The 113043-nt window shown below is 71.5% G+C and carries 104 protein-coding genes and 1 tRNA gene (1 of these 105 cut by a window edge); 63 read left to right on the forward strand and 42 right to left on the reverse strand.

Going from position 1 to position 113043, the window contains the following annotated elements; translation table 11 throughout:
• Positions 1–140: 140 nt before the first annotated feature.
• Positions 141–1550, reverse strand: coding sequence for a DUF1015 family protein (locus ACIGXM_RS24670; RefSeq protein WP_396564340.1), 1410 nt, complete (start codon positions 1548–1550; stop codon positions 141–143).
• A gap of 83 nt (positions 1551–1633) precedes the next feature.
• Here ACIGXM_RS24670 and ACIGXM_RS24675 point away from each other — a divergent pair, with 83 nt between their 5' ends.
• Both ACIGXM_RS24675 and ACIGXM_RS24680 read left to right on the forward strand, forming a co-directional pair.
• On the forward strand, positions 1634–2200 hold the full coding sequence (locus tag ACIGXM_RS24675; RefSeq protein ID WP_396564341.1) for a tetratricopeptide repeat protein: 567 nt from the start codon (positions 1634–1636) through the stop codon (positions 2198–2200).
• Positions 2197–3219, forward strand: coding sequence for an HAD-IIA family hydrolase (locus ACIGXM_RS24680; protein ID WP_396564343.1), 1023 nt, complete (start codon positions 2197–2199; stop codon positions 3217–3219). The genes ACIGXM_RS24675 and ACIGXM_RS24680 overlap by 4 nt, the downstream gene beginning before the upstream one ends.
• Before the next feature lie 12 nt (positions 3220–3231).
• On the opposite strand, the gene ACIGXM_RS24685 is transcribed toward ACIGXM_RS24680, so the two are convergent.
• Positions 3232–3579 carry a sterol-binding protein gene (locus ACIGXM_RS24685; protein ID WP_396564345.1) on the reverse strand — a complete coding sequence of 116 codons (348 nt, stop codon included), beginning with the start codon at positions 3577–3579 and terminating at the stop codon, positions 3232–3234.
• 163 nt (positions 3580–3742) lie between these two features.
• Here ACIGXM_RS24685 and ACIGXM_RS24690 point away from each other — a divergent pair, with 163 nt between their 5' ends.
• From ACIGXM_RS24690 to ACIGXM_RS24705, 4 genes are all read left to right on the forward strand, one after another.
• On the forward strand, positions 3743–4663 hold the full coding sequence (locus ACIGXM_RS24690) for a hypothetical protein (RefSeq protein WP_396564347.1): 921 nt from the start codon (positions 3743–3745) through the stop codon (positions 4661–4663).
• Positions 4656–4931 carry a hypothetical protein gene (locus ACIGXM_RS24695; protein WP_396564349.1) on the forward strand — a complete coding sequence of 92 codons (276 nt, stop codon included), beginning with the start codon at positions 4656–4658 and terminating at the stop codon, positions 4929–4931. Before ACIGXM_RS24690 ends, ACIGXM_RS24695 begins: the two co-directional genes overlap by 8 nt.
• A 20-nt stretch (positions 4932–4951) precedes the next feature.
• Entirely contained in the window at positions 4952–5758 is an 807-nt protein-coding gene (locus ACIGXM_RS24700; protein WP_396564641.1) for a TlyA family RNA methyltransferase, read from the forward strand.
• A gap of 87 nt (positions 5759–5845) precedes the next feature.
• Complete coding sequence (locus ACIGXM_RS24705; protein WP_396564351.1) at positions 5846–6748, forward strand: NAD kinase; 903 nt, start codon at positions 5846–5848, stop codon at positions 6746–6748.
• Positions 6749–6769: 21 nt separating this feature from the next.
• On the opposite strand, the gene ACIGXM_RS24710 is transcribed toward ACIGXM_RS24705, so the two are convergent.
• A complete protein-coding gene (locus tag ACIGXM_RS24710) occupies positions 6770–8275 on the reverse strand; it encodes a PLP-dependent aminotransferase family protein (RefSeq protein ID WP_396564643.1) in 1506 nt (501 codons plus the stop codon).
• Positions 8276–8371: 96 nt separating this feature from the next.
• Here ACIGXM_RS24710 and ACIGXM_RS24715 point away from each other — a divergent pair, with 96 nt between their 5' ends.
• From ACIGXM_RS24715 to ACIGXM_RS24725, 3 genes are all read left to right on the forward strand, one after another.
• The gene (locus ACIGXM_RS24715; RefSeq protein WP_396564353.1) at positions 8372–9022 is read left to right on the forward strand and encodes a YitT family protein; all 651 of its coding nucleotides are present in this window, start codon (positions 8372–8374) and stop codon (positions 9020–9022) included.
• Between the two features lie 75 nt (positions 9023–9097).
• Positions 9098–10879, forward strand: coding sequence for a DNA repair protein RecN (locus ACIGXM_RS24720; RefSeq protein WP_396564645.1), 1782 nt, complete (start codon positions 9098–9100; stop codon positions 10877–10879).
• Positions 10880–11036: 157 nt separating this feature from the next.
• Positions 11037–12200: a glycosyltransferase family 4 protein gene (locus ACIGXM_RS24725; protein WP_396564355.1), complete on the forward strand. Its 1164-nt coding sequence runs from the start codon at positions 11037–11039 to the stop codon at positions 12198–12200.
• Positions 12201–12212: 12 nt separating this feature from the next.
• On the opposite strand, the gene ACIGXM_RS24730 is transcribed toward ACIGXM_RS24725, so the two are convergent.
• Positions 12213–14183, reverse strand: a complete 1971-nt coding sequence (locus ACIGXM_RS24730) for a glycoside hydrolase family 15 protein (protein WP_396564357.1) — start codon at positions 14181–14183, stop codon at positions 12213–12215.
• Between the two features lie 702 nt (positions 14184–14885).
• On the opposite strand from ACIGXM_RS24730, the gene ACIGXM_RS24735 reads away from it, so the two are divergent.
• The 10 genes from ACIGXM_RS24735 (at position 14886) to ACIGXM_RS24780 (ending at position 27082) form a co-directional block, all read left to right on the forward strand.
• On the forward strand, positions 14886–16520 hold the full coding sequence (locus ACIGXM_RS24735; protein WP_396564359.1) for a CTP synthase: 1635 nt from the start codon (positions 14886–14888) through the stop codon (positions 16518–16520).
• Positions 16521–16632: 112 nt separating this feature from the next.
• Positions 16633–17274, forward strand: a complete 642-nt coding sequence (locus tag ACIGXM_RS24740; protein ID WP_396564361.1) for an NUDIX domain-containing protein — start codon at positions 16633–16635, stop codon at positions 17272–17274.
• 161 nt (positions 17275–17435) lie between these two features.
• The gene (locus ACIGXM_RS24745; protein ID WP_396564363.1) at positions 17436–19205 is read left to right on the forward strand and encodes a tetratricopeptide repeat protein; all 1770 of its coding nucleotides are present in this window, start codon (positions 17436–17438) and stop codon (positions 19203–19205) included.
• A 289-nt stretch (positions 19206–19494) separates the two neighbouring features.
• A complete protein-coding gene (gene ald / locus ACIGXM_RS24750) occupies positions 19495–20610 on the forward strand; it encodes an alanine dehydrogenase (RefSeq protein WP_396564365.1) in 1116 nt (371 codons plus the stop codon).
• Positions 20611–21057: 447 nt separating this feature from the next.
• Positions 21058–22089, forward strand: coding sequence for a ParA family protein (locus ACIGXM_RS24755; protein WP_396564647.1), 1032 nt, complete (start codon positions 21058–21060; stop codon positions 22087–22089).
• Positions 22090–22130: 41 nt separating this feature from the next.
• Complete coding sequence (locus ACIGXM_RS24760; protein WP_396564367.1) at positions 22131–22718, forward strand: hypothetical protein; 588 nt, start codon at positions 22131–22133, stop codon at positions 22716–22718.
• A gap of 77 nt (positions 22719–22795) precedes the next feature.
• Positions 22796–23743 (forward strand): segregation and condensation protein A, encoded by a 948-nt coding sequence (locus ACIGXM_RS24765; RefSeq protein ID WP_396564369.1) that lies wholly within the window; start codon positions 22796–22798, stop codon positions 23741–23743.
• Positions 23733–24566 (forward strand): SMC-Scp complex subunit ScpB, encoded by an 834-nt coding sequence (gene scpB / locus ACIGXM_RS24770; RefSeq protein WP_396564371.1) that lies wholly within the window; start codon positions 23733–23735, stop codon positions 24564–24566. The genes ACIGXM_RS24765 and scpB overlap by 11 nt, the downstream gene beginning before the upstream one ends.
• A gap of 87 nt (positions 24567–24653) precedes the next feature.
• Positions 24654–25898 carry a pseudouridine synthase gene (locus ACIGXM_RS24775; protein WP_396564373.1) on the forward strand — a complete coding sequence of 415 codons (1245 nt, stop codon included), beginning with the start codon at positions 24654–24656 and terminating at the stop codon, positions 25896–25898.
• A 203-nt stretch (positions 25899–26101) separates the two neighbouring features.
• Positions 26102–27082 (forward strand): helix-turn-helix domain-containing protein, encoded by a 981-nt coding sequence (locus ACIGXM_RS24780; protein ID WP_396564375.1) that lies wholly within the window; start codon positions 26102–26104, stop codon positions 27080–27082.
• A gap of 19 nt (positions 27083–27101) precedes the next feature.
• Here ACIGXM_RS24780 and ACIGXM_RS24785 read toward each other — a convergent pair whose 3' ends face one another.
• From ACIGXM_RS24785 to ACIGXM_RS24795, 3 genes are read right to left on the reverse strand one after another with little or no spacing between them, the layout of a single operon-like run.
• Positions 27102–27464, reverse strand: a complete 363-nt coding sequence (locus ACIGXM_RS24785) for a DUF952 domain-containing protein (RefSeq protein WP_396564377.1) — start codon at positions 27462–27464, stop codon at positions 27102–27104.
• Positions 27465–27489: 25 nt separating this feature from the next.
• Entirely contained in the window at positions 27490–29067 is a 1578-nt protein-coding gene (locus ACIGXM_RS24790; protein ID WP_396564379.1) for a mucoidy inhibitor MuiA family protein, read from the reverse strand.
• Positions 29068–29070: 3 nt separating this feature from the next.
• A complete protein-coding gene (locus tag ACIGXM_RS24795) occupies positions 29071–31086 on the reverse strand; it encodes a DUF4139 domain-containing protein (protein ID WP_396564381.1) in 2016 nt (671 codons plus the stop codon).
• 193 nt (positions 31087–31279) lie between these two features.
• Between ACIGXM_RS24795 and ACIGXM_RS24800 the strand changes: the two genes are divergently transcribed.
• The 3 genes from ACIGXM_RS24800 to der all read left to right on the forward strand — a co-directional run bounded on the left by ACIGXM_RS24800 (position 31280) and on the right by der (position 34707).
• A complete protein-coding gene (locus ACIGXM_RS24800; RefSeq protein ID WP_396564383.1) occupies positions 31280–32365 on the forward strand; it encodes a prephenate dehydrogenase in 1086 nt (361 codons plus the stop codon).
• Between the two features lie 83 nt (positions 32366–32448).
• Complete coding sequence (gene cmk, locus ACIGXM_RS24805; RefSeq protein ID WP_396564385.1) at positions 32449–33168, forward strand: (d)CMP kinase; 720 nt, start codon at positions 32449–32451, stop codon at positions 33166–33168.
• A 90-nt stretch (positions 33169–33258) separates the two neighbouring features.
• Positions 33259–34707, forward strand: a complete 1449-nt coding sequence (der, locus tag ACIGXM_RS24810; RefSeq protein WP_396564387.1) for a ribosome biogenesis GTPase Der — start codon at positions 33259–33261, stop codon at positions 34705–34707.
• An 89-nt stretch (positions 34708–34796) separates the two neighbouring features.
• Here the strand turns inward: der and ACIGXM_RS24815 are convergent, their stop codons facing one another.
• Both ACIGXM_RS24815 and ACIGXM_RS24820 read right to left on the reverse strand, forming a co-directional pair.
• Complete coding sequence (locus tag ACIGXM_RS24815; RefSeq protein WP_396564389.1) at positions 34797–35537, reverse strand: hypothetical protein; 741 nt, start codon at positions 35535–35537, stop codon at positions 34797–34799.
• A gap of 155 nt (positions 35538–35692) precedes the next feature.
• The gene (locus ACIGXM_RS24820) at positions 35693–36553 is read right to left on the reverse strand and encodes a hypothetical protein (RefSeq protein WP_396564391.1); all 861 of its coding nucleotides are present in this window, start codon (positions 36551–36553) and stop codon (positions 35693–35695) included.
• A 559-nt stretch (positions 36554–37112) separates the two neighbouring features.
• Here ACIGXM_RS24820 and ACIGXM_RS24825 point away from each other — a divergent pair.
• The 8 genes from ACIGXM_RS24825 to ACIGXM_RS24860 all read left to right on the forward strand — a co-directional run bounded on the left by ACIGXM_RS24825 (position 37113) and on the right by ACIGXM_RS24860 (position 43816).
• Positions 37113–37841, forward strand: coding sequence for a transglycosylase family protein (locus ACIGXM_RS24825; RefSeq protein WP_396564393.1), 729 nt, complete (start codon positions 37113–37115; stop codon positions 37839–37841).
• 198 nt (positions 37842–38039) lie between these two features.
• On the forward strand, positions 38040–38405 hold the full coding sequence (locus ACIGXM_RS24830) for a transglycosylase family protein (protein WP_396564395.1): 366 nt from the start codon (positions 38040–38042) through the stop codon (positions 38403–38405).
• A 135-nt stretch (positions 38406–38540) separates the two neighbouring features.
• The gene (locus tag ACIGXM_RS24835; RefSeq protein ID WP_396564397.1) at positions 38541–39500 is read left to right on the forward strand and encodes a ribokinase; all 960 of its coding nucleotides are present in this window, start codon (positions 38541–38543) and stop codon (positions 39498–39500) included.
• Complete coding sequence (locus ACIGXM_RS24840; RefSeq protein WP_396564399.1) at positions 39490–40251, forward strand: alpha-ketoglutarate-dependent dioxygenase AlkB family protein; 762 nt, start codon at positions 39490–39492, stop codon at positions 40249–40251. The genes ACIGXM_RS24835 and ACIGXM_RS24840 overlap by 11 nt, the downstream gene beginning before the upstream one ends.
• A 213-nt stretch (positions 40252–40464) precedes the next feature.
• Entirely contained in the window at positions 40465–41328 is an 864-nt protein-coding gene (locus ACIGXM_RS24845) for an acyl-CoA thioesterase (protein WP_396564401.1), read from the forward strand.
• 81 nt (positions 41329–41409) lie between these two features.
• The gene (locus tag ACIGXM_RS24850) at positions 41410–42231 is read left to right on the forward strand and encodes a DUF1684 domain-containing protein (protein ID WP_396564403.1); all 822 of its coding nucleotides are present in this window, start codon (positions 41410–41412) and stop codon (positions 42229–42231) included.
• Positions 42232–42305: 74 nt separating this feature from the next.
• Positions 42306–43631: an MFS transporter gene (locus tag ACIGXM_RS24855; RefSeq protein WP_396564405.1), complete on the forward strand. Its 1326-nt coding sequence runs from the start codon at positions 42306–42308 to the stop codon at positions 43629–43631.
• Positions 43632–43742: 111 nt separating this feature from the next.
• Positions 43743–43816 (forward strand) — tRNA-Pro (locus ACIGXM_RS24860).
• Positions 43817–43931: 115 nt separating this feature from the next.
• Here ACIGXM_RS24860 and ACIGXM_RS24865 read toward each other — a convergent pair.
• From ACIGXM_RS24865 to ACIGXM_RS24935, 15 genes are all read right to left on the reverse strand, one after another.
• Positions 43932–45131 carry a tyrosine-type recombinase/integrase gene (locus tag ACIGXM_RS24865; protein WP_396564407.1) on the reverse strand — a complete coding sequence of 400 codons (1200 nt, stop codon included), beginning with the start codon at positions 45129–45131 and terminating at the stop codon, positions 43932–43934.
• 109 nt (positions 45132–45240) lie between these two features.
• Positions 45241–45891 carry a helix-turn-helix domain-containing protein gene (locus tag ACIGXM_RS24870; protein ID WP_396564409.1) on the reverse strand — a complete coding sequence of 217 codons (651 nt, stop codon included), beginning with the start codon at positions 45889–45891 and terminating at the stop codon, positions 45241–45243.
• 506 nt (positions 45892–46397) lie between these two features.
• Positions 46398–48365 (reverse strand): ABC transporter ATP-binding protein, encoded by a 1968-nt coding sequence (locus tag ACIGXM_RS24875; protein ID WP_396564411.1) that lies wholly within the window; start codon positions 48363–48365, stop codon positions 46398–46400.
• Positions 48366–48406: 41 nt separating this feature from the next.
• Positions 48407–48886 carry an HIT family protein gene (locus ACIGXM_RS24880; protein ID WP_396564413.1) on the reverse strand — a complete coding sequence of 160 codons (480 nt, stop codon included), beginning with the start codon at positions 48884–48886 and terminating at the stop codon, positions 48407–48409.
• Positions 48886–49116 (reverse strand): hypothetical protein, encoded by a 231-nt coding sequence (locus ACIGXM_RS24885; protein ID WP_396564415.1) that lies wholly within the window; start codon positions 49114–49116, stop codon positions 48886–48888. Before ACIGXM_RS24885 ends, ACIGXM_RS24880 begins: the two co-directional genes overlap by 1 nt.
• A gap of 2 nt (positions 49117–49118) precedes the next feature.
• A complete protein-coding gene (locus tag ACIGXM_RS24890) occupies positions 49119–49715 on the reverse strand; it encodes an NUDIX domain-containing protein (protein ID WP_396564417.1) in 597 nt (198 codons plus the stop codon).
• Positions 49699–50139 (reverse strand): NUDIX domain-containing protein, encoded by a 441-nt coding sequence (locus ACIGXM_RS24895; RefSeq protein ID WP_396564419.1) that lies wholly within the window; start codon positions 50137–50139, stop codon positions 49699–49701. Before ACIGXM_RS24895 ends, ACIGXM_RS24890 begins: the two co-directional genes overlap by 17 nt.
• Positions 50140–50297: 158 nt before the next feature.
• Positions 50298–50906 (reverse strand): DUF5753 domain-containing protein, encoded by a 609-nt coding sequence (locus tag ACIGXM_RS24900; RefSeq protein WP_396564421.1) that lies wholly within the window; start codon positions 50904–50906, stop codon positions 50298–50300.
• Positions 50903–51451 (reverse strand): LuxR C-terminal-related transcriptional regulator, encoded by a 549-nt coding sequence (locus ACIGXM_RS24905; protein WP_396564423.1) that lies wholly within the window; start codon positions 51449–51451, stop codon positions 50903–50905. The genes ACIGXM_RS24900 and ACIGXM_RS24905 overlap by 4 nt, the downstream gene beginning before the upstream one ends.
• Positions 51452–51477: 26 nt before the next feature.
• Positions 51478–52929 (reverse strand): Mur ligase domain-containing protein, encoded by a 1452-nt coding sequence (locus ACIGXM_RS24910; protein ID WP_396564425.1) that lies wholly within the window; start codon positions 52927–52929, stop codon positions 51478–51480.
• Positions 52930–52934: 5 nt separating this feature from the next.
• Positions 52935–53558 carry a hypothetical protein gene (locus ACIGXM_RS24915; RefSeq protein ID WP_396564427.1) on the reverse strand — a complete coding sequence of 208 codons (624 nt, stop codon included), beginning with the start codon at positions 53556–53558 and terminating at the stop codon, positions 52935–52937.
• A gap of 114 nt (positions 53559–53672) precedes the next feature.
• The gene (locus ACIGXM_RS24920; protein ID WP_396564429.1) at positions 53673–55070 is read right to left on the reverse strand and encodes a glutamine synthetase family protein; all 1398 of its coding nucleotides are present in this window, start codon (positions 55068–55070) and stop codon (positions 53673–53675) included.
• Positions 55070–56572, reverse strand: coding sequence for an amino acid permease (locus ACIGXM_RS24925; protein WP_396564431.1), 1503 nt, complete (start codon positions 56570–56572; stop codon positions 55070–55072). The genes ACIGXM_RS24920 and ACIGXM_RS24925 overlap by 1 nt, the downstream gene beginning before the upstream one ends.
• Before the next feature lie 69 nt (positions 56573–56641).
• Complete coding sequence (locus tag ACIGXM_RS24930; protein WP_396564433.1) at positions 56642–57556, reverse strand: hypothetical protein; 915 nt, start codon at positions 57554–57556, stop codon at positions 56642–56644.
• Positions 57557–57621: 65 nt separating this feature from the next.
• Positions 57622–58521: an SAM-dependent methyltransferase gene (locus ACIGXM_RS24935; protein WP_396564435.1), complete on the reverse strand. Its 900-nt coding sequence runs from the start codon at positions 58519–58521 to the stop codon at positions 57622–57624.
• 500 nt (positions 58522–59021) lie between these two features.
• Here ACIGXM_RS24935 and ACIGXM_RS24940 point away from each other — a divergent pair, with 500 nt between their 5' ends.
• Positions 59022–60377: a helix-turn-helix transcriptional regulator gene (locus tag ACIGXM_RS24940; protein ID WP_396564437.1), complete on the forward strand. Its 1356-nt coding sequence runs from the start codon at positions 59022–59024 to the stop codon at positions 60375–60377.
• Here ACIGXM_RS24940 and ACIGXM_RS24945 read toward each other — a convergent pair.
• From ACIGXM_RS24945 to ACIGXM_RS24955, 3 genes are all read right to left on the reverse strand, one after another.
• On the reverse strand, positions 60352–62145 hold the full coding sequence (locus ACIGXM_RS24945) for a prolyl oligopeptidase family serine peptidase (RefSeq protein WP_396564439.1): 1794 nt from the start codon (positions 62143–62145) through the stop codon (positions 60352–60354). The two genes, ACIGXM_RS24940 and ACIGXM_RS24945, sit on opposite strands and share 26 nt — an antisense overlap.
• A gap of 75 nt (positions 62146–62220) precedes the next feature.
• A complete protein-coding gene (locus ACIGXM_RS24950) occupies positions 62221–62907 on the reverse strand; it encodes a RibD family protein (RefSeq protein WP_396564441.1) in 687 nt (228 codons plus the stop codon).
• 40 nt (positions 62908–62947) lie between these two features.
• Positions 62948–64363: a helix-turn-helix domain-containing protein gene (locus ACIGXM_RS24955; RefSeq protein ID WP_396564443.1), complete on the reverse strand. Its 1416-nt coding sequence runs from the start codon at positions 64361–64363 to the stop codon at positions 62948–62950.
• A gap of 179 nt (positions 64364–64542) precedes the next feature.
• On the opposite strand from ACIGXM_RS24955, the gene ACIGXM_RS24960 reads away from it, so the two are divergent.
• The 4 genes from ACIGXM_RS24960 to ACIGXM_RS24975 all read left to right on the forward strand — a co-directional run bounded on the left by ACIGXM_RS24960 (position 64543) and on the right by ACIGXM_RS24975 (position 67565).
• Complete coding sequence (locus tag ACIGXM_RS24960) at positions 64543–64683, forward strand: hypothetical protein (protein ID WP_396564445.1); 141 nt, start codon at positions 64543–64545, stop codon at positions 64681–64683.
• Between the two features lie 14 nt (positions 64684–64697).
• Positions 64698–65888: a cupin domain-containing protein gene (locus ACIGXM_RS24965; protein WP_396564447.1), complete on the forward strand. Its 1191-nt coding sequence runs from the start codon at positions 64698–64700 to the stop codon at positions 65886–65888.
• Positions 65885–66730: an aldo/keto reductase gene (locus tag ACIGXM_RS24970; protein ID WP_396564449.1), complete on the forward strand. Its 846-nt coding sequence runs from the start codon at positions 65885–65887 to the stop codon at positions 66728–66730. Before ACIGXM_RS24965 ends, ACIGXM_RS24970 begins: the two co-directional genes overlap by 4 nt.
• A gap of 241 nt (positions 66731–66971) precedes the next feature.
• The gene (locus ACIGXM_RS24975; protein WP_396564451.1) at positions 66972–67565 is read left to right on the forward strand and encodes a hypothetical protein; all 594 of its coding nucleotides are present in this window, start codon (positions 66972–66974) and stop codon (positions 67563–67565) included.
• Positions 67566–67806: 241 nt separating this feature from the next.
• Here the strand turns inward: ACIGXM_RS24975 and ACIGXM_RS24980 are convergent, their stop codons facing one another.
• Positions 67807–68661, reverse strand: coding sequence for a hypothetical protein (locus tag ACIGXM_RS24980; RefSeq protein WP_396564453.1), 855 nt, complete (start codon positions 68659–68661; stop codon positions 67807–67809).
• 294 nt (positions 68662–68955) lie between these two features.
• Between ACIGXM_RS24980 and ACIGXM_RS24985 the strand changes: the two genes are divergently transcribed.
• From ACIGXM_RS24985 to ACIGXM_RS25045, 13 genes are all read left to right on the forward strand, one after another.
• Entirely contained in the window at positions 68956–69390 is a 435-nt protein-coding gene (locus ACIGXM_RS24985; RefSeq protein ID WP_396564455.1) for an NUDIX domain-containing protein, read from the forward strand.
• Positions 69391–69422: 32 nt separating this feature from the next.
• Positions 69423–71300 (forward strand): radical SAM protein, encoded by a 1878-nt coding sequence (locus ACIGXM_RS24990; protein ID WP_396564457.1) that lies wholly within the window; start codon positions 69423–69425, stop codon positions 71298–71300.
• 14 nt (positions 71301–71314) lie between these two features.
• Entirely contained in the window at positions 71315–71929 is a 615-nt protein-coding gene (locus ACIGXM_RS24995) for a hypothetical protein (protein ID WP_396564459.1), read from the forward strand.
• A complete protein-coding gene (locus tag ACIGXM_RS25000) occupies positions 71926–72657 on the forward strand; it encodes a hypothetical protein (protein ID WP_396564461.1) in 732 nt (243 codons plus the stop codon). The genes ACIGXM_RS24995 and ACIGXM_RS25000 overlap by 4 nt, the downstream gene beginning before the upstream one ends.
• 6 nt (positions 72658–72663) lie before the next feature.
• On the forward strand, positions 72664–73308 hold the full coding sequence (locus tag ACIGXM_RS25005; RefSeq protein ID WP_396564463.1) for an AAA family ATPase: 645 nt from the start codon (positions 72664–72666) through the stop codon (positions 73306–73308).
• Positions 73308–74174, forward strand: a complete 867-nt coding sequence (locus ACIGXM_RS25010) for a protein kinase (RefSeq protein WP_396564465.1) — start codon at positions 73308–73310, stop codon at positions 74172–74174. Before ACIGXM_RS25005 ends, ACIGXM_RS25010 begins: the two co-directional genes overlap by 1 nt.
• Before the next feature lie 107 nt (positions 74175–74281).
• Positions 74282–74413, forward strand: a complete 132-nt coding sequence (locus ACIGXM_RS25015; protein ID WP_396564467.1) for a hypothetical protein — start codon at positions 74282–74284, stop codon at positions 74411–74413.
• 108 nt (positions 74414–74521) lie between these two features.
• On the forward strand, positions 74522–75430 hold the full coding sequence (locus ACIGXM_RS25020) for an aKG-HExxH-type peptide beta-hydroxylase (protein ID WP_396564469.1): 909 nt from the start codon (positions 74522–74524) through the stop codon (positions 75428–75430).
• Positions 75427–76719: a serine hydrolase domain-containing protein gene (locus ACIGXM_RS25025; RefSeq protein ID WP_396564471.1), complete on the forward strand. Its 1293-nt coding sequence runs from the start codon at positions 75427–75429 to the stop codon at positions 76717–76719. The genes ACIGXM_RS25020 and ACIGXM_RS25025 overlap by 4 nt, the downstream gene beginning before the upstream one ends.
• A gap of 440 nt (positions 76720–77159) precedes the next feature.
• The gene (locus ACIGXM_RS25030; RefSeq protein WP_396564473.1) at positions 77160–77795 is read left to right on the forward strand and encodes a hypothetical protein; all 636 of its coding nucleotides are present in this window, start codon (positions 77160–77162) and stop codon (positions 77793–77795) included.
• 133 nt (positions 77796–77928) lie between these two features.
• The gene (locus ACIGXM_RS25035) at positions 77929–79170 is read left to right on the forward strand and encodes an IS256 family transposase (protein WP_396564475.1); all 1242 of its coding nucleotides are present in this window, start codon (positions 77929–77931) and stop codon (positions 79168–79170) included.
• A 109-nt stretch (positions 79171–79279) separates the two neighbouring features.
• Positions 79280–79885: an aminoacyl--tRNA ligase-related protein gene (locus tag ACIGXM_RS25040; RefSeq protein WP_396564649.1), complete on the forward strand. Its 606-nt coding sequence runs from the start codon at positions 79280–79282 to the stop codon at positions 79883–79885.
• Positions 79886–80035: 150 nt separating this feature from the next.
• A complete protein-coding gene (locus ACIGXM_RS25045; RefSeq protein ID WP_396564477.1) occupies positions 80036–80605 on the forward strand; it encodes an HD domain-containing protein in 570 nt (189 codons plus the stop codon).
• On the opposite strand, the gene ACIGXM_RS25050 is transcribed toward ACIGXM_RS25045, so the two are convergent.
• Together ACIGXM_RS25050 and ACIGXM_RS25055 are read right to left on the reverse strand one after the other, a co-directional pair.
• The gene (locus tag ACIGXM_RS25050) at positions 80593–81066 is read right to left on the reverse strand and encodes an NUDIX hydrolase (protein ID WP_396564479.1); all 474 of its coding nucleotides are present in this window, start codon (positions 81064–81066) and stop codon (positions 80593–80595) included. The two genes, ACIGXM_RS25045 and ACIGXM_RS25050, sit on opposite strands and share 13 nt — an antisense overlap.
• Positions 81050–81823 carry an XRE family transcriptional regulator gene (locus ACIGXM_RS25055; protein ID WP_396564481.1) on the reverse strand — a complete coding sequence of 258 codons (774 nt, stop codon included), beginning with the start codon at positions 81821–81823 and terminating at the stop codon, positions 81050–81052. The genes ACIGXM_RS25050 and ACIGXM_RS25055 overlap by 17 nt, the downstream gene beginning before the upstream one ends.
• Positions 81824–81918: 95 nt before the next feature.
• On the opposite strand from ACIGXM_RS25055, the gene ACIGXM_RS25060 reads away from it, so the two are divergent.
• The gene (locus ACIGXM_RS25060) at positions 81919–82617 is read left to right on the forward strand and encodes an HAD family hydrolase (protein ID WP_396564483.1); all 699 of its coding nucleotides are present in this window, start codon (positions 81919–81921) and stop codon (positions 82615–82617) included.
• A 47-nt stretch (positions 82618–82664) separates the two neighbouring features.
• Here ACIGXM_RS25060 and ACIGXM_RS25065 read toward each other — a convergent pair whose 3' ends face one another.
• The 4 genes from ACIGXM_RS25065 to ACIGXM_RS25080 form a co-directional block, all read right to left on the reverse strand.
• On the reverse strand, positions 82665–83840 hold the full coding sequence (locus tag ACIGXM_RS25065) for a cytochrome P450 (protein ID WP_396564485.1): 1176 nt from the start codon (positions 83838–83840) through the stop codon (positions 82665–82667).
• A 2-nt stretch (positions 83841–83842) separates the two neighbouring features.
• The gene (locus ACIGXM_RS25070; protein ID WP_396564487.1) at positions 83843–85090 is read right to left on the reverse strand and encodes an MAB_1171c family putative transporter; all 1248 of its coding nucleotides are present in this window, start codon (positions 85088–85090) and stop codon (positions 83843–83845) included.
• Between the two features lie 15 nt (positions 85091–85105).
• A complete protein-coding gene (locus tag ACIGXM_RS25075) occupies positions 85106–85603 on the reverse strand; it encodes a regulator component (protein ID WP_396564489.1) in 498 nt (165 codons plus the stop codon).
• A gap of 191 nt (positions 85604–85794) precedes the next feature.
• Complete coding sequence (locus ACIGXM_RS25080; RefSeq protein ID WP_396564491.1) at positions 85795–86505, reverse strand: SDR family oxidoreductase; 711 nt, start codon at positions 86503–86505, stop codon at positions 85795–85797.
• A gap of 451 nt (positions 86506–86956) precedes the next feature.
• Here ACIGXM_RS25080 and ACIGXM_RS25085 point away from each other — a divergent pair, with 451 nt between their 5' ends.
• The gene (locus ACIGXM_RS25085; protein ID WP_396564493.1) at positions 86957–87778 is read left to right on the forward strand and encodes a helix-turn-helix transcriptional regulator; all 822 of its coding nucleotides are present in this window, start codon (positions 86957–86959) and stop codon (positions 87776–87778) included.
• A gap of 83 nt (positions 87779–87861) precedes the next feature.
• On the opposite strand, the gene ACIGXM_RS25090 is transcribed toward ACIGXM_RS25085, so the two are convergent.
• The gene (locus tag ACIGXM_RS25090) at positions 87862–88314 is read right to left on the reverse strand and encodes a Secondary metabolite protein (RefSeq protein ID WP_396564495.1); all 453 of its coding nucleotides are present in this window, start codon (positions 88312–88314) and stop codon (positions 87862–87864) included.
• A 427-nt stretch (positions 88315–88741) separates the two neighbouring features.
• On the opposite strand from ACIGXM_RS25090, the gene ACIGXM_RS25095 reads away from it, so the two are divergent.
• From ACIGXM_RS25095 to ACIGXM_RS25140, 10 genes are all read left to right on the forward strand, one after another.
• Positions 88742–89071 (forward strand): transcriptional regulator, encoded by a 330-nt coding sequence (locus ACIGXM_RS25095; RefSeq protein WP_396564497.1) that lies wholly within the window; start codon positions 88742–88744, stop codon positions 89069–89071.
• Between the two features lies 1 nt (position 89072).
• Positions 89073–90092: a hypothetical protein gene (locus ACIGXM_RS25100; protein ID WP_396564499.1), complete on the forward strand. Its 1020-nt coding sequence runs from the start codon at positions 89073–89075 to the stop codon at positions 90090–90092.
• A complete protein-coding gene (locus ACIGXM_RS25105) occupies positions 90092–90790 on the forward strand; it encodes an ATP-binding protein (RefSeq protein ID WP_396564501.1) in 699 nt (232 codons plus the stop codon). The genes ACIGXM_RS25100 and ACIGXM_RS25105 overlap by 1 nt, the downstream gene beginning before the upstream one ends.
• A 104-nt stretch (positions 90791–90894) precedes the next feature.
• Complete coding sequence (locus ACIGXM_RS25110) at positions 90895–91461, forward strand: WhiB family transcriptional regulator (RefSeq protein WP_396564503.1); 567 nt, start codon at positions 90895–90897, stop codon at positions 91459–91461.
• Positions 91458–92543, forward strand: a complete 1086-nt coding sequence (locus ACIGXM_RS25115) for a DUF2637 domain-containing protein (protein ID WP_396564505.1) — start codon at positions 91458–91460, stop codon at positions 92541–92543. Before ACIGXM_RS25110 ends, ACIGXM_RS25115 begins: the two co-directional genes overlap by 4 nt.
• 103 nt (positions 92544–92646) lie before the next feature.
• Complete coding sequence (locus tag ACIGXM_RS25120; RefSeq protein WP_396564507.1) at positions 92647–92871, forward strand: hypothetical protein; 225 nt, start codon at positions 92647–92649, stop codon at positions 92869–92871.
• A gap of 77 nt (positions 92872–92948) precedes the next feature.
• Positions 92949–93533: a plasmid mobilization protein gene (locus ACIGXM_RS25125; protein WP_396564509.1), complete on the forward strand. Its 585-nt coding sequence runs from the start codon at positions 92949–92951 to the stop codon at positions 93531–93533.
• A complete protein-coding gene (locus tag ACIGXM_RS25130; RefSeq protein WP_396564511.1) occupies positions 93533–95290 on the forward strand; it encodes a relaxase/mobilization nuclease domain-containing protein in 1758 nt (585 codons plus the stop codon). Before ACIGXM_RS25125 ends, ACIGXM_RS25130 begins: the two co-directional genes overlap by 1 nt.
• Positions 95291–95403: 113 nt before the next feature.
• Positions 95404–95796 carry a hypothetical protein gene (locus ACIGXM_RS25135; RefSeq protein ID WP_396564513.1) on the forward strand — a complete coding sequence of 131 codons (393 nt, stop codon included), beginning with the start codon at positions 95404–95406 and terminating at the stop codon, positions 95794–95796.
• A 227-nt stretch (positions 95797–96023) separates the two neighbouring features.
• On the forward strand, positions 96024–99236 hold the full coding sequence (locus ACIGXM_RS25140) for a class I SAM-dependent DNA methyltransferase (RefSeq protein WP_396564515.1): 3213 nt from the start codon (positions 96024–96026) through the stop codon (positions 99234–99236).
• Between the two features lie 361 nt (positions 99237–99597).
• On the opposite strand, the gene ACIGXM_RS25145 is transcribed toward ACIGXM_RS25140, so the two are convergent.
• Both ACIGXM_RS25145 and ACIGXM_RS25150 read right to left on the reverse strand, forming a co-directional pair.
• Complete coding sequence (locus ACIGXM_RS25145; RefSeq protein WP_396564651.1) at positions 99598–100017, reverse strand: putative phosphothreonine lyase domain-containg protein; 420 nt, start codon at positions 100015–100017, stop codon at positions 99598–99600.
• Positions 99903–101024 (reverse strand): IS630 family transposase, encoded by a 1122-nt coding sequence (locus ACIGXM_RS25150; RefSeq protein WP_396564517.1) that lies wholly within the window; start codon positions 101022–101024, stop codon positions 99903–99905. Before ACIGXM_RS25150 ends, ACIGXM_RS25145 begins: the two co-directional genes overlap by 115 nt.
• 274 nt (positions 101025–101298) lie before the next feature.
• On the opposite strand from ACIGXM_RS25150, the gene ACIGXM_RS25155 reads away from it, so the two are divergent.
• The 3 genes from ACIGXM_RS25155 to ACIGXM_RS25165 are packed head-to-tail and all read left to right on the forward strand — an operon-like array spanning position 101299 to position 108542.
• The gene (locus ACIGXM_RS25155; RefSeq protein ID WP_396564519.1) at positions 101299–102477 is read left to right on the forward strand and encodes a hypothetical protein; all 1179 of its coding nucleotides are present in this window, start codon (positions 101299–101301) and stop codon (positions 102475–102477) included.
• Entirely contained in the window at positions 102474–105761 is a 3288-nt protein-coding gene (locus tag ACIGXM_RS25160) for a hypothetical protein (RefSeq protein ID WP_396564521.1), read from the forward strand. Before ACIGXM_RS25155 ends, ACIGXM_RS25160 begins: the two co-directional genes overlap by 4 nt.
• 12 nt (positions 105762–105773) lie before the next feature.
• Positions 105774–108542, forward strand: a complete 2769-nt coding sequence (locus ACIGXM_RS25165) for an RNaseH domain-containing protein (RefSeq protein ID WP_396564523.1) — start codon at positions 105774–105776, stop codon at positions 108540–108542.
• A 356-nt stretch (positions 108543–108898) separates the two neighbouring features.
• Here ACIGXM_RS25165 and ACIGXM_RS25170 read toward each other — a convergent pair whose 3' ends face one another.
• The 5 genes from ACIGXM_RS25170 to ACIGXM_RS25190 all read right to left on the reverse strand — a co-directional run.
• Entirely contained in the window at positions 108899–109381 is a 483-nt protein-coding gene (locus tag ACIGXM_RS25170; protein ID WP_396564525.1) for a hypothetical protein, read from the reverse strand.
• Positions 109378–109992 (reverse strand): hypothetical protein, encoded by a 615-nt coding sequence (locus tag ACIGXM_RS25175; RefSeq protein ID WP_396564527.1) that lies wholly within the window; start codon positions 109990–109992, stop codon positions 109378–109380. Before ACIGXM_RS25175 ends, ACIGXM_RS25170 begins: the two co-directional genes overlap by 4 nt.
• Positions 109993–110382: 390 nt before the next feature.
• On the reverse strand, positions 110383–111390 hold the full coding sequence (locus ACIGXM_RS25180; RefSeq protein WP_396564529.1) for a hypothetical protein: 1008 nt from the start codon (positions 111388–111390) through the stop codon (positions 110383–110385).
• Positions 111391–112442: 1052 nt separating this feature from the next.
• Positions 112443–112712 (reverse strand): MarR family transcriptional regulator, encoded by a 270-nt coding sequence (locus ACIGXM_RS25185; RefSeq protein ID WP_396564531.1) that lies wholly within the window; start codon positions 112710–112712, stop codon positions 112443–112445.
• Positions 112713–112795: 83 nt separating this feature from the next.
• Positions 112796–113043, reverse strand: the 3' portion of a protein-coding gene (locus ACIGXM_RS25190) for an esterase (protein ID WP_396564533.1). 88 nt of this gene lie beyond the right edge of the window; 248 of the gene's 336 nt are visible here — the last part of the coding sequence; the start codon falls outside the window, past its right edge — the gene reads right to left on this strand; it ends in the stop codon at positions 112796–112798.

A 113043-nucleotide genomic window follows, 5' to 3' on the forward strand; every position in this document is an offset into this window, starting at 1 on the left:
TTTTTATTTGTGGCCGGGCGCGGCGGGGGGGGGGGGGCCCCCCCCCCGCGCCCCCCCCCCCCCCCCCCCCCCCCGGGCCCCGCGGCCCCCCCCCCCCCCCCCCCCCCCCCCCCCGGGCCTCGGTCGTCGTGTCGGCCCGGTCAGCCCAGCTCGAGGCTCCGCAGGACCAGGCCGCTGGCCGGCTTGGGCCCGAACGAGGTGGACTTGCGCGGCATCGTGACGCCCTGCTCGGCGAGCCGGCGGACCACCGCCTCGTCGACCGGGTGCAGCAGCACGGCGGTGCCGCCGGTCCGTGCGGCCTCGCGCTCGGCGGCCGCCGCCGCGTGCAGGTAGCCGATGTCGTCGGGCCCGTCGGGGACCCGCCAGACGTGCTCCAGCAGGGTGGCGTGCAGCACGGTGGCGTCCAGCCGGCGCCACTCCTCCGGCTTGTCCTTGGGGACGGTGGCGTTGAGCAGCGCGTCGTCGGGGCCGGTCAGCAGGTGGTACTCGCCGTCGCCGGCGGTCAGCACGAAGGCGTTGCAGCCGGCCTTCTTCGCCTCGGCGAGCGCGGCGAGGGCCGCCGTGAGCGGGCCGGCCAGTCGCTCGACCCGCCAGCCGCCCTCGGCCGGCTCCGGCGTACCGTCCGGTCCGTCCGCCCGGCCCAGCGCGGCCAGCGCCGAGGCGAGCGGCAGCCGGTACAGCACGCGGTGGATCGCCCGCACCCGCAGCGGGTAGCGCGCGGTGTCGACCAGCAGCACCATGCCGCGGTCCCAGGGGCTGAACGGCAGGTGCCGGTGCTCGCGCTGCAACCGCAGGTACATCTCCCAGCGGTGGTGCCCGTCCGCGATCAGCGCCCGGCAGGTGGCCAGGTCGCGGCTCACCTCGGCCAGCTCGGCCGGGTCGGTGACCGCCCACAGCCTGTGCCGGGTGCCGTCCGAGGTGGTGGTGACGAGCAGCGGCTCGCGCCGCACGGTCCGCTCGATGACGGCGGCGGCGCCGCCCTTGCCGCGGTAGGTGAGCAGCAGCGGCTCCAGGTTGGCCCGGGTCGTCCGCATCAGGCCGACCCGGTCGGCGACCGGTCGCGGCATCACGTCCTCGTGCGGCAGCACCACGCCGGCCTCCGGGCCGCTGACCGCCAGCGCGCCGATCAGGCCGCGCTGCAGCAGCTCGCCGGACGGGCCGCCCTCGTGGGTCCGCTGCTCGTAGACGTAGAGCGCCGGCCGCAGGTCCGGCGCCAGCACGCCCTCCCGCAGCCAGCTCCGGAGCAGCCGGGCGGCGTGCCGGTAGCGGGTGTCCCGGTCGGGACGCTCGCCGGTGTCCTCCGGCTCGGGGCGAGGCAGGATCAGCCGGACCACGTTGTGCGGATCGGCGGTCTCCAGGTCGAGCCTGCGGTGCGGGTCGACCACGTCGTAGGGGGGCGAGGTGACCGCGGCGAGCGTGCCGACCCGTTCGGGGACGTACCGCAGGCCGCGGAAGGGCGACAGGGAGAGCCCTGCGGTGGCGACGTGTCCGGGATCGCCGGGGCCGCCGGGCGAAGACGGGGCTCCGCTTTCTGCACTGGGTGCGCTCATTCTGGGCATGGTAATCGGGAATGTCGTTGTTCCGAGATCTTGAGTCCGGATCGGTGGGATGGCTGAGCGGGAGCGAGGAAGGCATGAGCGAGGGGCAGGGATCCCGGTCCGGCGGCCCGGGCGAGCGGCCGCCGGTGGCCGGCGGCGAGGCCGGGGAGCCGGTGGGCGACGTGTACGAGTGGTTCCGGCGCGGGGAACGGCTGCTGGCCGAGGGGCATCCGGCCGCCGCGGAGCAGCTGCTGGTTCGGGCGGCGGCGGCCGAGCCGCACTCCCGGAGCATCCGCGAGACGCTGGCCCGGGCCCAGTACGACGCCGGTTCGTACGCGGCCGCGCTCGAGAACTTCCGGGCCGTCGCGCTGGCCGATCCGTCCGACGACTACGCTCAGTTCGGCTGGGGGATCGCGGCTGCCCGCGCGGGCGACTTCGAGACCTCGGCCGAGCACCTGGCGCTGGCGGTGGCGATGCGGCCGGAGGCCGAGCACTACCGGGCCGCGCTGCGGCAGACCCGGGCGACGCTGGCCGCCCGGGCCGGGCGGTACGGGCCGCTGCTGCCCGGTGCGCCGGGCTACCTGCCGCCGCAGGCCGCCGGCCCCGAGCACGGGTCGCCGGTCCGGCCCGACCAGTCGAACGACGAGGAAGATCAGGAATGACGGACACCCAGCTCCCCGGGCACAGCGAGCTTCCGCTGGTGGCGGCCTACGACACCGCGCTGCTCGACCTCGACGGGGTCGTCTACGCTGGTGCCTCGGCCATCGACCACGCGGTGGAGGCGCTGGCGGAGGCCCGGGCGCGCTCGATGCGGCTGGCCTACGTGACCAACAACGCCTCCCGGCCGCCGCGGGCGGTCGCCGAGCACCTCACCGAGCTCGGTGTCCCGGCCGCGCCCGAGGACGTGATCACCTCGGCCCAGGCGGCCGCCCGGCTGCTCGCCGACAAGCTGCCGGCCGGGTCGAAGGTGCTGGTGGTCGGGGGTGCCGGGCTGGACGAGGCGTTGGCCGAGCGCGGGCTGGTCGCGGTCCGCTCGCTGGATGACGGTCCGGCCGCGGTGGTGCAGGGCTTCGACCCGTCGGTGGGCTGGGCGCAGCTGGCCGAGGCGTCGTACGCGGTGGCCCGCGGGCTGCCCTGGGTGGCCTCCAACACCGACCTGTCCATTCCGACCGCGCGTGGTGTGGCACCGGGCAACGGGACGCTGGTGGCCGCGGTGCGGACGGCGACCGGGGCCGAGCCGGAGGTGGCCGGCAAGCCGCTGACCCCGATGCACCGGGAGACCGTGCTGCGGACCGGTGCGAAGCGGCCGCTGGTGGTCGGTGACCGGCTGGACACCGACATCGAGGGCGCCTTCAACGGTGGCGTGGACAGCCTGCTGGTCTTCACCGGGGTCACCACGCCCGCGCTGCTGCTGGCCGCGCCGGTGCCGCACCGGCCCACCTACCTGGCCGCCGACCTGCGCGGCCTGCTGGAGCCGCACCCGGTGGTGACGGTGCTGCCGGACGGCGGTCACGAGTGCCGGGGGTGGCAGGCCCGGGTGGCGGACGGCGAGCTGCGGCTGGCCGGCGGGGGCGAGCGCTACGACGGGCTGCGGGCGCTGTGCGCGGCGGCCTGGGCGGCGTACGACCGGGTCGGCGAGTCGGTGGACGGCCGGAAGGCGCTGGACGAGCTGGGGTTCTGAGCCCGGAGCCGGTCAGAGCAGGGTGCGCAGGCGCAGCAGGTCGCGGAAGCCCGCCTCCAGTCGGACCCGGCCGCCCGCCCAGGCCGAGGCGAAGTTGAGCCGGCCGCCGACCAGCGCGACGAGGTCGTCGCTGGCCATCGCGAGCCGGATCTCGGCCCGGTGGGCGGGGGCGCCGGGGGTCTCGTCGAGGTCCTGGATCCGGCCTCCGCGCAGCACGCCGGTGAAGGTCAGGTCGAGGTCGGTCAGCCAGCAGCTGAGGCTGCGGTCCAGCGCGGCGGCTGTCCGCACCTTGCCGTCCGCACCGGACATGTTCCGGCTGAGCTGCTCCAGCGCCGCGCGGCACTCCTCGGTGTCGGCCATCGTTCCTCGTCCACTTCCTGTTGCGACGGTCTCGCTCGGGCCACCGTACCGCCTGCTCGGTCGGGCGTACGGGGGCCGCATTCTCCGCCGGTGGTAAGGCGGCGGTCCGGGAGGAGGAGGTAGCGTCGTTTCCGGGCAACGACGGCGGCAAGGAGGCAACCCGATGCGGGACATGCTGCGTGAGTACGTGGGGTTCGCGGCCGGACTCGCGGAACAGGCCGGCAGGCGGGTGGTGGGTACGGCCTCCGAGCTGCTGGAACGGGCCGGGATCGACCTCGCGGCGGCCGAGCGCGCGGTCCGCGAGCAGCTGCCTCCGGAGCTGCGGGAGCAGGTCGAGAGGCAGCTGACGGCGTTGCAGACCAGGGCCGGGGAGTTGGTCACGGTCGGCCGGGGCGGGGTGGACCTGGTGGTCGGGCTGGCCCGCTCGGAGGCCGAGCAGACCCTGGAGCGGGTGGGCAGGCTCGGCGACCAGGTGGTCAAGGTCGGCGTGGTGCTCGGCTATCTGGAGCAGAAGCTGCGCGATCTGGAGGGGGAGAAGGAGGCCGGACCCGCCGGGGACGGGCAACCGGCGGCCCGGCCGGCGCCCCGCAGCACGGGGCGGCGGGCGCAGGACCTGTTCGCCGAGGACTGGCAGCCGGAGGAGGACCGCGCGGCGGGGCCGGAGCAGGAGGAGTACGAGGATCGGCTGGCGGACCCGCTGGCGGTGGCGGAGGACTCGGCGGCCGTCGCGGAGTTCCTGCGGGAGGCCGCGCGGGAACCCGGGGTCAGGGCGGCGCCCGGGTCGGAGCGGGTCACCGCCGGGAAGGCCCCGGCGAGGAAGAGCACGGCGAGGAAGGCCCCGGCGAGGAAGAGCACGGCCGAGCGGGCTCCCGCGAAGCGGACCGCGGCGAAGGCGGCGGCCGGGAAGGAGCCGGCGGCGAAGAAGAGCGCCGAGAAGAAGAGCGTCACGAAGAAGGCAGCAGAGAAGAAGGCAGCAGAGAAGAAGGTCGCCGCGAAGAGGACGGCGACGGCTGCGAAGCAGGGCACGCCGCGCAAGGCCGCGGCGAAGCGCACTCCTACGGCGGGCGGGGGCGGCGATGTCTGAGGCCCCGGACCTCCCGTTCGACGGCACCGACCCGGCCGCGGCCGGTGAACCGGCCGGCGCGCGCTGGGAGGCGGAGCCGCAGCCGCTGGGCGTGGAGTTCACGCCGACCGGCCACCCCGAGGTGGACGCGGCGCTCGGCCGGTTGCCCGCCCTGGACGGGGTCCCGGCCTCCGCTCACGCGGCGGTGTACGAAGATGTCCACCGGAGCCTGACCGCGACGCTGACCGCGCTCGACGGGCCGGACCCGCAGGACGACCCACCCCGCTAGGAGATGGAACACCCGTGGCAGTGGCACGACGCCGACTCGACGCAGAGCTGGTCCGACGCAACCTGGCCCGCTCCCGCGAGCACGCCAGCGAGCTGATCGCGGCCGGCCGGGTGACCGTGGGGGGCACCACCGCGACCAAGCCGGCGACCCAGGTGGAGACCTCGGCCGCGCTGGTGGTCGCCAAGGACGAGAACGACCCGGACTACGTCTCCCGGGGCGGCCACAAGCTGGCCGGCGCGTTCGCCGCCTTCGTCCCGCAGGGCCTGCGGGTCGAGGGCCGCCGGGCGCTCGACGCCGGTGCCTCCACCGGGGGCTTCACCGACGTTCTGCTGCGGGCCGGCGCGGCCGGCGTGCTCGCGGTGGACGTCGGCTACGGGCAGCTCGCCTGGTCGCTGCAGAGCGACGAGCGGGTCACCGTGATGGACCGGACCAACGTCCGCGAGCTGACCCTGGAGCAGATCGGCGGGGAGCCGGTCGACCTGGTGGTCGGCGACCTCTCCTTCATCTCGCTCGGCCTGGTGCTGCCCGCGCTGGCCCGCTGCGCCGCCGAGGACGCCGACCTGGTGCTGATGGTCAAGCCGCAGTTCGAGATCGGCAAGGAGCGCCTGGGCAGCGGCGGGGTGGTCCGCAGCCCGCAGCTGCGCGCCGAGATGATCTGTCAGGTGGCCCGGAACGCTTGGGAGTTGGGCCTCGGGGTGCGGTCCGTGACGGCCAGCCCGCTGCCCGGTCCTTCGGGTAATGTCGAGTACTTCCTGTGGTTGCGCCGGGACGCCGGCCAGCTCGATCCGGCCGAGGCGGACCGGGCGGTCGCGGAGGGCCCCCGATAGGCTGCCGACCAGGTGCGTCGAACGAGCCGGTCCCGCGTGCGGGCCGCCACCGGACCAAGGGCGATCCGGTAGACGTAGGGAGAGGGCATGAGCGAGGAACGTACGGTCTTCCTGATCGCGCACACCGGCCGGGAGGCCGCGCTGCGCAGCGTCGAACAGCTGGTCCAGGGGCTGCTGAAGGCGGGCATCAGGATCAGACTGCTGGCCGCCGAGGCGGTCGACCTCGATCTGCCCGACGGGGTGCAGACCGTGCAGGCCGGGCATGGCGCGGCGGACGGCTGTGAGCTGATCCTGGTGGCCGGCGGGGACGGCACGCTGCTGCGCGGGGCCGAGTTGGCGCGCGACACCGGCCTGCCGATGCTCGGCATCAACCTGGGGCGGGTCGGGTTCCTGGCCGAGGCCGAGCGGGACGACCTGGCCGTGGTGGTCGAGCGGGTGGTGGACGGCGCGTACGAGGTCGAGGAGCGGATGACCCTGGACGTCCTGGTCCGCACCAACGGCGACGTGGTGCACGAGGACTGGGCGTTGAACGAGGCCTCGGTCGAGAAGGCCGTCCGGGAGCGGATGTTGGAGGTGGTGACCGAGGTGGACGGCCGCCCGGTCTCCAACTTCGGCTGCGACGGGGTGGTGCTCTCCACGCCCACCGGTTCGACGGCGTACGCGTTCTCCGGCGGCGGCCCGGTGGTCTGGCCGGAGGTCGAGGCGCTGCTGATGGTGCCGATCAGCGCGCACGCGCTGTTCGCCCGCCCGCTGGTGACCTCGCCGGCCTCGGTGCTGGCGGTTGAGGTGCAGCCGAAGACGCCGCACGGGGTGCTCTGGTGCGACGGGCGGCGGTCGTTCGAACTGCCGGCCGGGGCACGGGTGGAGGTGCGCCGGGGGCGGGTTCCGGTGCGGCTGGCGAGGCTGCACCGGGCGCCGTTCACCGACCGGCTGGTGGCGAAGTTCGCGCTGCCGGTGACGGGTTGGCGCGGCCGCTCGGGCACCTGCTGACGGTCCGCGGGCCCGACGGGCTCAGACGGCCAGCGGCGGCAGCGCGGCCGGTCCGCCCCGGTAGCCGGCCCGGATCGCGGCGGCCGTCGCGGCCAGCCGGTCCACCGCGGTGCCGGCGGCCGGGCCGGGCACGGTGAACGGGATCCGGACGTACCCCTCGAAGGCGCCGTCCACCCCGAACCGCGCGCCGGCCGCGATCCGCAGCCCGGACCGCTCGCCGGCCTCGGCCAGCGCGGTGCCGGAGAGGCCGCCGGTGTCGAGCCAGAGCGTCAGCCCGCCGACCGGCTCGGCGAACCGCCAGTCGGGCAGCCGCTCGCGCAGCGCCGTGCCGAGCGCACCGGCGCTCTCCCGCAGCCGGGCCAGCTGGTGCTCGCGCACCTCGCCGAGCCGCTCGCCGATCAGCTCGGTGGCGATCAGCTGGTCCAGCACCGGGGTCCCGACGTCGGTGTAGACCCGGTCGGCGGCCAACCGGCGGACCAGCGCGGGTGCGGCCCGCACCCAGCCGACCCGCAGCCCGCCCCAGAGCAGCTTGGCGGCCGAGCCGACCGTGACCACCTGGGCGGACCGGTCCAGCGCGGCCATCGGCCGGGGCAGCCCGGCGTCCGGCAGGCCCCAGCCCAGTTCGGCCATCGTCTCGTCGACCAGCAGCAGCGTCCCCGCGGTACGGGCGGCGGCCAGCAGCTCGCGACGCTGCTCCTCGGGGATCAGCGCGCCGGTCGGGTTGTGGAAGTCGGGGATCAGGTACGCCAGCCGGGGCGTCGCGCCCTGCAGCACCCGGCGCCACTCGGCCAGGTCCCAGTGCGGTGGCCGGGACGGGTGGGCGGTGGACCGGGCCATCGGCACCGGGACCAGCCGGGCCCCGCCGAGCCGCAGCCCCTGCAGGGTGTGCGCGTAGCTGGGCGCCTCCACCGCGACCCGGTCGCCGCGCCCGACCAGCGCCCGCTGAACCAGGTGCAGCGCGCCCATCGCGCCCGTGGTGACCAGGATCTGGTCCGGTGTGGTGGCCAGGCCGCGCGCGGTGAAGCGGCGGGCCAGCGCCTCGCGCAGCACCGGCAGGCCGGTCGGGTAGTGCCCGTGGCCGCGGGTGTAGGCGGGCAGTCGCTCGACCGCCCGGGCGGCGGCCTCGCCGAGGAACGGCTGCGGGGCGGGCAGCGCGGCGACGCCGAGGTCGAGGATCCGGCCCGCCTGGTCCGGCGGCACCGGGTGCAGCGCGTCGCTGGGCGGGTCGCTGCCCTCGGGCAGCGTGGTCCAGCTGCCCGAGCCGCGCCGGCTGCGCAGGTAGCCCTCGGCGCGCAGGGTGTCGTAGGCGGTGGCGATGGTGGTCCGGCTGAGCGCGAGGGCACCGGCGAGCTCGCGTTCGGCGGGCAGCCGGGCGCCGACCGGCAGCCGGCCCTCGGAGATCAGCAGCCGGATCTGGCCGGCCAGCGCCCGGTAGGCGGGCCGGTGACCGGGGGGATCCGGCAGCCGGGCCGAGCCCAGCAGGCGGGCGAGTGCGGGTGGAGTGACGGAACTCTGCCAGTCGGCCACGGTGAACCAGTCCACTTGGATCGAATTGGATCTGGAGACAAGGCTAGTGGACTGCGGATGCTGAGCGGGTTAGTGCCACTCGACCAGGAGCAACTGATGGCCACCTTGACCCTGACCGCAGTCCGGACCCTGACCGCCGTCCGCGCGGACCGCCTCGCCCGCCGGCTCGGCCAACTCGCCGTGGGCCTGACCCTGTACGGGTCGAGCCTGGCGCTGATGGTCCGGGCCGGCCTCGGGGTGGGGCCCTGGGACGTGCTGAACCAGGGCCTGACCCGGCACCTCGGCCTGAGCATGGGGGCCTGGGTGACCGTCGTCGGCGCCCTGGTGCTGCTCTTCTGGATACCGCTGCGCCAGCGTCCCGGCGTCGGCACCGTCGCCAACGTGCTCACCCTGGGCGTGGCGATGGACCTCACCCTCGACCTGCTGCCCGCCCCGCACGCCCTGCTGCCGAGGCTGGCCCTGCTCGCCGCCGGGGTGCTGCTGAACGGGCTGGCCACCGGCCTCTACATCGGCGCCCGGCTGGGCCCGGGACCGCGCGACGGCCTGATGACCGCGCTGCACCGGCGCACCGGCCGTTCGGTCCGGCTGATCCGCACCTGCATCGAGGTGACCGTGCTGGCGATCGGGGTGCTGCTGGGCGGCGACGCGGGGCTCGGCACGGTCGCGTACGCACTGGCGATCGGCCCGCTGGCACAGTTCTTCCTGCCGCGTTGCACGGTTCCCGGAACAGAGACCCGGATCGAATGAACTTCTGCCTCCGGGCCCGGCACTCGTCGCGCGCTGGGGGTGGGGTCTCGTAAGGTCGTCTCCGTGTTGGACGAGATGCGGATACGGGATCTTGGTGTCATCGACGACGCGGTGGTGGAGCTGGCCCCCGGCTTCACCGTCGTGACGGGTGAGACCGGGGCGGGCAAGACCATGGTGGTGACCAGCCTCGGCCTGCTGCTCGGCGGCCGGGCCGACCCGGCGCTGGTCCGCGGCGGCGCCGACCGGGCCGTGGTCGAGGGCCGGCTGGAGCTGCCGGCCGACTCCCCGGTGGCGGCCCGCGCCGTGGAGGCCGGCGCCGAGCTGGACGAGGGCGCGCTGCTGATCAGCCGGACGGTCTCGGCCGAGGGCCGCTCCCGGGCACACGTCGGTGGCCGGTCGGTCCCGGTGGGGCTGCTCAGCGAGCTGGGCGAGGACCTGATCGCGGTGCACGGCCAGACCGACCAGCAGCGCCTGCTCCGCCCGTCCCGCCAGCGCGGCGCGCTGGACCGGTACGCGGGCGAGGCGCTGGCCGAGCCGCTGGCCCGCTACCGCGCGGTCTACCGCCGGCTGCGCGAGGTCTCGGCGGCGCTGGCCGAGCTGACCACGCAGGCGCGCGAGCGGGCCCAGGAGGCCGACCTGCTGCGCTTCGGCCTGGAGGAGGTGGCCGCCGCGGAGCCGGTGGCCGGCGAGGAGACCGAGCTGGCCGCCGAGGCCGAGCGGCTCGGTCACGCCGACGCGCTCTCCTCGGCCGCCGTGCTGGCGCACGCCGCGCTGGCCGGTGACCCGGCCGACCCGGACCTGGTGGACGCCGGCACCCTGCTCGGCCAGGCCCGCCGGGCGCTGGACGCGGTCCGCGGCCACGACGAGCGGCTGGCCGCCCTCGCCGACCGGCTGGCCGAGGCCGGCTACCTGCTCGCCGACGTGGCGGGCGACCTCGCGGGCTACGCGGACGACCTGGACGCCGACCCGGTCCGGCTGGCCGCGGTCGAGGAGCGTCGCGCGGTGCTGGCCGGACTGCTGCGCAAGTACGGTTCAGGGGAGGGGCAGCGCGAAGCGCTTCCGCACAAGGGCGGTGGCGGGCGACGGGAGGGCGGCACGGCCGAGGTGATCGCCTGGGCCGAGGCCGCGGCGGCCCGGCTGGCCGAACTCGACGGCGACGACGAGCGGATCGACGAGCTGGGTGCCGAGGAGACCGAGCTGCGCACCGAGCTGGCCGAGCTGGCCGCCGAGGTCTCGGCCGCCCGGCGGGCCGCCGCCGGCCGCTTCGCCGAGGCGGTCTCGGCCGAGCTCACCGAGCTGGCCATGCCGCACGCCCGGGTGACCTTCGACCTCAGCCGGCTCGACGACCCGGCCGGCCTGGAGCTGGACGGCCGGACGGTGGCCTACGGTCCGCACGGCGTGGACGAGGTGGAGGTCCTGCTCGCCCCGCACCCGGGCGCGGCGCCGCGGCCGATCGCCAAGGGCGCCTCCGGCGGTGAGCTCTCCCGGGTGATGCTCGCGGTGGAGGTGGTCTTCGCCGGGGCGGACCCGGTGCCCACCTACCTGTTCGACGAGGTGGACGCCGGCGTCGGCGGCAAGGCGGCGGTGGAGATCGGCCGCCGGCTGGCCAAGCTGGCGCAGAGCGCCCAGGTCGTGGTGGTCACCCACCTCCCGCAGGTGGCGGCCTTCGCCGACCGGCACCTGGTGGTGGAGAAGCGCAGCGACGGCACGGTCACCCGCAGCGGCGTCAAGGCGCTGAGCGACGAGGAGCGGGTCCGCGAGCTGTCCCGGATGCTGGCCGGACTGGAGGACTCCGAACTGGGCCGCGCGCACGCCGAGGAACTGCTCGCCGCCGCCCGCGCCCCTCGGCGGCGGTAGCGCCGGCTCGTCGGGCGCCGCCTGGGGCGCCGACTGTCCAAGAGACCCGCCGACCTGGCATCGTGGCGGGCGGAACCTGGTCATCCAGTCCCGAGCGCCGACCGCGGGAGCGACTCCGTGGCGGCGTTCGTCCCCAGACGAGTCGGAGCGAGACAACGTGGACCATTCCTCCGTCCGGGCCAGCACGGCCGGCCCGGAAACGGGCCAGTTGCACGTGGTGCTGGTGCTGTCCGCCGGCAGCGGCGGGATCGGCGTGCACGTCCGGTCCCTCGCGCAGGGGCTGACCGCGCACGGCGTCAAGGTGACGGTCTGCGCCCCGGCCGACTCGGACGCGCTGTTCGGCTTCTCCCGGACCGGCGCGGTCTTCCATCCGGTCGAGATCACCGCCACCTCGGGGGCGCGCAGCGACGCCACCGCCATCGGTGAGTTGCGCCGGGCCTTCACCAGCGCCGGCGTGGTGCACGCGCACGGGCTGCGCGCCGGCCTGCTCTCCGACCTGGCGCTGCGCACCGCCGGCCGGCTGCCCGGGCTGCGCCCGGAGACCCCGTTGGTGGTGACCTTCCATCACGCCCTGCTGGCCACCGGTCTGGAGCGCCGGCTGCAGCGGTTGATGGAGCGCCGGGTGGCCCGGTCCGCGGACCTGGTGCTCGGCGCCTCCTCCGATCTGGTCGCCCGGGCCCGCGAGTTGGGCGCCACCGACGCCCGGCTCGGCCCGGTGGCCGCCCCGCCGCAGGCGGCCGGCGGCCTGGACCGCGCCGCCGCCCGGGCGGCCGTGCTGCCGGACGAGCCGGACCGGCCGCTGGTGCTCGCGGTGGGCCGGCTGGTCCCGCACAAGGGCTTCGGCCTGCTGCTGGACGCCACCCGGGAGTTGACCGGCGCGCCGGGCCCGCTGGTGCTGCTGGCCGGGGACGGCCCGCAGGCCGCCGAGCTGCGCGAGCGGGTCGCCGCCGAGCGGCTCCCGGTCCGGCTGCTCGGTCACCGCACGGACGTGCCCGACCTGCTCGCCGCGGCCGACCTGGTGGTGATCAGCAGCCGCTGGGAGGCCCGCTCGCTGGTGGCCCAGGAGGCACTGCGGGCCGGGGTGCCGCTGGTGGTCACCGCGGTCGGCGGGATCCCCGAACTGGTCGGGGACGCCGCCGTGCTGGTGCCCGCCGGGGATCCGGCCGCGCTCGCCCGGGCGGTCGACGGGCTGCTGGCCGACCCGGTGCGGCGGGCGGCGCTGGCCGAGGCCGGCCCCGTCCAGGCCGAGACCTGGCCGGACGAGGCCGCCACCGTGGCGCAGGTGCTGAGCACCTACGACGAGCTGGTGCAGCGCGCCTGAGCGGCGGCGCGCTCAGACCGTGGCCGGGCGGTCGCTGGGTTGTGCCTGCGGGGAGAGGTAGGCCGCGCCGCAGGCGGTCAGCCGCAGCGCGGTGTCGATCAGCGGCACGTGGCTGAACGCCTGCGGGAAGTTGCCGACCTGCCGCTTGAGCCGCGGGTCCCACTCCTCGGCCAGCAGCCCGACGTCGTTGCGCAGCGCGAGCAGCTTCTCGAACAGCTCGCGGGCCTCGCCGACCCGGCCGATCATCGCCAGGTCGTCGGCCAGCCAGAACGAGCAGGCCAGGAAGGCGCCTTCGTGCCCGGACAGGCCGTCCACGTTCTTGCGGTGGTTGCCCTGGGCCTCGTCGTGGGTGGGGTAGCGCAGCACGAAGCCGTCCTCGGTGGACAGCTCGCGCTGGATCGCCTCGATGGTGCCGATCACCCGTTTGTCGTCCGGCGGCAGGAACCCGACCTGCGGGATCAGCAGCAGCGAGGCGTCCAGCTCCTGGCCGCCGTAGTACTGGGTGAAGGTGTTGCGCTCGGCGTCGTAGCCCTTCTCCAGGACGTCGGCGTGGATCTCGTCGCGCAGCGCCCGCCAGCGGTCCAGCGGGCCCTCGGCCTCGGTCTGCTCGATCAGCTTGATGGTGCGGTCCACCGCGACCCAGGCCATCACCTTGGAGTGCACGAAGTGCCGGCGCGGCCCGCGCACCTCCCAGATCCCCTCGTCCGGGGCCTTCCAGTGCTCCTCCAGGTAGCTGATCAGCCGCAGCTGGAGCAGGTGGGCGTGGTCGTTGCGGGACAGGCCGGTCATCTGGGCCAGGTAGAGCGCCTCGACCACCTCGCCGTAGACGTCCAGCTGGAGCTGGCCGGCCGCGCCGTTGCCGACCCGGACCGGCAGCGAGCCCTCGTAGCCGGGCAGCCAGTCCAGGTGGGTCTCGGTCAGCTCGCGCTGGCCGGTGATGCTGTACATGATCTGCAGGTTCTCCGGGTCGCCGGCCACCGCGCGCAGCAGCCACTCGCGCCAGGCCCGGGCCTCCTCCCGGTAGCCGGTGCGCAGCAGCGAGGAGAGGGTGATCGCGGCGTCCCGCAGCCAGGTGTAGCGGTAGTCCCAGTTGCGCTCGCCGCCGACGTCCTCGGGCAGCGAGGTGGTGGGGGCGGCGACGATGCCGCCGGTGGGGGCGTAGGTGAGCGCCTTGAGGGTGATCAGCGAGCGGACCACGGCCTCCTGGTAGGGGCCCTGGTAGGTGCAGTGGGCGACCCAGTCGCGCCAGAACTCCTCGGTCAGCGCGAGCGAGGCCTCCGGGTCCGGGACGTCCGGCGGGGCCAGGTGGGAGGCCTGCCAGGTGAGTGCGAAGGTCATCCGCTCGCCGGCGCCGATGGTGAAGTCGGCGTAGGTGGTCAGGTCGCGGCCGTAGGTCTCCGCCTCGCCGTCCAGCCAGACCGAGTCGGGGCCGGCCACCGCGACCGTGCGGTGACTGCCGTCCTTCTGCTCCAGCCGGTGCACCCAGGGCACGACCTTGCCGTAGCTGAACCGCATCCGCAGCGCGGAGCGCATCCGCACCTGCCCGGACAGGCCCTCCACGATCCGGATCATCTGCGGCACCGGCTCCTGCTCGGCCAGGTGCCGCGGCGGCATGAAGTCGATCACCCGCACGCTGCCCCGCGGGGTGTCCCACTCCTGCTCCAGGACCAGCGAGTCGCCCCGGTAACGACGGCGGTCGGCCGGCACCGCGGGCGCCGCCGCGCTGATCGGCGGCACCTTGAGTTCACCCGTATCGGTGAACGGCGCGCGCGGGGCCGGGGCGACCGTCACCGGGCCGGTCGGAGCCGCCTCGGCGGGGCCGATCCGCCAGAAGCCGTGTTCATCGGTCCCCAGCAGGCCGGCGAAGACGGCGGGGGAGTCGAATCGGGGCAGGCAGAGCCAGTCCACGGCCCCGTCTCTGCTGACCAGGGCGGCGGTCTGCATGTCCCCGATGAGTGCGTAGTCCTCGATACGGCCGGCCACGTGCATCTCCAGTTCGCGGTAGTGCTCGGCGGTCGCGCGACGGGAGCGAGAGCGTGACTGCGGGGCCGGGGGGTGACGCTGGCCCGTCCCGGCACCCCCGGACCGCTGGTGGCGGTGGCCGGGGCTGGGCCGCGCGACAGTGCTGATCTGACTGCGTGCGGTGGGCACCTGGACTGGGCAGGGGATGAACTGGTGGTGCGAGGGAGTCCGGTCGCGTATCGGGGACGGAGAGGCGTCGTCCCGACCCCTCGTCCTCGGCTTGCTCCGCTGTCGGCGATGCGTCCGTGCAGGATACGACGACGGGGGTGGGCTGAGCACCCGGAAACGATCTCGTACCGCCGTCTGCCCAGGGTGGGGCCGGGAAAGTAGCCCGGGCGGGCGAGTTGGGCGCTCGGGTGGGTGGTTCGGCGGGGGTCGGGACGGGTCATCCGCCCTGATCATTCCGGTGGGTGGAGCACCCCGGGGATCACCCGGGCAGACCACCGCCAAGCCGTCCGAACGCGTGCCGTCCAGGGCGCTGATACCCTGGTATCCCGTGGACTGGTGGGATCAAACCGCCCCGGACCCGCTGACTGACGACCCCGTGATCGGCGTCTCGTCCGGTCGGTGTGGCCGCTCCACCAGCGTCATCCTCGACACGCGACCCACGGGAGCCCCCTCTTGGCACAGCCCCATTCCGGCAAGGCAGCGAACGGCCGAGCCGTGACGACCAAGCACCTCTTCGTCACCGGGGGTGTCGCCTCCTCGCTGGGCAAGGGCCTCACCGCCTCCAGCCTGGGCGCCCTGCTCAAGGCCCGCGGCCTGCGCGTGACGATGCAGAAGCTCGACCCGTACCTCAACGTGGACCCGGGCACCATGAACCCGTTCCAGCACGGCGAGGTCTTCGTGACCGACGACGGCGCCGAGACGGACCTGGACATCGGCCACTACGAGCGGTTCCTGGACACCAACCTGCACGGTTCGGCGAACGTCACCACCGGCCAGGTGTACTCGACCGTGATCGCCAAGGAGCGCCGCGGCGAGTACCTGGGCGACACCGTCCAGGTCATCCCGCACATCACCAACGAGATCAAGTCCCGGATCCGCCGGATGGCGACCGAGGACGTGGACGTGGTGATCACCGAGGTCGGCGGCACCGTCGGCGACATCGAGTCGCTGCCGTTCCTGGAGGCGGTCCGCCAGGTCCGGCACGAGGTCGGCCGCGACAACGTGTTCTTCGTGCACGTCTCGCTGCTGCCCTACATCGGCCCCTCGGGTGAGCTGAAGACCAAGCCGACCCAGCACTCGGTGGCCGCGCTGCGCAACATCGGCATCCAGCCGGACGCCATCGTGCTGCGCGCCGACCGCGAGGTGCCGCAGGCCATCAAGCGCAAGATCTCGCTGATGTGCGACGTGGACGAGGAGGCCGTGGTCGCGGCCATCGACGCCAAGTCGATCTACGACATCCCCAAGGTGCTGCACGGCGAGGGCCTGGACGCCTACGTGGTGCGCCGGCTCGACCTGCCGTTCCGCGACGTGGACTGGACCACCTGGGACGACCTGCTGCGCCGGGTGCACGAGCCGCAGCACATCGTCAAGGTGGCGCTGGTCGGCAAGTACATCGACCTGCCGGACGCCTACCTGTCGGTCACCGAGGCGCTGCGGGCCGGTGGGTTCGCCAACAACGCCCGGGTCGAGATCAAGTGGGTCACCTCCGACGACTGCGAGACGCCCGAGGGTGCCCAGGAGCACCTCGGCGACGTGGACGCGATCTGCATCCCCGGCGGGTTCGGCGACCGTGGCGTGAACGGCAAGGTCGCCGCGATCACCTACGCCCGGGAGAACAAGATCCCGCTGCTCGGCCTCTGCCTGGGCCTGCAGTGCGTGGTCATCGAGGCCGCCCGCAACCTGGCCGGGCTGCCCGAGGCGAACTCCACCGAGTTCGAGCCGGCCGCCCAGCACCCGGTGATCTCCACCATGGCCGAGCAGCTGGCGATCGTCGGCGGCCAGGGCGACCTGGGCGGCACCATGCGCCTGGGCCTCTACCCGGCCAAGCTCGCCGAGGGCTCGATCGTCCGTGAGGTCTACGGCGGCGAGCAGTACGTCGAGGAGCGCCACCGCCACCGCTACGAGGTGAACAACGCCTACCGCGCCGACCTGGAGAAGACCGGCCTGGTCTTCTCGGGCCTGTCGCCCAAGGGCGACCTGGTGGAGTACGTCGAGTACCCGCGCGAGGTGCACCCCTACCTGGTGGCCACCCAGGCGCACCCGGAGCTGAAGTCGCGGCCGACCCGCCCCCACCCGCTCTTCGCGGGTCTGGTGGCGGCGGCCATCACGATCAAGACGTCCGGCAAGTAGGTTCGGACCGAGCGGGACCAGTAGGACCAGCAGGACCGGCGGCGGTCGCGCGGGAGTTCCCGGGCGACCGCCGCCGCCCGGTTCGGGCAGTGGTTGAGCAAAGGGGAGTGCCATGACGGAGGTTCAGCGGCGGATCGGCGACCGGGCCGAGGAGTGGCGGGTGCTGTCCAGCAGCCGGCCGTTCCAGGGGCGGGTCACCGGGGTGCGCAGCGACCAGGTCGAGATGCCGGACGGCTCGGTGGCGCAGCGCGACTACCAGACCCACCCGGGTTCGGTCAGCGTGCTGGCACTCGACGACGATCAGCGGGTGCTCCTGGTGCGGCAGTACCGGCACCCGGTGCGCCAGCGGCTCTGGGAGCTGCCGGCCGGTCTGCTCGACGTGCCCGGCGAGAACCCGCTGCACGCGGCCCAGCGCGAGCTGTACGAGGAGGCGCACTGCGGTGCGGCGAACTGGCGGGTGCTGGTCGACTTCTACACCTCGCCGGGCGGCACGGACGAGGCGATGCGGCTCTTCCTGGCCACCGGGCTGACCGAGTCGGAGCAGGAGCGCTACGCGGCGCACGGCGAGGAGCTGGAGATCGAGCTGGCCCGGGTGCCGCTGGCGCGGTTGCTGGAGCAGATCCTGGCCGGCGAGCTGCACAACCCGACCCTGGTCACCGGCGCGCTGGCACTGCACGCCGCGCTCACCGGCGCGGGCCTGGACGCGCTGCGCCCGGCGGACGCGCCCTGGCCGGCCCGTCCGTTCGTGGCCTGAACCCCTCACCGGCTGACCCGGCCGGGTGATTTGCCGGTTGGTACGACCGGATCCTCCCTCGGCCCGACCGCCGTGCCCAACTACGCTTCGCGTGCGGGCCCTGTTCGTGCACGCTGGGCGACTGGTCGGGAGTGGCGCTGGTGGCGAGGAAGACGGCGACGATGGACGCTCGGCCGCACGACGAGGCGGTGGCCGCGCTGCCGGGCGGCCCCGAGCCGTTCGCCGGCCGCGGCCCCGAACTCGCCGCACTGCGGGCGCAGGCGGCCCGGCCGGCCGGCGGGAGGTGCCGGCTGGTGGTGGTCACCGGGCGGCCCGGCTCGGGCCGTACCGCGCTGGCGCTGCGCTTCGCCCGCTCCCAGGCCGGCGACCACCAGCTGCTGTGGGCCGAGCTGACCGCCCCCGACGGCACCCCGGCCCAGCCGGGCGCGGTGGCGCGGGCGCTGCTGGAGCGGCTCGGGGCCGGCCCGGCCACCGGGCTGCCGGACCGCCAGGGTGAGGATCCGGCCTGCGGGCAGTTGCGCGAGGCGCTGGTCGGCCGGTCCGTCCTGCTGCTGCTGGACGGGGTGGCGGACGCCGAGCAGCTGCGCCCGCTGCTGCCCGAGGAGCCGCGCTGCCTGGTGGTCGCCGTCACCGAGGGGCCGCTGACCGGGCTGGCCGAGCGGTTCCGGGTGGATCCGGTGATCCTGCGCGGGCTGGACGAGGCGGCCGCGGTGGAGCTGCTGACCGCGCTGGTCGGCGGCACCCGGGTGAGCTGCGACCCGGTCGGTGCGAAAGAGCTGGTGGAGGCCTGCGCGGGTCGTCCGGCGCCGCTCCGGCTGATGGCCGGCTGGCTGCGGGAGCGGCCCAAGGCGGCGGTGCCGGAGGCGGTCGGGGCACTTCGGGAGGCCGAGGACGACCCGCTGCGGGCGGCGCTGCTGCTGCGCTACCGGGCGCTGCCGGTGGCCCAGGCCCGGCTGCTGCGGATGCTCACGCTGGCCCCCGGGCAGCGGGCCGACCTGCGGACCGCCTCCGCGTTGGCCGGCTGCCCGGCCCCCGAGGCGGCCGCCGCCCTGCACGCGCTGGCCGGCGCGGAGCTGCTGGACGTGGAGCCGCCGGCCGCCGACGGGACACCGCGCTACCGGGTGCCCGGGCGGCTGCACGCGGAGTTGGTGACGCTCCGGGGCGAGCTGGACCGGCCGGCCGAGCAGCAACTGGGCCGGGCCCGGCTGGTGGAGCGGCTGGTCCGGCTGGTGGAGTCGGCTCGGGCGCTGCTCGACGAGGACGCCGCCGGCGCGCCCGATCCGCTGCCGGGGCCGCTGCGGCTGCGCGGCGCGGCGCACGCCGCCCAGTGGCTGGCCGGCGAGCGGGAGGTGCTGCTGGCCGCGGCCGAGGAGGCGGTCGACCGGGCGGACCTGGACGGTTCGGCCGGGCGGCTCGTCAGCTCGCTGCTGCGGGCACTGCCCGCGGTCGGCGAGCCGGCGGCGGCCGACCGGTACCGGCTGCACGGCCTGGTGCTGGTGTTGGCCGAACGGCAGGGGGCGCCCCGCCGGGCCGCCGCGGCGCTGCTCAACCTGGGCGACCTGCGGGCCGCGGCCGGGCAGTGGGAGGCCGCCGCCGCGCACTACCGGGCCGCCGCCGAGCACGCCCGGCAGCCACTGGACGAGCCGGCCCGGGCCCGGGCGGTGGAGGGGGCGGCCGAGTGCTACCGGGCGCTGGGCGACCCGGTGCGGGCGGCCGACTGGTTCCTCCGGGCGCTGGCACTGCGGCAGGCCCTGGACGAGCCGGCCGCGCAGGCCCGGCTGCTGGCGCGGACGGCCGAGGCGCACGCCGCCCAACGGCGCTTCGAGGAGGCCGCCCGGGAGTACCGGGCGGCGCTGGCACTGCTGCGGCGGCTGGGTGACGAGCGCGGAACGACCGTGGTCACGGCGGCTCTGGAGCGCCTCCGGGGCTGATCGGCGACCCGGGCCCACCGATGGACTTCCGGCCAGACTTGTGAGCTATGGGAAGCTTGCCCGTTCTGAGGCCGTTTGACAGGAAGAGTCAGAAGCAAGCCTACGAATCTGCCAATGAGTTCGGGAGATTTATTCAGTTTGGAAGGCTGACGGATGGCCTGGGCTTCATTACACTCGACTTAGTCGCGCGATGCAGCGTGCCCCGGCCCTGCCGGAGGCCTGCCCCGCGCCGGCGCCCGCCGGCCTTCCCCCGGCTGGGACTCCCATGGCAAGAGGGACGTGTTTAGCCGTGAAGGTCGGCATCCCCCGCGAGGTCAAGAACCACGAGTACCGCGTGGCCATCACGCCTGCCGGCGTGCATGAGCTGGTCCGCAACGGACACGAGGTCTTCATCGAGGAGAACGCCGGCATCGGCTCCTCGATCCCGAACGAGGAGTACGTGGCCGCCGGTGCCACCATCCTCCCCACCGCCGACGAGGTGTGGGCCACCGCTGACCTGCTGCTGAAGGTCAAGGAGCCGATCGCGGAGGAGTACCACCGACTCCGCAAGGGCCAGACGCTCTTCACCTACCTCCACCTGGCGGCCTCCCGCGAGTGCACCGACGCGCTGCTCGCCTCCGGCACCACCGCGATCGCGTACGAGACCGTGCAGCTCGCCAACAACGCGCTCCCGCTGCTCGCCCCGATGTCCGAGGTGGCCGGCCGGCTCGCCCCGCAGGTCGGCTCGTACCACCTGATGCGCCCGACCGGCGGCCGTGGTGTGCTGCCCGGCGGTGTCCCCGGCACCCACCCGGCCAAGTGCGTGGTCATCGGCGGCGGCGTCTCCGGCTGGCACGCGGCCACCATCGCCATCGGCATGGGCTACGAGGTCACCCTGCTCGACCGCGACATCAACAAGCTGCGCGAGGCCGACCGGATCTTCGGCACGAAGATCAAGGCCATCGCCTCCAACTCGCTGGAGCTGGAGAAGGCCGTGCTGGAGGCCGACCTGGTGATCGGCGCGGTGCTGATCCCGGGCGCCAAGGCCCCCAAGCTGGTCACCAACGAGCTGGTCTCCCGGATGAAGGCGGGCTCGGTGCTCGTCGACATCGCGATCGACCAGGGCGGCTGCTTCGAGGACTCGCGTCCCACCACGCACGCCGAGCCGACCTTCCAGGTCCACGACTCGGTCTTCTACTGCGTGGCCAACATGCCGGGTGCGGTGCCGAACACCTCCACCTACGCGCTGACCAACGCCACCCTGCCGTACATCCTGGAGCTGGCCAACCGCGGGTGGAAGGAGGCGCTGAAGCGCGACGCCGCGCTCGCCAAGGGCCTGAACACCCACGAGGGTCAGATCACCTACGGCCCGGTCGCCGAGGCGCACGGCCTGCCCGCGATCTCCCTGGAGAGCGTGCTCGCCTGACGTTCCGCCAGTCCACCGAAGGCCCCTGGCCGGCATCTGCCGGTCGGGGGCTTCGGTATGCCCGTCAATGCCCGGGTGACGGGATCACCCAACGCGCCGGCGTGTCCCGCCCGAGGGGCGTCGGGGGGCGGGTGACCTGCCAGGTGACCGCTGGCATCGCAACCCCGACCAACCCTTGACAGCGCTGGGCCGCTCCCTCGACACATCGGGCCCACTACCGTGGATTGTGTTGCTGCGAACGCCCGAAACGGCCTAGAGTCGCAAACCGTCGGCATGGTGTCAGGCTGACGAATCGACATAATGCCCTGGATGCCCAAGGAGGTAAGACGACTTGTGAATGAGTCGACATTTGCTCCCGGGGGTGGTCAGCCAGGACTGGCGGAGCGCGCCACCGGACAGCCGACCCACGACACCGGGGCCGTACTCACCACGGTGGGCGCGAGCGAGATCGGAACGGTCGCCGTGCGCACGTTCGAGGCACGGCAGGCCGTGGCCACCGCTTCCGTCTACGACGCCGACCTCTCCGGCCACGGGGACTTCGCGTACGGTTCCTACGACGACCCCGACGCCGAGTACGAGCCCGACCCGGAGTACGCCGCGACCCTCGCCCCGGACGCCGCCCGCCAGCGCCGCGAGCGCGTCGGCCCCACCGGCCGCCCGCTGCCCTACTTCCCGATCCCCGCGCCGCCGTCCGAGCACGGCCCGGCGCAGATCATCGCGATGTGCAACCAGAAGGGCGGGGTCGGCAAGACCACGTCCACCATCAACCTGGGCGCCGCGCTCGCCGAGTACGGCCGCCGGGTGCTGCTGGTGGACTTCGACCCGCAGGGCGCGCTCTCGGTCGGCCTCGGGGTCAACCCGATGGAGCTCGACGTCACGGTCTACAACCTGCTGATGGAGCGCGGGCTGACGGCCGACGAGGTGCTGCTCAAGACCGCGGTGCCGGGAATGGACCTGCTGCCGTCCAACATCGACCTGTCGGCCGCCGAGGTGCAGCTGGTCAGCGAGGTGGCCCGGGAGTCCGCGCTGGCGCGCGCGTTGAAGCCGCTGCTGCCGGACTACGACTACGTCATCATCGACTGCCAGCCCTCGCTGGGTCTGCTGACGGTCAACGCACTGACCGCCGCGCACAGCGTCATCGTGCCGCTGGAGTGCGAGTTCTTCGCGCTGCGCGGGGTCGCGCTGTTGACCGAGACGATCGAGAAGGTCTGCGAGCGGCTCAACCCCGAGCTGCGCCTGGACGGCATCCTGGCCACCATGTACGACTCCCGCACGGTGCACAGCCGCGAGGTGCTGGCCCGGGTGGTGGAGGCCTTCGGCGACCACGTCTTCCACACCGTCATCGGGCGGACCGTCAGGTTCCCGGAGACCACGGTGGCCGGCGAGCCGATCACGACGTACGCGACCAACTCGGTGGGCGCCGCCGCCTACCGCCAGCTCGCCAGGGAGGTGCTCGACCGGTGCCGCCCCGTCGAGTGAGTCTCCCGGGGGCCGACGAGCTGTTCCGCAGTACCGGGGGCATGGCGCTCTCGCCCTCGCTCGCCCGCTCGACGGCGGCGGCGGAGGCGGCGGACGGTGCGAAGGCGAAGCGGCCCGGGCCGGGTGACGCCTCCCCGGCCGAGCCGGCCCAGGCGGCCGGTGACGGGCCGTCGACGGGCCGGGTGCCGGCCGGGCGGACGCCGTCCGGAGCGGCGGGCCCGGTGGCCGGGAACGGTGAGCCGGCGCCTCGTCAGGCGAACGGCGCGGAGGCGGCGGCCCACGGGCGGGCCGGACAGGGCGCGCGGACGGTCGCGGTGGCCGCCCAGGTCCCGGCGCCGGGCGCACCGGCGGCCGAGGAGCAGACCGGTGACGGCGCGGCGCGGCGGCGACCGCGCGGACGCGCCCCGCGGCGCCCCAGCGGGCGCGAGCGGCACGACGAGAAGATCACCGTGTACGTCTCCGCCGAGGAGCTGATGGACCTCGAACACGCGCGCCTGGTGCTGCGCGGGGAGCACGGGCTCGCGGTGGACCGCGGGCGGGTGGTCCGGGAGGCCATCGCGGTGGTGCTGGCCGACCTGGAGCAGCGCGGCGAGGCCAGCATCCTGGTCCGACGGCTGCGCGGCCGCTGATCCCGCGGGGCCGCTGACCCGCGTGTCGGTCGACCCCGTGCGTGACCGGCCCGGCCGGCGCGCCAGTATGGACCCCGATGTCCGCTTCGCCCGCCCCGCGCCCCGACGAACCCTCCGCCGGCCCAGCCGCCGAGGCGAGCGCCGCCGCCCCCGAGGGCGTTCCGCAGGGGGGCTTCCGGGTCCGGCTGGCCAACTTCGAGGGCCCGTTCGACCTGCTGCTCGGCCTGATCGCCAAGCACAAGCTGGACGTCACCGAGGTCGCGCTGGCCCAGGTCACCGACGAGTTCATGGCGCACATCCGGGCGATGGGCCCGGACTGGGACCTGGACGCGGCCACCGAGTTCCTGGTGGTCGCGGCGACCCTGCTGGACCTCAAGGCAGCCCGGCTGCTGCCGGCGGCCGAGGTCGAGGACGAGGCGGACCTGGCCCTTCTGGAGGCCCGCGACCTGCTCTTCGCCCGGCTGCTGCAGTACCGGGCGTACAAGCGGGTGGCCGCGGTGTTCGAGCAGCGCTGGGCGGACGAGCAGCGCTCGCGGCCCCGGTCGGTGGGGCTGGAGGAGCGGCACGCCGAGCTGCTGCCGGAGGTGGTGATCCACCTCGGGCCGGAGGGCTTCGCCCGGCTCGCGGCGCGGGCCATGACGCCGCGGCCGAAGCCGGCGGTCTACCTGGACCACGTGCACACCCCGCCGGTGAGCGTCCGGGAGCAGGCGGCGCTGGTCGTCGAGCGGCTCAGCGGGCTGGGAGAGGCGTCGTTCGCGGCACTGGTGGCGGACGCCGGGGACACCCTCACCGTGGTCGCGCGGTTCCTGGCGCTGCTCGAGCTGTACCGGGAGCGGGTGCTGGCGTTCGAGCAGCCCGAGGCGCTGGGCGAGCTGCTGGTGCGCTGGGTGGCCGAGGCGGACCGGGCGGTGGTCGAGGTGACGGACGAGTTCGACCGCCCAGCGGGTGAGCGGGACGGCGAGCGGGACGGCGAGCGGGACGGCGAGCGGGACGGCGAGCGGGACGGAGTGGCCGATGAGCGCTGACGAGGTCGAGCAGCAGGTCGCGGAGGGCGCGGGTGCCGTGCTGCGGGCGCCGCGCCGGGCGCTCGGGGTGCCGGGGGCGGCCCGGCCGGCGGAGTGGCTGGAGCCGGCGTACCCGGTCGCGGAGCCGGGGTCGGGAGAGCCGCCGGCCGTCCCGGCCAGCCGGGGCGCCGAGCCGGCCGAGGAGGTCGCCGCGGAGCCCGGGGAGTTCGGGGAGCCCCGGGAGCTCGGGGAGGAGGTGCCGCTCACCGCCGGGCTGGAGGCGGTGCTGATGGTGGCCGACGAGCCGGTTCCGGAGGCCCGGTTGGCCGCCGTGCTGGAGCGCCCGCGGGCCGAGGTGGCCGCCGCGCTGCGCGCGCTGGCCGCGGAGTACAGCGCCCAGGGCCGCGGCTTCGACCTGCGGCTGGTGGCCGGCGGCTGGCGGTTCTACAGCCGGGCGACCTGCGCGCCGGTGGTCGACCGGTTCGTGCTGGACGGTCAACAGGCCCGGCTGACCCAGGCCGCGCTGGAGACCCTGGCGGTGGTCGCCTACCGGCAGCCGGTGTCCAGATCACGGGTCTCCGCGGTCCGCGGTGTGAACTGTGACGGCGTGATGCGTACCCTGGTACAGCGAGGTCTGGTGGAGGAGACCGGATCCGAGCCCGAAACAGGTGCGATCCTGTATCGGACGACGAACTACTTCCTGGAACGGATGGGGCTGCGCGGCTTGGACGAGCTGCCGGAGCTCGCGCCCTTCCTGCCCGAGGTCGACGACGTGGAAGCGGAGTCCCTCGAAGGAACGGTGATCGCTGACGCGGTGGCCGTCGCGAGCACACGGGAGCAGTGAGGTCGGCCGGCACGACTTGCGCCCGCCTTGCCCGCCGTCGGGCAGGTGGGGCCCATCCCCGACGGAAACGACGTACGGACATTTTTGATGCGTAGCAGTGGTAGCGGTAACGGCAGGAACAGCGGCGGCAACCGGGGCGGGCAGCGCGGCGGCTCGTCCGGCGGCAGCGGCGGGGGTTCGTACGGCGGCGGTCGCGGGAGCGGCTCCGGGCGCTCGTACCAGGGCGGCGGCCGCGGTGGCAGCGGCGGCGGCTCCGATCGCGGGCGCGGCAGCGGTGGCGGCTCGTACCAGGGCGGCGGCTCGTACCAGGGCGGTGGTCGGGACGACCGGCGCGACGACCGGCGCTACCCCGACCGTCCGCTGCGCCCCGAGGAGCGCAAGTACGACCGTCCGGAGTACGGCGGCGGTCCGAACGCCACCCCGAGCCGCGGCGGCTACGCGTCCCGCCGGCCCGGTCCGGCCCCCCGGCCGCGCCGCGAGGGCCAGGGCGCGCCGGGCGACCCGCGCCGCCAGCCGCAGCGCTCCCGCGAGCTCCAGGCCAAGATCGAGGACGCCGTGCTGGCCCGCCACGACAAGCCGGCCGTGAAGCTCCCGAAGACCTTCGGCGAGCCGGCCGGCGAGCGGCTGCAGAAGGTGCTGGCCCGGGCCGGCATGGGCAGCCGACGCGCCTGCGAGGAGCTGATCGAGCAGGGTCGGGTCGAGGTCAACGGCGTCCTGGTCACCGAGCAGGGCAAGCGGGTCGACCCCGAGAGCGACGAGATCAAGGTGGACGGGCTGACCGTCGCCACCCAGTCGTACCTCTTCTTCGCGCTCAACAAGCCGGCCGGCGTGGTCTCCACCATGGAGGACCCGGACGGCCGACAGTGCCTCGGCGACTACGTGACGAACCGTGAGACCCGGCTCTTCCACGTCGGCCGCCTGGACACCGAGACCGAGGGCATCATCCTGCTCACCAACCACGGTGAGCTGGCCCACCGCCTCACCCACCCGCGCTACGGCGTGACCAAGACCTACCTGGCCGCGATCCAGGGCCCGATCCCGCGCGACCTGGGCAAGCAGCTGGCCCAGGGCATCGAGCTGGAGGACGGCTTCGCCCGGGCCGACAGCTTCAAGGTGGTCTCCAACGTCGGCAAGAACTACCTGGTCGAGGTCACCCTGCACGAGGGGCGCAAGCACATCGTGCGCCGGATGCTGGCCGAGGCGGGCTTCCCGGTGGAGAAGCTGGTCCGCACCCACTTCGGTCCGATCGCGCTCGGTGACCAGAAGTCGGGCTGGCTGCGCCGGCTGACCAACCCCGAGGTCGGCCAGCTGATGCGCGAGGTGGGGCTCTAGCAGCCGCGGCCGGTCGGGGGCCGGCCGGATCGTTCCCGAAGGGTCGTGCAGCCAGGCGGCGTACGGCCCTTTCGGCTACCCGGGGTGGAGATCGACCCCCGCCGAAGGACAGGCTTGTCACCGGGATCATCTGTGGCAGAAAATGGCCACGCAACCATCGCCCGTCATCTGGCGGGAAATCGCCACCCCGGGGAGGGGGCGTCATGCTTGACGCTTTCAGCGCGCTCGGTCTCTCCGAGTCCGACGGCCAGATCTACGCCGCCCTGGTGGCTGCCCCGCAGTCCACCGCGGCGGAACTCGCCGAGCGCTGCGGCCTGACCCTCCAACAGAGCGGCAAGTCGCTGAACCGGCTGGCCCAGCAGGGCATGGCCACCCGCGCCCCGGTGGACCGCGAGCGCTACCTCCCGGTCGCGCCGGACGTCGCGATCGGCACGCTGATCGGCCACCGCGAGGCCGAGCTGCGCAGCGCCCGCGCCGAGATGCACCGGCTGATGGACACCTTCCGGGAGGCCTCCCGGTTCACCGATCCGGCCCACTCCGTCGAGGTGCTGACCGGCGGCGAGGCGATCGCCCAGCGGATCGCGCACCTGCAGGACACCACGCAGCAGCAGGTGCGCGGCTTCGACTGCCCGCCGTACGTCCAGGACCCGGCCAGCAACCTGAGCCGGCAGCGCCGGCGGCTCAAGGAGGGCGTCCGCTACCGGACCGTCTACGACAAGGAGGCGGTCGCCTGGCCGGGGCGGCTGGAGGAGGAGATCCTGGTCGGTGCCGAGGACGGCGAGGAGGCCCGGGTCCGGACCAGCCTCCCGATGAAGCTGATCCTCTCCGACGACCGGATGGCGATCATCCCGATCAGCGTCGGCGACAGCGTGCTGGACGCGGCCTATGTGATCCACCCGTCGGCCTTGCTGCAGGCACTGGACGGGCTGTTCGAGGCCGAGTGGGAGCGGGCCGTCCCGCTGAAGGCCGCGATCGGCGACGAGCCGGGCCTGCTGGAGCCGGACGCCGACCACCGCAAGCTGCTCGGCCTGCTGGCGGCCGGGCTGACCGACGAGTCGATCGCCCGCTCGCTGGGCTGGAGCGCCCGGACCACCCAGCGCCGGCTGCAGGCGCTGATGCGCGAGCTCGGCGCCACCACCCGGTTCCAGGCCGGCATGGCGGCCCGCGAGCGCGGCTGGCTCTGAGCCGCGCTCCCGGCGGTGCTCAGCTCCAGGGCTGGAAACCGGCCCAACGGCCGTCCGGGCCGCGCTCCAGCTTGAGCAGACCGACCACCGCACTGCGGTTGAGCCGGCCGTAGACGTGCGGGAAGAGCACGTCGGGCGTGGCGCCGGGAGGTGGCCCGCCGGTGGCCGGCTCCCAGCGGACCATCGGCTCGACCAGCTCCTCCTCGATCAGCAGGGCCATCAGCGGATCCGGCGCGTTGGCGAAGAAGTGGTTGGCCACCGCCAAGGCCGTCGGCTCGTCCGGCGAGCAGTGCAGGAAACCGTCCGTCAGCAGCGAGGTGGCGCTGTACGGGCGGCCCGGGTCACGGAGCCAGTCGTCCAGGGGAGCGAGGTGCAGGATCATGTGTCTGTTGTACCCGACCGCGCTCTCAGAGCCCGGTGACCTTCGCCGAGGCGGTGACCTCGTACACCAGGGTGACGGTCCGGCGGCCGCTCGGCGGCAGGGCCAGCTCCCAGCGGACCACGCCGTCCGCGTCCGGTCCGGCCGGGGCCGGCACGCACTCCTCCCGGCGCAGCCGCACCTCGACCGCCGACACCTCCGAGACCGGGATCCGCTCCCGCACGGTCACCGTGCGCTCCCCACCCGGGGAGAGCCGTGAGACGTGCACCCGCACCGTGCGGGTGAGCACGCTGCGCCGGCCCGGTCCGGGCAGGCCGCCGGTGCCGCGGACCTCCTCGGTCTCGCGGTGCACCCGGTAGTCGTCGGAGCCACCGAAGGCCAGCTCGGCCGGGGCACCCGCGGCGGTGAACCGCAGCTCGCCGCGCCCGGTGTAGCCGCTGCCGCGGACCAGCTCGACCGGGCCGGCCAGCAGCGGGCGGTCGGCCGGGGCGGTGAACCGGACCAGCTCGGTCACCAGCGGGGAGAACTCCGGGACGGCGGCCAGTTCGGCCGTGGCGGGGACGGTGACGGTGCCCAGCGGCACCCGGTGCGCGCGCCCGTCACCGGGCACGGAGACCCGCCGCGGCGCGTCGAACACCCGGACCTCGCCGCCGTCGTCCACCCCGGGCAGCTCGGTGGCGGGGGCCGCCGCTTCCGGGCCCAGGGTGGCGATCTCCTCCTCGCGCAGCTCGACGTCGACCGTGCGGCGCTCCTCGGCGCTCAGCTCGCGCAGGGTCAGCACGTCCTCGCGCAGCGCCGGCGGTTCGGCGGCCAGCGCCGAGCGGGCGGTGGAGAGGGTGAGCCGGGCGTCCGTCCAGTCCTCGCCGGTGCGCTGCCAGACCACCGCGTCCGACTCCAGGCACAGCGCGCCGTCGGCGAAGCGGGCCCGGTAGGCGGGGCGCCAGAGCGCGCAGGGGGTCAGGTGGACGACGGTGAGGGTGGCCGGGCCGGGCGCGGCGGACCGGACGGTCAGCTCCAGGACGGCGGTCAGCTCCGGCGGCTCGGCCTCGGCCTCCGCCAGCGCCGCCGAGCCGGCCGCGTGCTCCTCGGCCAGCTCGGCGAGGTCGGCGCCCAACGCGTGCAGCCGCTCGGCGTGGGCGTCCTGTTCGGCCTCGGCCCGGTCCAGCTCGCGGGACCAGCGGGCCGGTTCGGCCTCGCCGTGGCCGGTGCCCTCGGCGATCTCGCGCAGCAGGTCGGCGGTGAGCCGGTCGAGCAGGTCCAGCCGGGTGGTGAGCCGGTCGCGCCGCTGCTCGCCGGCGCGCAGGCGCTGCTCCAGCTCGTGCAGGCGGTGGCGCAGCGCGGAGTCCTCGGCGCTGGGCGGGCCGGGGGTGCGCGGGGTCCAGCTGCGGGTGATCCGGGCGGCCAGCACCGCGGCGCCGGTCGGGCCGGTGAACCGGGCGCGCAGCGAGGTGTCCACGGCGAGCGCGCTGATCGGGCCGAGCCGCAGCCGCTGCGGGCCGCCGGTGAGCCGGACGGTGGTGGTGCGTTCGACCTGTGCCCGGTCCTCCTGGCAGACCACGGCGGTCACCGGGAGCGGGGCGTCGATGCGGGAGTCGGTGCTGGTCATCGCTCAGTTCCTCCGGTTGCCGCCGGTCAGGGCCCGGCCGGCCGGGATCCGGATCTCGTGGCCGCCGTCCAGCGTGGCCCGGCCGCCCGCGGGCAGCTCGACCCGCCAGAGCCGGGTGCCGGCGGGGAGGCCCTCCGCCGCCCGGGTCGCCTCGTCCGGTGTCGTCCAGGCGGGCGAGCCGGGGAGCTCCTCGATCCGGATCTCCTTGTCGGCGGCCAGCGGCACCCGCTCCCGGACCTCCACCGTGACGGGGTGGCCGAGCCGGTTGGCCAGCTCGACGTGCACGTGCTGCTCCAGCACGGTGGTGCTGCCGCGCAGCCCGGCGGTGGACTCCCGGGTCCCGGTGCGGCGGGTCGCCCGGACGCTCTCGGCGACCCCCAGGCCGACCCGGCGGGTGGCCCCCGGGGCGAGCGTGGGCAGCGCGGTGCCCAGCAGCGGGACGCCGTCCTCGGTCACCTCCAACGGCCCGGCCAGCAGGGCCAGTTCGGATTCGTTGGTGAGCCGGAGGGTGGCGAAGACCGCCGGGTCGACGGAGGGCGCGCAGACGTACTCGGTGCGGTGCGAGACCGGCAGTTCGCCGACCGGGACGGTGTGCCACTGACCGTCGGAGGGCAGGTCGACCCGGTCCGCGGTGTCGTGGCGCTGGTCGAAGGAGCCCGCGGAGTGGCGCGGGCGGACCGCGTGGGCGGGCAGCGGCAGGCGGTCGGGCAGCTGCCCGGCCTGACGGGTGGTGGCGGTGTCGTCGGCCGGGAGGGCACCGGCGGGGTGCAGCCGGCCGCGGCGGGCGGGCGGCTCGGCGGGGCCGGCCAGCGTCAGGGCCGCGTAGTCGAGCAGGTCGGCAGCGGGCTCGGGCGGTTCGGGCGGCGTGGACGGTCCGGTGGGTGCGGGTGGCGGGCCGCTCGGGGCGTTGGCGGCCATCGCGCGCATGACGTGCGGGGTCCGGCCGCCGGGGGCGGGCGGCGCCGCCGCCACGCCGTACGCCACCGGCTGGGCCGGCCCGGGGGCGGTACGGCGCCTGGGGGTCGGCGTCGCCGGCCCGGCGGCCACCGGAAGTGCCGCCGAGACCGGCGCCGTGGGCCGGCCCGCGGCGTCGTAGCCCGCGAACAGCCCGTCGAGCCCGGCGGGTGGTTCGCGCCAGCCGGACGGCGGCGGGGCGCTCTGCCGGCGGCCGATCCGGATCGAGCGCAGCTTCGGCGGTTCGGTCGGGCGGTGCAGGTCGGCGGTGGAGAGGCTGAGCCGGACGCCGGTCCAGTCCTCGCCGGTGCGCTGGGCCACCGCGGCGCGCAGCAGCAGGGTCGAACCGGCCTCGCCCGGCCGGTGGTCCAGCTGGTAGCCGGGAACCCAGAGCGCGCCGGGGACCCGGTACTCCAGCTCCAGCAGCACCGGGGCGTCGGTGCCGGTGTCGGCGCCGGCCAGGGTGACCAGGGCGACCGCCGAGGTCTCCACGGGCGTGGCGGGGGCGGCGTCGGATCCGCGGGCCAGCCGGTCGGCGAGCAGCTCGCGCTCGTGGGTGGCCGCCGCCAGCCGCTCGTCCAGCTCGGCGGCCCGGGTGTGCAGGGCGGTCAGCCGGTCGTCCAGGAAGCCGGCCAGGGCGAGCCAGGCGTCGGCCGGGGTGCGGCGGTGCGGCTCGGCGCGGTGCCGGGGCGGGGCGACCGGACGCAGCCCGGCGGTCTCGGTGATCCGGCCGGCCAGCCGCTCCCGGCTCAGCCGCAGGGCGGCCTCGTGGCGCTCGGCGGCGGCGAGCAGGCGGCGCAGTTCGGGCAGCTCGGGCCGGGGCCGCAGTCGGGCCTCGGCGGCCCGTCGGACCTCGGCGACCCGCAGCCCGGGCGGGCCCTCCAGCACGGTCGCGCGCAGCGAGTCGCCGTCCAGCGTGCGGGGCAGGCCGGTGAGCCGGACCGCCGACCCGCCGGCGGGGGGCAGCGTGCCGCGGGCCAGCCGGCGGCAGACCGCGCCGGCGGCGTGCACCACCACCGCGTCGAGCCTGGAGGGCCAGTCCGGGGGCGTCCCGGTCGCTGTCATGTGATCAGTCCTTCCGGCCGGCCGGATGCACCGCTGTTCGAAGGCCAGTCTGCCGGGTGGCCCGGGCGCTGTCCGCTGATTTCGGCGGCGATCCGGGAAGTCGGAGGGCGGGGAAGCAGCGGACCCGGCGGTGCGGGAGGATGGGTGCCCAGCAGCACCGCCCGCCCCAGGACCGCAGGAGAGCACCCCCGCCATGCGCACTGTCGCCGTCGTCGGCACCGGACTGATCGGCACCTCCGCCGCCCTCGCGCTGACCGGTCGCGGGCTGACCGTCCATCTGGAGGACGCCGACCCGGACGCCGCCCGCACCGCGGCCTCGCTCGGCGCCGGCACCACCGAGCCGCCGGTCGAACCGGTCGACCTGGCGATCGTCGCGGTCCCGCCGGCCCTGGTCGGCAAGGTGCTCGCGGACTGCCAGCGGCGCGGCCTGGCCCGCCACTACACCGACGTGGCCAGCGTGAAGGCCGGCCCGCGCGGCGAGGTGACCGGGCTCGGCTGCGACACCGTGCACTACATCGGCGGCCACCCGATGGCCGGCCGCGAGCAGTCCGGTCCGTTGGCGGCCCGGGCCGACCTCTTCGAGGGCCGCCCCTGGGTGCTCACCCCGACCCCCGACACCGACACCGAGACGCTGAACGCCGCGCTCGAACTGGTCGCGCTCTGCGGCGCGATGCCGGTGGTGATGGACGCCGCGGCGCACGACCGTGCGGTGGCCCTGGTCTCGCACGCCCCGCAACTGCTCTCCTCGCTGGTCGCCGCCCGGCTGGAGCACGCCGACGAGACCGCGGTGCGGCTCTCCGGCCAGGGCGTGCGCGACGTGACCCGGATCGCCGCCTCCGACCCGCGGATGTGGCTGGACATCCTCTCCGCCAACGCGGCCGTGGTCGCCGACGTGCTGGACGAGGTCGCCACCGACCTCGGCGCCGCGGTCAGCGCGCTGCGCTCGCTGGCGGCCGGCGACGAGGCCGGGCGGCAGGCGGGCGTGGCCGGCATCGAGGCCGTGATGCGGCGCGGCAACCAGGGCCAGGCCCGGATCCCCGGCAAGCACGGTGCCCCGCCGACCCGCTACGAGACGGTCACCGTGGCGATCGGCGACCAGCCGGGCGAGCTGGGCCGGCTCTTCGGCGAGGTCGCCCGGGCCGGGGTGAACATCGAGGACGTCGCGATCGACCACGCGGCTGGTCAGCGGGTCGGCCTGGTGCAGCTCTCGGTCGCGCCGGCGGCCGCCCGGCAGCTGGAGGCGACCCTGCGCGCCCACGGCTGGGACGTCCGCGACTGAGCCCGGCCGCCGAGCGCGAGGAGGGGGTCCGCCGGTCGTCTAACCTTGAGGTGACTCCCGGTGTCGAGAAGAGAGGTTCCACCGTGGACACTGCCGACCGAGCGCACGCCCCGGTCGTCGTCGCCATCGACGGACCCTCCGGCTCCGGCAAGTCGACCGTCTCCCGTGCGGTGGCCGCCCGGCTGGGCCTGAGCTTCCTGGACACCGGCGCCATGTACCGGGCGATGACCTGGTGGATGCTGGCCAACGAGGTGGACGTGGACGACCCCGACGCGGTCGCCATCGCCTGCGGCAAGCCGGTGATCCTCTCCGGCACGGACGCCGACGGTCCGACCATCACGGTGGACGGCCAGGACGTCTCCGGCCCGATCCGCGGCCCCGAGGTGACCGCCAAGGTGAGCGCGGTCTCCGCGGTGCCGCAGGTCCGCGCCCGGCTGGTCGAGCTGCAGCGCGGCTGCGCCGAGGTGGCGCGGCGCGGGATCGTGGCCGAGGGCCGGGACATGGGCACCGTGGTCTTCCCGGAGGCCACCGCGAAGATCTTCCTCACCGCCTCGGAGCAGGCCCGGGCCGACCGGCGGGCGGCCGAGCTGCGCGGCAAGGGCGTGGACGAGGCCACCATCGCGGCCATGGCGGCCGACCTGGTCCGCCGGGACGCCGCCGACTCCTCCCGGGCCACCGCGCCGCTGGTCCAGGCCGCCGACGCGGTCCGGGTGGACACCAGCGACCTGACGCTCCCGCAGGTGATCGACACCATCGTGGAGTTGGTGGCACAGCGGACCGGCCGGGACGCGGCCGCCGCCTAGGTTTTCTTTTTTCGCGCTGCCCCGACCACGGTCCGGGCAGGTACGCACGGCGCGCGCGTTCGCGGGCGCCGGGAAATGGGACAGACGAAGATGAGCAACGAGCACGCCCAGCACGGCGAGCTGGACGACGCCGAGTACGCGGAGTTCATGGCGCTGGCCGCCGAGGAGGGCTTCGACCCCGAGGACGTGGACGGTGAGCTGGCCGGCGGCGGGCACGTCCCGCTGCCGGTGCTGGCCGTGGTCGGCCGGCCGAACGTCGGCAAGTCGACCCTGGTCAACCGGATCATCGGCCGCCGCGAGGCGGTCGTCGAGGACAAGCCCGGTGTCACCCGCGACCGGGTGACCTACGAGGCCACCTGGAACGGCCGTCGCTTCAAGGTGGTCGACACCGGCGGTTGGGAGGTCGACGTCCTCGGCATCGACGCGATGGTCGCCGCGCAGGCCGAGCTCGGCATCGAGACCGCCGACGCGGTGCTCTTCGTGGTCGACGCCAAGGTCGGCGCCACCGACACCGACGAGGCACTGATCAAGGTGATCCGCCGGGCCGGCAAGCCGACCGTGCTCTGCGCCAACAAGGTGGACGGCCCGTCCACCGAGGCGGAGGCCGCCTACCTGTGGTCGCTCGGCCTCGGCGAGCCGTACCCCGTCTCCGCGCTGCACGGCCGCGGCTCCGGCGACCTGCTGGACGCCGTGATGGCCGCGCTGCCCGAGGCACCGCCGCAGACCTTCGGCACCGCGCTCGGCGGCCCGCGCCGGGTCGCGCTGATCGGCCGTCCGAACGTCGGCAAGTCCAGCCTGCTCAACCAGGTGGCCGGCGAGGAGCGGGTGGTCGTCAACGAGCTGGCCGGGACCACCCGTGACCCGGTCGACGAGCTGATCGAACTCGGCGGCAAGACCTGGAAGTTCGTCGACACCGCCGGCATCCGTCGGCGGGTCCACCTGACCGCCGGCGCCGACTTCTACGCCTCGCTGCGCACCTCCTCCGCGCTGGAGAAGGCCGAGGTCGCGGTGGTCCTGATCGACGCCAGCGAGACGCTGGCCGAGCAGGACACCCGGATCATCTCGATGGCCGTCGAGGCCGGGCGCGCCGTCGTCATCGCCTACAACAAGTGGGACCAGATGGACGAGGAGCGCCGCTACTACCTGGAGCGCGAGATCGAGCAGGATCTCGTCCAGGTGCGCTGGGCGCCGCGGGTCAACGTCTCCGCGCTGACCGGTCGGCACATGGAGAAGCTGGTGCCGGCCATCGAGGCGGCGCTGGCGGGCTGGGAGACCCGGATCCCGACCGCCAAGCTGAACGCCTTCCTCGGCGAGCTGGTGGCCGCCCACCCGCACCCGATCCGGGGCGGCAAGCAGCCGCGGATCCTGTTCGGGACCCAGGCCGGGACCCGGCCGCCGCGGTTCGTGCTGTTCGCCTCGGGCTTCCTGGAGGCGGGGTACCGGCGGTTCGTCGAGCGCCGGCTGCGCGAGGAGTTCGGCTTCGTGGGGACGCCGATCTCGATCTCGGTGCGGGTGCGCGAGAAGCGCCGCAAGAAGTAGTCCCCCGGCGGGACGGGACGGCCCGGTGTGCGACGTGATCGTCGGACGCCGGGCCGTCGCCCTTTCCCCGCTCGGTCGCTCCTTCCGGCTCAACCGAGGCCGGCGCCGCGGCCCGGGGGGAGCGAGAGCATCATCGCGTTGCGGTGCCGGCCGGCCGCGGGACCGGCCGGGGCGGGCACGGTGACCGGCTGCGGCACGGCGGGGGCCGGCACGGTGGCCGGTGCCAGGTAGCCGGTGGCCACCCAGCCCTGGCCGCCGACGGCGCCCTGGGGATAGCCCTGCTGCGGGTGGCCCTGCTGGGGCCGGGAGTAGCCGGGCGCCGGCCGGCCGGCGCCGGCGGCGTACGGACCGGGCGGGTAGGCCGCCGGCTGCTGGAACGCCCCGCCGGGCTGCTGGCCGGCGGGCTGGTCGGTCGGGTGGACCGCCTGGGGGTGCGGCTGCGGGGCCGCCTGCTGCTGGCTCTGGTGCTGGGCGACCTGTTGCTGGGCCGGGACGAACTGGGTCTGACCGGCCGGCAGGCCCGGGTAGCCGGGGAACGGCTGGTGCCGGCCGAACGAGCTGAGCTGCTCGTGGCTGTAGGGCACCCGGGTGGCGTACGGGTCGCGGTAGTCGTCGCCGTAGCGGCGCTCGCGGACGGCGAAGCCGGTGAAGCGCAGGTCCTCCTCGCCGGCCCGGTCGCCGGGCAGGGCGCGGAACAGGCGGCGGTACTCGGAGTAGAGCTCGTCGTAGATGGGGGTGGGCGTCGGGGCGACGGGATGCTCTCCGTCGTACGACGGCCTCATCGCCGGGATCCCTCGGGCGGCGGTGGTGTGGCGGAGGGCTGAGGTCACGTCGTAGCTGTACACACAAGGGCCAACGAGCGAGACCGGTCGGGGATGCGGGTGTCGGCGGGGCGGACGGGAGCGCGGGCCGGGCCGCACGCCGCCGCCCGCGTCCCACCCCGACAGGTGGGACGCGGGCGGCGGCGTGCTCGGGTGGCGTGCCGTCAGGTTCCCGCCAGCGGCAGCGTGGCCGCGACCAGCAGGCCACGGGCCGCGGCCCGGTCCAGCGCGCTGCGCAGCAGGTCCTCCCGCGGCTGGCGGCCGATCGCCCCGGCGGGCGCCGCGTACATGATCACCTCGTGCTGCTGCTGCACGGCCAGTCGCCAGGCCTCGGTGACCTGAAGCGGCTGGTGGGCCTGCCACCACGCGGTGCTGCCGCCGCTCGCGGACGGTTGCAGCACGGCGTGCAGCTGACCCATCACCATCAGCACCGACCAGCCCGGCAGCGCGCCGGCCGGCGGCTTGTCCACGTCGTGCACGTCGCTGAAGTTGTGCTCACGCAGCAGGTCCAGGAACTCGTCCTCGCCGGTGTTCCGGCCCGGCCGGCCGACCGGCCCGGTGGGCTCGACGACCAGGGCGGCGCGCCCGGCGCCCTCGCACAGCACCAGGCCGCAGGTGATCCCGAGCACCGCGGGCTCGCCCGCGGTGCTCCGCGCGGGCTCGGCCGGCGCGGCGGGCTGGACGGGCGAGTGCGGGTAGGCCTGCGCCGGGCCGCCGGCGTTCTGCTGGGCGGGGAAGCCGTTGCCCTGGGTCTGGCTGATGCTGGCGACCGCGCCGAGCAGCTGCTCCTCCGACACCTGGACCACCTGTGAGGGAATGCACCGGGCGTGCGCGAAGGCGAGTACCGCGGTCTCCTCGCCGACGAAGAGCACGGTGCTGGTCGGCTCCTGCTGGGAGTCCCCCGGTGTGCGACATGACGTGCAGTCATAGGTATCGGGGGCATGGGCTCCGCCGAGTAGGCGGTCGGCCTCGTCGTCGCCGATCTCGGCTCGGACCTCGTCGCTGACATCGAGCATGCGCGGCACGAAGACTCCTCGGGTTGTTACGGGGTGACGGGGCGCTACCCGGCCGCCATTACCAACGGGCCGTTGTGGCTGGGGTCACGGGCAGGTGCGGAGGGTGACGTGATTTGCCGGGGATTGGGCAGCGCAGAGTGAGGATCTGATCACAGTTTGTCGATACTGTGCGAAGGGTCACAGGGGTGAACATGTGGTCGAGGTCACGCAAAGTGAAGGTTTAGGGTTGGTAAATCCTCACAAAACGGACAATCGGCCGCCGTTCAGCCCCTTGTTACCGCAGGTAACCCCTGGCTGACCTGGGCTGACCGAGATTCGGTTGATTCCGCGGTCGACCGCGTCCTAGCTTCTTCCCCGGTGCAACGAGCACCACCCGGGTTCACCCGCCGAAGCACGGCAGTGCCCATCGCCGACGAACGATCAGAGTCGGTGGTGCGTGGCGGAGTGGCCGGGGCGGCACGGTACGTCGGACACGTACGAGGCCGCCCGCAGGACGAGGCGAGCGAAGCATGGGGCCCTTCCCGGCTCTGGTTCCGCATGCCCGCCCGGGGTTGTCGAGAGGGAACTCATGACTTTCCGTAACGAGACCACCGCTGCCACCACCGCCTCCGCCAAGCGCAACCGCGTGCGGATGGCCGTGCTGGGCGGCGCCGTCGCCGTCCTTCCGGTGGCGGGCCTCGTCGCGGCCACTTCGGCCTCCGCCGCTTCGGTCTCCACCTGGGACAAGGTCGCCCAGTGCGAGAGCGGTGGCAACTGGAGCATCAACACCGGCAACGGGTTCTACGGGGGCCTGCAGTTCACCTCCTCCACCTGGGCCGCGTACGGCGGCACCCAGTACGCCCCGCAGGCCAACCAGGCCAGCGAGGCGCAGCAGATCGCCGTTGCCGAGAAGGTCCTGGCCTCGCAGGGCCCGGGCGCCTGGCCGGTCTGCTCGGTCAAGGCCGGCCTGACCGCCGGTGGCGCCGCCGCCGCGGTCGACACCTCGTCGTCGTCCTCGTCCTCGGTCCCGGCGCCGGCCGCTCCGAAGCCGAAGCCGGCCCAGCCGAAGGCCGCTCAGCCGAGCGCCCCGAAGGCCAAGCCGAGCACCGCTCCGGTCGCCCCGAAGCCGAGCGGCAAGAGCACCCAGGGCGCCAAGTCCGCCACCACCGGCGGCAACTACACCGTGCGGAGCGGCGACACCCTGAGCGCGATCGCCGCCGCGCACGGCACCGACTGGCAGACCCTCTACCAGAACAACGCCAAGGTCATCGGCGGCGACGCCAACCTGATCCTGCCCGGCCAGGTGCTGTCGGTCTGACGTTCCGACGCCTCGGGGGTGGCCGGCCGCCGCCAGCACACCGCGCACGACCGTCGTCCCGTCCGGGGCGGCGGTCGTCCGGGTGTCGGGCGGGTTTGACGGCGAGTCGGGTTGACGGCCGGGCCGGCCCACCCGGACGGCGCAGCGACCGGCCGACCCGGGTCGCGGGCCGGCGAGTGTGCTGGTCAGAGTCGGATCGTGCTGAGCCATCGTGTGATCGGGGCGCGAGCCGCCCTGTTGACGTGCGGCGTGATGATCGTCACAGCGGCCGTACCGGCGCCGGCCCGGGCCGGGACGGCCGCGCGGCGGGTCCCCGACGCCGTCTGGGACCAGGTCGCCGACTGCGAGAGCGACGGCGACTGGGCCGCCGACACCGGCAACGGCTTCTACGGCGGACTGCAGATCGGGCCGTCCACCTGGGCGTCGGCGGGTGGCCTGCGCTACGCCAGGCGGCCCGACCGGGCGAGCCGCCGTCAGCAGATCGACGTCGCGCAGGAGATCCTGCGCCGTCAGGGCTGGCGGGCCTGGCCGGGCTGCGCCCGCGCCCTGGGCCTGCTCTCCTGACCCGCCCGCTCTCCCCGACCCGCCTGCCGCCCACGCACCCCTCCCGCCCACGCACCCCTCCCGCCCCGTGCCGCCACCTCGCCGTCCCGGCCCCCAGCCGGGCACCTCCACCCGGCGCCGGGCGAGAATGAGGGCATGCCGGAGACCGTGGACATCGTGGTGGTGGGCAGCGTCAACCTCGACCAGGTGATCGAGGTGCCGGCCCTGCCAGCCCCCGGTGAAACGGTGCTGGGCGGCCCGGTCACCCGCCTCGGCGGCGGCAAGGGCGCCAACCAGGCCGTCGCCGCCGCCCGCCTCGGCGCCGGGGTCGCGCTGGTCGGGGCCGTCGGCAGGGACCCCGACAGCGACTGGCTGCGCACCGAGCTGGCCGCCGAGGGCGTGGACGTCTCGCGGCTCGCCGCGCTCGACGGCCCGCCCGGCCACGCCGTCGTCCTGGTCGACCGCCGGGCCGAGAACAGCATCGTCGTCTCACCCGGCGCCAACGCGCAGCTGACCCCGGCCGCGGTGGCCGCCGCCGGTCCGTTGCTCGGCGCCGCCACCGTCGTGCTGGCCCAGCTGGAGATCCCGCCGGCCGCCGTGCTGGAGGCGGCCCGCCACGCGCGCGGGACCTTCGTCCTCAACCCCGCCCCGGCGCCCGCCCCGGCCTCCGGGCTGCCGCCCGAGCTCTGGCCCCTGGTGGACGTCCTGGTCCCGAACCGCAGTGAACTGGCCCGGCTCCGCGGCGTGCCGGACGCCGCGGTCGCCGACCCCGCCGCGGTCGCCCGGCTGACCGCCGGCCTGCCCTGCGCCCGGGTGGTGGTCACCCTGGGCGGGGACGGCGTGCTGGTGCGGGAGGAGGGGGCGGTCACCGTGCTGCCCGCCCCCGTGGTGCGCGCGGTGGACACCACCGGCGCGGGTGACACCTTCTGCGGCGCGTTGGCGGTGGCGCTGGCCGAGCGGCGGACGCTGACCGAGGCCGCCCGGTTCGCGGTCCGGGCCGCGGCGCTGAGCGTCGGGCACACCGGCGCCCGGACCGGCATGCCGACCCGGGCCGCCCTGGACCGCGCCACCGCGCCGGACCACGCCTGCGAAGGAGCCGACGCCGGTGCCCCGTGAGCCCCTCGGCACGCCCGTCCCCGAGCTCTTCCCCCGAGAGCGGGCCGAGCCGTTGCCCGGTGTGGTCCACCTGCCGGACTGGTTGACCCCGGGGGAGCAGCGCCGGCTGGTCGCCACCTGCCGGGAGTGGGCCCGCCCGCCGGCCGGCCTGCGTACGGTCCGGTTGCCCGGCGGCGCGCGGATGTCGGTGCGGCAGGTCTGCCTGGGGCTGCACTGGGGTGTGGTGGCCCGCTGCCCGACCTGCGGCGTCGCGCGCAAGGCGGCGGCCGGCTGCCCCGACCACTGGTTCCCGTACGCCTACACCCGCACCGCGCTGGACGGCGACGGCGCGCCGGTGAAGCCGTTCCCCGCGGAGCTCGGCGCCCTGGCGCGGCGGGCGGTCGCGGAGGCGTACCCGGTGGCCCGGGGGAGGATCGCCGGCGCGGTCGACTACGCCCCGGACGTCGCACTGGTCAACCACTACCCGCACGGCTCGCACATGGGCCTGCACCAGGACCGCGAGGAGCGCGTCGACGCGCCCGTGGTCTCGCTCTCGCTCGGCGACAGCTGCCTCTTCCGGCTCGCCGGCACCGAGAGCCGGAACCGGCCCTGGACCGACCTGGAGCTGCGCGGCGGCGACCTGCTGGTCTTCGGCGGCCCGGCGCGCCACGCCTACCACGGGGTGGTCCGCACCCTGGCGGGCAGCGGTGATCCGGCCCTCGGGCTGACCGGCCGGCTGAACGTCACGGTCCGCCAGTCCGGGCTCACCTGACCCCCCACCTCGGCCCGCTCCGCCCGGGCTCCCGCTCCCTCCTCCCGACCGTCGCCGCGCGCCCCCTTCCGTCACTCCGAGCGAGCATCGTTCACCCGTTCGTGCGGCTCTTGGACCAGCGGGAATTCCCCGGTCGCCGGCGGACTTCTGGCTAGACGAAGCGGTAGGCCGCCCGGGGGTCCGGGGTGCCCGCTCGGAGAGGACGAACACACCATGGGAACACCCGTCGACCACCTGGTCGAGCTGCTGGATCTGGAGCAGATCGAGCTCAACATCTTCCGGGGCCGCAGCCCGGAGGAGTCCCTGCAGCGCACCTTCGGTGGTCAGGTCGCCGGTCAGGCGCTGGTCGCGGCGGGGCGCACGGTCGAGGACGGCCGGCCGGTGCACTCGCTGCACGCGTACTTCCTGCGCCCGGGCGTCCCCGGCGTCCCGATCGTCTACCAGGTGGACCGGATCCGTGACGGCCGCTCCTTCACCACCCGCCGGGTGCTCGGCATCCAGCAGGGCCGCAGCATCTTCGCCCTCACCGCCGACTTCCACGTCCCCGAACCCGGCGGCATCGAGCACCAGGTGTCGATGCCGCCCGTCCCGAAACCGGAGGAGCTGCCCAGCGCGCTGGACGAGGTGGGCAGCCGGCTCGGCGAGCTGCCGCCGTTCATCAGCCGCCGCCAGCCGTTCGACATCCGGTACGTCGAGCGGCTGCGCTGGAGCCAGGAGGAGCTGGCCGGCGTCGAGGCGCGCAGCGGCGTCTGGCTGCGCACCAACGGCGCACTGCCGGACGACCCGCTGATCCACGTGTGCGCGCTCACCTACGCCAGCGACATGACCCTGCTGGACTCCGTCCGGGCCCCGGTCGAGCCGCTCTGGGGCCAGCGCAACTTCGACATGGCCTCGCTGGACCACGCGATGTGGTTCCACCGCCCGTTCCGGGCCGACGACTGGATGCTCTACCAGCAGGAGGCGCCGATCGCGCACGCCGCCCGCGGCCTGGCCCGCGGTCAGATATTCGACCGAGCCGGGCAGCTGCTGGTCTCGGTGGTCCAGGAGGGGTTGTTCCGGCCGTTGCGCGAGCAGTGACGGCCACCGGCCGCCGGCGCGCCGCGCGCCCCGGCCGAGAGCGGTGACGAGAAGCACGACGCATCATCAGGAGGACCGGCCATGACCGACGCCGACGAATGGAAGCGCTGGACCGACGCCCGCACGGCGGCCGTCAGCACGGCGCACGGCGTGCTCGCGCTCACCGCCACGCACTGGCTCGGCCCGGAGCCGACCGAGCTGCCCGGCCTCCCCGGCCGCTGGTCGGGTGACGCGGCGGGGATCCGGGTCACCGCCCGGGCCGCCGACGGTCTGCGACCGGTGGGAGGCAACGGTGCGGCCGCGGGCGGAGTGGTGCCGGCGGTCGAGGAGCCGCCGATCGACGGGGAGCTGCTGCTGCACCCCGACACCCAGCCCGAGGCGGACCGGTTGCGCTGGCGCGACCTGTTGCTGGTCCCGATCGAACGCGAGGGCGAGCCGGCCCTGCGGGTCTTCGACCCGGCCGCCGATCGGCGCACCGGCTTCGCCGGCATCACGGTCTACCCCTACGCACCGGAGTGGTCCGTGCCGGCGGTCTTCACCCCGTTCGAGAACGGCGACCGCACGGTGACCGTGCCGAGCGCCGACGGCCGGGACCGCGGCCTGGCGGTGACCGGCCAGATCGCCTTCCGGCTCGCCGGGGAGCCCCACACGCTCACCGTGAGCCGGTCCGGGGACCAGCTCACCGGTGTGATCAGCGACGCGACCAGCGGCACGGACACCTACCGGTTCCGCTTCATCACGCTGCCCGCACCCGACGCCGAGGGCCGGACGGTCCTCGACTTCAATCGGGCCTACCTGCCACCGTGCGCCTTCTCCGAGCACTTCATCTGCCCGTTCCCACCGCCGGGCAACCGGCTGTCGATCGCGGTGCGGGCGGGGGAGAAGGCGGTCCTGCACCGCTGACCGGGCGGAGTCGACGGCCACATTTCCGGGCCCGCTGCTGACACGCGCGAGCGCGGGGGCCACCATAGTCCGTTGTGTCAACCAATCATCCCACCTCTGGCGCGGCCGCCTCCCCTCCCGCGCCTCCCGTCCCCGTCACCCCCACCTCCCCCTCTCCCACCCCCGCCTCCCGCTTCCTCGCGGACCTCACCCCGCTCCGCGAGAACGCCGACTACCGCCGGATCTGGTTCGGCCAGTCCGTCTCCTCGATCGGCCAGCAGATGACCGCCGTGGCGGTCTCCATCCAGGTCTACGCGCTGACCCACTCCAGCTTCGCCACCGGAGCGGTCGGCCTGTGCTCGCTCGTCCCGCTGATCGTCTTCGGCCTCTACGGGGGCGCGATCGCGGACACCGTGGACCGCCGCAAGCTCGGCCTGATCGGTTCGGCCGGCCTGGCCGTGGTCTCCGCCGTACTGACCACCCAGGCACTGCTCGGCAACGGCCAGGTCGCCGTGCTCTACGCCGCGGTCGCCCTGCAGGGCGGTTTCTTCGCGATCGGCTCGCCGGCCCGGTCGTCGATGATCCCCCGCCTGGTCCCCAGCCACCAGCTGCCTGCCGCCAACGCGCTGAACACCATCAGCATGAACCTCGGCCTGACCGTCGGCCCGATGCTCGGCGGCATCCTGATCGGCGCCTACGGCGCCCAGGCCGCCTACCTGGTCGACACCGTCGCCTTCGCGGCCACCATCTACGCCATGTGGCGCCTGCCGGCGATGCGCCCGGACGGCTCCGCCGGCCGCAAGGGCCGGGCCTCCGTCCTGGACGGCCTGCGCTTCCTGCGCGAGCAGCCCAACCTGCGCACCAGCTTCCTCGCCGACCTCGCCGCGATGATCTTCGGCCTGCCCCGGTCCCTCTTCCCGGCCCTCGCCGCCGGCTTCTACCACGGCGACGCCCGCACGGTCGGCCTGCTGGTCGCCGCCCCCGCGGTGGGCGCGCTGATCGGCGCCCTCTTCTCCGGCTGGATATCCCGGGTCCACCGGCACGGCGCCGCCGTCCTGGCCGCCGTCATCGCCTGGGGCCTCTCCATCGCCGGCTTCGGCCTCACCAGCGGCCACCTCTGGCTCGGCCTCGCCCTGCTCGCGGTCGCCGGCTGCTCGGACACCGTCAGCATGATCTTCCGCAACACGATGATGCAGGTCGCGGCCCCCGACGAGATGCGCGGCCGGCTCCAGGGCATCTTCATCGTCGTGGTGGCCGGCGGCCCCCGCCTCGGCGACTTCGAGTCCGGTACCGTCGCCTCCCTCACCACTCCCATGGTCTCGGTGATCTCCGGCGGCCTGGCCTGCGTCGCCGCCGTCCTCCTGCTCGCCGCCCGCCGGCCCGCCTTCCTCCGCTACGACGCCCGCCACCCCACCCCGTGACCTGCCCAAGGCTGGCAGCGAGCACCCCCCGTCGTGCTGTATTGTTTTCCACGTCACCGGGACACCGGCGACGAGGTTGAGAATCCGGGCCAGCTCCCGGAGTCGAGACCACGGGACGTGGCGCAGCTTGGTAGCGCACTTGACTGGGGGTCAAGGGGTCGCAGGTTCAAATCCTGTCGTCCCGACTGGAGTTCTCTCCATTGTCGCAGGTCAGGGCCTTGTTTCACGAGAGTGAAGCAGGGCCCTTGATCGTTTTTAGGGCCTGCCTCTCACAACTTCTCACATCGGTGATGATCATGGTCAGCCGAGCAGCTCGCCGAGCTTCTCCGAACCCGCCTTGAGGCTCTGCGGATCGGGGTGCACGTAGACCCGCTTGGTGAAGCTGAGGTCCGAGTGACCGGCCCAGGCGGACACCACCGTGTCGGGGACGCCGTTGTTGGCCATCCACGAGAGCGTGGCGTGGCGGGCGTCGTAGAGGCGGACCTTTCGGACGCCGGCGGCCTCCATGAGTTTGTACGCCTCGCGCCGGAGCTTGTCCGTCTTGAGCGGGTTCCCCAACTCATCCACGAGAACGTATCCGCTGTTGTTATAGGCCGAACCGGCGGCGAGCTTCTCCGCTGCCTGGATCGCCTTGAATGCCTTGAGCGCTTTGTGTGCGGGGGTCGGCAGCGGAAGGGTTCGCTTTCCGGCCTCGGTCTTGGTGTCCTTCTCGACGACCTTGTTCCGGACTCCTTTCTCAAGTGTGCGGTCGTAGACGATGGTGCGGGTGTTCTGGACGGCGATAGTGCTGGCTCCGTCGAGGTCGACGTCCTCGTCCCAGCGTGCGCCACACACCTCGGCGGGACGCTCCGCGATGAGTGCCAGCATCATGGCCGCGTAGAGGCGGTGACCCTTGATCGCCTCCAGGAAGGCCTTGACCTCGGTCTCGTCCCACGGGACGCTTTTCGGCTTGGCCGCCTCCGCCTTCTTCTTCGCCTCGCGGGAGATGGTCACGTGTTGGGCGACGTTGCGCACCATCAGCCCGCGCCGGACGGCGAGGTTAAGGGCGGCGCGCAGGCGTCCCAGGGCGAGTCGTACGCTCCTGACGCCGAGTCCGGTTCCGGGCTGCCCGCCGCGGCGCCGACCACTGGTCAGCATCCAATCGACCAATGCCTCGATGTCCTCCTCAGTGAGGCTCTGGAGTTCCTTGTCGCCGCTATGGGTGCGAACTGGCACCATCGCGCTCTCGTAGTTGGATGCGGTCCCTTCTTCGACGTCGCGCGTCGCGCTCTTCAGCCAGATATCCAGCAGGCCGTTCAGCGTCATCTTGCTCGGGGCCACGAACGAGCCGGTGCCGAGCTCGTGACGTATGCGGGAAAGCTCGGCCATCGCCTCCTTCTTGGTCTTGAAGGTCCGAGTGAGCTGCTTGCGCTTGCCCTCGGCGGTGACGCCGATGTCAACGACCAGGCGGTAGCGGGTGCTCCCATCCTTGTGGGTGATCTTGCGTATGGGTTCCTTCACGTAACTTCCTTGCTTGCGAATCGGGTTGGCGCGGTGAGCATGCCGGGAGGCGGTGCTCGTTCGCTGGCATTGGCCAAATCGCGCGGACCCGGTTGCGTGAGTGAGCCCTTCACTCGCCGATCTCGGAGTGGTCTTCGGGCTGGTCTACGAAGGCAAGCTCGGCGGGCAGCGCGGGTGGCGTCAGGCCCCGCGCACGCATCCTGTCGCGGAAGGTTTTAAGGTCCCGGCAATCGTCGAACGCCAGCTCCTCGTAGCCGGCGGCCTTCGCGAGCAGGTCGGCTCGGCGGATTGCGTCCAGGGTGGTGCCCGCCTTGCGTCGCCTGTCCTTGGCGAGGGCCATGGAGGTGGCGGCTGCCGCCACAGACTCATCGTGTGCGCGGAAAGTGTCCAATAGCTCGCGCTCGCTGCCTGCGGGAGCGACCTCCGTCGATGCCGTCTCGCCGGTGAACCAGGCCACGGCATCCCACGTCGACACCTCGCGTCCCGGGAGCACGTCCACGGTGGCAGCGGTGCCGATCGGGAATAGCAGGCTGATGGGCGGGACGCCGAGGGCATCCGCGATGACCAAGAACTCGGCCAGATCTACGGAAGTCCGGCGACCGGTCTCCAGGTTCGTGATCGTCGTGCGGGGGATGGCCAGCCCGCGGTCCGCGCACCGCTGCGCGAGTTCGGGCACGGTGAGGCCGGCAGTGTCGCGGGTGGCGCGGATCCGTTCTGCGACCCGAGCGGCGACGTCCTTCGACCAGCGATCGATTGTCATGGCTGCACGTTAGCTCGATAAAAAGTGTTGCTGCAACATCCGTGGTACAACTTCTCTCGCTGCGTGACCGATATGACCCTGGAGGGCATCATGGCAACATCTGATCTCACTCAGGATGGGCGAGCGCTGACACGCGAGGAGTTGCTCGCCCTGCCTGCTGTCATAGACCTGGACACGGCGAACCGGGCGTTGGCCATCGGCCGTAGCACGGGATATGGCCTGGCGAAGCGAGATCAGTACCCGGCCAAGGTGCTGAGGCTGGGGAACGCGTACCGGGTGGTTACGGCCGACCTACTCCGGCTCTTGGAGATAGAACGGCAGCATTTGAGTGGCCGGCCAGATGGCGGGGAACCGGCCGCTGCTCATGGCCTCTGTGCATAGGAGGCGCCGGAACGGCCAACGCCTCGGGGAGACACTCCGTCCCCAGCGGTCGACGATCGCGAGGTCAGGTGGTGCGAGCAGGAGGGGCGCGTCGGAGGCAGGGGATTCCTTTCTACGTGGCGGATTCAGGGGGCTGTGGGGCTGCAGCGGGCGCCGCGCGCCTGCTGGGGGATGTCGGTCTTGTATTGCTGGGCCTGGAGCAGGTACATCTCCCGGTACTGCGTTGGTGGCTGCTGGGCCATCAGCTCGGTGTGGCTGCCCTGCTCGATAAGTCGGCCGTGCTCCAGAACGTAGATCCGATCAGCGCGGGCGGTTGCAGCGAGGCGGTGGGTGATCAGCACGACGGTGACGCCGAGCTCGGTCAGGGCCCGGATCCGTTCGAACGCGTCGATCTCGGCTTTCGGGTCGAGGGCGGAGGTCGGCTCGTCCACGATGACCAGCTGCGGCATCCGCCCGGCGGGGCCGGGGGTGGTGAGTCGTAGGTGGGTGCGGGCTTCGGCGACCTTCTGCCACTGGCCGCCCGACAGGGAGACCCCGCGTTCGAAACCCTTGCCGAGCAGGGTGTTCCAGCCGCTGGGCAGTTCCTCGATGACCGGGCGCAGGTCGGCGTGGTCGGCGGAGGTGTCCAGCTGGTCCTGGCCGACGGGTACTTCGGGCCGGCCGAGTAGCAGGTTGGCCAGCGCGGTGAACGTGTAGCGCTGGAAGCTCTGGGCGAGCAGGCAGACGGAGGTGAACAGTTGGTCGCGGTCGCAGTCGGCGGCGTCGATGCCGTCCCACAGGATCCGGCCGCCGTGCGGCTGGTACACCCCGGCCAGCAGGTGGGCGAGCGTGCTCTTGCCCGAGCCGTTGGCGCCGACCAGCGCGACGACCTCTCCTCGGGGCAGGACCAGGCTGACCTTGTCGAGTGCGGGCTTGTCGCGGCCTGAGTAGGTGAAGGTCAGGTCCTCGACCCGGATCTCCTTCACCTGCTCGGGCAGCGGGGTACCGCCGACGGGGATCGCGCGGCGCTCGCCCTCATGCCGCAGGTCGGCGAGGTCGCGCACGAAGAGAGCCTCCTCGTAGAGCTGGTTGATCTGCGCGACCAGGCCGCCGATGCTGGCCGATCCGGTGCGGATCGCCATCACCGCGGTCCCTGCCACCGCCAGCGGCATCGATCCGCCAACCACCAGCCAGCCCAGGAGCGCGAACGCGCCGATGCTGGCCAAGCCGGCCAAGGCCGAGGCAACGAGGTCGGTGCGGGCTTTCGCCCCGGCGAGCCGGGCTTGCTCCTTCTCGGCCGCGATCGACATCTGGACGTAGTGGTGCAGGATGAACGGCCCGGCGGCGTGCACGCGTAGTTCCGCCCCCGACCAGGGGTGGATCAGCATGTCCGCCAGCGCCGTGCTGGCCCGGGAGTGCTGCAGCCATGCCTGGGTGGAGGCGTAGCGGCGCCGCGCGGTGCGCACAGCTCCCCAGCCGCGCGGGGCGCAGATCAGCAGCAGCATCGGAAGTAGCAGCGGGTGAAGGATCGTCAGCACGCCGGCGACAGAGATCAGGCCGAACCCGGCTGACAGCACCGCGGTGGCCTGGCCGATGAGGTGCTGGATGGACAGGGCTCCCCAGCGGGCGCTGTCCACCGCCGCGAGGAACTCCGGGTCCTCGATCGCTTCCAGCTCGGAGCGGACCACCACCTGGAGGAAGTCGGTGGTCGCGCGGCGGAAGGTCGCCGGTTCCAGCCGCCCGGCCGCCCACCCGGAAACCGCCGACAGGAGCGCGGATGCGGCGGTCGCGGCACCGGCCACCACGATGGCCGGCACCGCGGCGTGCACGACCGCGGCCACCCCGCCGCGCGCCAGCAGTGCGCGAAGCGCCTGGGAGGTGGCCAGCAGCATCACGGCCCCCGCCGCGCCGCGCAGCAGCTCCGCGCCGATCAACGCCGCCATCGACGCGCGGTCCGCCTGCCAGGCCATGCGGCCGGCCAGGCGCAGCAGGGCGGGCATCTGGCGTGCTACCGAGAAGAACGACACGCGCCCGGATGCGAGTTCGTGCCGGGCCCAACCGGCCGAGTAGCGCATCGGCCCGCCGAACAGCAACTGCTCGCTGTCCGACGCCACCGGTGTGCCGCCGTCCGGCGCGGCTGTGCCGGGAGACGGCGTCACAGTGCCGCCCGCAGACATGCGGCCAGGTCGGCTGCCTGCTCGGCGCCCACGTCGAGCACCGGGCTGGTCTCGGCCATCAGCGCGTGGAACTGCTGCCTCTCGTAGGGGACGCCGTGCGGCAGGCCGGCGATGTGCCAGTGGACATGGGCGTAGCCCTCGTTGCTGCCCAGACTCATCACGTACACCCTGGCCACCGGCAGCACCGACTGCAACGCCCGGGACACCTTGTGCACCACCGACTGCAGCGCCAAGTACTGCGGTTCGCTGAAGCCGCTGATCGGGTCGGTGATGTGGGCCCTGGGCGCCACGAGCAGCTTGCCGGGGACGGTCGGGTAGCGGTCCAGGAAGGCGATGTGGGAGCCGTCGTCGCAGACGATCGGGTGTTCGAAGCCGGGCTCACCATCGAGCATCGCGCAGATGAAGCACGGCCCGTGCTGGGCGCGCTGGGCGTAGGCCGCCAGATCGAACTCGCTCATCACAGGTCCTTCGGGAACAGGGCCGGATCGGTGGAGCCAAAGCGGACCAGGATCCGCTCGCGGACGCCGTCCGGCCGGCAGGTGTCGCGGTACAGGTACGCGGTCGGGCTTGCAGGGAAGACGGCGATGCCCTCCTCGACCACTTGCTGGTTGTCGGCGATGGCCCGAAGGAGCAGATCGGCATCCGGCGGCAGGGCCGCCTCGGGCGGGCGCCGGTGGCGGCCGGCCACGCTCACCCCCTCACCAGGGCACGGATGTCGGCGTCCTGGTCCCAGCCGTAGGTGGAGAAGCCGCGCCCGCCATCGCGGTATGCGACCAGCGCGGCGTACGAGGTCGGGAACATCGGCATCGGCAGCTCCGTGATGGGCGACCACGCGACCGCCAGGTGCTTCTTCGGTTCCGCGTTGACGGGCTCGCCCTTCCACTGTGTGGTGGCGAAGACGCTCAGCAAGAACGGCCCCTTGCCATCCCAACCGGCCCGGACCTGGATCGTGTGGACCAGCCGCAGCTCCTCGGGGTCCACGACCAGGCCGGTCTCCTCGTGCAGTTCGCGGGCGGCTGCGTGTGCGAGGGTGAGGTCCGTCGTCTCGGCCTTGCCACCGGGCACGGTGTACGCCGGCTCCCTTGCCCAGCTGTCGTTGGCGTAGTGGATCGTCAGGACCTCGCTGGTGGCAGGGTTGTGGACGATCACGCATACGGCTTGGCGCAGGGTCAGCAACGCGGTGCTCCCATCGTCGTGGAGGTAGGGGTGGGCAGCCAGTAGGCCCGGAGCGATGCGCGGGCAGGACAGTGGCACTGTTGCCCTCGACTGGTCATGCGGGGAAGCCATGCACGGCCAGCGCCTGCCCGGCCTCGATGGCGGCAAGAGCCGTACCGGCATAGGCGACCGTCGGCTCCGGCAGTGCGTTCAACGGCCACCAGCGCAGCTCTTCACACTTCTGCGGCTCGCAGTTGGTCACCTCACCCACGTAGGAGTCGGCGGTGAAGAACAACTGGAAGCGGCCGGCGTGGTCGTCAGCGTCGAGGTCGTGCAGGACATGGACCAGCTGAAGCGCCTCCTCGCTGATCGTGATGCCCAACTCCTCCTTCGCTTCGCGAGCCATGCCGGCCGTCACCGACTCGCCACGCTCGAGGTGCCCGGCCGGCAGGTGCCACCAGCCGTTCGCGTAGGAGGTGTTGCGGCGAAGGCCGAGCAGGACAAGGCCCTGTTGCCTCAGGACCAGATGCAGGCCGATAGCGGAGCGGTGCGCCACAAATTTCTCCTTGAAAACGAGGGGACAGGAGCGGCACGAGCCCGGCCGGGTGGCGCTGGGCGCGAGCTGGTCCGGGGCTCGATCGTGGCAGGATCACTGTCCGGCCGGGCGGGATCGGCGGTGTTGTCACCCGATCGTGCGAACGCCGGTTCGAGCTGTCAGGTGGCCTCGCGGACCTGACGGATGAGTTCGCGGGCCTGGTAGCCGTAGAGGGCGCCCTCGCGCAGCATGCCGTGGATCCGCTGGTGCTCGGCAACAGCGGCCTGATCGGTGAGCGTAGTGGCGCCGTGGTAGTCCTCGGTCTCGACTCGGTGGTTGTCGTAGATCGTGAAGCCGCCGGCGAGGTAGGCCGCGAGAGGGGCGCTTGCGGGGATGACACCGAGGACCAGGCCGTCCTCGTTCAGCGCATCTTCGAGTCTCCCCAGCTGACGGCCCATCGCCTCGCTCCCGGCGATGTTGGTGCGCAGGGCCTGTTCGGTGAGCAGGACGTGCCAGGTAGTGCCGGGGCGGCCGAGGTAGCGGGCACGGGCGGTGCGGCTGGCGACTGCCTGGTCGATATCGGCGGCACTCAACTGGTGCACCTGCGCGACGAGTGTCAGCATCGCGCGGGCGTAGTTGGGGGTCTGCAAGGCACCGAAGACGGCGAGTGGGCTGTAGGCGGTGATCGCCCGGCTGGCCCGCACGAGGTCCAACACCTCATCCTGGACCGGCGAGATGCCGTGTGCGAGGACATGTGGCCAGGGCCGGGTGGCGGTCGTGGTGGTCATCGAAACTCCAAAGGGCGTCGTGCGGCGGCAGGTTGGCTGGTGTGGGTGCGGAGGGTGACGGCAGGCAGCCGGCCGTCGATGTCGCGTAGTAGCAGGAGGCCGTAGAGCAGGCCGAGGGCGACGGCCTGGGTGCGGTCACGTGCCCGCAGGATCTGCAGCAGGGCGCTGCCGTAGCCGCGAACGGTCGCGGCCGAGATCCGCAGGTGCTTCGCGGCGTCGGTGTCGTTGCCGCCGGTGGCGTAGACCTTCAGGACCTGCAGCTGGCGCCCGGACAGGTGTACGGGCTGCAAGACGGGGAGGCTGATGACGTCCTCGGGGGTCAGGAGGCGGTGGATCAGGCCGAGGGCGACCATTTGGGTGCGGGAGTTGGCACCCAGGGCGGCCTGGAGCTCGGTCATGTAGACGGTGACGCGGCCCTCGGAGGTGTAGGTGTCGCGTGCGATCTGCGTGCGGGTGCAGCCGGCGGCCCGCCACTTGAGCAGGCGGACCTGCTGCTCGGTCAGCTCCGGCGTACTGGGGAGCGGGTGGACGGTAGGTGTGGTCACGGGGTGGTGGTCCTGGTGGTCGGTGATCACAGGTCGGTGGGGATCGGGGCGCTGGGGGCGCCGATGGCGAACAGGATGCGTGCGCCGAGGCGGGCGGCGTGACCGCTGCCGATGACCGCGATCACGTCGCCCGGCCGGGTCAGGGCAGCGATCTGCTGCTCGAGCTCGCCGCTGAGCGGACCTTCGCGGTCCTTGACCACGTGGAGGTGCCCGGTCAGGCCTTGAGCGGCGGCGGAGCGCGCGATGGCCTCTGTGCCCGCGTCAGCGCCGGGGTGAGCGGGGCCGCCCGGGTCGTGCACGGGCAATAGGACGGCTTCGTCCGCAACAGCGAGCTGCCGTCCTAGTTCGTTGCCGAATGTGATGGAGTCCGACCAGCCGGTCGGCTCCAACACCGCGATCAGCCTGCCATGTTGGCCGACGAGCGCCCGGACGGCCTTCAGGTCGGCTGCCACCTCGGCTGGGTGGCGGGCGATGGAGTCGATCACTGTGAGCCCGGGTTGGCGGCCCAGGACGGTCAAAGAGCGTTCGATGCCGGAGAATTCGGCGATCCCTTCGGCCAGGTCCACCGGCTTCGCGCCGAGGACGCGCCCGGTGGCGAAGACGGCCGCGGCGGCCATCGCGTTGTGCCGTCCGAGCAGGGGCACGGCCAGGGCGTACTCGCCCCCGTCGAGGTCGCGCAGGACCAGCCGGGTGGTCCTGCCGTCCCACCTGGCGTCCATCACGCGGATCGTCGCGCCGGGAACCTGCCCGACCGTGACGACGCGCGGGCCGGGGGCCTCGGTCAGGCGGGCGGCCAACTCGGCGGTGCCCCGGTCCCAGGTCGGCAGGACGATGGTCTCGCTGCGGCGGGCCAGGCCCTCCAGTTCCTCCAGCGTCTCGTAGCCCAGGTGCTGCGGCTGGGCGCCGGCGATGGCGGTGACGACGCTGACCGTGGCGTGGTCTTCCATGTCGCCGTCCTCGCCGAGGTCGGCGATCAGCAGGTCCCCGCCGCTGTGGTGTCCTACCCCGTGCCTGACCAGCGGTGTTCTCAGCGCCCAGGCGGGATTGAGGTGGCCGAGCGCCGAGGTGAGCATCCCGGCGACGCTCGCGGTGCTGTGACTGCCGGCCACCGCCACGGTGGTGTTGGTCGCCTTGAAGAGCTGTTCGAGGGCTTCGGAGTAGTGGTGGGTGGGGACCCGCATCTGCTCGGCCCGCTCCAGCTCCGCGCGCTGGGCGGCCGTGGTGCGGCCGGACCAGATGAGGCAGGTCATGTCGGCGCGCACCAGCTGCGGGCCGTGGTCGTGCGTGATCCGAGCGCCGTGCTTGGCGAGCTCGGCGGTGGTGTCGTTGTCATTCAGGGCGGAGCCGCTGACCCGGGCACCGTGCTCCAGCAGCAGCTGAGCCAGACCCGGCAGGCCGGAGCCGGCGATGTCGATGCCGACCAGGTGGGGTGCGGCCAGGCGGGGAGGCCCACTGTAGGCAGGCGTGTCGTTCGTCATGCGGGTCAGCTCCTGATGCCGGCGGGCGTGGTGCCGGGGGCGGACGTGGCGGTCATCACCTGTTCCATGAGCGTGACGAGGGCGAGTCGTGCCGCTCCGCGGTCGCGTGCGTCGATCGTCACGACCGGCGTCCGCGGGGTGGCGCTGCGAATGCCGATCCCGTGCAGCTGGTCCCGGACCCATGCCTCCAGCGGGGGCTGGGCATCTGGGTGCGCGGGGAGGATGACCAGGTGCGGGATGCCGTGCTGCTCCAACGGGTCGAGCGTTGCGAGGTCGCCGGTGGGCCGTTCGCGGTCGGCGACGACGATGGCGCCGACCGCGCCGTTGAGCAGGTCCGCCCAGCCCGACCAGGACGACAGCTGCGGCGGCGTGGCGAAGAGCATGACGGTGGCGGTGTCCAGAGCGATCCGGCCGAACTCCACGGTGACGGTGGCACCCGGGGCCCCAGGGTGGTTCGGGTCGGCGACGCTGAGGAGTTCCTCGACACGGGCCGGGGGGCTGTCGCTGAGCGCGGTCAGCAGGGCGAGCACGGCGCCGTGGTCAACGCCGGTGACGAGGATCTTCAGGTGCTCCGGCGCGTCGGCCAGTGCGGAGGCCGCCGCCTCGGCGGGAGCGGGTCCAGGTGGCATGGCTGCCTCCGTTCCGTTCGGCGAAGGGGGTGAGGGGTAGGGGAGGGGTGTCCGGGGTGGAGGGCGGCGCCCCGGGCGCGGGCGCAGGGTGTGTCCAGGGCGCCGTCCGGCGGGTCAGGTCTGGGCGAAGCCGCGGGCCAGCTCGACATCGGTTACCCGTGCGTCGTGGACCCGCAGTTCGGCCTGGGCCAGGTTCGCGTAGTGGGCGACCACCTCCGGTCCGAGCAGGTCGCCGGCCAGGGTGCTCGCCTCGAACAGGCGCAGAGCCTCGCGCAGGCTGGTCGGCACTGCGGCATCGGCGTGATCGCGGTAGCCGTCGCCGGTGGTTGCCGCAGGAGGCTTGAGGCCGCCTTCGATGCCGCACCGGGCGGCGGCCAACGTGGCGGCCAGCGCGAGATAGGGGTTGGCGTCGGCGCCGGGCAGCCGGATCTCCAGGTGCAGCCCGCTGCCATGGCCCACCACCCGCACCGCACAGGAGCGGTTGTCCCACCCCCACGTGAACCAGGTCGGCGTGAAGGAGTGAGGACGGTACCGCTTGTAGGAGTTGACGTTCGGCGCGTACAAGGGCCCCAGCTCGGGCAGCCCCTCCAGCAGCCCCGCCACCACCTGCCGGCCCAGCTCGGACAACTCGCCGGGCCGCTCGCGCTCGGCGAGCACCGCCTCCTCGCCCCGCCAGAAGGAGACGTGCAGGTGCAAGCCGGAGGCGACGCGGTCGGCGGGCGCGGCCATGAACGTCGGCAGCAGGCGCATGCGTTCGCCGACCGCGCGGGCGGCGTGCTTGAGCAGCACGTGCTGCTCGCACGCGGCCACCGGCTCCCCATACGGGAACGTCACCTCGACCTGTCCCGGGGCGCCTTCGGTTTTGACCGCCTCTACCGGGTGGCCGGCTCCGGCCAGGGCGGCGGTGAGCTTGGCGCTGTAGCGCACCAGCTCGCGCGGGTGGTCGAGCGCGTAGTCGCGGTTGTCGGCCGTCACCGGGCGCAGGCCACGGAAGCCGGTGGCGGCGGCCTGAGCGAGGGTGCCCTGGTAGAGCACGAACTCCGTCTCAAGACCGGCCTTCACCGTCAGACCCAGTCCGGCCAGTGCCTCGATCTGGCGTCGCAGTATCGAGGCCGGCGCGACGGGCACCAGCTGCTCGTCCGCCCCGATCGCGTTGGCGAAGACCACCGCGGTGCGCGGCAGCCACGGCAGTAGCCGTACCGAGCCCAGGTCCGGGGCCAGGCGCACGTCCCCGTAGCCGGCCTGCCAGCCGGTCAGCTCGAAGCCCGGCAGCGGCGTCATCTCGACATCGGTGGCGAAGATGTACGCACACATCTCGCCCGACGCGTCGCCGTCGACGAGCCGGTCCAGGAAGAACCGTGCGTCGTACGCCTTGCCTTTGGCACGGCCCTGGGCGTCGACCACCGCGAGCAGCACCGTCTGGACGCGGCCGTCGGCGACCGCGGTGCGCAGGTCCTCCACCGTGAGCCGGCCGCGCGGCACGCTGCGGGAAGCCGTGTCCTGGCCAGTCATCACACGACCTCCTCGGCCAGCTCGGCCATCCGCGCGCTGCCGACAGCGGGCGGGGCGTAGGAGCGCCCGGCGATCCACCGCCACACGGTGGCCAGCACCAGCGCGCACGCCAGCGCGATCGGCGCGTAGTTGAACGTGTCGGAGGTGATGGGGCTCGACTGCGGCAGACAGAACAGCACCGTCACCAAGGCCACCCACGCCACCGCCGCAACCCCGATCGGGCGACTCCAGCGACCTAGATTCCACGGACCGGGCGTGAACCTGCGCCCGGCGCGCAGCCGAAGGAAGATCGGCAGCGCGTATGCCGGGGTAATGCCCAAAACGTTGATCGCCACCACCGCGTTGTACGCAGTGACCGACCACAACGCCGGCAGCGCCAGCAGGAACGCCACCACGACCGACAGCCACACCGCCGACACCGGCGTGCCGGTCCGCGGGGACGTGCGCCGCCACCAGCTGCTGCCGGGCAGCGCGCCGTCACGGGAGAACGCGAACACCATGCGCGAGGCAGCCGCCGTCTCCGCGTTGCCGCAGAAGAGCTGCGCCACGATCACCACCAGCAGCAGCGCCTTCGCGCCGCCCGTCCCGAGGGCGTCGAGGAAGATCTGCGCCGGCGGCACACCGGTTGAGGTCCCCACCGTTCCCGCGTAGTCCTTGATTGCGAAGGTGAGACCGAAGAGCAGTACGAATCCGGCGATCCACGAGGTCCAGATCGAGCGCACGATCCCGCGTGGCGCCGACACCGCTGCCCCGGTCGTCTCCTCCGACAGATGAGCGGAAGCGTCGTAGCCCGAGAAGGTGTACTGCGCCAGCAGCAGGCCGATCATCACGACGTACAGCGGGCTCGACCAACCCGTTCCGTTCGACCAGTGCCCGAAGACGAAACCCACGGACTGGTGGTGGCTCGGCACCAGGACCAGCGCGCCGACGATCACCACCACCCCGCCGATGTGCCACCACACCGAGATGCTGTTCAACACGCTGACCAGCCGCACCCCGGCCAGGTTCAGCATCGCGTGCACCAGGAGGATCACCGTGTAGATCACCATCAGGGAGCGCGGTGTCGGGGTGAAGCCGAACTGCATGTTCAGCAGGGCGCCGGTGAACGTGGCCGCGCCGTAGTCGATCCCCGCGATCCCGCCCAGCAGACCAAGCAGGTTCAGCCAGCCCGTGTACCAGCCCCAGCCGCGCCCGCCCAGGCGGTCGGCCATGAAGTACAGCGCGCCGCTGGTCGGATAGGCCGAGGTGACCTCCGCGAGTGCCGCGCCGACCAGCATCACCATCGCCCCGACGCCGACCCAGCCCCACATCATCACCGCCGGCCCGCCGGTCACCAGTCCGAACCCGTACAGCGTCATGCACCCGGACAACACGCTGATCACCGAGAAGGACACGGCAAAGTTTCCGAACGGACCCATCCGACGGACCAGTTGGGGCTGGTAGCCCAGCTGGCGCAGTAACTGCTCGTCACGAGGAACGGCAGAGCTGTGCGCATGCGACATCGAACGACCTCCACGATCGAATAGGAACAGAACAGTTCGCCGGCGCCATGCGCCGAGCGGCCTGTGCGCTTACGCCTTGCGGCACTGCGCGCGCGCCTGCACGAACTCCTGCTCAGCGCGCCCCGGACCAGAGGCGACGTGCGCCCACGGCATGCGGCTCGCGTACGGGCCGATCGCCTCGAACACCCGCGCCGCCTCTGCCCGACGGCCACCAGCCCACAGCGCGTGTGCCAGCACATTCAGGTCGACCGCCGACCAAGGTTCCAACGCCTCGGCCTCAAACCAGTACGACCAGGCCCGATCAGTGCGCCGGACAACTGACTCGTCCAGCCGCCACTGGCCCTTGTGCTCCGTGCGCAGTCGGCTGGCGGCCTGCAGCAGCCGGTAGTGCTCGACGTGCGCGTGGAGCGGCAGCACCAGCAGCGGCGACCCTACCGGCGCCCAACCCTCCACCCATCTGACGAAGTGCCAGATGGCCTCCATCGGCCGCGGCCGCGACAGCCAGAACTGCAGCATCCGCACATGCGCCTCCCGGCCGACCAGGTCACGCTGGTACGCCTCGGCCAGCAGCCCCCACGGGCCTGGCGGGAGGAAACTGCCGTACGGGGGCCCGACTTGGTGCTCACGAACCGCGAGGGGCTGGTCCAGCTGAGCGAGAGCGATCAGGCACACCCACGGAACCGGGTCCGCGGGCGACGCGCGCACCGCGGACCAGCACACCTCGCGCGCCTCTGCGGCCAGCACGCCGGCCCATGCACCGTGCTGGCGGCTTGCCCGCAGCGCACGCTCCACCGCCACCCGCGCCCGCATCACCCCGGCGTCGGGACTCTGCGGCTCTTCTCCGCACCACGTCTCGACCACATCCGTACCCGCCGCCACCGCCGCCAGGACCTGCGTCCGCGCCGTGCGCATCCCGGCCGCCAGTCCGCCCTGGGCCAGCAGATCCCGCATGGCCATCCACCGCCCGGCCTGCACCTCCTCCACGACCGGCCGCAGCTCCTCGTCCGCGCCCGCTGGGTGGTACACAAGCCGAGCGCCACCCCCGCCACTCACGCCTTCCGGCCGATCACGCCGTAGCGGGAGATCGCCGCTTCACTCAGCTCGTAGGACGCGCCCGGAGCCGGCCTCCAACGCGAGACCAGTTCCAAGCCCGGCGGCTCCAGCTCGAGCCCGTCCAGGAACCCGGCGACCTCCACCCAGCTCCGCGGATGGACCCGAATCCTGAAGGAGTCGTAGACGTCGATCAGTTGGTCCCACACCTGCGGTGCGAAATCGGCGGTGGCATGGGACAGCAGCAGGAAGCTGCCCGACGGAAGCGCCTCCACCAGCTTGGTGACCAGGCCCTGCGGATCAGCCGCGTCCTCGATCAGCTCCAGCTCCACTTCCAGCAGCACCGCCACCGGCCGCCCGGGAGCGAGCATTCGTCTCACCTCGGGCGCAGCGAGAAGGGCCTCGGGCTTGCGCAGATGCCCGGGCGCCACCGGACAGGCGGTCCGAGCCCGCAGGTGCGCGAGCACGATCGGGTCGTCATCGACGTACACCACCCGGCCCTGCGGCTCCTTCAACTGCACCAGCTCGTGGATAGGAGGAGCCGTCGGAAGTCCCGCTCCGACAACAAGGAGCCCCTGCACCTTTCCGGCGACGTAGCGCATCGCCCGCTCCACGAACTGCCGCCGGGCCCGCGCGGCCAGTGGCAGCGCGGGCTCCACCGTGGTCAGCCGCTCCACGGCAGCCCGGTCGGCGCGGAAGTGGTCTTTCCCACCGAGCAGCAGATCGGCAATGCGCGCTGGATGAGGCCTCTCCGTCCATAGCGCGGCATCGGACGGTACCCAGTCCGCGAAGATTCCCGGGCCACCGAACGCACCGCTGAGGTTCGGAGCAGTGACGCCGATCCGATTCACGTGCTCGGACTGCTCGGGTGTCTCACAGAGGTGCTGGGACCTGGCCATGTCTGTCCTCGCCGGAAAAAAAATCGGATGGGCGGGTGCGCGGTGGTGGTGCGCCCGCACGCCGCGTCGGGGGTACGCGCGGCGTGCAGGCGGTCGAAGGGGGTGGGTCGCACCGGTGGGACGACGAGCGCGGCCCGTCTTCCTGCTGCGGCGCCGAGTTGGCTGAACGCAACCGCAGAAGGAAAGCTTCAGGACCATCTATCGACGTCGAACTCATGCTGCCGGTCGAGGGATGGACGGGGTCACTACGGAGACGGACGACTTCGGGACGTCCCGGGACGTTTTCAGATTGATGTGAGAGGAGATGGACGACCTGCCGTCCGGGCATCGGCTGAACGGCCTGGTCTGTGGTCGATCGCTTTTCCTTCCGGCAGATCACAGAGAACCACTGCCAAGTCGGCAGAAACAGAGCAAACTTGCTGCATACGTGTGGTGTCGGTGCGACAAAGTTGCTGCTGAGCTGCGGTGTTGCCGGAATTACGAAGTTCAGGAGGTAACCGATGGTCGTCACCAGGAGGTCGGCCCTGGTTGCCCAGAGGGAGCTGGTCGGCCACACGCAGGAGACCCTCGCGGGTGCGCTCAGTGTGGATCGTTCAACGGTTCACCGCTGGGAGAGCGGGAAGGGCGACCCTCGGCCATGGCTTCGGCCCCGACTGGCGGCAGAGCTAGGCGTCTCCGTGGCTCAGCTGCACGAACTGCTGACGACCGACCAAGACGGCAGTGCCGCACCTGATCCACAAGGATCGGCACCAGACACCGCGCGCGTTGCTGAACCACCGGCATTCGAGCCGTCCGGCGGGCTGTTTCCATCCGTCGCGGGCGGAATGCGGCTGACGGACAGCGAGGCTCTGGTAGCGGACTGGGCGTCCAGCTTCAATTCTCCAGCGACCTCCCTGACGGATGATCGTTCGTGGGTGACCTCCGACGATGTCGCGGTGGCGGACGACGTGCTCACGATGTTCCGCCAACTCGACCACACACACGGCGCGGGCCCCTTCGCCGCTCAGGTGACCACCTACATCGACACCGAACTCGCGAGGCTGCTTGCCCGCCCCGCGGCAAGCGACGACACCGTGCGCGCTAGGGCCCGCGTAGCCACCGGCTTCCTGGAACTGGCCGGCTACCAGGCTGTCGACAGCGGAGACCCGACTCGGGCGCAGATCTACTACCTGCGTGCTCTGGCGATGACGAGCGCGACCCACAACCAGGCGTACGGGGCCTACCTCGTCGCGGCGAACCTCGGCCACCTGGCTCTGCACGGCCGCCAGCCGCGCTCTGCCCTGCGCTGGGCCGAGTCCGCCGCGGCAGTAGCAAGCACTGCGGCGAGCCCTGCGACGCGGGCCGCCATCACCGCGGTACAAGCCCGGGCGCACGCCCGGATGGGCCAGGAGCAGGAATCTACCGCGCTGATCCTCCATGCGGAGCAGCTGCTCGACTCGTCCGTTCCCGCAGACGAACCCTCGTGGATCAGGTACTTCACGCCCGCCTACCTGGCTGACGAGGTCGCGCACTGCCTGCACGACCTCGGCCGCTCACCGGCCGCTCGGATCCACCTCTCGGACGCCATCGAGGGAGTGGGTCGAGACAAGGTGCGGCGCTTGGCGATCGACGCTGCCTTGCTCGCCTCGACATGGCTGCGCACGGGTGACGTCGATCAAGCGTGTGCCGCTGGCCGCGATGCAGTGGACTATGCGGCCAGGACCTCGTCCGGGCGCTGCGTCCAGCGCGTGGCCGGCGTTCTGGCGGGGCTCGATGCCCACGCCGACTACGCGCCAGTGGAGCAGCTGCGCGAGTACGCGCGCAACGTCCTACCAGCCGCGGACCGGGCTGCTACGGCTGCGGCTCGCGGAGCATGAGCCCTTCGTAGAAGTCGAGTTCGGCCAGCAGAGCCTGTTCCAGTGCAGCCGGCGTGGACAGGTAGTGATCAACGCTATCCAGGAATAGGGCTTCATGGGGGCGGCCAAGCGCTGCGAGGTCATGTGCGAGCCGGCGAGCGTCGTCCGCTGAGGCGATCTCGTCAGCCGTTCCGTGGATCAGCAGGACCGGCACGCGGATGGCCTCCGCGAGGACTTCCCCGGCGGGGCCGGCCAGGATCGCAGCGTGGGGTCGTTGGAACCGCGGGACGGCTTTCGCCCAGCGCGCCGGGTCGGTGATCGCGGAGGTGGCGGTCGCTGCGGTGAATGGGCCCTGGCGGCAGGCAGCCTGCAGCGCGGTGTATCCGCCGGCGCTGGCTCCAGTGATAAAGACGGCGTTCGGCAGCACCTGACCGCTCACCAGCAGCTGGTGGGCTACGGTCGTGCAGTCCTCGACGTCGTACTCGCCCCAGTGGCCATGAAGGGCCTGCCGGAAGGCCCGGCCCTGGCCGGTGCTACCGCGGTAGGCCACCTCCGCGACGGCGAAGCCCCGACTGACGAAGAACTGCACGGCCCAGTCCAGGCGCAGAGGGACGTCGTCGGTGGGTCCCGGGTGAGCCCGGACGATCAGCGGGGCGGGGAGCCCACCACCGGGCTGGTGCAGCAGGTAGCGGATGGAGAGCTCACCGGTGTCGACCGTGCGGATGGTCGGAATCGGAGTGGTGGGCTGAGCCGGGGCGATGTGCGGGTCGGGAATGATCGGCAGCGCCGGCTGGTCACCAGGTCCGCCGAGGTCGACGCTGCGCACGGACGGTCGACTGGTGGGGGTCGATCCGATGACGAACGCTCGGTTGCCGAGCGTGGCGACGTAGGGCTTGATCGAGGTGAGGTTGGTGGCGTGCCGGGTCCGCCGACCGTCGCGGTCGACGGTCACTAGCTGGGTGCGGATGCCGTCGTGGACGGTCAGCACGATCTGCCCTGAGTCGGTGAAGGCGTATGACCTGTACCCGCCTTCCCACGGTGCTGGCGCGCAGTCGGCCTCCATCGGCGCGACCGGCTCGATCGCCCCGCCCGTCGAGCGGTATAGGTTCCACCATCCGGTGCGGTCGGACATGAAGTAGAGCAGCCCGTCGGGGCCCCAGAGCGGCTGAACTACAGCTTCCTGCTCGCCGCCGGCCAGCAGACGCCCTGGGCTCGTCCGGTCAGGCAACGCGTCGCTCAGTAGGAGCCGCGTGGAGTCCCACGGCATCCGGTCGGCGTCCCACTCGAGATAGGCGAGCACCCCGCCGTGCAGCTGTGGGGAGGCGAGGAAGCCGGTCGAGCCGACCAGCACGCGGACACCGCCCTGCGGGGTAATCTCGACGATCTGGTCCCCCGCGTCAGTGCCCCGAACAGCGAGCAGGGCGTCTTCGGCATGGTGCAGCTCGCCGTACTGGAATCCGTCGGACTCAGCGACGGCCGGCTCCGGCTCGGCGCCCGGCCGGAGCCGGTAGACCTTGCTATTCCCAGCGATCACCCACTGGGCGTCGGCCGAGACCGCGAAGGAACCGCCGCCGTATGCATGAAGCCAGCCACCCACCGACACTCCGGGCGGCGTCTGCGCCCGGGCCGGATTGTCGGGGGCTGCGCGCATCAGCCGGCGGGCCCCACCCAGGTCGGGATCGGACTGGAGCCACCACAGGGCGCCACTCGAGATCAGCAGCTCATCGTGCGACACCTGCTTGCGAGCCACCCACTGCGCTGCGAGCGGCCCGCCGTCCTCGCCGGTCATCAGGTTCCCCTCGGCCGTCGATGTGCTCGGGCTCGAAGGCTACCTGCCCTTCCCGGCGCTGGCGAAGGGCAGGACTCAGACGTCGCTGCTCTCCTTCGGGGCGTAGCGCAGCAGTACAACGTCACCGACCGGTTGAGCCTCGATCAGCTTCATCCGCCGGGCGCTGCCGCCGGGGAACTGAGCGGGCTGGACAAAGCGCGGGGCGGCGGCGTCCCCGACGAGCAGGGGTGCGACGGCGATGTGGACCTCGTCCGCCAGCCCTTGGGAGAGGAACTGGGTGTGGATGGAGCTGCCACCCTCGACCATCAGGCGCTTGACGCCTCGACCGGCCAGGTCTTCGAGGAGCGTGCCGAAGTCCACGGCTGGGCCGGTGCTGACGATGTCGGCGAGTCCCTCCAGGCGCTCGCGCAGCTTCGGCATGGCGGCGTCGGTGGTGTAAACGACCTTCTTGTCTCCGAAGTGCCAGAACTTGAGGTCGCGGTCGAGGTCGCCACTGGCGGAGATGGTGACCTTGAGCGGGTATTCGGGCTTGCCCGCTGCGATGCGCTCCTCGCGGCGCTTGTCGCTGTAGACCAGGAGCCTCGGGTTGTCGCTGCGCAGGGTGTTACCGCCGATGAGGATGGCGTCCGCCTCGGAACGGACCTGGTCGACGCGGTCGAAGTCCTCGGCGTTCGACAGGAGCAGGCGCTGCGGTGAGCTGTCGTCGATGTAGCCGTCGATGGAGGTGGCGACGCTCAGCAGGACGTAGGGGCGGTCGGCCATCGTGCGATCCGTTCTCTCAAGACGTGAGGTCCACTGGTGATCAGACTTCATGGAACATCATGCTGTCGAGTGCTTGCTGAAAGTTGGTCACTTCTGGAACGGAACGCCATGGTTGGAGCAGAGAGTCGAGTGCGGCCAGCTCGCTGAAGATCCGGGCTGATCCGGTGACGGCGCCGATCGACAGGGCCTCGGCGGCAGTGGCGGCAGCCAGCTCGGGGCCGACCGCGTGGAACTGCGCTACGGCGGACCGGGCGAGGTAGACTCCGCGGTCACGGCGGTAGTTGGCGGGCACAGTACGGATCGCCCGCTCGAAGGCGGCCACCGCCTCACGGTGACGCCCGAGTAACGACAGCGAGCGAGCGCGTTGGGCCTCCACGTACGACTCATCCAGCCATCGGCCCCGGCCGGCGGGCGCTTCGGGCGGCTGTGCGAGCAGAGCCAGCGCCTGGTCGAAGGTGTTCTGGGCGGTCAGCTCGTCGCCGAGCGCTGCATGTCCGTGGGCTCCGTAGACCGCTCCCATGGCGCTCAGGCGGCTTCCGGGCCGTGCCAGGCGCTGCGCGGAGGCCGCGAGGTCGATTGCTTCGATCGGATCCCGCATGTCGCCGGCGAGCTGGGCCTTCCTGGCCATGACGTAGGCGGCAAGCTCCATGTCGCCGCAGGCGCTCGCCCAGTCGGCAGCGCGGTCCGCCCAATACTGAGCGGCACGGTGGTCGCCGCTGTCCTGGTAAAGCCAGCTGCAGAACTCAGCGTACTCGGCCTGTACTTGTAGCAGGCTCTGTCGGTCCTGCCCGGAAGCCTCGCGGCGAAGTCGCTGGATGAGGCGGACGTGCTGCTCGGCTGTCGCGACGACCTCGCGTGGTCCGAGGATGTTGTCGCACTCGACCAGCGACCGCCTGAGCGACCTCATGCTCTCAACCGGGTGGATGTCCGTGGAGAGGACTGGCGAGACGGTCTGGATTTCAGGCGTCGCGAGCCCCGAGAAGAGCGTGACGCCGGCGGCAGCCGTGGCGCCGCGGAGCAGGGCCCGACGCGGCATGCTCACGAAGATGATTCTCCCGTCTGAGGTTCGGCAGCCAACCCTGACGTTGCCGTCCATCAGCGCCATGGTCGCGCCACCAACTGCCGAGGTGACCGCGCCTTGGCCGAGGTCGGGCTCGTCCGCAGTCGGTAGCTGGGCCCGTTCTGCGCCCGCATCAGGCCGCAGCTCTGTCCGCGCAGTCGCCGATCCAGCCGCTCGGATGGTTGGCGCAGGCGGGCTCAGAAGATCGGCGAGTTCGGCGTGGCTGATGTTCAGCTGCGTGGCGAGCTTGGCCATCTGCCATGGGCGAGGGAGGCCTGTGCCCCGCTCCCATCTGCTCACCGTCGTCCGGTCGACCCCCATCGAGGCTGCCAGGGTCTCCTGGGTGTGCCCCACGCTCGCGCGCAACGCGATTAATCGCTCGCGCCTTGCCCCCATCGCCCGCTCCCTAGAGCTGCTGGAATTCGCTGACGCCAGAAGTTGCCAGGCCAGCCACCGGTTTGCCGCATGAATGCATCATCGGTGCATCAATTCTGCTCTGTTCAGGAGGCGTTCGCAGCGATTCCCTTGGTCTCGCCGGACCTGCCGGCGAGTACTGAGGGAAGGAGATCAACAGGATGCAGACCACCACGCCCGCTGTTCAGGAGGATGACGGGGGCGGCCTCCTGGTCGCTGCCCGCAACATCCGGGCCGCGCGTTCTCGCGCGGACGTGCCGTCCGACAACACGGGCGGCAAGTCCGACCAGAACGACACCTGAGCCGGACGCCCACGATGCATGACTCCGCTTCGTGGGCGGTGCGCCTGGGTGGGGACCAGTTCCTCACCCAGGCGCTTCACCGCTCCTATGCTGTCTTCCCGGTGGACGGGACGGATGTGACCCGTCTCCTCTCCTGGGATGACCTGAACGCCGTTCTCGCTACGCACCGCTTGGAGCCGCCGAGGCTGCGGTTGTCGCAGGACGGCGTTGCTGTCCCCCTTGGCCGATACTCGGCTCCGTTCACGAACCGCCGCGGGGTGACCTGGAACCGGGTTCACCCTGCTGAGCTGCACGCAAGGCTCGCCGAAGGCGCGTCCCTGGTCGTGGACGCGATCGACGAGATTCACCCTCCGATCCGAGCCGCGGCCGAGGCCCTGGAACGCTTCGTCGGCACGCCCGTGCAGGCGAACGCCTACGCCTCCTGGACGGAACAGGAAGGCTTCGGCAGGCACTGGGATGACCACGACGTGGTCGTGGTCCAGCAGCACGGCGCGAAACGCTGGCGGCTGTGGGAGCCGACCCGAACGGCGCCCACCTATCGAGACGTGGAATCCCCGGAGGAACCCCAGGGGGAACCGGTCGCGGACGTTGTCCTCAGCTCTGGTGACGTCCTCTACTTGCCGCGCGGATGGTGGCATACCGTCACCGCCGACCAGGGCACCGCATCCCTCCACCTGACGTTCGGCCTCGTCACCCACACCGGAGCCAGCCTCATCAGCTGGCTGGCCGACCAGCTGCACGCGGACCCAAGCATGCGTCTGGACGTCCCACGGCACGCCGAACCGGCGGCGAAGTCCGCGTACCTGGATGCCTTGCGGACCGCGATGAGCACCGCGCTGTCCGACGCCGGATTGATCAGCCGGTGGGCGGATTCCGTCGACACCACCCACTTTGGACGCCCGGCCCCGTCCCTGCCGTACGTGGAGGCAGTCCCGGCGCGTCCGGAGATCACCGTGCGGATCACTGCGGCCCGCGCCAGGCTCAGGACCGACGCCGGTGTGGGAACGGTGACCCTCGCGGCGGCCGGCACCGAGTGGGAGTTCGCGGAGCAGGCGGCTCCCGTGCTCCGGGCTCTGGTGACGGGAGAGCCCGTGACCATCGGAGATCTCGCCGATGCCGCCGGTCTGGAGGTCAAGGACGTGGCAGGCGTTCTGTCCATACTCGTCAGGGGTCAAGCTGTCGCCGTCGTCCGGGCGGCACGGTGAGCGCCGTCCTCGGCCTGGGGACCTACCGGGTGCGCGCCGTCGGTGAGGCGGCGCGCATCGCCCTTGCAGCCGGTGCCACTTGGATCGATACTGCCCCCAACTACGCACACGGCCACGCCCACCGCGACCTCGCCGCTGCCGTCGCCGAGCACCCCGCCGCGAGGGTGGCGACCAAGACCGGATTCGACCCGGACGGACAGCACAGCCTCGCCCCCGACTTCGTCCGCTTTCAGACCGAACAGTCGCTCGACGTCCTCGGCCGGGCCGACCTGGTCTTCGTCCACAATCCCGAGCGGACCGGTCACGACCGCCAGCACCTCCATCGGATCCTTGCCGCCGCGTTCGCGGTACTGGAGGAGTTCGCGCACGCCGGGCGCATCGGCGGCTACGGCGTTGCCACCTGGGACGGCTTCACCTCCCAAGCGTTCACCGTCGCCGAGCTGGTCGACCTGGCCCACGACGCCGCAGGATCGCAGGACCACCACCTCTCCGGAGTGCAGATGCCGGTGAGTCTCGTCATGGCTGAGCCCATCACCCAGGCCATCGACGGAACTGGGCCACTCGTCCACGCGCGCGACGCCGGGATCACCACCTTCGCCTCCGCGCCCCTGCACGGCGGCGAACTCCCCGGTCTGATGACCCCCGAACTGGTGAATCTCATCCAACCGGGATCGAACCCGCACACCGCCGCGTTCCATCTGGTCGGGGCCTGCCCGGCGTTGGACGTCGTCCTCACCTCGACCAGCACCCTCGGGCACTGGGACGATGCCGCAGCAGCCCTCGCTGTCCCGATCTCGGAAGAGCGACTCAGGAAGGTGCTCGATGTCCTTTCAACCGGATGACGCAGCCCGCCATCGCATGGAGAGCGCGCACGCCAAGGCCGCCGCGTTCCTCGGCCTCGCCTGCTCCGGGCGGGCCGTCTTCGGCACCTCCGGTTCGACCGTCGGCCGCCGCAGCGGCCACCTCTGGCTCCGCGTCGCCTGCAGCCGGCGCCGTCACGCCCCCCGGCCCACCGGGCAAGGGCCTCTCGGAGCAGAGCAGTGCATCCCGGAGTCCGTCCCGCGCCCGCGGCTGCACGACACCATGGACTGGACCGAGGACGACTGGTTCTACCAGAGCGACGTCTTCGACTTCACCGGACCTGCGGTGTCCTCGACTCCGGACCTCCGTGAGAACCCGGGCCTCGAGGACACCTGGTGGAGCAGCTTGAGGACCGCCCTGGCCGACATCACCGCGGCCCCCGGAACCAAGATCACCCTGCGGCCGGCATGGATCGAGGAAGTCTTCCCGAAATACCTCGGCATCCCGGCCCCGGCAACGGTCGAGCGGATCACCGGCCACGGAGACCTGCAGTGGGCCAACCTGACCGCCACGCCGCTCATGATCCTGGACTGGGAACGCTGGGGACTCGTACCGGTCGGCTACGACCCCGCGGTTCTGTGGGTGAGCAGTCTCCTCGTGCCTGCGGTGGCAGATCGAGTCCGCGCCGAATTCTCCGACGTCCTCGATACCCCGGCGGGCCGCGTCGGCCAACTGATCGCACTCGCGGAGATGCTCCAGGCGGTCGACCGCGGGTTCTACCCGGAGCTCGCGCTCCTCCTCACCGACCGCGCACGCGAGCTGACTGGGGTCGCCCCGCCGCAGGCACCAATCCTGGATCCGTCAGCTAGCTCGTGACCCTCCGGCAGAAGTCTGCCGATCACCTTGGCGCCGCACACGTACATGCTGCGATGGCGTTGACCGGCAGTCACGCCCACTGACGATCACGGAGCGTCCCGGGACGTCTTCGGAACGTCCCGAAGCGCGGTCGTGCCGTCCGAACCGCACCTGCCACCATTCAAGACTGTCGCGCCTTTACCAAGGCCACTTCCACCCCAAGTAAGGAGATTCAGCGCATGGCTGATGCCTTGATGCACCATCAGCCCCGCTGGAGTTCCCTGACGATCCGCGCGGCCTCCTGGCGGGCCGGATCCAACCTGGGGTCGTCGGGGTGGGCATGGGGGCCGGTGATCTTCGAGCACACGAAGAGCGTCATCAGCTTGCCGTCCCGGCTGTCCAGGTCCGCTCGCCGCTCGTACCTGACCCGGGCGGCGAGCGCTGGAACAGCGAGCGAACTTCCCCACAGCGAAGCCGAATCCAGGCCACGGGGAGCTAGACCCCAGTCCTCCCAATCGAACATGCAAAACCGTGGGCCTGTCATGTTCGCCCAGTTGAGGTCCGCATGGGCAGGCTGCCATCGGGCCACGGTGGTGTCGTAGTCGCCAGGAAAGGAGGTAGCAATGGCCGCACTGACCATGGCCTGGGTGATTGTCTCCAGGTCTGGCGTAGCCAGGCGCGTGGTGCTCTGGGCTGCGAGGGCATCCAGGGAGTTGTTCAGAGCCCGCCACCACTTGTCCGACAGGTCAGGGTCGGTTGCGACCACGCTGCTGCCGACGGGCCTTCCCGGCAGGAGGCTGGTCTCGTCAGCCCGCCAAACCGCCGCGTGCAACGCATCCCGCCAGGCCACTCCTGAGCACCAGGTGGGTTTGGCGACTCCCGTCAAAGCCTGCGCACACTCAGTGCCGTTCCAGTCCTGGCCGTCGATCCTGTCGAGACAGCGCCGTTCGATCCGGACCCACGTGTCACGGTCCGTCTGCGCCCCGACGGAGCGGCGCTTCCGCACCACCGTTCCCCGCTCCAGGCGTACCTGAAGAGCCTGCTCAACACGGTCAAGAACCTCGTCAACCGGCTCAACCCGCAAGTCGACGACCGCAGAGGGCATCGGGAGCGTCATGCAAGCGACCGTAGCAGCGGGCTACGTCCGGCTCCAGTGTCTCAGCGGCTCACGCCCCGGCACTGCGCCACCCCTGGCGCGTCCGCGAAGGGGCCGTCCTCTGCAGCATCGAAGACTGTCGCACAACAGTCCGAGTCATCATGACGTGGGCCAGCAGAGAGCGAGTTGACGGTCACTCAGGGGTTTTAGACTTGCGGGCTCCCCGGACCCGCCTCATCCGCCGGTCTCGGGGGGCTGGAGCCGCGGCCCCGTGAGCTCCAAACGGTGATTCCCGACCATGTGGAGGTTGTTCAGATGCCCGAGAAGGTCACCAAGGAGAAGGTGCTCGTCTACGTCGTGCGCGACGGGCGGCTGCTGGTGTTCCGGCACACCGACTACAGCTACGAGGAGGTCGGCATCCAGGTTCCGGCCGGCAGTATCCGCCCGGGGGAGACCCCGGAGGCCGCCGCGCTGCGGGAGGCCCGGGAGGAGACCGGCGTGAACGACTTCAAGATCGTGCGCAAGCTCGGCGAGACCGAGTACGACATCAGCCCGTACCGGTTCGAGATCCAGCACCGGCACGTCTTCCACCTCGAGCTCACCGAGCCCACCCCGGAGCGGTGGATGAGCCAGGAGGACCACGACGGCGAGCAGGAGCCCACTCACTTCGAGTGCTTCTGGATTCCGCTGGAGGCCGCGCACATCCTCCAGTCCGGCCAGGGCGCCCTGCTGGGACGCCTGTCCGACTAACAGCCCGGTCACGGCAGCAAGGGAGGCAGCCGATGCACCGCACCACCGACCAGCACCATCCGATCGACCGGCTCTACCGGAGCCTGGAGCCCGAGGACACCAGCACGGCGGTGTCGGTGATCGTCAAGCTGCGCGGGGAGACCTGTGACATCGACTGCCCCCACTGCTACGAGAAGCGCAAGGAGGTGCCCGGCGGAGCCCGGATCAGCCCCGACCAGATCGGGCAGCTGGCCCGGCTCTTCCGGCACCGTCCCCTCGCCGTCGAGCTCCATGGTGGGGAGCCGCTGACCGCCGGCCGCGAGGCGATCGCCGAGATCCTGCGCGAACTCGCCTCCCAGCCACAGGTGGTGCGCGTGTCGATGCAGACCAACGGCGTCCAGCTCGACGGGCAGTGGCTCGACCTGTTCGACGAGCTCTGCCCCGGCCTGCAGATCGGTGTCTCCCTCGACGGCGACGCTCAGGGCAACGCCTGGCGCATCGGCTACGACGGCGAGCCCGTTTACCCGCGCGTCGCGGCGGCCCTGGAGCTGCTGGCCGAGCGGGGCCGCAAGGTCGGCGTCATCACCACCGTGACCCCGGCCGTGCTGGGCCGGGCCGAGGAGGTCCTGGACCACCTTGCCGCCTTCGCGGCGGTCAACGCGGTCAGCTTCGTGCCCTGCTTCGACACCACCATCCGCCGCTCCACCGCCATCAGGGCCCGGCGCGTCCCGGCCAGCAGGCTGCTCCAGCAGGCCGCCCTCGCGGGCGACGACGGCCCGGCGTGGGCGATCCACCCGGACGAGTACGCCGAGTTCGTGCTGGGCGCCACCGCCCACTGGATCAGCGCCGGGCACTTCACCCGCCTCAAGCTGGAGCCGGCCGTCTCCACGATCCGGCGCCTGCGCGGCTTAGGCAGCGGCTTCTGCCACTTCTCCGACCTCAAGTGCGACCACGTCTTCACCCTCTACCCTGACAACCGGTTCGGCAGCTGCGACGAACTGGCTTGGCCCCAGGCCCGCCTGACCCAGCTCGACGAGGTCAGCGGCCAGCACGAGCTGGCCAGCCTTCAGCAGGGCTCCCTGCTGCTGAACCAGGGCAAGGCCCTGATGAACAAGTGCGCGAGCTGCGACTACCGCAGCACCTGCGGTGGCGGCTGCATCGCCACCCGCTGGCGCCAGGACCCGGCCGCGGACGGCGACGCCTACTGCGACTACCGGATGCGCATGATCGACGGCATCGCCGCCCTCCTCGCCCAGCCCGCCCACCCCGAAGGCGCCTGGTGCCAGACCCTTCGCTGGCACCCCCGCACCCCGAACAGCATGCGCGACGTGAACGCCTTCACCGCCCGCTGGGACAACCCCGCCGCCACCCGCGCCGAGGTGAGGCTGCACACCAGCGAACACGGCAACATCAACACCGTCGGCCTGCCCGGCGTCCACGAAGCTGACGACCTCGATCCCACCCACCCCAAGTGGCGCGAGGCGATCGAGACCGGCGTCTGGCCCCTGGCCGACGCCCTCACCACCAGCTGGGGCCTGATCACCTACGACAGCTGCCAGGGCCACCCCTACTCCGGCCTGGACCTGGCCCCCGCCGAACTGCGGGTCGGCCTCCTGCCGCGCGACCGCGCCGAGTACGCCCGCGCCGCCGCAGCCCTGTGCCGCACGGCCACCGCCACCGCGCTGCCCGACGGCATCGAGGTCCACGTCGCCCGCTCCGAACTGACCTGCGAGACATCGGGCACCACCGTCCCAGTCCTCGACCTCAGCCTCCACCCGGACCACCGGCAGGACTGGGACTCCTACTTTGCCAACCTGGACACCGCCGCCCGAGCTCTGGCCGCCGCACTGACGGCCGAGCACCCGGCGGGCACCACGTGCGCCTGCCCGCTGCCGGCCCCGGCCGCCGTGGACCGGTCGGTGGCAGGGTGAGGCCCGGCGACGATGTGACCGTCCACCAACTGCTCGGACGCATTGCCTACTTCCATGCCCTGTTCATCGAACCCGCCCTCGTCCCGGCCTCGGCCGTCACCAGCGGTCAGCCGTGCTGCAACCACCGCACCCCGCAAGGTGCCGTGCGGCCGGACGCGGCCGGGCTGCTGTCCGACACCGCCTGGGCGGTCCTCGACGAGATCGCAATCACCCTCGGCGCCCACGCTGGACAGTGCCCGTCGTACGGGCCGGGCTGCTGCGCGACGTGCCGCGTTGCGGGCTCGGCTGCCGCCATCGCCGAAGCGTGGCTGGCAGCCGAACACCGCGCCTACCGCCGGCCCGAGCCCAACGGCGGCACCCGGCAGGCGTGCCGCGAGGCCGCAGCCACTCGGCTGACCCGCATCTTCGTCCATCAGCACCACGCGCCCTGCCCCGCCGCCCAGGGCGGCGAGACGGCTGGCTCCTGGCTGCTGCCCGGCGCGGACGAGCTGCCGCTGACCGGCGAACTGCTCGCCCTGTGGCGCGACCCGTTGGCCGGTGGCGGCAGCCCGGTCGTCAGCTGGCTCAACCACTGCACCGACCTTGACGATATCCGCCGCGTCCTCGAAACAAGGAGGCCCACCCCGTGATCCACATAGCCGAGACCGTCGGCGTCGGCAGCATCGAGAACTTTCTCGACCACTCCGAGCGGCTCCACCTCGCCACCTTGATGCGCGACCTCCTGGCCGGCGACGACGCCACCCGCTTCGGCGACGAGCGCCGGACATCCATCCACGAGATCCCCGGCCACAGCCACGAGCAGGCGATGGCCGTCTACGAGCCCGCCGGACGCGTCGAGATCCCCGGCATCCCCGCTGCCGCGGAGAAGGTCCTCCAGGACGCCTTCGAACGTGCCCGCCCGGCCCTGGCCCGGGTCATGCCCTCCATCACCGTGTGCCGCCCGTGGACGTACGTCGAGTACGGCGAAGGCCAGCACATCACCAGCCACCTCGACGGCATCGCCCCCGACCCGCTCGCCTGGCCCCGCCAGATCGCCGGCATCAGCCTCGTCATCACCCAGGCTGACGCTGGCGGCGACTTCTACGTCGAGACTGCCTCCAATGACCGCCTCTGGTATCGCCAGACCCCCGACGTGGCGGGGAACGGCTACGTGGAGGGCATGTGGCTGGCCCACGACGGCGCAGACAACTCCGCCGCTTGGTTCCAGCAGATGCGGCGCACCCGCTGGTCCGTCGACCCGGCCCCGGGCACCGCGCTGCTGTACGGCTCCCAGCTCGCCCACGGCACCCTGCCGGTCACCGCCGGGCGGTGCGCGAAGTTCATCAGCTGGCTCGCCGCCGAGGACCCGAGGAGCTGACACAGCGTGCTCGTGGCCTTGGAAGGACTACCTGGCGCCGGCAAGAGCACCCTGCGAGACCGCCTCCTCGCCGACGCCCGCACCCGAGGCATCCTGCTAGACCACACCGGCCAGTTCTCCTGGCTCTCCCTGGCCGCCACCCGCACCCTGGTGCGGCTGCGGGCCGGAGCGGCGGCCGACAACCCCGAGGAAGTCGTCGAAGCGGCCTGCTGGGACCTAACCCTCCACGCCCGCTTCAACCTCACCCCCGCCCTCTCCCGGGGCCCGGTGATCGCCGACCGGCTCAGTCTCTCCACGGCCTGTCTGCTCGCTCTGGTCCACCAGCGCCCGGTCGCCGAGTACGTCGAGCGCCTCGCCGAGCAGCAGCGGGCCCGCCCGCAGCTGACCGTCCTGCTGACCACCGACCCCGCACTGTGCCAGGCCCGGCTCGCCGGCCGGGAGACCGCCCCGCGCTTCACCGACCGCCCCGAGGCCGCCACCCATCTCGCCGACCTCTACCTGCAGGCCGCCGCCGCCTGGACCCGCTGCACCGGCCTGCCGGTCTGGCAGCGGCCCTGCACCACCAAGGCCGACCTCGACCAGCTGGCCGCCGACAGTCTCGCCCACCTGAACGGCTCCACCCGCCCGTCTGCGACCACGGAAGCGAGCTGATGAACCTTCACCCCCTCCACCCCGCCGCCTGGGTCCTTGGCCAACTGAGGGCGGACGGCTGGCAGGTGAGCGACCTCCTCGCGTTCACCCGCGCCAGCACCCTGGTCACCGCCCGCCGCCCCGGCCAGCCGCCCGTCGTGCTGAAGGCCGGCTTCGGCAGCAACCACGTCCTGGCCGAACTCCCCGCCGACCAGCGAAGCGCCGCCTACGGCTTCTACTGGTACGCGCAGATGACCGAGGCCGAACGGGCCCTGGCCCGAGAGGACTTCCGCCACGAGGCTGACCTCACCCAGGCCGCCGGCGGCGCCGACCACGTCGTCCCCCTGCTCGACCAGGGCACCGGCGAGCGGTTCGACTGGTACACCATGCCGCTGTGCGACGGCGGGAACTTCCGCACCTTCATGGCCTCCTGCAAGGACACCGACGAGGGCCTGAACATCCTCGCCGACGTCGCCGACGGCCTGAACTCCCTGCACCAGCGCGGCATCGTCCACCGCGACGTCTACCAGGAGAACATCCTCGTCCACCAGGGCCGCGGGCTGATCACCGACCTCGGCGCCGCCCGCCGCCTGGCCACCCCGCGCGGACCCGAGCACCGGGGCCCCGAGGTCCACTGGCCGCCCGAGTACATCACCGGCTACCACCAGGCCACCGCCGCCGCTGACGTGTTCAGCCTGGCTGTCCTGATCTACCGCTACCTGTGTGCGGACATCCCCCGCCTCGGCTGCCACGGCAACCTCGCCCTCATCCCCGCGGTGCTGCGGACCCTGGTCGTCGCCGCGCTTGCCGACCAGCCCGGCGACCGCCCCGGCATGAGCGGCCTCGCCGCCGCACTTCGCACCGTCGCCCGCACCGTCCAGCACTGAACCGGGGAGGCCCATCGTGCCCAGGGCGAGATCACCGCCCGGTGCCCGAGGACCAACGCGAAGGGCATCCAGCAGCACCATCCGGACAACCAGAGGGAGTAACCGCCATGGACCGCATCTCCGAGTTCCTGGACGCCGTCGAGGACCTGCGCGGCGAGGACGAGGACGTCCGTACCACCGCCCACACCTCCAGCGTCTCCGCCGAGGGCTGGCCGACCGCCGAGGGCGACGCCGCCTGAACACCCGTAACCGTCCTGCGCTCTGAACGCCGACGGTGACCACCCGGGGCCGACCGACCGCGGCGGGCCCGGCCCCGGGCCACCCCTCACCTGAACAGGAGCCCACACGTGGACAACCCCGGCCTCTTCGACTTCCCGCCGACCACCCGCCTGCACCGCGAGCGCACCCGCAAGATCCACACGATTCTCAGCCCCGACGCCCAGCCCCAGCCCACTGGCCTCGGCCCCGCCGCCGACTACTGCTTGGCCCACCACGCCCTTGAGGGCGCCGAGAGCGCGGCCCGCTCCGGCGAGCGGGCCACCTTCGACTGGTACGCCGCCAACCCGTACGCCGACGCCGCCAGCAACTCCACCCCCACCGCCCTCGGCCCGCGCGTCGTCGTCGCCCCCGACCTCAGCGACCTGCCCCGCTCCCCGATATCGGAGACCCCGTACTACGTGCTCGGCCCCGGTGCCGGACCCGCGCTGATCTCCCTGCGGACGCTGGCGGCCTGTGCGTTCGCTGTCGCCGCAGACACCGGCTTCGGCACCCTGCTGGCCGCCCACGCCGTCGTGGTGGTCCTGCTGCGGACCAAGCAGCTCGGCGACACCCTGGACAGCTGGACCATCACCCGTCTGCCCGGCACTGTCTTCCTCGACCACGTCGGCGACCCCGTCGTCCTGGCCCGCGACCTCATCCACGAAGCCGGCCACAACTGGCTGAACGACGCCCTCACCGCCACCAGCTGCAAGATCGACGACCATGCCGCCTTCCACTCCCCGTGGAAGCAGAGCATGCGGCCCGCCTTCGGGTTCCTCCACGCCTGCTGGGCCTTCCCTCTCACCATGCTCTACACCGCCCGCGTCCTGGAGCACACTGAAGACGACGTGCAGCGCTTCCTGACCGCCTACCTCGACCAGCAGCGCGGCCAGCTCGCCACCACCGCCGCCGACCACCCGCGCGCGCTCGAACTGATCGGCGACGAGGGCCTGCGCGAGCGGCTGGCCGCCGTCCACCGCCAGGCGCTCACCCTGTGAGCGTCGCCCGCCCAGGAGCCCCGGGCCTCACCCTGCTCGTCCGGCGCCCGGACCAGGAACCGGCCTACTGGCACACCGGCCTGGCCAGCATCGAGCACCATGTCCCCATCGGTCCCGGCACCGCCTTCAACGCCGGCTCCGTCGCCAAGCAGATCACCGCCCACCTGGTCCTACTCGCGGCCCGCGACAGTCTGATCCACCTCCACCAGCCAGCCGCCGACCTGCTGCCCCGCCTCCAGCTCACCGACGTGACCATCGCCGACCTGATCACCCACACCTCCGGCCTGCGCGACGCCGAATCCCTGCTCTCCCTCGCCGGACTGCGCGACCTCGACCACTACACTGCCGACGACCTGCGAAATCTCGCCTACCGGCAGCGCGAACGCGCTCTCCCCCAAGGACAGTTCCTCTACAGCAACACCAACTACCTCCTGCTCGCCGAACTCCTCGAAACCGTCCACTGCACCACGGTGGCCGACCTCGCCCGCCACCGAATCTTCGACCCGTTCGGCATGCACGCCACCCACTTCCGAGCGGACCCCCGCCAAGTCGTCCCCGGCGCCGCAGCCGCCTACCGGCCCACCCGGGACGGCTGGCAGCACACCCAGACCCCCGTCGCCCTGCCTGGACCCGGCACCCTCTTCACCACCACCGGTGACCTCGACCGCTGGCTCGGCCACCTCCACCAGATGTGGCAGCACGACAACAACCCGCTGCCTTGGGAGGAAGTGCTCGGCTACCGGACAGCCGACCACCAGCCATACCTGTACGGGCCCGGCCTCTACGCCGACCCCCGCCCCGGACACACCGCTGTCTTCCACTTCGGCCACGAGCACGGCTTCTCCGCTGCCGCCCACCTCACCCGCGACGGACTTCGGGTGATCGCGCTGGCCAACACCACCGACCTGGCCGCCGACCACGCCACCGCCGCGGTGCTCCGCGAACTCGCCGAGCAGCCCGGCCAGGACCTAGCAGAGCTGTTGCCCCAGGCGGCCGGGCACGCGCGACGGCCGGCCAAGCCCGCCGCCGATGGCCGCGACGACGACGGACAGCTCCGCCGCGAACTCGGCCACTTCACCTGCGACCAGGTCCCGGGAGCCCTGCGGCTCACCCGCACCGGCGACACGCTCCACCTGTGGCGCCGCGGTACGCAGGACCGCCTCGCCCCGGCCGGGCCCGCCACCTGGGCGGGCAACGGCTACACCATCACCCTGGAGACAGACCACGTGGACGGCTTCACCCTCAACCTCGATCGGGCCCCCGGTCTCGTGTACCGCAAGCGATCATGAGCCAATCACGGCACGAGAACTTGCGACATGCCGCATTGGCCCAGCTCTCCCTCGGGGCATCCGACCGATACGCGCATGGCGCCATGTCATCACTCAGGGCAATCAGCTGGATCTGATCGGCGATTCTCCGTTGCCCGCAACGTCCGGGCGTTCTATCGTCTGGGCAACGCGCTGACGGAGATAAGTAGTCGCAGGGCACGCGAGCCGAGAGAGCTGCCGACAGCTGTGAGGGCAGCCTCGCGTCCTGTGGTGAATCCCCTCCCGAGTGCGGGGAGGAACGGCCGGCCGCGGCCTAATGCCCCGCCGGTTCGCTCCCGTCATCGAGCTGTCGAGGCCGCCACCTTCGGGTGACGGCGAAGGCGTGGTGGCACCGCGAGTCCCCTTCTCGCCCACGCCCCCAAGGGATCACGTCGGACTCCGACTGATCGATGGGACCTGAAATGCTGGACATCACCGTGATCCGCGAGCATCCACAGCGCGTCGAACGCGCGCTGGCGAAGCGCGCCGTTCACCTTGACCTTGCCGCCTTCCTCGCCTTGGACGAGAAGTACCGGCAGGGCAAGACCGAGGCCGAGACGCTGCGCGCCGAACGCAAGCGGATCTCACGCGAAATCGCACAGCACCCAGCCAGCCCAGATGCCAACGCCAAGCGAGCTGAGGCAACCGAGCTCGGCGACCGCCTTACCGTACTCGAAGAGCAGCTCACCGGCCTGACTGCCGAACGCCAAGCGTTCCTCGACCAGTTGCCCAACCTGCCTGACGAGGACGTGCAGGCTGGCGGCAAGGAGCAGAACCGGGTCGTCCGTGAGCACGGCGCCCGACCGGACTTCGACTTCAAGGCACAGAACCACGTCGACCTCGCCCGTCGACTCGAGCTGATCGACTACGAGCGCGGCGTCAAACTCGGTGGCACCGGTAACTGGGTCTACCGCGGCGCCGGCGCGCTGCTCGAGTGGGCGTTGCTCAACTTGTTCATCGAGACCCACGTGCGTGACGGCTACGAGCTGATCCTGCCGCCTCACCTGTTGACCTATCAGGCTGGCTACACCAGGATGGCGTCCCACTGTGTGGTGTAGTCGATCACGGGTCAGGTGTGCGCGGGCTCGCTCCCGGGGCGCACACCCACGAAGGCCTCGTGCTCCCTGAGCATGGGTGAGCCACCGTGTAACTCTCCGAAGTGAACGGCCAGTTCAACGAGGGAGACTCACGGTGGCCCTGTCCCAGTCTGACCTACTGCGCCTGCTGGAGTCACTACGTTCGGCGGACGGGCTCGAACTCGTCCGTAAGGTGGCCGAGCGGATGCTCCAGGAGCTGATCGAAGCCGAGGCCACCGCGAGGATCGGCGCCCAGTGGAACGAGCACACCGAGACCCGCACCGCGTTCCGCAACGGACACCGCGACAAGACGCTGACCACGCAGGCCGGCGACCTGGACCTGGCCATCCCCAAGCTACGGGCGGGCAGCTTCTTCCCCGCGCTGCTGGAGCGCCGCCGCCGGATCGACCAGACCCTGTACGCGGTCATCATGGAGGCCTACGTCCACGGCGTGTCCACCCGCTCGGTCGACGACCTGGTCAAGGCCCTGGGCGCGGACACCGGCATCTCCAAGAGCGAGGTCTCACGGATCTGCCAGGACCTGGACGGCCAGCTCACCGCCTTCCGCGGCCGGCCCCTGGATCATGTCCGCTTCCCCTACGTGTATCTCGACGCGACCTACTGCAAGGCGAGGGTCGAGCACCAGATCGTGTCCCGGGCCGTGGTGATCGCCACCGGTATCACCGAGGACGGCGGCCGCGAGGTTCTGGGAGTGATGGTCGGCGACAGCGAGACCGAGGTGTTCTGGACCGAGTTCCTACGCTCCTTGCGCGAACGCGGCCTGGCCGGGGTCCGGCTGGTGATCGGCGACCACCATCTGGGGCTGGTCAAGGCCATCCGCAAGGTCATGCTCGGGGCCGCCTACCAGCGCTGCAGGGTTCACTTCCTGCGCAACGTGTTCAGCGTGATCAGCAAGGAGGCGGCCGAGATGGTCGCCGCGACGATCCGCACGATCTTCGCCCAGCCCACCGCCGAGGCGGTCCGCACCCAGCTGGACACCGTCGCCGGCATGCTCGGCACGCAGTTCCCGAAGGTCAAGGCGATGCTGCTGGAGGCGAAGGACGACCTGACCGCCTTCGCCGTCTTCCCGGAACGACATTGGAAGAAGATCCAGTCGACGAACCCGCTGGAGCGGATCAACCGTGAGATCAAGCGCCGCACCGACGTCGTCCAGGTCTTCCCGAACGACGACGCGCTGCTGCGGCTGGTCACCGCCGTGCTCTTCGAGCTCCACGACGAGTGGATCGCCTTCCCCCGCCGCTACCTGCCCGAGGGCAGCATGGACCAGCTCTACCCCACCGAGCTCCCCGAAAGCGCCCCCGCACTACCCAACACCACCAACGCACCCGCCGATTGATCGGCTACACCACGAAGCGGGACACGACCGCTACACCGCAGGTCAGTTTCCCAAGTTCGCGGAGGATGTCTTCGCGGTCGAGCAGGGCCCGGCCGGGCCACAGCGATTCCTGCTCCCGACCTCGGAGACCGCGCTGGTCAATCTCCACCGCGACGAGGTCCTGCCAGAGACTGCGCTTCCTCTGAAGTACGTCGCCTACTCGCCGTGCTACCGGCGGGAGGCCGGCAGCTACCGCGCGAGCGAGCGTGGGACACTTCGCGGCCACCAGTTCAACAAGGTGGAGATGTTCCAGTTCGCGCATCCCGACAAGTCGGATGCCGCTCACCAGGAACTTCTCGGCAGGGCAGCCGACTTGGTCGCCTCGCTCGGACTGCACCACCGGATCACCCGGCTGGCCTCCGAGGACACCAGCGCCTCGATGGCCAAGACGTTCGACGTGGAGGTCTGGCTGCCCAGCATCGGCGCCTACGTCGAGGTCAGCTCGGTGTCGAACGCCCGGGACTACCAGGCCCGGCGCGGCAACATCCGCTACCGCCCGGCCACGGGCAAGCCCGCCTACGTGCACACTCTCAACGCGTCCGGGCTGGCCACCAGCCGTCTGGTGCCGGCCTTGCTGGAACAGCACCAGCAGGCCGACGGCACCGTCAGCGTGCCTGCGGTGTTGCAACGTTGGCTGGGCCGCGAGACCTTGACGCCACCAGCAGCGGCCAGGTAGCCCTGTTGGCCTGGGCCCGGTGATCCCTGTCCGGTCCCCGAGGCAGGACAGATGCCGTCCCGGCCGCTGCTACCGCGGTGGCCGGGGCGGATGTCAGCGTACTCGAGCCGGAAGACATGGAAGCGGTCCGTGGGCAGGAAGGTCGACAGCATGACGGAGACTCATCGTTGGGCGTGGCGAATCGCCGAACAGGAACTGGCGAACACCTTGCCGAGGCGGTGGTCGCACTCCCAGGGGGTAGCCAGGCAAGCCGAGCGCCTTGCCCCGGTTCTCGGACCGGACGCAGTGCTGCTGGCGGCCGCCGCGGTGCTCCACGATGTCGGCTACGCGCCCCGGCTCGCGGCCACTGGCTTCCACCCGCTGGATGGCGCCCGGTTCCTGCGCGACTCCCACCGCACCGACGAACGCCTGACCCGGCTGGTCGCCAACCACTCCTTCGCCCTGCTGGAGGCCGAGGAGCGGGGGCTCCAGGACTTCCTAGAGCTGGAGTTCCCACTGCTCGAAGACCAGGTACTGGTGGACGCCCTGGTCTACTGCGACATGACCACGACGCCCGACGGCGAGCTGACCAGATCGGAGCAGCGGGTCGCGGAGATAGTCGGTCGCTACGGCGGCGACAGCATCGTGGGACGCTTCATCCGGCGAGCCGAGCCACTGATTCACGCTGCTGTGCACCGCACCGAGGAGCGCGCCGCCTCAGCGGGGATTCAGCCGAGGTAGGGGTACTTACCGCTGAGGTAGTCGCCGATCTGCTGGCGCATGCTCGGGTGGATGTCGTAGCCGTCCAGGTCGTGGGGATGAACCCAGCGAACGCCATCGGCCTCGTCGTTGATGGTGGGCTCACCGCCGACGGGCCGGCCGATGTAGGCGACCTCGAACTGCTGACGAGCTTCACCGTTGCTGCTGTAGACGACGATGTGCGCCGGGTTGGAGTAGACCCCGAGGAAGCCGGTGATCTCCGCTTTGATGCCGGTCTCCTCCTCGCACTCGCGCACGGCGCACTCGGCGGCGGACTCGCCGATGTCCTGCTTCCCTCCGGGCAGCGCCCACTGCCCGGTGTCGCGCCGGCGCTGCAGGAGGATCGCGCCCTCGTCGTTCTGCACCAGCAGGTTGCTCGCGGGAACCAGTGAGTTGGCCGCCGGCGCCGCCGGATCGCCGTAGTACTCAGTCCTGCCGGCCATGTGACGGGGCTCCCTCTGCGTCGTGGGTCCACGGCCGGGCATAGTCCCAGACCGCGTCGAAGCTCGAAGCGTAGCTGTCGAACCAGCCCAGCTCCCTGTCCTTCTGGAGATGCATCAGGGGGTTGGCGGACGCCGGCTGGCCCCAGACATGCGGGTTGACCAGCAGGTCGTCGTCGTAACGGAACAGGGAGTTGTAGAGGGTGCTGTCATGCAGGCGGATCTCGCAGCCGGGCCTACCCAGCAGCGGCCGGTAGTAGGTGAGCGAGGCGCGAACCTTCGCGGCGAGCGCGTCCCCGATGCCCTCCTCCCGCCCGCGGACCGCCACAGCGTGGCCCTGTGGGTCGCCGAAGCACAACCGGACCTGGACTCCAGCGGCCGCGCGCTCGGCGAGCATCGTGGCGATTCGCGGGTTCGACTGGGCGAAGAACGTCCCCGAGAACACCAGCACATCGATCTGCGTCATGCTCTCCAGGAGAAGGGAGAGCCAGATCTCCCGAGGGACGCTGGCGCGATCGGGGTATGCGGCTACGAGGCCGGCCCCATTGCCCGGGGTCTGTCCGGCTACGGGCCGGGTCTGCGGCCAGATGAAGGATTCGTCCACTTTCAGGTGGTGTGCGACGCTCCACCGATGACGTGCATGGGGTACGCGACCGCCTAACCAGCGGGTCACAGTCTTGGGGTCCACCTCGCAGACCGTCGCGAGTTCCTCAGGAGGGACACCGCGCTGCGCGAGTGCGGAGCGCAATCGCTCGTTCACAGCGGATATCCAACCGGACTCTCCCGGGACCCGCAAGGACGTCCTGGGACCCGGGGCAGCCGACGCGTGCCCGGTCCACTGCCTACGCTGGCCCGATGGCGCTCATCATCCTGTGGGACATCGACCACACGCTCATCGACAACGCGGGGGTGAGCAAGGAGATCTACGCCGCAGCGTTCGAGGCTGTGGCCCATTGCCAGCCCTCGGGTCCCGCAGTGACGGCAGGTCGGACCGATCGACTGATCATGCGGGAGATGTTCGACCGGGACGGTTTGGCTCAGCCAGCCTGGAACACCGTCCAGGCGGCTCTTGAAGCTGCCGGCCGCGAACGACTTGAGGAGCTCCGACTGCGTGGCCGTGCGCTGCCCGGTGCCCGGGACGCCCTGATCGCAGTCGCGCAGGAGCCCGGGATCATCTCGTCCGTGCTGACCGGCAATATCGCCGCGAATGCCCGGATGAAGCTTGCGGCGTTCGGACTCGAGGGTCTGGTGGACCTGGAGGTCGGCGCGTACGGCGCTGACTATCTCGAGCGGGCTGCGCTCGTCCCGGTGGCGTGCGACCGTATCCGTGCCGCCTACAGCGTTCCCGAGGGGACAGCGGTGGCTCTGATCGGTGATACCCCTCGGGATGTCGAGGCAGCGCTGACGAACAGCGCCCGGATCGTCGCGGTCGCCACTGGGGTCAACTCTGCCGCAGAGCTACGCGAAGCTGGTGCCACCGTCGTGTTGGCGGATCTGATCGATACCACCGCTCTGATAGCTCACCTCAAGTCTTGGGCATCCGAGCATCACTGACGCGCGGTGGTCTCACGCCTGCCGCTACCGTGCTGTCCGCGCTCGATCTATGGCAGGACCGGCAGAGACTCGAGGCCCCGCATGAGCCGCGTGTGTCGCCACTGCAGCTCGGCACTGGGCACAGCCAGGCGAAGACGGGGGAATCGGGCAACGATGCGGCGGAACGCGATCTCACCCTCGGCACGGGCGAGGGGCGCCCCGAGGCATCGGTGGATGCCGTACCCGAAGGCGAGATGACCCTTGGTATCCCGGTCGAGGTCGAGCCGGTCTGGGTCGGAGAAGCGCGCGGGGTCGCGGTTCGCGGCGCCGGGCGCGATCAACACCGGTGAGCCTGCGGGGATCTCAACACCACCGAGGCTGATGGCCTCCGTGGTGAACCGGAAGGTGGCCATGCTCACCGGGGAGTCCAGCCGGAGAAGCTCGTCCACCGCCGCGTCGACCAGGTCAGGCTCGTCGCGCAGGCGGTGCAACGTATCTGATGTCTGCAGCAGGGCCAGGAGACCGTTGCCGATCAGGTTGGTGGTGGTCTCGTGCCCGGCCACGAGCAGGAGCACCGCGAGGGAGACAAGCTCGTCTTCGCTGAGCCGGTCCTCGCCGTCGCGGGCACGGATCAGGTCGTTGAGCAGGCTGTCGTCGGGGGCGCGGCGCTTCGCCTCGATGAGGTCAGCCATGTAGCCGGCGACGGCGTGCGAGGCGGAGTCGATCCGCTCGGGCTGTCCGGCCGCGAAGAGTTCGTTGGACCATGTGCGCACCGCCGCGCGGTCCGCGTCGGGAACCCCCAGCAGCTGGCAGATGACGGTGACCGGCAGCGGTACGGCGAGGCTCTCGATGGCGTCGGTCTGTTCGCCGGGCATCCACGCGTCGAGCAGCTCGTCCGTCACGCTGGCGATGTACGGGCGAATCCGCGCAACGGCGCCCGGCGTGAACGCTTTCGCCACCAGGCCCCGCAGCCGCGTGTGCTGGGGCGGATCGGTGGCCAGCATGCTCTGGGACACGGCGGGGTGCAGGTTGCGTCCGGTGTCCTTGCCGGCGAAGAAGGCCGCCGTGTCCTTGGACAGCCGCGGGTCGGTGAACGCCTCTCGGGCTTCGGCGTAGCCGGTAACCAGGTAGCTCGACCGCCCTCCTCCACTGGGCACCTTCTGGACCGGCGAGGTGTCTCGGAGTGCCGCGAAGGTGGGGTACGGGTTCCGGAAGAAGCCTGGGTCCTGAAGTGGGTTGCTCATGCTCATCCCTGTGCCGTCTCGAGCATCGGTGCCTTGTGCGAGGCCGTCCGGACGATGTCGCTTGCGGCATACGCCCGTGCCACCGAGCGTAGCCAGACGGTCTCGGCACGGAGGTCTCCCGCGCGGGCGGAGGTTCTGGGAGCCGGCGCTGCCGGAGTAAACGCCAGCTCGGCACCAGCACGCATCGCCCGAAGGGCCGCTGCCAGGACGGCTGCCTCGACTGTTGCGTCACCGTCGGCAGTGCCGGCCAGGTTCCGACGCTCAACCTCGCGGATGGCCGCTTGCTGGACCGTGAGCGAGCGGTAAGGACGCAGGGTGAGGATGCCGTCGTTGATCTCGACGATGCGACGGTGGAGCAGGAAGTCGACCTCGTCCTCGACCGTCGCATCGTCGTCGAGAACGATCTCGGGCAGGGCTGCGGTGAAGTCCTGCCAAAGGGGATCGAGGTCGGCGATCGACTTACGCTCCCAACGGCGGCGGAGGAACTGCGTGAGCGGCCAGACTGCGGCGGGCAGGGTCAGGCCAGCGGTGATGAGGAGCACGCCGACAGCCGGAGCTGTGACGCTGAAGGCGCAGGAGACCGGAGAAATCAGACTGGTGCAGCGAGGCCCGCCCGGGATTGCGTCCCAACCGAACAGGGCTCCAACGGCGTTGATGGTTTTGTAGGCAGTGTAGAGAAGGGCGAACACACAACCGACGGCTGTAGTGCGAAGGCCGATGCGCTGGCTCTTCCGCGTGGCGGTGCGCGACCGGGTCCACGTCTGGGTGAGGCAGTCGTAGACGGCGTATCCGAGGAACGCGATGTACGCGGCGGAGTAGACGTGCAGTGAGGCAGGAGCCTCATCCAGCTTGCCTTGGAGCTCGGCCGCACTCCACATGAGCGTGCGCGGGGTGACCACAAAGGCGACGGCCATCGTGGCGACAGCCACGGCCAGGAGCCGAAGTCGCCACCGAAGCCGGCGCCGGGCCTCGTTCGCATCGTGGTTGAGAAAGAGGAGTACTGAGGCGACGCTGGCCGCTGCGGACAGGGTCGCGGAGTTGCTCACCAGCCGGGAGAAGTCCGGCGTAATGGAGTCCTCCATAGCTCGGATCGCCGGTTCGTAGGCGCTGAAGGCGATCGCGAAGCACCCGAGGAAGGCGGAGAGGCTCAGGGTGCCGGCAGGACGCTGGCCAGGGCGACGTCTGAATGCCCAGTAGAGCGATGCGGCCAGCAGCAGCAGGGGCATGCCGCCGAAGATGGCGCTGATCATGGTCGTTCCTTCGGGTCAGGCGAAGATCGCGTCCCAGCGCTCGTCGGCCGCTGCCGGGCGACGGGCTGGGAGGAGGCGTTCGCGGTACACGCGTTGGCGGATGAGCGTGGCCATGTACTCGGCCTCACGCTCGTCCGCGGTGGTGTAGGCCGTACGGCCGGACATGCGCTGAATGAGGGTCGGATTCAGTCCGATGGCTGCGGCGGCGCCGTCGCCGAGGGAAAGCGAGCCGGGGTGGTCGCAGAGGATGTGGCTGATCTCGTGCGCCAGGATGTGCAACTGGTGGGCGGCCGAGGTCCCCTGCTCGACGAACAGGTAGTCGACGGTGGGCGTCTCGACCCGAATGCCGCAGGGAGTGTCGGCAGCGCTGTTCGAGTCCAGGGGCTGGAGGATGATCGGCTTTCCTCGCATGGCGGCGACAGCCTCGCGCAGCTGCTGGGTGCCGAAGCGGTGGGGCAGTTCAAGACGTCCGAGGCGTTCCTCGCAGACGGCTCGAAGGGGGCGCTGGTCCATGATCTCCCCTTACAGGGAACGGTCGCTGGGGCGTGCCGGCCAGTGGGGTGGCCGAGCAGAAGGTTTCGCGTACAGCGGTGGGAGATCGACGGCGAGACGGGAGCCGCCAAGCGTGTGACGGATCGACCGGCCGTCGACCTGGCTTTGTCAGTGAGGCCGTCGGTCGGATGTGTCTTCTCGCTGTCGGAGCGTCAGTGCCCCATGGCGACGCCGCCGTCGACGGGGATGACGGCGCCCGTGATGTATGCCGCGTCGTCGCTGGCTACGAAGCGCACCGCCGAAGCGATCTCCCGCGGCTGGGCGATTCGGCGGAGCGGGACCTGGGCGATGATGTGGTCCAGGCGCTCCTTGCCGAGGACCGCGGTCATGTCCGTCTCGGTGAGACCGGGGGCCACCACGTTCGAGGTGATGCCCTTGCCGCCGTACTCACGTGCGAGAGAGCGAGCGAAGCCGATGAGCCCTGCCTTGCTCGCCGCGTAGTTGGACTGGCCGGCCTCGCCGACCATGGCGACGGCTGACGAGATGAAGACCAGCCTGCCGCCTCGTCGCGCGCGGAGCATCGCGCGGACCGCGCGCTTGGCGCAGCGGTACGCACCGGTCAGGTTGGTCTCGAGCGTTGCCGCCCAGTCCTCCTCCGCCATCCGCAGAAGGAGGCAGTCCCTGGTGACACCAGCGTTGATGATCACGACGTCCGCAGGCCCCTGCTCGGCTTCAACAGCCGCGAAGGCGCGCTCGACATCGTCTGGGACCGTCACGTCGCACCGCACCGCGAAGAGGCCGAAGGGCGGTTCGCCAGAGCGGTAGGTGATGGCGACACGGTCGCCTTCCTCGGCCATCTGCCGAGCCACCTCCAGCCCGATTCCCCGACTTCCACCAACCACCAGAACCGACCGACCGGACATTCCCCTGCTCCTTCATGCACAAGCCAGAACCACGCCGGGCAGGAAGCAGGTCGTTGAGGGACCTGTTGCGGAACTGCTGCTTCCGGGAATCGGCGCTTCCTTACAATGCACTGGCATGAGCGGAAGTCTCACTTCCGGGAATCGGCAGTTCCGCTCACGGAGTGTTGCCGACAGTGTTGCTGGTTGAAGTTTCAATGTGGCGCGAGGTTGCTGGACTCAAGCGCTACGTGTGCATCGGTGGCCAGGAGTGGGGCGGATTGTTTCGCGCAATTTGACCTTGAAGCTCTGCCGTCGCCCTTGAACCGCCTCGACTGGTGGGCAACGGATTGCACACGGTCCGTGAAATTGATCTTGGTTTCAAGATTTTCTGACGCCGTGTCGCTTTTGGCGTGATATGAGCCACAAGATCAAATAAAGAAGATCGCTCACGATCACCGTAAAATCACCAGCTATGAGCGTGATCGAGGCGGCAGGCGCCGCAGAGGACCCTGCCGACTCACTGGGCGATCAGCTCCGGTACTGGCGGGGCCGCCTCGACCCCCAGCGCATCCCTGGCCTGGTCCGCGACGGCCGGCGTAGCCCGGGGCTGTCGCAGAGGGAAGTTGCCCGCCTCACTGGCGTGAGTGACCGGTGGTACCGCGAGCTGGAGCTGGGCCGCCAGGCCAACTTCTCCGAGGACTTCCTGGACCGGCTCGCCTTCACGCTCCGCCTGTCCGACGCCGAGCGTCACATCCTCTACCTGCGCGCTATCGGTCGACCCCCCGCGCCACGTGGCGGCGCCGATGCAAAGGCCATCCAGGCGCTCGACGGGCCGATGCAGCGACTTCTGGACAGTCAGCTTCCCCATCCGGCCTACCTCTCCGACGAGGCGTGGACCATCTTCGGGCACAACAAGCCGCAGGCCGACTGGTTCCCGTGGATCCCCTACGAGCCCAACCTCATGAGGTGGGCCTTCCTGTACCCGGAAGCCCGCGACCAGCTGGTGAACTGGCGAGACGACTGGGCGCGCCCCTTCCTGGCGCAGATCCGTTTCGCCTGCCTCCAGCTTCCCGAGAGCGAGCCCCTCAAGCAGCTCAAGCGAGACATTCTGAAGGGAAACCCTGAGGCCCGCGAGATCTGGGATCGGCACGAGGTGGTCGAGCATCCAGACGGCCATGAACGCCGCCTGCGGTTGCCTTATCACGGCGATCAGGAGGTCGCCGTGAATATCATGGCTTTGGCTCCGCTCCGCAGTAGCACGACGCGGTTCATCGTCCTGCAGGTGGCAGACTAGGCGGGCTGGCATAAACAGCAATGGGCGCCTTCGAGATAATGGCTCGAAGGCGCCCACTGCTATTTATTGACAACGCGCGTAGATTATTCGTTCAAATCAATGCCCGGGAAGTCATCCCCGGACGGTAGCCCTTCCAGATTTCGGGCTTGCTGGATGACGGTGTGCACCATCTTGAGGCTCGCGGGCGACAGGCCGGCGGACCGCAGCGCCACCTGCGCGATCTGCTGGTCCCGCATTGCTGCCACGAGCTGGATCTCGGCCTGCGTGCGTTCGGCTACCTCGTCGTCGAAGAAGTAGCCGGCGGGCACGCCGAAGAAGGCCGCAAGGGCCTTGATCGTCTCCATTTTCGGATTGCCGCGCGCGCCGGTGCGGAGCTGCTGGATCCCGCTGGCCGTGATCGCACCCTCGCCGTTGCCGGCTTCCTTGAGGGCCTGAGCTACCTCGGCGTACGTATACGAGCCACGGTTGGCGGGGTGAACCTCATTGAACAAGTGGTCCAGCCGCTCGGCGAAGGTCCGCCCTGCTCTCTCGGTCATGCCCACCTCCTGTCGTCCCGGCAAGTCTAACCACTGGAGTGTGCGGATTGGAACCCAGGGCCCTTTGCTCGACACAGCAGTTGACGAGAGGGAGCAACTGGAGTGTACGTTGATCCCGCAAGATGTCGCTCAGCAGTTGATATGCGCTGGTGGCGCCGGGTGGAAACCACCCTGGACTGATGGCGAGCGTGCCTCGTATGGTGCTGCTCCCGCCGCCAAGGGCGGAGCCGGGAGAGGGGAGGGGACAGGCGATGCGCGGACCACCGTGACCGACGAACCGGGGTGGAAACGAGACCGGCGTCCGGGAGCTACCAACTCCTGGACGCCGGGGCCAGCACCCCGAAGGGCACCGAATCACAACCACGCGGGCGGCGGGGCTTTTGCACGAGAACCGCCACCTGCGCTCCTACAAGCAACGGAGTATCGCATGCTCACGACCGTGAGCGGAACCCCGGCATGCCCGGACGCCGACCGCCAACACCGCCTCGCCGCGCAGCTCGCCGACATGATCCCTGGCGCCGCCACCATCCGCGTCAGCTTCACCGACCCCACCCAGCGGTGGCCTCACGCTCACTCGCGGGCCTGGGACGCAGCAGGCGAGCCGATCGAGCTGAGCCGCACCACCGCCAAGATCGCGGCGCGCTGGATCCTGCGGGTCTGGCCCGAAGCCGACTGGAGCCTGGCCCACACCCTCTCCATCGCCAGCGCGACACTCACCCACAGCACTGCCCGCGCCGCGAGCAGTCGGGGCCGCTGACATGGCGCGGATCCGGACCATCAAGCCGGAGGCGTTCGTCTCCGAGTCACTCGCCGAAGTGACGGTCGAGGCCGAGCGGACCTTCTTCGGCCTGCTAACCCAGGCCGACGACCACGGTCGGCACCGCGACAACGCGGCCATCATCGCCGGTCTCCTGTGGCCGCTGCGCGCCGAGCACACCTCGGTCCACGTCGAGGACGACCTCCACCAGCTCGCGAACGCCGGGCTGATCTGCCGGTACACCGGCTGCGACGGCCGCCGCTACCTCCACGTCGTCACCTGGTCCGAGCACCAGAAGATCGACAAGCCGAGCCAGTCCCGGCTGCCCTCGTGCCCGCACCACCACGCCGCCGACCGCTGCGGCCCCTGCAAGGGCACTTGCGCGAAGGCCACCGAGGCGTCGGCGACGGCTACCCGAGGCTTCGCCGAGCCTTCGCCGGACCATCCCGGAGCCCTCGATCTGCCGACGGAGGCAGCTTCGACGCGTCCTGCCGGACAGGGCCAGGCATCGACGGCTCAACAGCACGCCCTGGCTGGCCTCGTCGCGGAGCCGGACTACAGTGTCGGGAAAACCGCAGGTCAAGCGACATTCTCCGAGGACTCCCCGAAGGCTCCCCGAAGCCTCGGCGAGGGCTCGGCGCCTGGATCTAGGATCTTGGATCCTGGATCTTCTTTCCCTACGGGGCGCACGGCGCCCGACGCCGCCGTCTCGGCCAAGGACCTTCTCGGCGAGTATGTCGCCGCCTGCACGGAGCGCCCTCCGGGCGACGTGCTCGGGCACCTGGGCCGGATCACCAAGAAGCTCCTGGCCGAGGAAATCGCGGTGGAGCACATCCGCGCCGGGCTCCGGCGGTTCGCCGAGATCCAGGGCCACCCAAGCCGTCTGCCGAGCCTGGTGAACGACTCCATGAACTCACGAGGCTCCGGTTTGGCGCGGCCGGAATTCCGGCCTAACCTCGCCGCTCACCAGGCGTGGACCAACCCGGCCGACGCCGTCGCCGCCTACGCCGAGGAGCTGTGATGCGCACTCGCGAACCGCAGACCCTCGGCGAGGGAGCCCTCGACCGGGTGGCCCGGATCCTGGCCGCGCGCCGCATCGACCCGGCGGCCGTCGCCGCACTGAGCGACGAGCCGGCACCGTACTCGGCGATGGAGGCCGTGTCGGCCGGGATGCCGCCCCGCTACCGGGGCGCGGTGGCCGAGCACCCGCAGGTCCTGGCCTGGGTCCGCGAGGTCGCCCGGCAGGCTGTCGCCCCGAGCATCGGGGCTCGGCGGCAGGTCGCGACCGGCCCGAGCCTGCTGATGGCCGGGGTGGTCGGGGCGGGCAAGACGCACGAGGCGTACGGCGCGGTCACCGCGCTGGTACAGGCCGGCCTCGGCGTGCGCTGGCGCGCCACCACCGCAGCCGACCTGTATGCCGAACTGCGGCCCAGCTCCGACACCGACGCCGAGCGGGTGCTGGCGACCTACAGCCGGGTGCCGCTGCTGATCCTCGACGACCTCGGCGCCGCGAAGACGAGCGAGTTCGTCGAGGAGCAGACCTACCGGCTGATCAACCGCCGGTACAACCACATGCTCCCGACCCTGATCACGACGAACCTGCGGATCAGGGACCTCAGGGCATACCTCGGTGACCGCGTCACCTCCCGGCTCGCCCAGATGACCACCCGGGTCGAGTTCGAGCCGGTCGACCGCAGACGCTTCCAGCGCGCCGCCTGAACCGCCGCCGGGCCGCGCTCGAGCGCCGCCCGATGCACCTCCCGACCCAGCGCACCTCTCCGCCGACGCCCACCGCGCGCGGAGAGCGATCGGAGCAACCCCGCATGAGCACCACGACGATCAGCCCTGCCCGCCACCGCTCGCTCGGCGACCACACCTGGCAGGACCAGGCCGTCTGCCAGCAGACCGAGTACAACCCGGTCGACCCCGAGATCTTCTTCCCCGAGCCCGACGAGACCGACAAGATCACCGCCGCCAAGGCGCTGTGCGGCCAGTGCCCGGTCCGCCGCGCCTGCCTGGACGCCGCGCTCGAGACCAACGACACCCACGGCATCCGGGGCGGGACCACCGAGGAAGAGCGCGAGCCGCTCCACGAGAAGATCGCCGCCCGCCTCGACTACTCCCGGGTCAACGCCACCCTGGCCGGACGCGACATCCACCTCACCAAGACCGAGCGCCGCGCGGTGGTCATCGCCGGATACCGCCACGGCGTCAGCGTCGAGCGCCTCGCCCAGCTCCTGAAGATCACCGAGGAGCACGCCCAGAAGCTGTATCGCGAGACCCGACGCGCCATCCGAAACCGAGACCTGGAGCAGAGCACGAAGACCACCCAGCCACCCAGGCCGACCGGCGAGCGCCTTGGCCGCGACGACTTCGGGACGGCGGCGTGACCACCGCAGCGGCGCCGAGCACGGCGCACGTCACCGCATGGGACCGCGCGGTCATCATCGCCCTCGGCGGCGCGGGATGCGCCCTGTCCTACGACGCCCTCCAGCAGATGGCCGTCGCCATCCACGTCCGCGGATTCCTGACCTACCTGTTCCCGCTGGTCATCGACGGCTTCATCGCTTACGGCGTCCGGGCGCTGCTGGTCCTGCGCGACGCGCCGCTGCGAGCGCGCATGTACGTCTGGCTGCTGTTCGGCACCGCCACCGTCGCCAGCATCTGGGCCAACGAACTGCACGCCGTGCGACTGAACGAGCAGAGCACCTCGCTCACCGGCCTGCGGCTCGGCGACACCGTGGTCGCCATCCTGTCCACCCTCGCCCCGCTCGCTCTGGCCGGAGCAGTCCACCTCTACATCCTGATCGCCCGGCGGCCGGTCGGCGAAAGTGACCGAGGTGACCTCGGGCAGCCCGGTCACTCCAGCCAGGCCGGTCAGGTCACTCAGGTCGAGCGCATGTCGGTCACCCCGACCGACCGCCCCGGGCAGCACCAGCCGCAGCCCGGTCAGGTCACCTCCGGGCAGCCGGTCACCGCACTGACCGAGGCGCACAAGGTGTCCCCGGACAAGCAGCGACCGGACACCCGGGCGGTGTCCGAGGAAGGCCGGCGGGAGGCCACCGCTGGTCAGCACCCTGCCGACAGCGGCCACGCTGACCCGCTGACCCAAGCCGCTGACCTGGGCGGTCAGCCGGTCAGCACCCCGGTGGACAGCAACCGGTCGGTCAATCCCGAGCCGGTGACCGCACCGGTGGCAAGCACCCGGCCGGTCACTGACCGGCCGGTGACCGCGCCGCCGGTCAGTGACCGGGACAACCGGACGACCGGTGACCGGCGTGGTGACCTCGACACCGAGCGGCTGCTGGAGATCGCCCGCCTGGCGGTCAGCGCCGAGGACAAGCTGACCCGCAAGGTGGTCGCCCAGGCGATCCGCGGTCAGCAGATCCCGCTCTCCTCCGACACGCTGACCGCCCTGATGGCCCAGCTGCGCGAGCAGAGCGCAGCGCCGGTCACCGTCCCCCGGAACTGACCGGGCAGCACCTGGGGCGGGTGACCGGACCGGTCACCCAGCCGGTCACCCGCGCCAGGTCACCCACCCCACGATCTCCTCCACCGAACCGGAGAGCACCACGATGCGCACGACCCCCGCCACGACCGTCGAGGTGGACACCTGGATCGCAGTCCTGCGCGAGAACGGCCACCTCCACCACGCCGAAGCAGGCCCCGACGGCACTTGGACCGTGCAACGGCGCCGACACGGCCGCCCCTGGACCCTCCATCACCCCGTCCTGGCAATGGACTTCATCGAGGACATCCTGCGCGACATCCAGCAGCAGAGCGCGGAGACGGGCCGATGACTGCACGGACTCCGGAGGGCACCTCCCACGGTGGTGAGCGTGACCCCAATCAGGCTCCTGGCGGAGCAAGTTGTCGCGTGCGACGGTCCTACGGCCCGTCGCACGCACTTGCCCCCGCCCAGGAGGGCGGGGGGAGTCCGGCTGGTCTCCGAGCGAGGGCGCACGGGGACCAGCCGGACTCCCGGCACCAGGGGGCGCCGGTCGCAGGAGGAGAAGCAAACCACCACGCCCCACGCGAGCAGCCGAGCCCGAGCGCGCCCGCATTTCCCGACCGCAAACCGCGCCGCCGCAGCCGCAACCCCACCGAGCGCACCCGCAAGACGACCACCCGCCTCTCCGACGCCGAGAAAGCCGAGATCGCCGCCGCTGCCAAGCTGCGCGCCGTCACCGTCGCCCGATTCCTCGCCTCCGCCGGCCTCGCCGCCGCCCGCGGTTCCACCACCGTGCACACCAACGAACAGCTCGACGCAGCAATCGACGAGCTGGCCGCCCTGCGCACCGCCCTCTCCCGGGTCGGCAACAACATCAACCAGATCGCCTACGTCTACAACGCGGGAGGCCAGCCCCGCTCCGGCGAACTCGACCACGCCCTCACGACTCTGACCCGACTCCTGGCCCGCATCGACGTCACGGCCGACGCCCTGGTGAAGAAGCGACTCTGATGGTCCCCAAGATCCGACGTGGCTCACGCACCCACGGCCTGCTCGTCTACCTGTTCGGCCCCGGCAAGCGCGACGAACACACCGACCCCCACATCGTCGGGAGCTGGGACGGCTTCGCCCCCGACCCCGGCCGAGACACCAGCCCTGACCCCGACCCCAAGGTCACCCTCGCCCGACTCGCCGCTGCACTGGACCTGCGGGTCAAGCAGGCCGGCACCGATGCCCCGGCCGAACACGTCTGGCACTGCTCGGTGCGCACCGACCCCGGCGACCGGCTCCTGACCGACGAGGAGTGGAACACCGTCGCCCGCCGCCTGGTCCAGGCCACGGGCCTCGCACCCGAAGGCGACCCCGACGGCTGCCGCTGGGTCGCCGTACGCCACGCGGACGACCACATCCACATCCTGGCCACCATGGTCCGAGGAGACCTGCGCCGCCCCCGGATGAACTACGACAAGAAGAAGGCCCAGGCCGAATGCCGCCTGATCGAGAAGGAGATGGGCCTGCGCCGGCTCAAGCCCGGCGACGGCACCGCCGCCAAGAACCCCACCAGCCAAGAACGCTTCAAGGCCGAGCGCACCGGCCACACCGAGACCCCGCGCGAGACCCTGCGCGAGGCGGTCCGCCAAGCCGTGACCGGAGCCGCCACCGAAGCCGAGTTCTTCGCCCGCCTGCGATCGGCCGGCATCCGCGTCAAGCCCCGCCTCGCCCCCTCCGGCGACACCCTCGGCTACTCCGTCGCGCTGCCCGGCGACCGCAACCGCGACGACCAGCCCATCTGGTTCTCCGGCTCCACACTCGCCCCCGACCTCTCCCTCCCCAAGATCCGCCAGCGCCTGGCCACCGGACCCATCGACCAAGCCGCCACGCCTTCCGCTGCCGACACCGCCGCCACGAACACCCGCTGGTCACCGCCCGCCAGGGCCCGCCGCCACGCGAGCCAGCTCGCCGAGCGCGCCGCCGAAGAGCTCGACACCAGTGGCGACGACGCAGCCGCCCAACTCGTGGGCATCGGCGAACTCCTCGACGCCGTCGCCCAGACCTCACCGGCCGCCACACGAGACGAACTGCGCGCCGCAGCCCGCGCCTACGAGCGCGCCACCCGCAGCCACGTCAGCGCCGAGCGGGCCGACAACCGCGCCCTGCGCTCAGCCGCCCGGGGCATCATCCAGGCTGGCGGCGCACTCGGCCGAGGCGAGGACGGCGGCACCACAGCGATGCTGCTGTCCACCCTCGTCCTGGCCGCCCTTGCAGCAGCCCGCTGGCACTCCGCCCGCGGACACGCCCAGCAGGCCGCCGCCTCCCGCAACGCCGCCGAACACCTGCGCACCGCCTACCGCCAGGCCGCCACCACGCCGATGAAGGCCATGCACGAGCAGGGGCGAGCGCTACCCGAGCCCGAGCGCCGCCGTCTCGACGCCACCATCCGAGCCGCTCTGCCCGAGACCGTGGGCCGGCCTCGCCAGGCAGAGCGCTGGGACGCGCTGGCCGCCACCCTCGCCCAGGCCGAGCAGGCAGGCTGCGACCCGGATGCTCTCCTGCAGGAGGCCATCGCACAGCGAGAGTTGGGAACCGCCGAGGACGTCAACGACGTCCTCGTCTGGCGACTGCGCCGCATGGTCAAGCTCCCGGCCCACCCGGACGCGCCCCGCAGCCCCAGCAGCAAGACCGGCCGTGCCCAGCCCGCAACCAACCGGGCCGCCACCCCGACCACTCCCGCCGCAACCGAGCCGCGCAACCGCCCGCCCCGCCGCTGACCCCCGGTCCGGCAGACCGACCACCGGCCCGCCGGACCGGGCAAAGCCCTGGACAACCAGTTCCACCAGCTGTTACGGATGAACCGAAGGCACTCGACGGGGAGAACACGCTCGTGACCAGAACCACCGACCACCACACGATGCCGGCACCGACGCCCCTGACGACCACAACGCAAAGCGACCCGCTGCTCCAACTGGAGAACGAGACCGAGCCGCCGAGCGGTCCAGGCGTCAACCGCTGCCTCAACCACGCAGACGAACTCGCCCTCGGCGGCATCCCGGTCATCTGCTCGGCATGCAAGGCCCGCCGCGACTGGCTGCTGATCAACCAGGGCCGCAACGTCTACATCCGCTGTCGCTGTGCGAACGAGTGGCTGGAGCCGGAGATCACCCGGGCCGACTTCGGCGCGATGGTCAACGGCCGGTGGACCAACTACCCCACCCTCGACGCCGCCATCACGGACACGGGATTCGACGGCTCGTTCGGCGGGATGTATCTCACCTAACGGGCGGTGCTGCATCGGATGCAACATTCGACAGGCTCCTGTGACTGAGCGCTTCAGCCGGCGAGTGAGCGTGACGCTTGGCGAGCTGAGCGTTCAGTCTCGATCACGGCGGCCAGGCGGTCGGCGAACTCGGTCAGGGCTTCGCCTAGGAGGGCATTGTGCGGCGAGACCCCGTGAGATGATGCGTACTCTGGGCAACGAAGATTGCCCAGGTTGGGGAGAGCTGAGTGACAGCGGACGAGAACGGCGCACTGGCGGAGTTGTTCTGGAGCGTCGTCAGCTTGCTGAGAGGCCACGTCAGGACAGACCAATACGGAAGCTTCGTGCTGGCTCTCGCCGCGCTGCGCCGCCTGGACTGTGTCCGCCGGCAGGAGTCAGGCGTTCAACCGACGGGGGACTGGCTCGGCGTCCCGGCTCAGGTCGCGGGCAAAGGGGCAACGGCCGAATCCGAGCGCCTGGTCGCCGACAAGATCCGCCAGCTGCTGGTGACGGACTTCCCCGCCGGAAGCACGAAAATACCGGACTCCCTCGACTTCACGAGGATCCTGCAGGACCTGGTGGACTCGCGAGTGCTCTCGAAAGTCGTGTCCTGCTTTGTCGCCGTGGACCTGAGCCCGGCCGTCGTCTCGGACGAGCAGATGGGGCATGCCTTCGAGGAGCTACTGCAGCAGTTCGCTGACGCATCGCCCGAACGCTATGGGGAGTTCAGAACCCCGCGGGACATCACCGAGCTGACCGCCGGGCTTCTACTTAGTCCCGACCTGGCAGCGCTTAGCGGCAATCCGACACCGAGCCGGGTGCACGACCCTTGCTGCGGAACCGGCGGTATGTTCTCCGCCGTCGAGACCGTCCTCCGGAACGCCGGCGCCACTGGCGTGCTGATCGTTTCGGGGCAGGAGCTCAACCCGCAGTCGTGGGCGCTGGCCCGCCTCTCGCAGATGATGCGAAGCGCGGAACCGGACGCCATCGTCCAAGGCGATGTCCTTATCGACGACAAGCACCACGGGCAGGTGTTCGAGTACCAGCTGGCAGCCCCGCCGTTCGGCATGGACTGGAGGCGGCAGCAGGACGCGGTGCTCAGGGAGGCCAAGGATCTGGGGTGGGCTGGAAGGTTCGGGGCCGGCCTGCCGCCCATCGTCGATTCCTCCCTGCTCTTCGTGCAGCACTTGGTGGCCCACATGCGGCCCACCGACCAGGGCGGTGGCCGAGCAGCGATCGTGATCAGCCCAGCGCCCCTTCACCACGGCAGCGCTGGCTCAGGCGAGTCGGAGATCCGCCGGTGGCTGCTGGAGCAGGACCTGCTTGAGGGTGTGGTCGCCCTGCCAAACCGCCTGTGGCCGCACACCACCATCCCCAGCTACATCTGGCTGCTGTCCAACCGCAAACCACCGCACCTCCAGGGCAAGGTCATCGCGCTCGACGGGAGCAGGAGTTCCGCGACGTTGCGCCGTCCGGTGGGTAACAAGCGGCAGTACATGACGGCTCGGCATATCTCCAAACTCGTCGAACGGTACGAGGAGGTGCGCAATGGCGTGCTTGATGAGGGACGCCCGGCCCAGGGCCAGCACGGCGTGTTGCTGCTCGACGTCGGCGATCTTGGCTACCGTCAGGTAGCAGTCGAGCAACCACTGCGGCAGTACTTCGCGGTGGGCACCGATGCACTCGCCGCGCTTGAGGAAGCCAGGGGAGTGGAGCGATTCAGCGACGCGAAGGCTCTGATGGGCGCGCTCCGCTCGCTCGCTGACAAAAGCTGGCCGACCTGGGCCGGCTTCGAGGACGCCCTCTCAACGGCACTGCGGGACGCGGGAGTGAAGAACGAACTCACGCGCCCGCTGTGGCGGCTCGTACGTAAGACCGTTGCCGTCCCTGATCCTGCGGGCGAAATCCAGAGAAGTCCGGACGGCAAGGCGCTTCCCGATCCGGCGCTGCGCCTGCTGGAGCGGTTGCCGCTGCACCAGGACATCGACCAGTTCATCCGGCGCGAGATCAAGCCTGACTTCCCGGATGCATGGCCCGACCACAACACCATCAAGGTCGGCTACTCGATCCCGCTGGCCCCTTTCCTGACTCAGCAGCCCGGCGCAGGCTTCGGGCCGCTGTCCAAGGTGGCGCGGCTGATACCGAACCGAACCCTGCCCACCCGAGTGAGGACCGGCAAACCCCTGCTGAGCGGCCGCGATCTCCAGACCGCCGACACTGCGGCAGAGCTCCCAGACGAAGCCACTGACACGCAACGGCTCCTGGCCTCCTGTACCGGCGGAGACATCGTCGGCCTGGGCGGCAACTGGCGACTGCTCCCGCCGGAGTTCGGAGACGCACTGACGCCGCTGACGGTACTGCGCCCGATCAACAACAGCGGGCGCGCCCTGTGCGAGTGGCTGCGGACCCGCCCCGGCGACCAGAACGCCGCGGCGGTGCCGCGCATCTCCATCAACTCGCTGGTCCCGATCGATCTCATCAAGGACCCCGAGTTCAACGCCCTCATGGACGCCCTCGAAGTCGGCAGGGCCACACTGGCGAGCACCACCGCCGGCATCCTGCCCAATGTGTTCCGCGATCCGCAGGCCGGCATCCACGAACTGCGTCACGCGACTCGTGCAGCCGCCTCCCAAGCCCGTCTCATCGGAGAACTCGTCAGGCCGCTCGAAGATCCTGTGTGGCGAGCCGAATGGAGCTACCCATACCACGTGGCGGCACTTGCCAGGCAGTACCGGGTCGCGGCGACGCCCAGCGACCGCCACCAGACCCTGCTCAAGCTCGCCGAGGGCATCGCCCGCTGCATCGGCGTGCTGGCGCTCGCCATCGAGATCCGCCGCAAGCAGCGGTTCACCAGAAGCCTGCAGGACAAGTTCACCCGAGGTGACGGTGCGACCTGGGGCACTTGGCACAAAAGCCTGATCACTCCCCTGGTCCAGGCTGGCCCCGTCCCCGAACTCCCGGAGCTGGAGGGCGTACTAGACCCGGGCGGGGTGATCGAGCCGCTGACGGCGCTGCTGGACGGCAGGAACAAGACCGGCCACGCCTACCGGGCCCCCGCCGCGCACAAGTTGGAGCGCGAGATCAGCGCCCTTGAGCCCCTGGTCGTCACGGCCCTGGAGTCGGTCGGTTGGTTGGCCGCACACCACTGGGACCTAGTCGACACTTGCAAGTACGCCACGAACAGGTTCACCCTGACCGGGCGTAGGCTGCGCGGCAGCCATCCGGACTGGGAGTCCTTCGAATACCTGCCTCGCTCTTCCCCTTTGGAACCGGGGAGGATCTACGTCGAGGGTGCCTCGTCCGACAACCCCCTAGAGCTGTGGCCCATCGCCAGGGCCGAAGTGTGCGTCGAGTGCGATGCACCGGAGCTGTTCCTGATCAGCAAGATCAACAGCAACCGCACCGTCATGACATTGCGCTGCAGCAAGGACCACGAGATCGAGACCGCCATCGGCGGCTAGTACTCCAGCAGAACTTCGACGAACAGCCACGGATCCGCTGGTGCGGACGGTGCTGCTGGCCGATCCGCGAGGTGAAGCCCCAGACTTGGACCTAACTGTCCGGATAGCGCTCAACTCGCCAAGTAAAGTGCTCAGTCACAGCTCCTCAGGTACCACTGAACTGCAACTTCACCGGTGGGCAGCTGATGCTGGTCCCCGCTGGGCGTTGCTGGTGTCAACGGCCACTCAGTTCTCCCTGCAGGCGGGGGCCTGCGTAACCGATGCAACGATGTTGCGTTGGATGCAACGCGGGTGGAGTGCTGGACCTGTCCCGGCGCGGCTCGGCGCCTCGAATCCTGGTGTTTGGTGGGTTCGTGACGGATCAGGCGGGCGCAGCGTAGCGTGGGGTGCGGCGTACGACCTTTGTGGTGCCAGCGGGGCTGGTGTACAGGCTGACTCGGTCGCCGTACTCGCCGTGCGCGGTGGCTTCGTCGGTCTTGTAGGCGAGGGCGTCGTTGATGCCGAGGGTGCGCAGGGCGATCAGCACCCGGTGGACATCGCTTTCGTCGGTGCAGTCCGCAGTGAAGATGACCACCGGTCGGCGGGTCGGGTCGCCGTCGAAGACGTTTCCGAGTGTGGCGACCTTGGCGCCCGGCCCCAGCTTCCCGTCCTTTACTGCACGCTCGACTAGTGTCCTGCGCCGGAGATCCGTCGGCAGAAGCGGGCCAGGGAGTCGAGGATCTCTTCGGCGGTCTTGGTCCAGGTGAACGGTGTGGGGTTGTCGTTCCAGTTCTTGATCCAGGCACGGATGTCTTTTTCGAGGGCCTGGACGTTCTTGTGGGATCCGCGGCGGATCATCTGGTCGGTGAGGAAGCCGAACCAGCGCTCGACCTGGTTGATCCAGGACGAGCCGGTCGGGGTGAAGTGCATGTGGAACCTTGGGTGCTGGGACAGCCAGCTCCGGATGGCCGGGGTCTTGTGGGTTCCGTAGTTGTCACAGATGAGGTGGATGTCGAGGCCGTCGGGAACCTCCTGGTCGATCTTGACGAGGAACTTCTTGAACTCCTGCGCCCGGTGGCGGCGGTGCAGGGAACTGATGACCTTCCCGTTGCCGACATCGAAGGCCGCGAACAGTGTGGTCAGTCCGTTGCGCAGGTAGTCGTGGGTACGGCGCTCGGGCATGCCGGGCATCATTGGCAGGACTGGCTGTGACCGGCTCAGGGCCTGGATCTGCGACTTTTCGTCGACCGAGAGCACTACCGCTCCCTCGGGCGGATTGAAATAGAGCCCGACCACGTCGTAGACCTTCTCGACGAACAGCGGGTCGGTCGACAGCTTGAACGTGTCTGCCAGGTGGGGCTTGAGCTGGAACTTCCGCCAGATCCGCCCCACCGTGGACTTCGACAGGCCGCTGCGGGCCGCCATCGAGCTCCGTGACCAGTGTGTCGCGTTTTTCGGGATCTCCTCCAGTGTGGCCACGACGACCGCTTCGACCTCGTCCACCGCGATGGTTGGAGGCCGGCCCGGACGCGGCTCGTCGGTCAGGCCGTCGAGCCGCTCGAGGAGGAACCGCCGCCGCCACTTCCGAACCGTGTCCGCGGTGATCCCCAGCTCCCTTGCTACACCGACAATCGAGGGAATATCGGGGCCCGCACAGGCCAGCACGATCCGAGACCGCAGGGCCAGGGCCTGAGCCGAGGTGGCCCGGCGAACCCATCGCTCCAACACTGCCCGCTCATCGGCGGAGAGCAGCAACGGCTCCAACCTGGGACCCCGCCGACGCACCCGCACATCCGGAGAAGCACTCATACAAAATCTAACGACGGATCTCCGGCGCAGGACACTAGTCTCCACCCGGCGTCGAGTGCGCGGATGGGCAGGAACCAGAGCCACTTTCCTGGCGGGGTGGCGGGCGCGTTGCCGGGCGGAGAGTCCGAGTCGGGGGAGCTGGCCCGCAGCCAGGGCTCGTTGGTGGTCGTCGAGGGGGCGGCTTGGCGGCATCGATGGGCTGTCCGAGTGGCATGTTCGTGCACGACCGTAGCGTATGCCGTCAGGGCGATTGTTCCTGCGCCATCTTGTGTGCGTGGCGCTGGCGGAATGCGATGACGTGCGGCGTCGCCGGGAACAGGCTCTGACCGCCTGCTGCCTGGCGGTCGCGGCTGAGACGAATACTGGGCTGGAACCTGCGCGGCGGGCGAGGATGTTGATGGACTGTCTCGGTGCGCTGCGCGCTGCTCACCCTGCCGGTCGGGCGGCGCAGCTGGGCATGCGCGAGTTCCGCCGGGGTCTACGCGGCGGGCTGGCCCCGCTCCTGCCGCCGGGCGAAGTCGATGACCGTTTCGGCGGGTTGCGCCTGTTGGACGGTGACGGCCTGGTCCGTGATGCGTTGGAGGATCTGTGCCGAGAACACCTGGTCCCGCAGGCCGCACTGGACCGTCACTGGCCCTGGGCTCGGGTGAGGGCGGAGCAGGAGGAACGGCGCCTGTTCGAGGTGATGCGCCGGCTGGAGCCGGAGGAGTACCGGCAGGCGCGGGCCCTTCTGGCGGAGTGCCCGGCTGGGCCGTTGCGGGTTCTGCGCAAGCGGTGGGACCGGTTGTGGATGCGGTTCGACTTCTTCGAGGCGGTCAGCGACTGGCCCTGGTGCCAGTTGGAGGGCTGGTGGTACCCGTGCCCGAAGTGCCGGTGGCCGATGCGGGTGGTGGAGACTGGCTGCGAGGTCGAGGTGCGCTGCGAGGCCCACCGGCCTCGGGGTGTGCACTACCGCATGTCCCAGGAACAGAGCGGGCGCGGGGTGGCGCCGATCCTGGTAGGCACGGGCAAGGCGTCCGAACCTGTGGTTGGCCTTCCCGCTAGTTCGGACCACCTGGCGCTCAGCCGTCCGGTATGGCGCTACGGGGTGCTGCCAACTCTGCTGGAGATCGAGCTGCGCGACCGGCTGGAGGGCCGGGCTCACGTGCGGGTGGAGATGTGGCCGGGTGAGCCGCGCCCCGACGAGTACGACTTGAAGATCACTGTTGCAGTGCCGGGACGGCCCGTCCGGCCGTGGCGGGTGGACGCCAAGGACTGGGCGTCCGCTGCTGCTCTGGCCCAGGCACTGCTTGAGCGTGAGCCGAAGCCTTACACCTTGTACATCGTGGTGCCCGACCACCAGGCCCACGAGGTGGCGTACCTCAAGCAGCGGCTGGCGGGGCGGCGGACGAGGGTGCTCACGCTCACGCGCATCGTCGACCAGGTCAAGCGGGCCACTGGTGGGACGCGATGAGTGAGAAGGACGAGGAGGAGTGGGCACTACGGAAGGTGGCACTGGCTTTCGCCTTGGCGTTGGCCGACGAGTACTTCGGGTACATCGACGCCAAGGGGCGACGGGTCGTCCCGCTCGACCAGGCACACGTGTTCGCCGCCGCACGCACGGACCTGTGGGAGCGCTGGCCCCGGGTGCCCCGTCGAGTGCGGGAAATGGTCGGCGGCTTCTGGCACGTGCGGCCTCCCGAACTGGCCGACAGGAAGGAGTTCCACCAGCTGGCGCGTTGGTGGGCGTCCCTCCCGGAGAGCCTGTACCGGCTGCCGCCGGACGTCGTGCCGCGCAAGGCGGAGTACCTGCTCGTCGCCCACGCCCAACAACCGCTGATGCTGGCGCAGGGACTGCTGCGCGAAGCCGAAGAGATCTACTACGCCAGTCGTGGCCCGCAGCCCGTAGCCACCGCCGGGAACTGGGCCTTCGGCAAGGACTCCGTCGTCACGATCCCGGACGGGGAGGGCGAGGCCGACATCGCACCACTGCGCGTACACACCACCGCGTATCTCGATGAGGCTGTCCTGTCGCGCCGCCGGATGCTCCGGGTGATGAGTCGGCAGGCGGCGGCGAGCGAGCGCAACGATTGGAAGCCCGGACTCATCGGCCGCTTCTACGGCCGGCTGCTGGACTCGGAGGATCGCAAGGTCACCCGGCTGCGGATGCCGGCGGGAAGAGTCACGGTCACCAACGCCCCAACCGGAGTCGGAAAGACCGTCCTGCTCAAAGCGGCTGCGCCGCTCCTGGCCCAGCGCCGGACCGGGCCGGTTGCGGTCGTCGTCGGCCAGATCCACGAGAGCCTGAGCAACGCCGAGCACATGCGCGAGGCCGAGGACGAACTCACCCGGCACGCCCTCGCCGAGCAGATCCGGCGGGACGACGACCTCGTGCGGAAGACCGCCGCAGAGTTCGCCGCCGCCCACCCCACGCTCAAGGTCGTACCGCTGGTCTCCGGCTACCGGCTGGCCGAGCAGGCCGAGCGGGCCCTGGTCCAGGGCCGCGAGCGGCGGTTCGAGGAGCTTGCGTACGGCTGTGAGATGTCGATGTGGCTCACCGCCGGGGATCCGGTGCGACGCGGTGCCGAGCCGTGCCTGTCCCTGCGGCCGGCCGATGACACGGGCGGCGGCGAAGGACAGAGCCGCGGATACGCCTGTCCGCGGCTGGGCGTGTGCGGCAAGTACGCGCTGATCCGCGAAGCCGTGGACGCGGACGTGATCGTCACCAACCACCACAACCTGCTGGGCGGGGCGGTCCCGGTACCGGTGGAGACCGACAAGGGCGTGCTGGACCGCATCAGCCTCCTGGAGTTCCTGATGCGCCGCTGCCCGGTACTGCTGGTCGACGAGGTCGACCGGATGCAGCAGACCTGGTGCGAGATGGGCTCGGACGAGTTCACCCTGGCCAGCCGCGGGTTCCACGGCTCGTCGCTGCTGGTGGAGGTCGACCGGCAGCGCGAGGTTCTGGACGCGGCCACCGACCGCCGCCTTGTCCCTGTCCTGTTCAAGACCCGCAGCCTGGGCGAACAGTTCCTCAACTACGTCCTGGAAGGCGACCTGTGGCTCGAGCCCGCCGAGCACAATGACGACGACCGGCTGAACTCCGGCTGGCACGTTCCCGGAGCTTGGGACCGGTGGCTGCTCGACAAGCTGCTGCACGTGGACATCACCCAACCCGTCGACCAGGACGTCTACCGCGAGTTCCGCAAGATCTTCCCCGACCAGAAGAAGAGGAAGAAGAACCCCCCTCCGCCCCGATACGCCGACCTGGCCGCACTACTGGACAAGGCCGTCAGCCGCAACGCCAGCCACGACGCCCTGCCCCCGGTGAAGACCGAGATCAACAAGGCGCTGGGTAAGCTCGGAGTCCCCGAGCACGAGCGCCGGGAGATCACCAACGCCCTGCTGGTGCGCTCCTGGCTCGGCAGCCTGCACCAGGCCCTGCGCCACCTCAAAGCCGTTCTGGCGGGCATGGGGCGCCGTGAGCAGATGACGGCCGGCCGGGACCTCGCCAGGGCCCTGGGGACCTTCAACCGCAACCCCGCACTGCCTTTCGGGCCACTGGGCTACCAGCTGATCGGCTTCAAGGTCGAGAAGGACCAGCGCGGCGGCGGGCGTCTCTCGGTGCAGGCACTCAGCGGTGACCCGCACACCAGCACCGTCCAACTCGGCGGAACCATCGCACTGGCCGCAGCCGGCGTCGAGCGCAGCGTCCTCGCCCTTTCGGCCACCGCCTACTTCCCCGGTGCAGCCAAGGAGCACCTGCACACGCTGCCCACCTACGTGATGACAGATGCGACCCCCGGGTCGGTCACCGCCCGACCCGGCAACGTCTCCGACACCACCGACAGCTGGAATCCCATCGCCATCGGCGGCCAGGACCAGGCCAGCAAACCCGCCAAGCTCTTCGACCTCGGTGCCCGCCTGTGGACCGACCGTCTCTCCGAACACCTGCGCCACCTGGAGAACCACGAAAGCGACCGGGCCCGCGCGTTGGTGGTCCCCAACGCCTACAGCCAGTCCATGGTCCTCGCCGCCGGCATCGCCTCCGTGATCCCTGACCCGTCATGGATCGCCGTGGTCATCCCGAAGGACGGGCCGCCCGGCGGCATCGCCGTTCCGCCAGGGATCGTCATGATCACCGTTGACCAACTCGAAGACCTGCCCTTCACCCACCCCAACGTCAAGGTGATCTGCGCACCGATGCGCCTGGTCGCCCGTGCCCTGAACATCCTCGTCCCCGGCACCGACCGCTCCGCCCTCGCCTCGGTCTGGGTCGCCACCCGCCCGCCCGCCGACCTGCACTCCCCGACTGCGATGTACGCCAGTATCGGCGCCGCCGGCATCGCCGCAGGCCGCGCGGGACCCGACCCCGCCCGCATGCTCGCCCTGCAGGGCCGCGCCTCCCACAAACGCATGTACCAGCTTCTGGGCGCCAGCCCGATGCTCTCCCGCCTGCCCAAGTTCCTGAAGATCGAAGTCCTCGCCGGGATCCTCGTCGACATGATCCAACTCGCCGGACGCGCCCGCCGCGGCGGCACCCCCGTGCAGCTCTACCTCGTCGACAACGCCTTCTTCGCCACCCACTTCGGCACCGACTACCCCTCCCTCCTGCGCGCCTACTACGACGGGCTGACCGAGCAGGAGCAGTACCACCTGCGCCGCACGTACGGCTCGACGCTCACCGCGTGGCTCGACCTCGCCCACTCCGGCGACCAGCCCCACCTGGTCCACGTCCCACTGCCCACCGCCGCGTAACGAAAGCCCCTGATGAGCACACAGACCCGCTTGTCCCTGCTGGCCACCCACACCGACGAGAAGCTACTCGGCACCACCTACCTCTACCTACTGCCCGACAAGATCGACAAAGCTTGGCCGGCCTTGCGACAGCTGTACCGCGGGATCACCGGCTCCAAGGGGAACCTTCCCTACGCGGGCCTGCTCACCGTCCTACGTGCCACCGGCTACACCTGCGCGGCCCTGTACCCCCAGAGCAAGGAGCACCCGCCGAAGTACCTGGCTACCAGCCGCCCTATCGACCGCGACGACCTCCACGACGCGATCGTCCTGTGGGAGCAAGCCCTGCTGCAGACCGAACGTGACCGCTTCTCCTTCGCCTACCAGAGTGAAATCGCCGACCTCATCGCCGGCACCGCCCCCGAGGAGACCTCACTGTGGGGGCACTTCACCCCCACCGGCGGCTGCATCGACGCCCCCGGCTGGGCATGGAGGGCGGCCAGCTGGGCCGTCGCCAGCAAGCTTGCCGCCAAGCCCTGGAAGATCGACGGCAAGACCGTCGGCTTCCGCCCCGACCTGGACGGCAACCTCCTGGTCTGGGACACCGACCTGCTGTGGACGAACACCTGGGGCGCCGCGTACGGCGACAAGGACGCGGACATCTCCGGCGAGGAAAGCCCGGAGTGGAAGACCCGCAGCCACTGCGCAACCCTTCGCCTGAAGGTGGCCGCCAAGTCCTACCCCGGCCTGAATATCCCGGTCGCCGCCATCGAGCCGGTCGTCTCCCGCCTCAGCAACACCCTCCGCAGCACCCGCACAGGCTGGTTCGCCCCCCGCGCCGCTGACGGCCCCCTACTCAGGCTCGCCTTCGGAGGCCGCGGCGATCACACCCACGTCGACCACACCACCCGCCTCGCCCTCGACGCCTGGACCCGCCTGCATGGCGAAGACGTCTTTCCCCGCGCGGCCGACGAAACCGACTTCCTCGCCCCCAGCGCCTGCGCCCTCACCGGAGAGCCCGGAGACCTGCGAGCCCTCATCCCCTTCTCCGGCACATTTTCCATCGGCAGGGGCGACGGCATGCACTCCAGCCGCGAACTCGCCCGCCACGCCCGCACCGTCCTCGGCCAGCCGCTGCTGCAGTCCGAACAGGTGGCCGGGCGCGCCTTCGGCAGCCGCCGCAGCACCGACGAAGGCCGCGACAGTGTCCTGCTCGACGACCCCCGCCTCGGCGAGATCCTCCTCACCGCCGGCCGCGAACACCTGAGGATCCTCGTCCTCTACCGCCACCAGGACGAGCGCACCCGCATGCAGCGCCTGCTCGCCTACCACTACAACCGCCCCGACCTCGCCGCCAGCGGCATGCCCGAGGGCAAGCCAGTACCGCTGAACGACCACGTCGAGGCATTCCTCCAACCCGCCGAAGACCTCCTTCGCCACGGGGACCACCACCGCCAGCGCCCCGCCCTGGCCCTACAGCTCCAAGGACTCGACGCCCCCGAAGGCACCAGGCTGCTCGCCCTGTGCGAGACCGAGTACGACGCCAAAGCATGGGTCCGCCAACGCCGCGAATCCCGCAAACCGGACTCCACCGTCCCCGACCCCTACGAGCTCGACGCCAAGCCCCACGCCGTCCGCGAACTCGCCGGCCTGGGTGTCCTCACCCAGTTCCTCACCCCCCACAAGCCAGGACGGCGAAACCCCCGGAAGAAGGAACGCGAGATCACCACCGATCTCGACCGGCTCGGGCGGGAACTCGAAGGCGACCACCGCGGCCACATGGCCATCGCCGACCTCCACCGCTCCGCCGGTCTGATCCACCCCCGTCTGACCAACGCCTTGACCTTCGGTCCCAACGGGATCAAGGAACCGCTCGTCCATGTCGGCCTGCACCTGCGCCAGCAGCTCGGCGATCGCCGCGGCCCCGCCACCGAGCAGCCGCGCCTCATCTGGACCCTCGTCGCGCTGGTACCCGGCCCCGACGGGCTGTGGCAGTCCCTCGCCTACCTGCCTAACGCTGACTCGCCCGGCGGCCTCTGGCTCGACTACGCCACCGCCAACACCCGCCACCGTGCCCGCCGCCTGCCCGAGGGCCGCCGTGGTGACGCACAGCTTCCCCGCTCCATCGACAAAGCACTGAGGGAACTTGGCCTCTTCGCCCACGCGGCCACTGGCTACAACCTCTACGTCTCCGGCGACCAGGCCCGCAGCATCTGGCCACTGCTGGCCAACCGCCACCTCGGCCGCACACCCCAACCCGACGGCACTCTCGACACGCGCCCTGCCCTACCGGGCTTCACCCTCCCCACCAATCAGCGCCCCCGAGCCATCCTCCGCGTCACTGCGGGCAACGACCACATCGCAACACCCGCCCTCATCGAACGACTTGAGAGCACAGACGACGGAGACGCCGAATTCCGAGAGCGCAAGCTCTCCACCGGGATCTTCCGGATGAACGGCACCACCCACAACTTCATCCTGTGCAACGTGCCCGAGCAGTACAAGGGAGGCTCCCGCCACGCCCGCGCCGGCGAGAAGTACACCCGCTGGGCCAGCACCTCGGCGGAGGAACAGGCCGAGACCTGGTACAGCCACACCGCCACGGAGATCAGCGTCCTCCACCTCCCGGACGGCCACGACCCCGTCACCTACGCGGTGGCCGCCGCCCGCCTGTGCGACCATGCCCTGCACTGGAACTACCGCACCCGCTACCCGGCGCCTATCCACCTCGGCATCCAGATGGACCAGGATCACTGGGAGTACCGCAGGACCGTCGACGCAGAATCAGAGGCCGAGGGTTGAAGTACCGACCAACGAGAGTGCGCAAGGAATACAACACGCCGAAATAAGTACTCTCCGCCGGTATAGCGAGCTGGGCAGCAGAAGTGACCGCCACCGGTGCCGTGGCGGTCTTGCTGCGGCCCGCACTGCCGGGGGGAGATCGGCCGTCCTGCGGCGCTCGACGCCGACCAGGCCGCCGAGATGGTCCGCCTGTTCCAAGACGAGGGTGTCGGTGTGCGGGCCTTGGGCGCCGGTTCGAGGTCAGCCAGTGAACCGCACAGCGCGTCCTCGGCGCGGCCTGACTGTGGAGGACAACTCCTCCTGCGTAGGCCGCGGTGCGCGGCGGTGCCGGCCACGCCTTTACCGACGGGTGGCGGTCAGCCGCAGCGCTTGATGCGGGCAAGTTGCCGCGAGTCCACGACGACCTCGTGCTCACCTCGGGTGCCGAAGACGGCCAGTACGTCGGCGGGCTGGATGGTCGCGGTGTACAGGTGGGTTGTGCGGCCGAGCTTGGTGTACCGCTGCTGGAACTCCTCGGCCTTGTATCTCTCCCAGCTCCAGGCCATGCCCCGCGCACGGTCCTCGGTCGCGCCTCGGTAGACGGCGAGCGGCGCGGTGGGGGCGGCGAGGTTGGTTGGCAGGGCGACGAATCCGGCGGTGCGGAACAGGGTGATCCAGCGGTCCGCGCCGATGGCGCATTCGGGCCAGTCGTGGCGCGTCCAGATGTCGGGGATCACGTCGTGGAGGTCCGGTGCGGTGAGTTGGCCGGACTCGTAGGTGTCCCAGAGGAGCTGTGGACCGTCGAGGGTGCCGGAAGCAGCGCTCAGGAATTGGATGGCCGTCTCGGACATGGCCTTCACGACGGCGAGCCTAGAGCTGCGCAGGCTGGGCCGTGGTGCATGTCGATGATCGGGGCTTGGCCGTGGGGCTCGTTGGCGGCGATGGGGTCCACGACGGTGCGGACCGCCGCGTGTAGGTTCCGGGCGGCGGTGAACAGCTCGAAGGTGTCGATGGTGACTCCGCTGTAGGTGACGGACAACCGGTCGTCGCCGATTCCCCAGCCGATGCCGCCCCGGCCCTCCACGGCTACGTCGTCCAGGTGTTCCAACACGTCTCGGATGGTCATGACGGGCTTGATCCGCTGGTCGAAGTCCCGCAACTGCTGCCGGAGTGGTGCGGTGGGGAGCGCGCTTCGGCGGATCAGCTCGCCTACCCGGTGCAGCCGTCGGAGCGCGAGCAGGAAGAAGTCCACGTCGGTGATGCCCCGGCTGCGGTCCGCCGAGAAGATCGCCAGCAGCCCCCCAGCGGTCGTCATGTTCCGGCAGAACTCCTGGAGCCGCCGGTGCTGCTGCTCGATGGCAAGGAACTGCTCGTCCACCCGGTTGCGGACCACGAGTGCGCGGTATGGCTCCTCAACCGCGCGCCACCGCTGGTCCGGCGAAGCGGGGCCGTTCGTCCGGTGCCGTGTCATCGGGCCAGTATCCGTACGTGGGGAACCGCTGCGCGAGCGCTTTCCCTACAGGCCGTTGTCCGGGAGCGGCACCAGTTCCTCCCCGCAGTCGCAGCAGGTTCCCCAGGGCCGGGGACTGACGAAGTCGGCGCCAGAGACACCACGCCAGCCGTAGGCCCGGTACGACCCGCACTTCGGGCACGCGGAGGGGCGGAACCTGGTGTCGCAGCGGAGGCACCGCCACACGTTGCCGGCTGCCGGGTCAGGCTGATCCGGGTTCTTGGTGTCGTCGGTATCCGCCGAGCCGCACTCGGGACAGTGAACTTGATTCATGCCATCCGGTATACCTCGCGTCGCAGCTTCCGCAGTTCGCTGTATTGGTGACGGCACCGCCGGCCGATTCGCAGCCTTTCAGAACAGCGTGGCGTCGCTGCTGGCTGTGCTGCGGTACGGGCGGCCACGCCGGGCGTTAGAGCGTCGCTGGACGCCGCAGTACCGGCAGCCTGTTCCGCGCCGGACGCTGGAGAGCCGGGGTGTGACCTTGTTGCCGCAGGTCGTGCAGCGACACGGCCACGGCTCGGAGGCCCCGGGGTAGGGGGCGAGGGGTTCGAGTCCGGCAGCCCGCATGTCGGCAGTGGCCTGGCCGGGGTCTCCCGGGCCTCTACCGGCACAGTGGCGGCAGCCGCTCCTGCCGCTGCGCGCGTTGTCGAATCGGGGAGTGCTCTCTTTGCCGCAGCGGGTGCAGCGGCACCGCCACGGGCTGCCGCTGCCCGTGTAGGACTCCAGCGGCTCGAACCCGGCGGCGAGCATCGCGGCGGTGGCGATGGGCGCGTTCGTGGCGACCTCGGCGGCTCGGGCTGTCGCGTTGCCGCAGGGGCGGCAGCCCCCGCGCCCGCCTCGGATGCCAGCGAGCCGTGGTGTCCCCTCGTTGCCGCAGGTGGTGCAGCGGCACCGCCAGGGGAGGTTCGCGCGACCTGGGTAGGGCTCCAGCGGTTCGAGTCCTGCTGCTCGCATCTGGTCGGCGGCGGTAGCGGGGTCGAACAGGCCGTGGGCTGTGAGGCGGCGGGTACCGTCGGCCCGGATGATGACCGGCTGTGCTTGGTCGGCTTCCTCGGTGACCATCGCCCACACTTGGTCGGCGCTGATCCGGGATATGTCGCAGGTCTCGGTCCAGCCGTTCGGCATCAGCTTCTTGGTGACGAATGGGGCCAGCCCGGCAGCCGTCAGGCGCGCAAGGACGGCCTGTTCGACGTCCTTGGCCGCCGCGCCGGTCGGGAAGGTGCGGGAGTGGATCAGGATCCAGCCCTGACGGCGATGCTGGATGAGGCGGGAGTTGTAGCCGGTGCACACCCCGATGCCGATCTTCAAAGCCTTCCACTGAGCATGGGCCATCACGTAGAGGACGTTCGGGACGGCCAAGGCTGGGCCATGAGTGGCGCAGTACCGGCAGCGGCGTCCTGCCCGGACTCCCACCAGAGTGGGTGAGGGCTCCCGGTCGCAGCGGGTGCACCGGCACCTCCACGGCTTGTCCGACCCGGGGTAAGGCACAAGGGGTTCCAGCCCGGCCGCGCGCATCTCGTCGGCGGCCTTGACCGGGTCCAGTGCGCGCGCTCGGCAACGAGCGGCGGCGACCTCTTTGCCGCACGGGACGCAGCCGCCCTGGCCTTGTCTGATCCCGTCCAGCCGAGGGGCACCGATCGTGCCGCAGCGGGTGCAGCGGCACCGCCACGGCTGGTTGCTCCCGGGGTAGGGCTCCAGCGGTTCCATCCCGGCCTCGCGCATCTGGGCGGCGCACTGGTCCGGGTCCTTGCGCTGCCGCTGGGCGTTGGCGGCGTCGGCGCAGTACCGGCAGCCGCCCTGCCCCGCCCGGATCGAGGCCAGTCGTGGTGTGACCTCGTTGCCGCACGTGGAACAGCGGCACCGCCAGGGGGCGTTGGTGAGGCCGGGGTAGGGCTCCAGCGGTTCAAAACCGGCGGCGCGAATCTCGGTGGCTGACCCGGGGTCTGACCGTCTCTTCTCCGCAGTCCGCTTGACCGTGCAGGGCCTGCACGCCCCCTGTCCCGATTTGATGGACGACCAGCGAGGGGAGACCTCAGCCCCGCAGGTCGTACAGCGGCAGCGCCATGGCCTGTCCGCCCCCGGGTACGGCTCCAAGGGCTCTGCCCCGGCCTCACGCATCCGCTCGGCGACCTGGTTTGGGTTGAGGCGTGGCGGCATCCCAGCTCCGTGCTGACTGATGGTTCGGTCCGCCAGCAGCGTAGGACGGGTCACTGACACTCGGGCTCATCGTCTGCGGTGGTGCCGGTGTCCTCGTTCTGCTCCATCGCTTCATCATCGCGGAAGCGGTCGACGGTGTCGGGGATTTCGCGCCCGCTGCGGGCTGCCATCGCGCAGATACTGTGAGCTCGCTCGATCCGCCCGGCGGTCCGGTCCGATGTCCAGGAGTCCTACGGCGCCCCGCCAGCGCAAGCTCAGCTGGGTGAGGCGGGCCGGGCGCTCGTGAGCAGGTCGCTGCGGAAGCCTCGCCCCAGGGGCTTGTAGGTACGGATTGTTGAGGGGCGCCACCTGGGCCGGTCCGGCACGCTGGTGTCATCGGGCGCAGGCATGCTGCCCCGTGACCTACGGCTGCGGACGGCGCCGACGCTGCTGCCGAGGTAGGCGGCCACCTCCTCGTACCCCCAGAGCTGCTGGTCGTCGGCCATGGTCGTCTCCTCGTCGTTCCTGCTGATGAGCGTACGCAATCCTGAGCACCCCCTTGGACCTGTGGGCACATGGCGAGGCCGCCCCTGCCGGCGGGCGCGGGGCGGCCTGGTGGTCTCGGTGATCAGGAGCGCGCGAGGCGGTTGGCGTACTCGATCGCGGCGGTGGCCACCTTGAGCGCGGCGCACAAGCTGGTGACCTCCGCGAGGGTGGGGCGCACCAGGTGCGGCCAGTCATCGGGAGCGGCGGGCCAAGTGGCCAGGAGCACCTCGGTGGTGGCCAGGCCGAGGCGGGCGGTGACGTCCATTCCGCTGTGGGAGGCAGGCTCCCAGATGAGCAGGATCTGGCCGAGGCCGAGGCCGAGCGGTGCGG

Source organism: Kitasatospora sp. NPDC052896, assembly GCF_044547075.1.
Lineage (GTDB): Bacteria > Actinomycetota > Actinomycetes > Streptomycetales > Streptomycetaceae > Kitasatospora.

What these genes read in the sequence shown, in the direction of transcription:
- ACIGXM_RS24670 (WP_396564340.1), bottom strand. Translation starts at nt 1,550, where the DNA reads ATGAGCGCACCCAGTGCAGAAAGCGGAGCCCCGTCTTCGCCCGGCGGC.
- ACIGXM_RS24675 (WP_396564341.1), top strand. Translation starts at nt 1,634, where the DNA reads ATGAGCGAGGGGCAGGGATCCCGGTCCGGCGGCCCGGGCGAGCGGCCG.
- ACIGXM_RS24680 (WP_396564343.1), top strand. Translation starts at nt 2,197, where the DNA reads ATGACGGACACCCAGCTCCCCGGGCACAGCGAGCTTCCGCTGGTGGCG.
- ACIGXM_RS24685 (WP_396564345.1), bottom strand. Translation starts at nt 3,579, where the DNA reads ATGGCCGACACCGAGGAGTGCCGCGCGGCGCTGGAGCAGCTCAGCCGG.
- ACIGXM_RS24690 (WP_396564347.1), top strand. Translation starts at nt 3,743, where the DNA reads ATGCGGGACATGCTGCGTGAGTACGTGGGGTTCGCGGCCGGACTCGCG.
- ACIGXM_RS24695 (WP_396564349.1), top strand. Translation starts at nt 4,656, where the DNA reads ATGTCTGAGGCCCCGGACCTCCCGTTCGACGGCACCGACCCGGCCGCG.
- ACIGXM_RS24705 (WP_396564351.1), top strand. Translation starts at nt 5,846, where the DNA reads ATGAGCGAGGAACGTACGGTCTTCCTGATCGCGCACACCGGCCGGGAG.
- ACIGXM_RS24715 (WP_396564353.1), top strand. Translation starts at nt 8,372, where the DNA reads ATGGCCACCTTGACCCTGACCGCAGTCCGGACCCTGACCGCCGTCCGC.
- ACIGXM_RS24720 (WP_396564645.1), top strand. Translation starts at nt 9,098, where the DNA reads ATGCGGATACGGGATCTTGGTGTCATCGACGACGCGGTGGTGGAGCTG.
- ACIGXM_RS24740 (WP_396564361.1), top strand. Translation starts at nt 16,633, where the DNA reads ATGACGGAGGTTCAGCGGCGGATCGGCGACCGGGCCGAGGAGTGGCGG.
- ACIGXM_RS24745 (WP_396564363.1), top strand. Translation starts at nt 17,436, where the DNA reads ATGGACGCTCGGCCGCACGACGAGGCGGTGGCCGCGCTGCCGGGCGGC.
- ACIGXM_RS24760 (WP_396564367.1), top strand. Translation starts at nt 22,131, where the DNA reads ATGGCGCTCTCGCCCTCGCTCGCCCGCTCGACGGCGGCGGCGGAGGCG.
- ACIGXM_RS24765 (WP_396564369.1), top strand. Translation starts at nt 22,796, where the DNA reads ATGTCCGCTTCGCCCGCCCCGCGCCCCGACGAACCCTCCGCCGGCCCA.
- scpB (WP_396564371.1), top strand. Translation starts at nt 23,733, where the DNA reads ATGAGCGCTGACGAGGTCGAGCAGCAGGTCGCGGAGGGCGCGGGTGCC.
- ACIGXM_RS24775 (WP_396564373.1), top strand. Translation starts at nt 24,654, where the DNA reads ATGCGTAGCAGTGGTAGCGGTAACGGCAGGAACAGCGGCGGCAACCGG.
- ACIGXM_RS24780 (WP_396564375.1), top strand. Translation starts at nt 26,102, where the DNA reads ATGCTTGACGCTTTCAGCGCGCTCGGTCTCTCCGAGTCCGACGGCCAG.
- ACIGXM_RS24785 (WP_396564377.1), bottom strand. Translation starts at nt 27,464, where the DNA reads ATGATCCTGCACCTCGCTCCCCTGGACGACTGGCTCCGTGACCCGGGC.
- ACIGXM_RS24790 (WP_396564379.1), bottom strand. Translation starts at nt 29,067, where the DNA reads ATGACCAGCACCGACTCCCGCATCGACGCCCCGCTCCCGGTGACCGCC.
- ACIGXM_RS24795 (WP_396564381.1), bottom strand. Translation starts at nt 31,086, where the DNA reads ATGACAGCGACCGGGACGCCCCCGGACTGGCCCTCCAGGCTCGACGCG.
- ACIGXM_RS24800 (WP_396564383.1), top strand. Translation starts at nt 31,280, where the DNA reads ATGCGCACTGTCGCCGTCGTCGGCACCGGACTGATCGGCACCTCCGCC.
- der (WP_396564387.1), top strand. Translation starts at nt 33,259, where the DNA reads ATGAGCAACGAGCACGCCCAGCACGGCGAGCTGGACGACGCCGAGTAC.
- ACIGXM_RS24825 (WP_396564393.1), top strand. Translation starts at nt 37,113, where the DNA reads ATGACTTTCCGTAACGAGACCACCGCTGCCACCACCGCCTCCGCCAAG.
- ACIGXM_RS24835 (WP_396564397.1), top strand. Translation starts at nt 38,541, where the DNA reads ATGCCGGAGACCGTGGACATCGTGGTGGTGGGCAGCGTCAACCTCGAC.
- ACIGXM_RS24845 (WP_396564401.1), top strand. Translation starts at nt 40,465, where the DNA reads ATGGGAACACCCGTCGACCACCTGGTCGAGCTGCTGGATCTGGAGCAG.
- ACIGXM_RS24850 (WP_396564403.1), top strand. Translation starts at nt 41,410, where the DNA reads ATGACCGACGCCGACGAATGGAAGCGCTGGACCGACGCCCGCACGGCG.
- ACIGXM_RS24870 (WP_396564409.1), bottom strand. Translation starts at nt 45,891, where the DNA reads ATGACAATCGATCGCTGGTCGAAGGACGTCGCCGCTCGGGTCGCAGAA.
- ACIGXM_RS24880 (WP_396564413.1), bottom strand. Translation starts at nt 48,886, where the DNA reads ATGAGCGAGTTCGATCTGGCGGCCTACGCCCAGCGCGCCCAGCACGGG.
- ACIGXM_RS24890 (WP_396564417.1), bottom strand. Translation starts at nt 49,715, where the DNA reads ATGGCTTCCCCGCATGACCAGTCGAGGGCAACAGTGCCACTGTCCTGC.
- ACIGXM_RS24900 (WP_396564421.1), bottom strand. Translation starts at nt 50,906, where the DNA reads ATGACCACCACGACCGCCACCCGGCCCTGGCCACATGTCCTCGCACAC.
- ACIGXM_RS24910 (WP_396564425.1), bottom strand. Translation starts at nt 52,929, where the DNA reads ATGACGAACGACACGCCTGCCTACAGTGGGCCTCCCCGCCTGGCCGCA.
- ACIGXM_RS24915 (WP_396564427.1), bottom strand. Translation starts at nt 53,558, where the DNA reads ATGCCACCTGGACCCGCTCCCGCCGAGGCGGCGGCCTCCGCACTGGCC.
- ACIGXM_RS24920 (WP_396564429.1), bottom strand. Translation starts at nt 55,070, where the DNA reads ATGACTGGCCAGGACACGGCTTCCCGCAGCGTGCCGCGCGGCCGGCTC.
- ACIGXM_RS24925 (WP_396564431.1), bottom strand. Translation starts at nt 56,572, where the DNA reads ATGTCGCATGCGCACAGCTCTGCCGTTCCTCGTGACGAGCAGTTACTG.
- ACIGXM_RS24935 (WP_396564435.1), bottom strand. Translation starts at nt 58,521, where the DNA reads ATGGCCAGGTCCCAGCACCTCTGTGAGACACCCGAGCAGTCCGAGCAC.
- ACIGXM_RS24940 (WP_396564437.1), top strand. Translation starts at nt 59,022, where the DNA reads ATGGTCGTCACCAGGAGGTCGGCCCTGGTTGCCCAGAGGGAGCTGGTC.
- ACIGXM_RS24945 (WP_396564439.1), bottom strand. Translation starts at nt 62,145, where the DNA reads ATGACCGGCGAGGACGGCGGGCCGCTCGCAGCGCAGTGGGTGGCTCGC.
- ACIGXM_RS24950 (WP_396564441.1), bottom strand. Translation starts at nt 62,907, where the DNA reads ATGGCCGACCGCCCCTACGTCCTGCTGAGCGTCGCCACCTCCATCGAC.
- ACIGXM_RS24955 (WP_396564443.1), bottom strand. Translation starts at nt 64,363, where the DNA reads ATGGGGGCAAGGCGCGAGCGATTAATCGCGTTGCGCGCGAGCGTGGGG.
- ACIGXM_RS24960 (WP_396564445.1), top strand. Translation starts at nt 64,543, where the DNA reads ATGCAGACCACCACGCCCGCTGTTCAGGAGGATGACGGGGGCGGCCTC.
- ACIGXM_RS24965 (WP_396564447.1), top strand. Translation starts at nt 64,698, where the DNA reads ATGCATGACTCCGCTTCGTGGGCGGTGCGCCTGGGTGGGGACCAGTTC.
- ACIGXM_RS24975 (WP_396564451.1), top strand. Translation starts at nt 66,972, where the DNA reads ATGGACTGGACCGAGGACGACTGGTTCTACCAGAGCGACGTCTTCGAC.
- ACIGXM_RS24980 (WP_396564453.1), bottom strand. Translation starts at nt 68,661, where the DNA reads ATGACGCTCCCGATGCCCTCTGCGGTCGTCGACTTGCGGGTTGAGCCG.
- ACIGXM_RS24985 (WP_396564455.1), top strand. Translation starts at nt 68,956, where the DNA reads ATGCCCGAGAAGGTCACCAAGGAGAAGGTGCTCGTCTACGTCGTGCGC.
- ACIGXM_RS24990 (WP_396564457.1), top strand. Translation starts at nt 69,423, where the DNA reads ATGCACCGCACCACCGACCAGCACCATCCGATCGACCGGCTCTACCGG.
- ACIGXM_RS25010 (WP_396564465.1), top strand. Translation starts at nt 73,308, where the DNA reads ATGAACCTTCACCCCCTCCACCCCGCCGCCTGGGTCCTTGGCCAACTG.
- ACIGXM_RS25015 (WP_396564467.1), top strand. Translation starts at nt 74,282, where the DNA reads ATGGACCGCATCTCCGAGTTCCTGGACGCCGTCGAGGACCTGCGCGGC.
- ACIGXM_RS25030 (WP_396564473.1), top strand. Translation starts at nt 77,160, where the DNA reads ATGCTGGACATCACCGTGATCCGCGAGCATCCACAGCGCGTCGAACGC.
- ACIGXM_RS25045 (WP_396564477.1), top strand. Translation starts at nt 80,036, where the DNA reads ATGACGGAGACTCATCGTTGGGCGTGGCGAATCGCCGAACAGGAACTG.
- ACIGXM_RS25050 (WP_396564479.1), bottom strand. Translation starts at nt 81,066, where the DNA reads ATGGCCGGCAGGACTGAGTACTACGGCGATCCGGCGGCGCCGGCGGCC.
- ACIGXM_RS25060 (WP_396564483.1), top strand. Translation starts at nt 81,919, where the DNA reads ATGGCGCTCATCATCCTGTGGGACATCGACCACACGCTCATCGACAAC.
- ACIGXM_RS25065 (WP_396564485.1), bottom strand. Translation starts at nt 83,840, where the DNA reads ATGAGCAACCCACTTCAGGACCCAGGCTTCTTCCGGAACCCGTACCCC.
- ACIGXM_RS25070 (WP_396564487.1), bottom strand. Translation starts at nt 85,090, where the DNA reads ATGATCAGCGCCATCTTCGGCGGCATGCCCCTGCTGCTGCTGGCCGCA.
- ACIGXM_RS25075 (WP_396564489.1), bottom strand. Translation starts at nt 85,603, where the DNA reads ATGGACCAGCGCCCCCTTCGAGCCGTCTGCGAGGAACGCCTCGGACGT.
- ACIGXM_RS25080 (WP_396564491.1), bottom strand. Translation starts at nt 86,505, where the DNA reads ATGTCCGGTCGGTCGGTTCTGGTGGTTGGTGGAAGTCGGGGAATCGGG.
- ACIGXM_RS25085 (WP_396564493.1), top strand. Translation starts at nt 86,957, where the DNA reads ATGAGCGTGATCGAGGCGGCAGGCGCCGCAGAGGACCCTGCCGACTCA.
- ACIGXM_RS25090 (WP_396564495.1), bottom strand. Translation starts at nt 88,314, where the DNA reads ATGACCGAGAGAGCAGGGCGGACCTTCGCCGAGCGGCTGGACCACTTG.
- ACIGXM_RS25095 (WP_396564497.1), top strand. Translation starts at nt 88,742, where the DNA reads ATGCTCACGACCGTGAGCGGAACCCCGGCATGCCCGGACGCCGACCGC.
- ACIGXM_RS25100 (WP_396564499.1), top strand. Translation starts at nt 89,073, where the DNA reads ATGGCGCGGATCCGGACCATCAAGCCGGAGGCGTTCGTCTCCGAGTCA.
- ACIGXM_RS25105 (WP_396564501.1), top strand. Translation starts at nt 90,092, where the DNA reads ATGCGCACTCGCGAACCGCAGACCCTCGGCGAGGGAGCCCTCGACCGG.
- ACIGXM_RS25110 (WP_396564503.1), top strand. Translation starts at nt 90,895, where the DNA reads ATGAGCACCACGACGATCAGCCCTGCCCGCCACCGCTCGCTCGGCGAC.
- ACIGXM_RS25120 (WP_396564507.1), top strand. Translation starts at nt 92,647, where the DNA reads ATGCGCACGACCCCCGCCACGACCGTCGAGGTGGACACCTGGATCGCA.
- ACIGXM_RS25130 (WP_396564511.1), top strand. Translation starts at nt 93,533, where the DNA reads ATGGTCCCCAAGATCCGACGTGGCTCACGCACCCACGGCCTGCTCGTC.
- ACIGXM_RS25150 (WP_396564517.1), bottom strand. Translation starts at nt 101,024, where the DNA reads ATGAGTGCTTCTCCGGATGTGCGGGTGCGTCGGCGGGGTCCCAGGTTG.
- ACIGXM_RS25160 (WP_396564521.1), top strand. Translation starts at nt 102,474, where the DNA reads ATGAGTGAGAAGGACGAGGAGGAGTGGGCACTACGGAAGGTGGCACTG.
- ACIGXM_RS25165 (WP_396564523.1), top strand. Translation starts at nt 105,774, where the DNA reads ATGAGCACACAGACCCGCTTGTCCCTGCTGGCCACCCACACCGACGAG.
- ACIGXM_RS25175 (WP_396564527.1), bottom strand. Translation starts at nt 109,992, where the DNA reads ATGACACGGCACCGGACGAACGGCCCCGCTTCGCCGGACCAGCGGTGG.